General features: G+C 72.4%; 93 protein-coding genes and 1 pseudogene (2 of these 94 only partly in view). 54 read left to right on the forward strand and 40 right to left on the reverse strand.

All coding sequences use genetic code 11. The annotated features are described in order from the left end of the window. The 7 genes from QSK26_RS15030 to QSK26_RS15060 all read left to right on the forward strand — a co-directional run. Positions 1 to 323 carry the 3' portion of a DUF350 domain-containing protein gene (locus QSK26_RS15030; RefSeq protein WP_285775725.1) on the forward strand. 112 nt of this gene lie to the left of the window's left edge, so 323 of the gene's 435 nt are visible here — the last part of the coding sequence; its start codon lies off the left edge, out of view; it ends in the stop codon at positions 321 to 323. A 168-nt stretch (positions 324 to 491) separates the two neighbouring features. Then, positions 492 to 1,601, forward strand: a complete 1,110-nt coding sequence (locus QSK26_RS15035) for a PucR family transcriptional regulator (protein ID WP_285775726.1) — start codon at positions 492 to 494, stop codon at positions 1,599 to 1,601. 116 nt (positions 1,602 to 1,717) lie between these two features. Continuing rightward, positions 1,718 to 2,614: an ACP S-malonyltransferase gene (locus tag QSK26_RS15040; protein WP_285775727.1), complete on the forward strand. Its 897-nt coding sequence runs from the start codon at positions 1,718 to 1,720 to the stop codon at positions 2,612 to 2,614. Further along, the gene (locus QSK26_RS15045; RefSeq protein WP_285775728.1) at positions 2,611 to 3,567 is read left to right on the forward strand and encodes a beta-ketoacyl-ACP synthase III; all 957 of its coding nucleotides are present in this window, start codon (positions 2,611 to 2,613) and stop codon (positions 3,565 to 3,567) included. Before QSK26_RS15040 ends, QSK26_RS15045 begins: the two co-directional genes overlap by 4 nt. Before the next feature lie 61 nt (positions 3,568 to 3,628). After that, the gene (locus QSK26_RS15050; protein ID WP_285775729.1) at positions 3,629 to 3,868 is read left to right on the forward strand and encodes an acyl carrier protein; all 240 of its coding nucleotides are present in this window, start codon (positions 3,629 to 3,631) and stop codon (positions 3,866 to 3,868) included. 51 nt (positions 3,869 to 3,919) lie between these two features. Continuing rightward, the gene (gene fabF / locus QSK26_RS15055) at positions 3,920 to 5,152 is read left to right on the forward strand and encodes a beta-ketoacyl-ACP synthase II (protein WP_285775730.1); all 1,233 of its coding nucleotides are present in this window, start codon (positions 3,920 to 3,922) and stop codon (positions 5,150 to 5,152) included. Between the two features lie 10 nt (positions 5,153 to 5,162). Continuing rightward, positions 5,163 to 6,587, forward strand: a complete 1,425-nt coding sequence (locus QSK26_RS15060; protein ID WP_285775731.1) for an acyl-CoA carboxylase subunit beta — start codon at positions 5,163 to 5,165, stop codon at positions 6,585 to 6,587. 122 nt (positions 6,588 to 6,709) lie between these two features. Here the strand turns inward: QSK26_RS15060 and QSK26_RS15065 are convergent, their stop codons facing one another. Next, a complete protein-coding gene (locus QSK26_RS15065; RefSeq protein WP_285775732.1) occupies positions 6,710 to 7,204 on the reverse strand; it encodes a DUF3145 domain-containing protein in 495 nt (164 codons plus the stop codon). A gap of 205 nt (positions 7,205 to 7,409) precedes the next feature. On the opposite strand from QSK26_RS15065, the gene QSK26_RS15070 reads away from it, so the two are divergent. The 4 genes from QSK26_RS15070 to QSK26_RS15085 all read left to right on the forward strand — a co-directional run bounded on the left by QSK26_RS15070 (position 7,410) and on the right by QSK26_RS15085 (position 13,217). Continuing rightward, positions 7,410 to 8,459: a S8 family peptidase gene (locus QSK26_RS15070; protein ID WP_285775733.1), complete on the forward strand. Its 1,050-nt coding sequence runs from the start codon at positions 7,410 to 7,412 to the stop codon at positions 8,457 to 8,459. A 51-nt stretch (positions 8,460 to 8,510) separates the two neighbouring features. Continuing rightward, on the forward strand, positions 8,511 to 9,131 hold the full coding sequence (locus tag QSK26_RS15075) for an RNA polymerase sigma factor (RefSeq protein WP_285775734.1): 621 nt from the start codon (positions 8,511 to 8,513) through the stop codon (positions 9,129 to 9,131). After that, positions 9,128 to 9,574 (forward strand): hypothetical protein, encoded by a 447-nt coding sequence (locus tag QSK26_RS15080; protein ID WP_285775735.1) that lies wholly within the window; start codon positions 9,128 to 9,130, stop codon positions 9,572 to 9,574. The genes QSK26_RS15075 and QSK26_RS15080 overlap by 4 nt, the downstream gene beginning before the upstream one ends. Positions 9,575 to 9,950: 376 nt before the next feature. Next, positions 9,951 to 13,217 carry a CHAT domain-containing protein gene (locus QSK26_RS15085; protein ID WP_285775736.1) on the forward strand — a complete coding sequence of 1,089 codons (3,267 nt, stop codon included), beginning with the start codon at positions 9,951 to 9,953 and terminating at the stop codon, positions 13,215 to 13,217. 31 nt (positions 13,218 to 13,248) lie between these two features. Here QSK26_RS15085 and QSK26_RS15090 read toward each other — a convergent pair whose 3' ends face one another. From QSK26_RS15090 to QSK26_RS15100, 3 genes are all read right to left on the reverse strand, one after another. Further along, a complete protein-coding gene (locus QSK26_RS15090) occupies positions 13,249 to 14,061 on the reverse strand; it encodes a sulfurtransferase (protein ID WP_285775737.1) in 813 nt (270 codons plus the stop codon). A gap of 23 nt (positions 14,062 to 14,084) precedes the next feature. Beyond that, positions 14,085 to 14,675 carry a DUF5998 family protein gene (locus tag QSK26_RS15095; protein WP_285775738.1) on the reverse strand — a complete coding sequence of 197 codons (591 nt, stop codon included), beginning with the start codon at positions 14,673 to 14,675 and terminating at the stop codon, positions 14,085 to 14,087. A gap of 112 nt (positions 14,676 to 14,787) precedes the next feature. Further along, entirely contained in the window at positions 14,788 to 17,439 is a 2,652-nt protein-coding gene (locus tag QSK26_RS15100) for a bifunctional acetate--CoA ligase family protein/GNAT family N-acetyltransferase (RefSeq protein ID WP_285775739.1), read from the reverse strand. 194 nt (positions 17,440 to 17,633) lie between these two features. Between QSK26_RS15100 and QSK26_RS15105 the strand changes: the two genes are divergently transcribed. Continuing rightward, a complete protein-coding gene (locus QSK26_RS15105; protein WP_285775740.1) occupies positions 17,634 to 18,527 on the forward strand; it encodes a carbohydrate kinase family protein in 894 nt (297 codons plus the stop codon). An 82-nt stretch (positions 18,528 to 18,609) separates the two neighbouring features. On the opposite strand, the gene QSK26_RS15110 is transcribed toward QSK26_RS15105, so the two are convergent. Further along, positions 18,610 to 20,709: a RecQ family ATP-dependent DNA helicase gene (locus QSK26_RS15110; RefSeq protein WP_285775741.1), complete on the reverse strand. Its 2,100-nt coding sequence runs from the start codon at positions 20,707 to 20,709 to the stop codon at positions 18,610 to 18,612. 81 nt (positions 20,710 to 20,790) lie between these two features. Here QSK26_RS15110 and QSK26_RS15115 point away from each other — a divergent pair, with 81 nt between their 5' ends. Together QSK26_RS15115 and QSK26_RS15120 are read left to right on the forward strand one after the other, a co-directional pair. Then, complete coding sequence (locus tag QSK26_RS15115; protein WP_285775742.1) at positions 20,791 to 21,348, forward strand: GNAT family N-acetyltransferase; 558 nt, start codon at positions 20,791 to 20,793, stop codon at positions 21,346 to 21,348. A gap of 69 nt (positions 21,349 to 21,417) precedes the next feature. After that, on the forward strand, positions 21,418 to 23,919 hold the full coding sequence (locus tag QSK26_RS15120; protein ID WP_285775743.1) for a DNA gyrase/topoisomerase IV subunit A: 2,502 nt from the start codon (positions 21,418 to 21,420) through the stop codon (positions 23,917 to 23,919). Positions 23,920 to 23,971: 52 nt separating this feature from the next. On the opposite strand, the gene QSK26_RS15125 is transcribed toward QSK26_RS15120, so the two are convergent. Further along, positions 23,972 to 24,328, reverse strand: coding sequence for a VOC family protein (locus QSK26_RS15125; protein ID WP_285775744.1), 357 nt, complete (start codon positions 24,326 to 24,328; stop codon positions 23,972 to 23,974). Between the two features lie 111 nt (positions 24,329 to 24,439). Next, the gene (locus QSK26_RS15130; protein ID WP_285775745.1) at positions 24,440 to 24,757 is read right to left on the reverse strand and encodes a hypothetical protein; all 318 of its coding nucleotides are present in this window, start codon (positions 24,755 to 24,757) and stop codon (positions 24,440 to 24,442) included. A 203-nt stretch (positions 24,758 to 24,960) separates the two neighbouring features. Between QSK26_RS15130 and QSK26_RS15135 the strand changes: the two genes are divergently transcribed. Further along, the gene (locus tag QSK26_RS15135; RefSeq protein ID WP_285775746.1) at positions 24,961 to 25,458 is read left to right on the forward strand and encodes a beta-class carbonic anhydrase; all 498 of its coding nucleotides are present in this window, start codon (positions 24,961 to 24,963) and stop codon (positions 25,456 to 25,458) included. Positions 25,459 to 25,500: 42 nt separating this feature from the next. Here the strand turns inward: QSK26_RS15135 and QSK26_RS15140 are convergent, their stop codons facing one another. Continuing rightward, positions 25,501 to 27,555, reverse strand: coding sequence for a DNA gyrase/topoisomerase IV subunit B (locus QSK26_RS15140; RefSeq protein ID WP_285775833.1), 2,055 nt, complete (start codon positions 27,553 to 27,555; stop codon positions 25,501 to 25,503). Positions 27,556 to 27,820: 265 nt separating this feature from the next. On the opposite strand from QSK26_RS15140, the gene QSK26_RS15145 reads away from it, so the two are divergent. Continuing rightward, positions 27,821 to 28,051 carry a DUF7455 domain-containing protein gene (locus QSK26_RS15145; protein ID WP_285775747.1) on the forward strand — a complete coding sequence of 77 codons (231 nt, stop codon included), beginning with the start codon at positions 27,821 to 27,823 and terminating at the stop codon, positions 28,049 to 28,051. 10 nt (positions 28,052 to 28,061) lie between these two features. On the opposite strand, the gene QSK26_RS15150 is transcribed toward QSK26_RS15145, so the two are convergent. Further along, positions 28,062 to 28,904 (reverse strand): GNAT family N-acetyltransferase, encoded by an 843-nt coding sequence (locus QSK26_RS15150; protein ID WP_285775748.1) that lies wholly within the window; start codon positions 28,902 to 28,904, stop codon positions 28,062 to 28,064. 136 nt (positions 28,905 to 29,040) lie between these two features. On the opposite strand from QSK26_RS15150, the gene QSK26_RS15155 reads away from it, so the two are divergent. Continuing rightward, complete coding sequence (locus QSK26_RS15155; protein ID WP_285775749.1) at positions 29,041 to 29,784, forward strand: YaaA family protein; 744 nt, start codon at positions 29,041 to 29,043, stop codon at positions 29,782 to 29,784. A 68-nt stretch (positions 29,785 to 29,852) separates the two neighbouring features. Here the strand turns inward: QSK26_RS15155 and QSK26_RS15160 are convergent, their stop codons facing one another. From QSK26_RS15160 to QSK26_RS15175, 4 genes and pseudogenes are all read right to left on the reverse strand, one after another. After that, complete coding sequence (locus QSK26_RS15160) at positions 29,853 to 30,818, reverse strand: hypothetical protein (protein WP_285775750.1); 966 nt, start codon at positions 30,816 to 30,818, stop codon at positions 29,853 to 29,855. A gap of 116 nt (positions 30,819 to 30,934) precedes the next feature. Then, positions 30,935 to 32,596 carry an RNA polymerase sigma factor gene (locus QSK26_RS15165; RefSeq protein WP_285775751.1) on the reverse strand — a complete coding sequence of 554 codons (1,662 nt, stop codon included), beginning with the start codon at positions 32,594 to 32,596 and terminating at the stop codon, positions 30,935 to 30,937. A 242-nt stretch (positions 32,597 to 32,838) separates the two neighbouring features. Further along, a pseudogene (locus tag QSK26_RS15170) lies at positions 32,839 to 34,882 on the reverse strand (SpoIIE family protein phosphatase). A gap of 194 nt (positions 34,883 to 35,076) precedes the next feature. Next, complete coding sequence (locus tag QSK26_RS15175; protein WP_285775752.1) at positions 35,077 to 35,646, reverse strand: HhH-GPD-type base excision DNA repair protein; 570 nt, start codon at positions 35,644 to 35,646, stop codon at positions 35,077 to 35,079. Between the two features lie 98 nt (positions 35,647 to 35,744). Between QSK26_RS15175 and QSK26_RS15180 the strand changes: the two genes are divergently transcribed. The 8 genes from QSK26_RS15180 (at position 35,745) to QSK26_RS15215 (ending at position 43,263) form a co-directional block, all read left to right on the forward strand. Continuing rightward, complete coding sequence (locus tag QSK26_RS15180) at positions 35,745 to 35,987, forward strand: hypothetical protein (RefSeq protein ID WP_285775753.1); 243 nt, start codon at positions 35,745 to 35,747, stop codon at positions 35,985 to 35,987. Between the two features lie 248 nt (positions 35,988 to 36,235). Next, complete coding sequence (locus tag QSK26_RS15185; protein ID WP_285775834.1) at positions 36,236 to 37,756, forward strand: hypothetical protein; 1,521 nt, start codon at positions 36,236 to 36,238, stop codon at positions 37,754 to 37,756. A 30-nt stretch (positions 37,757 to 37,786) separates the two neighbouring features. Beyond that, on the forward strand, positions 37,787 to 38,560 hold the full coding sequence (locus QSK26_RS15190; protein ID WP_285775754.1) for a thioesterase family protein: 774 nt from the start codon (positions 37,787 to 37,789) through the stop codon (positions 38,558 to 38,560). 38 nt (positions 38,561 to 38,598) lie between these two features. Then, entirely contained in the window at positions 38,599 to 39,357 is a 759-nt protein-coding gene (locus tag QSK26_RS15195; protein ID WP_285775755.1) for a LamB/YcsF family protein, read from the forward strand. A 400-nt stretch (positions 39,358 to 39,757) separates the two neighbouring features. Then, entirely contained in the window at positions 39,758 to 40,378 is a 621-nt protein-coding gene (locus QSK26_RS15200) for a 5-oxoprolinase subunit B family protein (protein WP_285775756.1), read from the forward strand. Next, positions 40,375 to 41,229: a 5-oxoprolinase subunit C family protein gene (locus tag QSK26_RS15205; RefSeq protein WP_285775757.1), complete on the forward strand. Its 855-nt coding sequence runs from the start codon at positions 40,375 to 40,377 to the stop codon at positions 41,227 to 41,229. Before QSK26_RS15200 ends, QSK26_RS15205 begins: the two co-directional genes overlap by 4 nt. A gap of 310 nt (positions 41,230 to 41,539) precedes the next feature. Beyond that, a complete protein-coding gene (gene pnuC / locus QSK26_RS15210) occupies positions 41,540 to 42,181 on the forward strand; it encodes a nicotinamide riboside transporter PnuC (RefSeq protein WP_285775758.1) in 642 nt (213 codons plus the stop codon). Continuing rightward, positions 42,178 to 43,263 carry an AAA family ATPase gene (locus tag QSK26_RS15215; protein WP_285775759.1) on the forward strand — a complete coding sequence of 362 codons (1,086 nt, stop codon included), beginning with the start codon at positions 42,178 to 42,180 and terminating at the stop codon, positions 43,261 to 43,263. The genes pnuC and QSK26_RS15215 overlap by 4 nt, the downstream gene beginning before the upstream one ends. A gap of 237 nt (positions 43,264 to 43,500) precedes the next feature. Here QSK26_RS15215 and QSK26_RS15220 read toward each other — a convergent pair whose 3' ends face one another. The 6 genes from QSK26_RS15220 to QSK26_RS15245 all read right to left on the reverse strand — a co-directional run bounded on the left by QSK26_RS15220 (position 43,501) and on the right by QSK26_RS15245 (position 53,846). Continuing rightward, positions 43,501 to 45,201, reverse strand: coding sequence for an ABC transporter family substrate-binding protein (locus tag QSK26_RS15220; RefSeq protein ID WP_285775760.1), 1,701 nt, complete (start codon positions 45,199 to 45,201; stop codon positions 43,501 to 43,503). Positions 45,202 to 45,214: 13 nt separating this feature from the next. Further along, on the reverse strand, positions 45,215 to 47,275 hold the full coding sequence (locus QSK26_RS15225; protein ID WP_285775761.1) for an ABC transporter ATP-binding protein: 2,061 nt from the start codon (positions 47,273 to 47,275) through the stop codon (positions 45,215 to 45,217). Continuing rightward, positions 47,272 to 48,186 carry an ABC transporter permease gene (locus QSK26_RS15230; RefSeq protein ID WP_285775762.1) on the reverse strand — a complete coding sequence of 305 codons (915 nt, stop codon included), beginning with the start codon at positions 48,184 to 48,186 and terminating at the stop codon, positions 47,272 to 47,274. Before QSK26_RS15230 ends, QSK26_RS15225 begins: the two co-directional genes overlap by 4 nt. 1 nt (position 48,187) lies before the next feature. Continuing rightward, complete coding sequence (locus QSK26_RS15235; RefSeq protein ID WP_285775835.1) at positions 48,188 to 49,171, reverse strand: ABC transporter permease; 984 nt, start codon at positions 49,169 to 49,171, stop codon at positions 48,188 to 48,190. A gap of 185 nt (positions 49,172 to 49,356) precedes the next feature. After that, on the reverse strand, positions 49,357 to 51,693 hold the full coding sequence (locus QSK26_RS15240) for an AAA family ATPase (RefSeq protein WP_285775763.1): 2,337 nt from the start codon (positions 51,691 to 51,693) through the stop codon (positions 49,357 to 49,359). Positions 51,694 to 51,848: 155 nt separating this feature from the next. Continuing rightward, complete coding sequence (locus QSK26_RS15245) at positions 51,849 to 53,846, reverse strand: tetratricopeptide repeat protein (RefSeq protein ID WP_285775764.1); 1,998 nt, start codon at positions 53,844 to 53,846, stop codon at positions 51,849 to 51,851. A 569-nt stretch (positions 53,847 to 54,415) separates the two neighbouring features. On the opposite strand from QSK26_RS15245, the gene QSK26_RS15250 reads away from it, so the two are divergent. After that, positions 54,416 to 55,948, forward strand: coding sequence for an MFS transporter (locus tag QSK26_RS15250; RefSeq protein WP_285775765.1), 1,533 nt, complete (start codon positions 54,416 to 54,418; stop codon positions 55,946 to 55,948). A 67-nt stretch (positions 55,949 to 56,015) separates the two neighbouring features. Next, positions 56,016 to 56,783, forward strand: coding sequence for a DoxX family protein (locus QSK26_RS15255; protein WP_285775766.1), 768 nt, complete (start codon positions 56,016 to 56,018; stop codon positions 56,781 to 56,783). A 16-nt stretch (positions 56,784 to 56,799) separates the two neighbouring features. On the opposite strand, the gene QSK26_RS15260 is transcribed toward QSK26_RS15255, so the two are convergent. Next, entirely contained in the window at positions 56,800 to 57,210 is a 411-nt protein-coding gene (locus tag QSK26_RS15260) for a DUF2000 family protein (RefSeq protein ID WP_285775767.1), read from the reverse strand. A gap of 69 nt (positions 57,211 to 57,279) precedes the next feature. Between QSK26_RS15260 and QSK26_RS15265 the strand changes: the two genes are divergently transcribed. Then, entirely contained in the window at positions 57,280 to 58,101 is an 822-nt protein-coding gene (locus tag QSK26_RS15265) for an AraC family transcriptional regulator (protein ID WP_285775768.1), read from the forward strand. Between the two features lie 36 nt (positions 58,102 to 58,137). Here the strand turns inward: QSK26_RS15265 and QSK26_RS15270 are convergent, their stop codons facing one another. Continuing rightward, on the reverse strand, positions 58,138 to 59,085 hold the full coding sequence (locus tag QSK26_RS15270) for a helix-turn-helix transcriptional regulator (RefSeq protein WP_285775769.1): 948 nt from the start codon (positions 59,083 to 59,085) through the stop codon (positions 58,138 to 58,140). 62 nt (positions 59,086 to 59,147) lie between these two features. Here QSK26_RS15270 and QSK26_RS15275 point away from each other — a divergent pair, with 62 nt between their 5' ends. From QSK26_RS15275 to QSK26_RS15285, 3 genes are all read left to right on the forward strand, one after another. Beyond that, positions 59,148 to 60,287 (forward strand): epoxide hydrolase family protein, encoded by a 1,140-nt coding sequence (locus tag QSK26_RS15275; protein ID WP_285775770.1) that lies wholly within the window; start codon positions 59,148 to 59,150, stop codon positions 60,285 to 60,287. Positions 60,288 to 60,441: 154 nt separating this feature from the next. Next, positions 60,442 to 60,588, forward strand: a complete 147-nt coding sequence (locus QSK26_RS15280) for a hypothetical protein (protein ID WP_285775771.1) — start codon at positions 60,442 to 60,444, stop codon at positions 60,586 to 60,588. Further along, the gene (locus QSK26_RS15285) at positions 60,567 to 60,785 is read left to right on the forward strand and encodes a hypothetical protein (protein ID WP_285775772.1); all 219 of its coding nucleotides are present in this window, start codon (positions 60,567 to 60,569) and stop codon (positions 60,783 to 60,785) included. Before QSK26_RS15280 ends, QSK26_RS15285 begins: the two co-directional genes overlap by 22 nt. A 4-nt stretch (positions 60,786 to 60,789) precedes the next feature. On the opposite strand, the gene QSK26_RS15290 is transcribed toward QSK26_RS15285, so the two are convergent. Then, the gene (locus QSK26_RS15290) at positions 60,790 to 61,461 is read right to left on the reverse strand and encodes a hypothetical protein (protein WP_285775773.1); all 672 of its coding nucleotides are present in this window, start codon (positions 61,459 to 61,461) and stop codon (positions 60,790 to 60,792) included. 104 nt (positions 61,462 to 61,565) lie between these two features. Beyond that, entirely contained in the window at positions 61,566 to 62,969 is a 1,404-nt protein-coding gene (gene sthA, locus QSK26_RS15295; protein ID WP_285775774.1) for a Si-specific NAD(P)(+) transhydrogenase, read from the reverse strand. Between the two features lie 149 nt (positions 62,970 to 63,118). On the opposite strand from sthA, the gene QSK26_RS15300 reads away from it, so the two are divergent. Further along, the gene (locus tag QSK26_RS15300; RefSeq protein WP_285775775.1) at positions 63,119 to 65,167 is read left to right on the forward strand and encodes a serine/threonine protein kinase; all 2,049 of its coding nucleotides are present in this window, start codon (positions 63,119 to 63,121) and stop codon (positions 65,165 to 65,167) included. After that, on the forward strand, positions 65,167 to 67,164 hold the full coding sequence (locus tag QSK26_RS15305; RefSeq protein WP_285775776.1) for a protein kinase domain-containing protein: 1,998 nt from the start codon (positions 65,167 to 65,169) through the stop codon (positions 67,162 to 67,164). Before QSK26_RS15300 ends, QSK26_RS15305 begins: the two co-directional genes overlap by 1 nt. A 20-nt stretch (positions 67,165 to 67,184) precedes the next feature. On the opposite strand, the gene QSK26_RS15310 is transcribed toward QSK26_RS15305, so the two are convergent. Beyond that, positions 67,185 to 67,430 carry a metallothionein gene (locus tag QSK26_RS15310; protein WP_285775777.1) on the reverse strand — a complete coding sequence of 82 codons (246 nt, stop codon included), beginning with the start codon at positions 67,428 to 67,430 and terminating at the stop codon, positions 67,185 to 67,187. Between the two features lie 193 nt (positions 67,431 to 67,623). Here QSK26_RS15310 and QSK26_RS15315 point away from each other — a divergent pair, with 193 nt between their 5' ends. Beyond that, on the forward strand, positions 67,624 to 68,535 hold the full coding sequence (locus QSK26_RS15315; RefSeq protein ID WP_285775778.1) for a helix-turn-helix domain-containing protein: 912 nt from the start codon (positions 67,624 to 67,626) through the stop codon (positions 68,533 to 68,535). Positions 68,536 to 68,552: 17 nt separating this feature from the next. Here the strand turns inward: QSK26_RS15315 and QSK26_RS15320 are convergent, their stop codons facing one another. After that, a complete protein-coding gene (locus QSK26_RS15320) occupies positions 68,553 to 69,686 on the reverse strand; it encodes a hypothetical protein (RefSeq protein ID WP_285775779.1) in 1,134 nt (377 codons plus the stop codon). Positions 69,687 to 70,039: 353 nt separating this feature from the next. Here QSK26_RS15320 and QSK26_RS15325 point away from each other — a divergent pair, with 353 nt between their 5' ends. The 5 genes from QSK26_RS15325 to sigJ all read left to right on the forward strand — a co-directional run bounded on the left by QSK26_RS15325 (position 70,040) and on the right by sigJ (position 74,333). Continuing rightward, the gene (locus QSK26_RS15325; RefSeq protein WP_285775780.1) at positions 70,040 to 70,918 is read left to right on the forward strand and encodes a dioxygenase family protein; all 879 of its coding nucleotides are present in this window, start codon (positions 70,040 to 70,042) and stop codon (positions 70,916 to 70,918) included. Between the two features lie 2 nt (positions 70,919 to 70,920). Further along, positions 70,921 to 71,454 carry a carboxymuconolactone decarboxylase family protein gene (locus QSK26_RS15330; RefSeq protein ID WP_285775781.1) on the forward strand — a complete coding sequence of 178 codons (534 nt, stop codon included), beginning with the start codon at positions 70,921 to 70,923 and terminating at the stop codon, positions 71,452 to 71,454. Then, positions 71,451 to 71,984 (forward strand): carboxymuconolactone decarboxylase family protein, encoded by a 534-nt coding sequence (locus QSK26_RS15335; RefSeq protein WP_285775782.1) that lies wholly within the window; start codon positions 71,451 to 71,453, stop codon positions 71,982 to 71,984. Before QSK26_RS15330 ends, QSK26_RS15335 begins: the two co-directional genes overlap by 4 nt. 38 nt (positions 71,985 to 72,022) lie before the next feature. Beyond that, the gene (locus tag QSK26_RS15340) at positions 72,023 to 73,000 is read left to right on the forward strand and encodes a quinone oxidoreductase family protein (protein WP_285775783.1); all 978 of its coding nucleotides are present in this window, start codon (positions 72,023 to 72,025) and stop codon (positions 72,998 to 73,000) included. Between the two features lie 448 nt (positions 73,001 to 73,448). Further along, positions 73,449 to 74,333, forward strand: a complete 885-nt coding sequence (sigJ, locus tag QSK26_RS15345) for an RNA polymerase sigma factor SigJ (protein ID WP_285775784.1) — start codon at positions 73,449 to 73,451, stop codon at positions 74,331 to 74,333. A gap of 755 nt (positions 74,334 to 75,088) precedes the next feature. On the opposite strand, the gene QSK26_RS15350 is transcribed toward sigJ, so the two are convergent. Beyond that, the gene (locus tag QSK26_RS15350) at positions 75,089 to 75,895 is read right to left on the reverse strand and encodes an SDR family NAD(P)-dependent oxidoreductase (RefSeq protein WP_285775785.1); all 807 of its coding nucleotides are present in this window, start codon (positions 75,893 to 75,895) and stop codon (positions 75,089 to 75,091) included. Between the two features lie 123 nt (positions 75,896 to 76,018). Further along, positions 76,019 to 76,537 carry a winged helix-turn-helix transcriptional regulator gene (locus tag QSK26_RS15355; protein WP_285775786.1) on the reverse strand — a complete coding sequence of 173 codons (519 nt, stop codon included), beginning with the start codon at positions 76,535 to 76,537 and terminating at the stop codon, positions 76,019 to 76,021. An 82-nt stretch (positions 76,538 to 76,619) separates the two neighbouring features. On the opposite strand from QSK26_RS15355, the gene QSK26_RS15360 reads away from it, so the two are divergent. Continuing rightward, positions 76,620 to 77,975: an MFS transporter gene (locus QSK26_RS15360; protein ID WP_285775787.1), complete on the forward strand. Its 1,356-nt coding sequence runs from the start codon at positions 76,620 to 76,622 to the stop codon at positions 77,973 to 77,975. A gap of 76 nt (positions 77,976 to 78,051) precedes the next feature. Next, positions 78,052 to 79,227 (forward strand): cytochrome P450, encoded by a 1,176-nt coding sequence (locus tag QSK26_RS15365; protein WP_285775788.1) that lies wholly within the window; start codon positions 78,052 to 78,054, stop codon positions 79,225 to 79,227. Positions 79,228 to 79,276: 49 nt separating this feature from the next. On the opposite strand, the gene QSK26_RS15370 is transcribed toward QSK26_RS15365, so the two are convergent. The 4 genes from QSK26_RS15370 to QSK26_RS15385 form a co-directional block, all read right to left on the reverse strand. Beyond that, a complete protein-coding gene (locus QSK26_RS15370; protein ID WP_285775789.1) occupies positions 79,277 to 82,108 on the reverse strand; it encodes a vitamin B12-dependent ribonucleotide reductase in 2,832 nt (943 codons plus the stop codon). A gap of 83 nt (positions 82,109 to 82,191) precedes the next feature. Next, positions 82,192 to 82,659: a transcriptional regulator NrdR gene (gene nrdR, locus QSK26_RS15375; protein WP_285775790.1), complete on the reverse strand. Its 468-nt coding sequence runs from the start codon at positions 82,657 to 82,659 to the stop codon at positions 82,192 to 82,194. 280 nt (positions 82,660 to 82,939) lie between these two features. Continuing rightward, entirely contained in the window at positions 82,940 to 83,872 is a 933-nt protein-coding gene (locus tag QSK26_RS15380; RefSeq protein ID WP_285775791.1) for an NAD(P)H-binding protein, read from the reverse strand. A 375-nt stretch (positions 83,873 to 84,247) separates the two neighbouring features. Continuing rightward, positions 84,248 to 84,541: a hypothetical protein gene (locus QSK26_RS15385; protein WP_285775792.1), complete on the reverse strand. Its 294-nt coding sequence runs from the start codon at positions 84,539 to 84,541 to the stop codon at positions 84,248 to 84,250. 2,063 nt (positions 84,542 to 86,604) lie between these two features. On the opposite strand from QSK26_RS15385, the gene lexA reads away from it, so the two are divergent. Continuing rightward, positions 86,605 to 87,312, forward strand: coding sequence for a transcriptional repressor LexA (lexA, locus tag QSK26_RS15390; RefSeq protein WP_502888707.1), 708 nt, complete (start codon positions 86,605 to 86,607; stop codon positions 87,310 to 87,312). A 196-nt stretch (positions 87,313 to 87,508) separates the two neighbouring features. Continuing rightward, positions 87,509 to 88,105, forward strand: a complete 597-nt coding sequence (locus QSK26_RS15395; RefSeq protein WP_285775794.1) for a PadR family transcriptional regulator — start codon at positions 87,509 to 87,511, stop codon at positions 88,103 to 88,105. A gap of 193 nt (positions 88,106 to 88,298) precedes the next feature. Here the strand turns inward: QSK26_RS15395 and QSK26_RS15400 are convergent, their stop codons facing one another. Then, positions 88,299 to 89,042: a GntR family transcriptional regulator gene (locus QSK26_RS15400; RefSeq protein ID WP_285775795.1), complete on the reverse strand. Its 744-nt coding sequence runs from the start codon at positions 89,040 to 89,042 to the stop codon at positions 88,299 to 88,301. 169 nt (positions 89,043 to 89,211) lie between these two features. Here QSK26_RS15400 and QSK26_RS15405 point away from each other — a divergent pair, with 169 nt between their 5' ends. Genes QSK26_RS15405 through QSK26_RS15425 form a run of 5 tightly spaced genes read left to right on the forward strand, consistent with a single transcriptional unit; the run spans position 89,212 to position 94,951 of the window. Then, entirely contained in the window at positions 89,212 to 90,468 is a 1,257-nt protein-coding gene (locus QSK26_RS15405) for an extracellular solute-binding protein (RefSeq protein ID WP_285775796.1), read from the forward strand. A 4-nt stretch (positions 90,469 to 90,472) separates the two neighbouring features. Beyond that, the gene (locus tag QSK26_RS15410; protein ID WP_285775797.1) at positions 90,473 to 91,420 is read left to right on the forward strand and encodes a carbohydrate ABC transporter permease; all 948 of its coding nucleotides are present in this window, start codon (positions 90,473 to 90,475) and stop codon (positions 91,418 to 91,420) included. Continuing rightward, the gene (locus QSK26_RS15415) at positions 91,417 to 92,232 is read left to right on the forward strand and encodes a carbohydrate ABC transporter permease (protein ID WP_285775798.1); all 816 of its coding nucleotides are present in this window, start codon (positions 91,417 to 91,419) and stop codon (positions 92,230 to 92,232) included. The genes QSK26_RS15410 and QSK26_RS15415 overlap by 4 nt, the downstream gene beginning before the upstream one ends. A gap of 4 nt (positions 92,233 to 92,236) precedes the next feature. Then, positions 92,237 to 93,517 (forward strand): beta-N-acetylhexosaminidase, encoded by a 1,281-nt coding sequence (locus tag QSK26_RS15420; RefSeq protein ID WP_285775799.1) that lies wholly within the window; start codon positions 92,237 to 92,239, stop codon positions 93,515 to 93,517. 48 nt (positions 93,518 to 93,565) lie between these two features. Continuing rightward, on the forward strand, positions 93,566 to 94,951 hold the full coding sequence (locus QSK26_RS15425) for a cellulose binding domain-containing protein (protein WP_285775800.1): 1,386 nt from the start codon (positions 93,566 to 93,568) through the stop codon (positions 94,949 to 94,951). A 46-nt stretch (positions 94,952 to 94,997) separates the two neighbouring features. Here the strand turns inward: QSK26_RS15425 and leuS are convergent, their stop codons facing one another. Continuing rightward, the gene (gene leuS / locus QSK26_RS15430) at positions 94,998 to 97,460 is read right to left on the reverse strand and encodes a leucine--tRNA ligase (RefSeq protein WP_285775801.1); all 2,463 of its coding nucleotides are present in this window, start codon (positions 97,458 to 97,460) and stop codon (positions 94,998 to 95,000) included. Positions 97,461 to 98,031: 571 nt separating this feature from the next. On the opposite strand from leuS, the gene QSK26_RS15435 reads away from it, so the two are divergent. After that, positions 98,032 to 100,038, forward strand: a complete 2,007-nt coding sequence (locus tag QSK26_RS15435) for a hypothetical protein (RefSeq protein ID WP_285775802.1) — start codon at positions 98,032 to 98,034, stop codon at positions 100,036 to 100,038. A 6-nt stretch (positions 100,039 to 100,044) separates the two neighbouring features. On the opposite strand, the gene QSK26_RS15440 is transcribed toward QSK26_RS15435, so the two are convergent. The 3 genes from QSK26_RS15440 to QSK26_RS15450 all read right to left on the reverse strand — a co-directional run bounded on the left by QSK26_RS15440 (position 100,045) and on the right by QSK26_RS15450 (position 104,292). Further along, positions 100,045 to 101,319, reverse strand: coding sequence for a cytochrome P450 (locus QSK26_RS15440; RefSeq protein ID WP_285775803.1), 1,275 nt, complete (start codon positions 101,317 to 101,319; stop codon positions 100,045 to 100,047). Positions 101,320 to 101,385: 66 nt separating this feature from the next. Then, a complete protein-coding gene (locus QSK26_RS15445; protein ID WP_285775804.1) occupies positions 101,386 to 102,654 on the reverse strand; it encodes a cytochrome P450 in 1,269 nt (422 codons plus the stop codon). Between the two features lie 72 nt (positions 102,655 to 102,726). Further along, positions 102,727 to 104,292, reverse strand: coding sequence for a GMC family oxidoreductase (locus tag QSK26_RS15450; RefSeq protein WP_285775805.1), 1,566 nt, complete (start codon positions 104,290 to 104,292; stop codon positions 102,727 to 102,729). Between the two features lie 228 nt (positions 104,293 to 104,520). Between QSK26_RS15450 and QSK26_RS15455 the strand changes: the two genes are divergently transcribed. After that, positions 104,521 to 106,053 (forward strand): long-chain-fatty-acid--CoA ligase, encoded by a 1,533-nt coding sequence (locus tag QSK26_RS15455; RefSeq protein WP_285775806.1) that lies wholly within the window; start codon positions 104,521 to 104,523, stop codon positions 106,051 to 106,053. Positions 106,054 to 106,116: 63 nt separating this feature from the next. Here QSK26_RS15455 and QSK26_RS15460 read toward each other — a convergent pair whose 3' ends face one another. The 4 genes from QSK26_RS15460 to QSK26_RS15475 form a co-directional block, all read right to left on the reverse strand. Further along, positions 106,117 to 107,376 (reverse strand): SAM-dependent methyltransferase, encoded by a 1,260-nt coding sequence (locus QSK26_RS15460; protein WP_285775807.1) that lies wholly within the window; start codon positions 107,374 to 107,376, stop codon positions 106,117 to 106,119. Positions 107,377 to 107,389: 13 nt separating this feature from the next. After that, complete coding sequence (locus QSK26_RS15465; protein WP_285775808.1) at positions 107,390 to 108,772, reverse strand: FAD-binding oxidoreductase; 1,383 nt, start codon at positions 108,770 to 108,772, stop codon at positions 107,390 to 107,392. Positions 108,773 to 109,008: 236 nt separating this feature from the next. After that, positions 109,009 to 110,016, reverse strand: a complete 1,008-nt coding sequence (locus tag QSK26_RS15470) for an NAD(P)-dependent oxidoreductase (RefSeq protein WP_285775809.1) — start codon at positions 110,014 to 110,016, stop codon at positions 109,009 to 109,011. 1 nt (position 110,017) lies between these two features. Next, complete coding sequence (locus tag QSK26_RS15475; RefSeq protein ID WP_285775810.1) at positions 110,018 to 111,598, reverse strand: serine/threonine-protein kinase; 1,581 nt, start codon at positions 111,596 to 111,598, stop codon at positions 110,018 to 110,020. A 150-nt stretch (positions 111,599 to 111,748) separates the two neighbouring features. Between QSK26_RS15475 and QSK26_RS15480 the strand changes: the two genes are divergently transcribed. The 4 genes from QSK26_RS15480 to QSK26_RS15495 all read left to right on the forward strand — a co-directional run. Continuing rightward, the gene (locus QSK26_RS15480; protein ID WP_285775811.1) at positions 111,749 to 112,888 is read left to right on the forward strand and encodes a CaiB/BaiF CoA transferase family protein; all 1,140 of its coding nucleotides are present in this window, start codon (positions 111,749 to 111,751) and stop codon (positions 112,886 to 112,888) included. Next, the gene (locus QSK26_RS15485) at positions 112,885 to 113,538 is read left to right on the forward strand and encodes a nitroreductase family protein (protein WP_285775812.1); all 654 of its coding nucleotides are present in this window, start codon (positions 112,885 to 112,887) and stop codon (positions 113,536 to 113,538) included. Before QSK26_RS15480 ends, QSK26_RS15485 begins: the two co-directional genes overlap by 4 nt. A gap of 119 nt (positions 113,539 to 113,657) precedes the next feature. Beyond that, entirely contained in the window at positions 113,658 to 114,503 is an 846-nt protein-coding gene (locus QSK26_RS15490; RefSeq protein ID WP_285775813.1) for an ABC transporter ATP-binding protein, read from the forward strand. Continuing rightward, on the forward strand, positions 114,500 to 115,343 hold the 5' portion of the coding sequence (locus tag QSK26_RS15495; protein WP_285775814.1) for an ABC transporter permease. 11 nt of this gene lie beyond the right edge of the window; the window shows 844 of its 855 coding nt (coding positions 1-844); its start codon is at positions 114,500 to 114,502; the stop codon falls past the right edge of the window. The genes QSK26_RS15490 and QSK26_RS15495 overlap by 4 nt, the downstream gene beginning before the upstream one ends.

Consider the following 115,343-nt stretch of genomic DNA (forward strand, 5'->3'; position numbering starts at 1 on the left):
CCGGCAAGCTGCGGGACATGATCAAGCATGACCGCAACCCCAACGCGTCGCTGCTGACCTCCTCCGGCCTGGCCGCGGTCGCCCTCATCGTGGCCGCCTCCATCTGGTCCTCCGGCGGCGCCCTGCACGAGGGGCTGCTGGCCACCCTGGTCTTCGGGCTCGTCGGCATCGCCGTACAGACCGTGGCCATGCTGCTGTTCGACCTGGTCGCCGGGGTCTCGGTGCGCGAGCTGGTGCGCGAGCCCGACCTCCAGCCCGGCACCCGGCTGCTGGCCACGACGCACCTGGCCATCGGGCTGATCACGGCGGTCGCCGTAATATAGCGTCGCCCTGGGGTGGCTTGACCGGGCGCAGTCGAGTGGTGGTCGTGGTGACCTGGCACTCTAGAGGGCGTGACCGAGCCTCCCGAGAAACGTAACGGCCGACACTCCGGCACCGACGAAGCAGACGACCGGGTCAGAAAAGACACGACCCGGCGGCTCGAACGAGCCATGGGCACTCTCGGCACCGCCGCGATGGCCAGGATGGACGAGCGGCTGCCCTGGTTCAGGGCGCTGTCCGCCGAGGACCGCTCCTGGGTCGGGCTGGTGGCGCAGGCGGGCATCGCGGCCTTCGTGGAGTGGTTCCAGCACGCCGACGTCGGCCGCCCGACGCCGAGCATCGAGTTCTTCGGCACCGCCCCGCGCGAGCTGAAGCGCTCGATCTCGCTCCAGCAGACGGTGGACATCGTCCGGGTCGTCGTCGAGGTGGTGGACGCCCAGGTCGACGAGCTGGCCGCGCCGGGCGGCGAGGACCAGCTGGAGCAGGCGATGCTCCGTTACACCCGCGACGTGGCCTTCGCCGCCGCGCACGTCTACGCCCGCGAGGCCGAGGTGCGCGGCGCGTGGGACGCCCGGCTTGAGGCGCTGATCGTGGACGCGCTGGTGCGCGGCGAGGTGGACGACGGGCTGCACTCCTGGGCGGCGGCGCTGGGCTGGACCTCCGCGCCGGTGGTGGTGATCGCCGGGCACGCGCCGGAGGGCAAGCCGGAGGCCGTGATCGACCGGCTGCGGGACAAGGGGCGCAGGGCCGGGCTCGACCTGCTGGCCGGGGTCCAGGGGGAGCGCCTGATCGTGATCGTCGGCGGGGCCGAGAGCGTGAGCGACGCCGCCAGGCAGGTGGCCTCGCGGTTCGGTCCGGGGCCGATCGTGATCGGGCCCGAGGTGCCCGACCTGCACACGGCCGCGAGGTCGGCGCGGGCCGCGATGGCCGGGCTGCGCGCCGCCTGCGCGTGGCCGGACGCGCCGCGCCCGGTGCACTCCGACGAGCTGCTCGCCGAGCGGGCCATCGACGGCGACGACGACGCGCGCGGCCAGCTCATCGAGCAGGTCTACGTGCCGCTGGCGGGCACCCCGCTGCTCGACACCCTGGCCACGTACCTCGAACAGGGCACGTCCCTGGAGGCCACGGCCAGACTGCTGTTCGTGCACCCGAACACCGTGCGTTACAGGCTGAAGAAGATCACCGAGCTCACCGGCTATCAGCCGACGGAGGGCAGGTCGGCCTTCACCCTCCAGGTGGGGCTGATCCTCGGCCGTCTGACCGAAACGACCGTAATGTAGCGGTCTTTAGGTAACCGGCACGAAATGCCCACTGTGGAACTCCTACAAAGAACAGTAGACCAAGTTCGTACGGATCTCTATCCATGTGGTGGACCCCTACAGGGCAGGCTGGATTTGTGCTCGCCATCGTCGCTCCGGGCCAAGGCGCCCAGAATCCAGGCTTCCTGACACCCTGGCTGGAACTTCCCGGCCTGGCCGACCGGCTGTCCGCATGGTCCGAGATCGCAGGTCTCGACCTGATCGCCTACGGGACCACCGCAGGCGCCGACGAGATCCGCGACACCGCGGTGGCCCAGCCGCTGCTCGTCGCCGCAGCCCTCGCCTCCGCCGAGGCGCTCGGCGTCACCCCGGATGTCGTGGCAGGTCACAGCGTCGGCGAGTTCGCCGCCGCCGCGATCGCCGGCGTCCTCACCCCCGAGACCGCGCTGTCCCTGGTCCGCGAGCGGGCCCAGGCGATGGCCAAGGCCGCCGCCGTCACCGAGACCGGCATGACCGCGGTGCTCGGCGGCGACGAGGCCGACGTCCTCGCCGCGATCGAGCGGCACGGCCTGACCCCGGCCAACATCAACGGCGCGGGCCAGATCGTCGCGGGCGGCACGCTGGAGCAGCTCGCGGCGTTCGCCGCGGAGCCGCCCGCCCGCGCCCGGCTGCGCCCCCTCTCGGTGGCCGGCGCCTTCCACACCCTGCACATGGCCCCCGCGGTCGAGCACCTGCGTACGGCTGTCGCCGGCGCGGAGCCCGCCGACCCCCGGGTCACCCTGCTGTCCAACGCCGACGGCGCCGCGGTCACCGGCGGCGCGGAGTTCCTGGACCGCCTGGTCGCCCAGGTGAGCAACCCGGTCCGGTGGAGCTCCTGCATGGCCACGATGACCGATCTCGGCGTGACCCGGCTGGTCGAGCTGCTGCCCGGCGGCACGCTGACCGGCCTGGCCAAGCGCGCCATGCCCGGTGTGACCACAGTGGCGATCAAGACCCCTGATGACCTGGAAACCGCGCGGGAGGCCCTGATATGAGGTTGACGCAGGGTTCGCCCGGCGCGAGGGTGCTGGCCTTCGGCCACTACCAGCCGGCCAACGTCGTGACCAACGACGACCTCGCCGCCCGGATGGACACCAACGACGAGTGGATCCAGAGCCGGGTGGGCATCGCCGAGCGGCGCATCGCCTCCGACAACGAGTCGGAGATCGACCTGGCCGTGCAGGCCGGCGGCAAGGCGCTGGCGGCGAGCGGCCTGTCCAGTGACGACATCGACCTGGTGATCGTCGCCACCTGCACGATGGAGACGCAGATCCCCAACGCGGCGGGGCGGGTCGCCCACCGGCTCGGCGTCGAGGCGCCGGGCGCCTACGACGTCAACGCCGCCTGCGCGGGCTTCTGCTACGCGCTGGCCGCCGCCAACGACGCCGTGCGCGCCGGCTCGGCGACCAACGTGCTGGTCGTCGGCACCGAGAAGTTCTCGCCCTGGATCGACTGGCAGGACCGCGCCACCGCGGTGATCTTCGCCGACGGCGCGGGCGCCGCGGTCGTCGGCCCGTCCGACACCCCGGGCATCGGCCCGGTCGTGTGGGGCAGCGCGGGCGACAAGTCCGACGCGATCATCATCAAGGACCGCGAGTCCTTCCTGCACCAGGAGGGCCAGACGGTCTTCCGCTGGGCGACCACCGCCCTCCACCCGGTGGCGAGGGAGGCGTGCGAGCGGGCCGGGGTCGACCCCGCCGAGCTGGCCGCGTTCGTCCCGCACCAGGCCAACCTGCGCATCATCGAGGCGATCGCCCGTAAGCTGGGCGCCGACAAGGCCGTGATCGCCCGCGACATCGTGCACGCGGGCAACACCTCGGCCGCCTCGATCCCGATGGCGCTCTCCCGCATGATCGAGCGCGGCGAGGTCCCCTCCGGCGGCCTGGCCCTGCTGTTCGGTTTCGGCGCCGGCCTGGCTTACGCCGGGCAAGTGATCGAGATCCCCTGAGACTTGTACGGCCAGCCGTACAACACCCAAAAAGACACTTAATCCAAGGAGTTATCCCGACATGGCCATGAACGAGCAGGAGATCCTCGCGGGCCTCGGCAAGATCATCAATGAGATCACGGGGATCCCGGCCACCGAGGTCACCCCGGAGAAGAGCTTCGTGGACGACCTCGACATCGACTCGCTGTCCATGGTCGAGATCGCCGTCGCAGCCCAGGACGAGTTCGGCGTCGAGATTCCGGACGACCAGCTCAAGAACCTGAAGACCGTCAAAGACGTCATCGGCTTCATCCAGGCCTGACCCGCGACGACGTCCTTCAATGACAAGCCGACCGAAGAGGAGTGCAGTGCAGTGAGTAAGGACCAGGTACGTGTTGTCGTCACCGGGCTCGGCGCGACGACGCCCCTCGGTGGGGACGCCGACTCGACCTGGTCGGCGCTCCTCGCCGGTCGGTCGGGCATCCGGACGCTCACGGACGACTGGATCGACACGCTCCCGGTGAAGTTCGCCGGGAAGGCCGCCGTCGATCCGGGCGACGTGCTGCCCAAGCCGGAGGCCCGGCGGCTCGACCGCTACGAGCAGTTCGCCCTCATCGCCGCCCGCCAGGCGTGGGAGGACGCCGGTTCGCCGGAGGTCGACCGCGACCGGCTGGGCGTCGTCGTGGGCAGCGGCATCGGCGGCATCACCACGATCCTCCAGGCGTACGACACCTACCGGGACAAGGGCTGGAACCGGCTCTCGCCGTTCACCGTGCCCATGCTCATGCCGAACGGCGCGGCCGGTTGGATCAGCATCGACCTCGGCGCCAGGGCCGGCGCGCACTCGCCGGTCAGCGCCTGCGCCACCGGAGCCGAGGCGATCGGCTACGCGCTGGACATGATCCGGGCGGGCCGGGCGGACATCGTGGTCGCGGGCGGCGCCGAGGCGGCGATCCACCCGCTCAACATGGCGTCCTTCTCGGCCATGCGGGCCATGTCCACCAGGAACGACGAGCCGGAGCGCGCCTCCCGTCCGTGGGACAAGGGCCGGGACGGCTTCGTCCTCGGCGAAGGCGCCGGCATCCTCGTCCTGGAGACCGAGGAGCACGCCAAGGCCCGGGGCGCCCGCATCTACGCGGAGGTGGCCGGTATCGGCGTCACCAGTGACGGCCACCACATCTCCGCCCCCGAGCCCAGCGGGATCGGCGGCCAGAAGGCCATGCAGTTCGCCATGAAGGACGCCGGGATCGCCCCCGAGGACGTCGTGCACGTCAACGCGCACGCCACCTCCACTCCCGTCGGCGACGAGATCGAGACGAAGGCGATCAAGGACGCGATCGGCGGCCACCCGCTGGTGACCGCCACCAAGTCGATGACCGGCCACCTGCTCGGCGGCGCCGGCGGCATCGAGTCGGTCTTCACCATCCTCGCGATGTGGGAGCGCATCGTCCCCGCCACCGCCAACCTCGACGATCCCGCCGACGGCATCGAGGTGGACGTCGTGTCCGGCTCGCCGCGCAAGCTGCCGCAGGGACCGATCGCCGCGATCAACAACTCGTTCGGGTTCGGCGGCCACAACGTCGCTGTCGCCTTCACCAGTCACTGAGGAGTCGTTCATGACCGTGCTCGACAACAGGGTGGTGAGCCCGGCCTCCGAAACGGAGGCCGTGGATCCTCGCGACCCCCAGGTGCGTCTCGCCGCGCTGCTCGACGAGGGCTCGGTGCGGCCGATCACCCCCGAGGACAAGAGCGGCGTGCGCGCCGCGATGGGCCGGGTCGAAGGCGTCCCGGTCGTGGTCTTCTGCAGCGACGCGCGGTTCCAGGGCGGCGCCATGGGCAGCGAGGGCTGCGAGCACATCGTGCACGCCTATGACGTCGCGGTCCGCGAGCGCGTCCCGGTGATCGGCATCTGGCACTCCGGCGGCGCCAGGCTGGCCGAGGGCGTCGAGTCGCTGCACGCGGTCGGGCGGGTCTTCGCCGCCATGACCAAGGCGTCCGGCGTCGTCCCGCAGCTCTCCGTGGTGGTGGGCCCCGCGGCCGGCGGCGCGGCCTACGGCCCGGCCCTCACCGACATCGTCATCCTCGCCGACCAGGGCCGCATCTTCGTGACCGGTCCCGACGTGGTGCGCAGCGTCACCGGCGAAGTGATCGACATGGCCGCCCTCGGCGGTCCCGAGCCGCACAGCAAGCGCAGCGGCGTCGTGCACGTGGTCACCAAGACCGAGTCCGAGGCCCTGCTCCAGGCCAGGCGGCTCGCCGTGCTCCTCGGCCACCAGGGCAGGATCCGCGCCGCCGAGGTGGAGGACATCGACTTCAGCGACCTGCTGCCCGAGTCGGCCCGCCGTGCCTACGACGTGAAGCCGCTGGTCAAGGGGCTGCTCGACGAGCCCGGCGTGGAACTGCACGCCAAGTGGGCGCCCAACATCGTCACCACCCTCGGCCGCCTGGGCGGGCGCACGGTCGGCGTGATCGCCAACAACCCGATGCGTCTCGGCGGCTGCCTCGACGCCACCTCGGCCGAGAAGGCCGCCAGGTTCGTCCGGATGTGCGATGCCTTCGGGGTGCCGCTGGTCGTCCTGGTGGACGTCCCCGGTTACCTCCCGGGCGTCGGCCAGGAGCACGACGGCGTGGTCCGCCGCGGCGCCAAGCTGCTGCACGCCTTCGCCGAGGCGTCCGTGCCGCGCGTCACGCTGATCACCCGCAAGGCGTACGGCGGCGCGTACATCGCGATGAACTCCCGCTCCCTCGGGGCCACCAAGGTCTTCGCCTGGCCGACCGCCGAGGTCGCCGTCATGGGCGCGGTCGCGGCCGTGCGCGTGCTCAAGCGGCGCGAGCTCGCCGCCGCGACGGAGGAGGAGCGCCCCGCGCTGGAGGCCAGGCTGGCCGAGGAGCACGAGAAGGTCTCCGGCGACCTGGGCCGCGCGGTGGACCTCGGCGTGATCGACGAGGTCATCGAGCCCGCGACCACCAGGAGCGCGGTCGCCAAGGTGCTCGCCCAGGCCACCCCGGCCAGGGGCGCGCACGGCAACATCCCGCTCTAAGCGTCCCGGCCGGACCGGCTGGTCCGGCCGGACATGGCGAGGCCCCCGCACGATGGCGTGCGGGGGCCTCGCCGTGTCGCGGGTGTGCGGCTTCCCCGACCGCGCACCCGCCGTCGGCGGCCTCACACGGCCGCGTGAAGCCAGCGTACGGGCGCACCGTCCCCGGCGTAACGGAACGGCTCGAGTTCCTCGTCCCACGGCCTGCCGAGCAGCCTGTCCAGCTCGTCCTCCAGGACGGCCCTGCCCTGGGCGGCCATGAGCATCGCCGAGCGCAGCCGGTCCTCGGGCACCAGGATGTCGCCGTTGGCCCCGACGACCGCGGTGAAGGCGCCCAGAGTCGGCGTGTAGGCGTGCCGGGACCCGTCCACGCCGGGTGAGGCGTCCTCGGTCATCTCGAAGCGGATCCGCTGCCAGGGCATCAGGGACGACGTCACGGCGGCGGCCACGCCGGGCCGCCCCTCCCACTCGGCCTGGGCGCGAACGGTGCCGGGAGCGGCCGGCTGAGGGGTCCATGTCAGGTCCACGGGCACGCCTAGGACGCCCGCGACCGCCCATTCAATGTGCGGGCACAGCGCAGGCTGAGCCGAGTGGACGTAAAGCACGCCACGAGCAGACACCGGACCTCCCGTTTCGGTACGAGGTGCGCCTTCCCCAACGGCCTCATACTGGGATGATCACAAGTGACTGTAGGAGAGACTACCGTCGGTCGTGACGTGACACCAGAGGCGAGTCATACCGAGATGTTGCGCCGGTGACACTTGACACCCGCATGCGATCCTCTGGATACACTCCGCAATCATCTCCTCACCCTGTGGAGGATTCGTGCGCGACGACATAACGATAACGGACCACCCCGACGGCGCACCGGCGTTCATCCGTCCCGGTCAGCTTCTGACCGAACCGTCCGGTATCCCGGCGGTCGCGCGGTGGAGCCAGGCCGTCGCCGAGTCCGGCGGCGTGTGCAAGGTGCGCCTGTCGCGCGGCGTCGATCCCTGCGAGGTGGCCGCCGAGTTGCGCGCCCAGGGGGTCAAGGCGTCCCCGAACCACGTGCTCGTCGGGCAGCCGCTCTACTTCGGCGGCCCGGCCTCCCGGCCGTTCCCCGTCGATCCGGTCGGGGCGCCCCCGGGGGAGGACGGCAAGGGGGTGACGGTCGCGCTCTTCGACACCGGCATCGACCCGCACCCGTGGTGGATGGGGCGGCCGTGGTTCGCCGAGCATGGCGACGTCGGCGAGCACCTGGACGCGGACGCCGATCTCACGCTCGACCTCCAGGCCGGGCACGGCACGTTCGTCGCCGGACTGGTCCTGCGCCGCGCCCCCGGCGCACGGCTGCGGGTGACCAGGACGCTGGACAGCCACGGCTTCGGCGACGAGGCCCTGCTGCTGCACGCGCTGGCCCGGCTGCGACGCGAACCGCCGCAGGTGCTCAACCTCTCCTTCGGCGGGCACACCTGGGACGACCTGCCCTCCCCGCTCGTCGCCGACGCCCTCGCCCGGCTGCCGGGCACCGCCGTCGTCGCCTGCGCCGGCAACACCGCCTCCACCCGCCCCGTCTGGCCCGCCGCGCTGCCCGGCGTGATCGCGGTCGGCGCCCTCGACGACACCGGGGCCCGCCCGGCGTCCTTCTCCGCCCGCGGCCCCTGGGTCGACGCCTGCGCCAGGGGCGAGTGGCTGACCAGCAGCTTCCTCTACGCGGCCGGCTTCGAGGGCTACGCCCGGTGGAGCGGCACGTCCTTCGCCGCCGCCGCGGTGACCGGCGAGATCGCCGCGGCGGCCGCCCGGATGCCGGTCGGGGAGGCGGTCGGGCACGTGATCTCGTCCGGCGGCCGGGAGATCCCGGACCTGGGGCACGTCGTGACCACCACGGGGTAACCTTGGGTAAGATTTGACTACTCTTTGTCACGTCAGCTCGTGGAGGCCGGCTTGGCGTCCCCCTTGTACGACCCGGACCCGCCGTACGACCCGGGCCCCGCGCCGCCCGGCGGGTCCGTCGTCACCGAGGCGCCCGAGCACGCCAGACTGCTCCGGGCCGCCGCCGTGGGCGATCACACCGCGTGGGACGGGCTGGTCGAGCGGTTCAGCCCCGCCATGTGGGCCAGCGCCCGCGCTTACGGCCTGAGCGCCGCCGACGCCGACGACGCCGTCCAGGGCGCGTGGCTGCGCCTGCTGGAGAGCCTGCACTCGATCCGCGACCCGCGGGGCGTCGGCAGATGGCTCGTCACCACCACCCGGCGGGAGGCCCTGCGCCTGCTCAGGGAGCGGCGCGGCGAGCATCTCACCGGCGAGGAGTCGCCGCCGGACCGGCAGCAGCCCGACGCGGCGGCGCTCGTGCTCGACACGGAGCGGGCCGACCTGCTCTGGCGTGCGGTCGCGAGCCTGAGCGAGCCCTGCCGCACCCTGCTGAGCCTGCTCGCCACCGCGCCCGGCACGGGCATGCAGCAGATCGCGACCCGGCTCGGCATGCCCAGGGGCAGCGTGGGCCCCACCCGGGCGCGTTGCCTGCGCCGGCTTCGCACACTGGTCGAGGAGGAGACGCTGCCGTGATCGACGACGAGGCCCTCATCGCCGCCCTCAGCCTGGCCGCCGGGCGCGACCCGGTGCCGGCCGGGGTGCCCGCCGCCGCGCGCCACGCCTACACCCGGCGCACGCCGGGCGCGGTGACGGCGGGCCGGGTGGGCGTCCCCGCGGCGTCCGGCATCCGCTCGGGAGGCGGCCCCCGGCTGCTCCGCTTCGCCGCCGCCGGCCTCGCGGTGGACGTGGAGATCACGGTGACCGACGGCCTGGTGGACCTCGCCGGTCAGGTGACTCCCGTCCCGGCGCCGGGCGCCCACGTGGAGATCCGCACCCTGCACCTCGGCCAGACCCGCGCCCTCTCCGAGACGGGCCACTTCGCCGCGACCGGCCTCCCGCCGGGCTGGTTCAGCATCGTCTGCCACCGCCCCTCCGGCCCCCCGATCGCCACCAGCTGGGCCCGCATCCGCCCCTGACCCACCCCCGCCCAGCAGGCCCGCTCTCCCCACCAGCCCCCTTAGGACCCCCAAAGTGCCCCCGGTCCCCTCCCCCACCCCTCCGACGTCCCAGGCGGAGCAACCCCCCGCGACCGCGGACGCGCCGCCCACCCCACCCGCACCCCAGGCGGACCGCAACCACGCACCCGCCGCGGCCACGGCCGAGCAGGCACCCCTCACCCCACCAACGCCCCTGGCGATACACACACACGCGCCCGCCCCGGCCACGGCCGAACAGGCACCCCTCACCCCAACCGCCTCCCAGACGGAACACAACCACCCGCCCGCCCTGGACGCGGCCGAGCAGGCACCCCTCGCCCCACCCGCCTCCCAGGCGGAACACAGCCACGCGGCCGTGGTGGCTGTGGACACGCCCCCGTTCGGTCCGCCGGCAGCACGGGCGGGGCAGGGGCATGCGGCCGTGGTGGCCGCCGCCGAGGACGCGGTGGTGCTCTGCGGGGTGGATCCCGTCCGGGCCGGCGAGCGGGCGCGGGAGGTGCTGGCGCTGGCGGAGCGTACGGCGTGCGGGGAGGCTGCGGTGATCGCCCATCGGGCGCTCGCGCTGGCCGCCAGGGAGATGGGCGACCTCGTCCTCGCCGAGGAGCACCTGCGCCGCGCCATCGCGGACGGCGGGGGACTCCCCCGCCGCGTCGCCCAGGCCCGCCTCTCGCTGGTCTCCGTCCGCACCGGCCTCGGCCACCCTTTGGAGGCCCTGGAGATCGCCGACGCCGCCGAACCCCACCTCTCCGAGACCGAACGCGCCAAGCTCGGCGCCCAGCGCGCGGTCGCCCTCGGCGTCCTCGGCCGCCACCGCGAGGCGATCGAGCAGTGCGACCACGCGATAGCCGTCCTGTCCACCGGCATCGACATCCCGGCCACCCTCCGCCACCCACGCTCCCGCCCCAAGCCGCCCCCGCCCACCACGGCCCCACCCGACAGGGCCCCCGCACGAACGGATGCCCCCGGGCCCGACGCCCCGGAGACCGACGCCCCCAGGACCGCCGATTCCAGGACCGGCCCCAGGGCCGACTCCGGAACCGACTCCGGGGCCGACGATTCGTGGGGAGACGACGCCTGGGCGGACGACAGCGCGGTGCTGGAGCGGCAGCTCGCCGAGGACCTCCGCCCCCTGGCCGCCGCCGTACGCTTCGGCCAGGAGGCGGCTCGCGGAACGGCGGCCCCCGGCACCCGGCATCGCCGGAAGGCGAACCGCACCAGGAGCGGCAGGCGACTCCCCCGGGATCCCGGCGGGACCGCGACGGGCGACGCGCGGCATGCCCGGGAGGCGGACCAAACAGCAGCGAACGGAACAGCAGCGGACGGGACGGCAGCGGACGGGACGGCAGCGGAGGAGACGGCACCGGTCGACGACACAGGTGGCACGGCGTGTTCCGCCTCGGCCGGGGGGCCGGGTGAAGGTGCCGGGCGGGTGCGGGGTGGGCCGATTGACTTGTCGGGGGTTGTGGCCAGTGGGGCGGTTTCTGCGGACGATGTGCGTTTCCTGACGGGGGCGTTGCTCAACCGGGGGCTGGCGGAGGTGTACCTGGGGGAGTTCGAGCGGGCGGAGGCGGATCTGGCGGTGTGCGCGGGGGTGGCGCGGGCGGCGGGGCTGGCGCATGTCGCCGTGCTGGCCGAGGCCAACCTGCCGTTCGCCGCGGCCCGGCGGGGTGACATCCCCGCCGCCTTCACGCGTTACCGGGAGAGCGAGGAGGCGCTGGCCGGCTATCCCGAGCGGCTGGCCAGCATGCGATGCGACCTCGCCGACGCGCTGCTCGCCGCGTACCTGCCCGGCGAGGCGCGGGCGCTGCTCGACATCGCGGTGCCGGAGCTGGAGGCGGCGGGCGCGCGGGTCGCGCTGGCGGAGGCGCGGCTGCTGCTCGCCCGGCTGGAGCTGCTGGCGGGCACGCCACAGCAGGCGGCGGACGAGGCCGGGCGCGCGGCCGGCGACCTGGCGGCCCAGGGGCGTACGGCGCTCGCCCCGGTCGCCACCGAGCTGGTGCTGCGCGCCCGCCTCGCCGTGGAGACCCCGGACCGGGGCCTGCTCGACGCCATGCTGTCCTGCGCGGAGGCGCTGGCCGCGGCCGACCGGGGCGCCGAGGCGGAGGCGTTGCGCCTGACCTGCGCCGGGCTCGCCGTCCGCCTGGAAGATCCCGCCACCGCCGCTCGTCATCTGAGGCTGCTGCGTGGCGCCCGCTCCCCCGTCGTCCGCCGGCACGCCGCGGCCCTGCGCCATCTGCTGGCCGGCGACCGGGACCGCGCCCTGCGCGCCGCCAGACGCGGGCTGGCCGAGGTCGCGGCCAGCGTCGCGGCGGTGCGCGATCCGCTGATCAGGGCGCACGCGGTCAAGGCGGGCGACGGGCTGGCCGCCTTCGGCCTGTCGCTCGCGATCGGCACGGGGCGCGGCCGTACCACGCTCGCCTGGGCCGAGCGCTGGCGGTCGGTGGCCGCCACCGGCAGGCCCGGCCACCCCGACCCGGACCTGCTGCGGGCCGCGATCGGCGAGGGCGCCCTGGTCGAGTACGTGCGCGACGGCGACGAGCTCGCCGCCGTCGTGGTGACCGCCGGGCGTGTCACCCTGCACCGCCTGGGCTCCGTGGCGGTCGCCGCCGAGGCGGTGATCCGTCTCAGGTACGCGCTGCGCCGCGCCGGTCTCCGCGACACCGCCCACCACTGCGACGGCGGCGGGCGCGAAGAGGTCGAGCGGGCGGCCCTGGCCGTGGAGGAACTGCTGGTGCGCCCGTTGCGGTGGCCCCCGGCGGAGGACGCGACGACGCCGACCGGGCTCCCGCAGGACGAGGCGGCCGGGCTCTTTCGGCATGAGGCGACGGCCGGACCGCCACCCGGTGGAGCGAGGGCGGTACCGGCCGGATCGATGCCGGGTGGAGCGAAGGCGGTGCAGGCCGGGTCGGCGGCGGGGGTGGCGGGGGGTGGGGCTGTGGTGGTGGTGCCGACCGGGCCGTTGCACACGTTGCCCTGGCCGGTGCTGCCCTCGTTGCGGGATCGGCCGGTGTGCGTGTCGGCGGGCGCCCTGGCCTGGCTGTCGGCCGTACGCCGGTGGGAGCGGCCGCCCGCCCGGCCGCCGCGGGTGATGGTGACGGCGGGGCCGGGGCTGGAGCACGCGACCGCCGAGGCGAGGATCGTGGCCGGCCGCTACCCGGGCACCCGTACGGCACCGGCCAGGGTCGAGGCCGTACTGAGCGCGCTGGACGACGCCGACGTGGCCCACCTGGCGGCGCACGGCACCTTCCACGCCCGCAGCCCGCTGCTGTCCACCATCGCGCTCGACGACGGCCCGCTGATGGCCTACGACCTGCTCCGCCTGCGCACGCCGCCGCGCCTGGTGGTGCTGTCCGCCTGCGACTCCGGCATGGCCCGCGCCCCGGCCGACGGGGCGCCGCTGGGGCTCGCGGGCATGTTCCTGGCCATGGGCACGGCCTGCGTGGTCGCCGGGACGGTCCCCGTGCGCGACGACGAGACCCCGGCGCTCATGACGATCTTTCACGAGCTGCTGTGCCGCGGGCACACGCCCGCCAGGGCGCTCGCCGAGGCGGCGGGCAAGACGGGCGTGGCCGGTTTCGTGTGCTTCGGCGCGGGCGACCTGCCGGTGATCCCGGGCAGGTGATCCCGGTCACCGGCAGGTGAGCGCCACGACGTCAGCCGGTGGCCACCGGGCGGGCGGGGTCGGTGACCCAGTGGGACCAGGAGCCCACGTAGAGCGCGGCGGGGATGCCCGCGAGGTCCAGGGCCAGCACCTCGTGGGCTCCGGTGACGCCGGAGCCGCAGTAGGCGCCGACCCGGGCCCGCGGCAGGGCGCCGAGGGCCTCGAAGCGCGCCCTCAGCCTCTCGGCGGGGAGGAACCTGCCGGTGGCGTCGACGTTCGCCGCCGTGGGGGCGCTGACGGCGCCGGGGATGTGACCGGCCATGGGGTCGATCGGCTCGACCTCGCCGCGGTAGCGCTCCGCGGCCCTGGCGTCGAACAGCACGCCGTCGCCTGCGAGCGCGCCCGCCTCGTCGGCGGAGAGGATCGGCATCGCGCCGGGCCGCGCGGTGAAGTCGCCCGGCGGCACGTCCGGCTCGTCCTTGACCACCGGCCGTCCCTCCCCGGCCCAGGCCCGGAAGCCGCCGTCGAGGACGCGGACGTCCCGGTGGCCGAAGTAGCGCAGCGTCCACCAGGCGCGGGCCGCGGCCGTCGAGTCGGCGTCGTCGTAGACCACCACGGGACGGTCGTCGCCGACGCCGAGACGCCGCATGGCCGCCTGGAACGGCTCGGCGGCGGGCAGCGGGTGCCGCCCGCCGGGGCCCGGCGGAGCGGCGAGGTCGGCGTCGAGGTCGCAGAAGACCGCGCCGGGCAGGTGCCCTTCCCGGTAGGACTCGACGCCGGGCGGCCCGGCGAGCCGCCAGCGCACGTCGAGCACCGCGGCCCGGGACAGGCCGGCCAGCTCGGCCGAAGTGATCAAAGCGGTCATCGCCGGTCTCCTTTCCGGTGGATTCAGGACGCGGCCCGCGCGGTCGCCTCCGACAGCGCCTTGGAGAAGGCGATGACGTGGGACACGGCGTCGCCGCCGTCGGCGGCCTCGCTGACCCGCAACGACAGGTCGTCGGCGGTGACCGCTCCGGTGTAGCCGTGGTCGGCTTCGCAGTTGTCGTCGCCGCAGGTGGCGGGCTCCAGGTCGATGTGCGAGATGGCGCCCCAGCCGATGGTGAGCGTCACCTCGGTCGGGGGCACGCCGGGCACGTAGGAGGCGGGGTCGGGCACGACCCTGGTCACGGCGACCGACTGGATGCGGCTGAGACGGACGGCTTCGGTGGTGGTGGAGGCGTGCGCGACCGCGGCCCCCTCGGCGGGCGGGTGCTCGTCGGTGTGACACACCAGCAGCCGGGTGGGGGACAGCACCAGCACCGTGACGTGCCTGCGCACCTCCATGGCGGGGTCGAAGGTAGCCTCGTGATGCACCACAAAGGCGGTCACCGCCTCCTTGCCCAGCGCGGATTCCACCGCGTCGGCGACAAGGTCGGGGTAGTAGCCACTGCGATCGATGGCCTCGCGCAGGCCCGCGGCCGAGACTCGGGTTTCCCTCATGGGTCCATCCTGCCCTGTCCCGCTGTGCGCTTTCACCCCGCCGGGGGCCCTGTTGCACCACCCTGCCGCCCATCTGGCCCACACCGGCCTGCCGGCCGCGGGAAAGCGCCGTTCAGCCCAGGCGGCGGGGACCGCCGTCGCGGCGCGGGCCGTCGGGGCTGCGCAGTACGGCTCGCGCCGCGAGCACGCTCACGCCCGCCTCCCCCACGAGGACCGGGTCCAGCTCCAGCCGGTACAGCTCGGGCAGCTCGTCGGCGACCCGGCCGGCCACGACCAGCAGCTCCTCCAGCGCCTCGACGGCGACCGGCGGATAGCCGTACTCGCCGAAGAGCAGCGGCGCGGCGCGCACCGAGCGGACCGCGCCCGCGGCGTCCTCCGGGGACAGCGGGGCCAGGCGGTAGGAGCGGTCGCGGAGCAGCCTGGCGGTCACCTCGCCGAGCCCGAAGGAGACGACGGGCCCGACCGCGAGATCGTCCACGACGCTGATCACCGTCGGGACGCCCGGCTGCGGCGCCATGTGCTGGACCTCGAGGGCCGCGTCCGGGCCGAGCTGCCTGGACAGGTCGTCGTACGCCTGGCGCAGCGCGTCCGGTCCCGACAGGCCGAGGCGGACCGTGCCCGCCCGCTTGGCCGCCTCCGGGTCGGCCGCCTTCACCACCACCGGCCAGCCCAGGCGTTCCGCGGCGGCGACGGCCTCCTGTGCCGACCTGACCGTCTCGGCGGGCCAGACGGTGACGCCGTAGCAGGCCAGGAGTTCGGCGGCGTCGATCTCGACCGGGGAGGTCCGGCCGGCCAGCGCGGCGGCGGCCACCTCTCCGGCGGCCTGGGTGTCCGGGCCGGTCCGGCGCGGCGGGACCGCCGAGGGCCGCTCGCGCCAGCGCGCGTACCGGACGACGTGCGCCAGGGCGCGGACCGCCTCCTCGGGGGCCGCGTAGGACGGGATGGAACCGCGGGCCGGATCGCGGCCGGGATGCCGGTCGGCGCCGCGCGGCACGCTGAGCTCGGGCAGCATCCCGATCCGGCCCTCGAAGGTCGCGAGCACCGGTTTGGCCGCCCCGGCGACCGCCCTGCGCATCTCGGCGGCGACGGCGTCCCGGTCGCCGGGGATGGGCGGCATGTAGACGACCACGAGCGCGTCCACCTCGTCGTCGCCGAGGAGCCCGGTCATCGCGCCGCCGAACTCCGCCGGCCGCGCCTGCGGGCCGAGGTTGACCGGCGGGCGCGGCTCCAGCCCCGCGCTGACGCAGGCGTCGACGGCCAGCAGCGCCAGCGCGTCGGAGTTGCTCACCACCCCGACCCGCGGGCCGGCGGGCAGCGGCTGGTAGGCGAGGAGCTGGGCCACGTCGAACTGCTGGATCAGGTCGTCCACCCTGATCACGCCCGCCTGCTCGAAGAGCGAGGTCAGCGCCGTGTCGGGCAGCCCGAGCACGGGCGCCGCGTGGCCGACGGGCACCCCGCGGGTGGTGCCGCCGCTCTTGACCGCGACGATCGGCTTGCGCCGCGAGATGCGCCGGGCCAGCCGGGCGAACTTGCGCGGATTGCCGAAGGACTCCAGGTAGAGCAGGATCACCTCGGTCGCCTGGTCCTCCTCCCAGTACTGCAGCAGGTCGTTGCCCGAGACGTCGGCGCGGTTGCCCGCAGAGACGAAGGAGGAGATGCCCATGCCGCGCTGGGCCACCCGTTGCAGCAGGGCCGTGCCGAGCGCGCCGGACTGGCTGAAGAAGCCGACCCGGCCGCGCAGCGGGATCCTGGCGGCGAGCGTGGCGTTCAGCCGTACGGCGGGGTCGGTGTTGGCGACGCCCAGGCAGTTGGGGCCGACGACGCGCAGGCCGTAGGAGCGGGCGATGCGCACCAGCTCGTCCTGCCGGCCGCGGCCCTCCGGCCCGGTCTCGCCGAACCCGGAGGAGACGACGATCAGCCCGCGCACGCCTTTGGCCGCGGCCTCCTTGACGATGTCGAGCACGCCGTCGGCGGGCACGGCGAGCACGGCGAGGTCGACCTCGCCGTCGATCGCGGCGAGGCTGGGGTAGGCGCGGACGCCCGCGACGGCCCGCACCTCACGGTGCACCGGGTAGACCGGGCCGGTGAAGTCGGCGGCCAGCAGGTTGCGCAGCACGGTCTGGCCGACGCCGCCGGGCTCCCTGGACGCGCCGACCACCGCGACCGAGCCGGGGTTGAGCAGCCGCTCGATCGAGCGGGCCTCGGCCCGGTGCTCGCGGCCCACCGTGACCTCCTGGGCGGTCTCGGTCGGGGTGAGGTCGAGCGTCATCCGCACCACGCCGTCGGCGAAGCTGCTCTGCGCGGTGTAACCGGCGAGGCGCAGCACGGCCATCATCTTCTGGTTGTTGGGCAGCACGTCGGCGATGAACCTGGTGATGCCGCGCTCGCGCGCCGTGGCCGCCAGGTGTTCGAGCAGCACCGACGCGACCCCGCGGCCCTGGTGGGCGTCCTCGACGAGGAAGGCGACCTCCGCCTCACCCGGCTCGATCCGGTCATAACGGATAACCGCCACCATCTCTGCACCGATGGTGGCAATCAGGGCGACCCGGTCCACATAGTCGACGTTGGTGAACCGGTCGATCTCGCGGTCGGAAAGTCGCGGGCGGGGGCCGAAAAAGCGGAAATATATCGACTCGGCCGACAATCGGGAGTAGAAGGAACGCAGGCGGTCGGCGTCTTCGGGGCGGATCGGCCGCACGTGCGCCGTGCCGCCATCCGTAAGAACGACGTCCGCCTCCCAGTGTGCGGGATACTGAGCATCCACCAGGCAGCCTCCCCAGTCACTTCCACCCATGAGAGTAGACGGCCATCTCACATGACAAGACCCGGCGACCCGGTTCAACAACGCTTGTGCATCGACTACCTCCCGGTCTCCGCGCTCTGGCCCACATGCCGGTCAGAAACTGTTAGGTTTCTCGGCGTCAGGCGCGGAGGGCATTGCAACAAGGCGGTGACATCATGACCCGGGTTGTCGTGGTGGGCGATCTCATGACGGATGCGGTCGCGCGCGCCCGCTTCCCGCTTGCCAGAGCCAGCGACACTCCCGCGATCGTCACCATGCACGGCGGTGGCTCCGGGGCCAACATCGCCTCATGGCTCGCCGTGGAAGGCACCGACGTCGCGTTCATCGGCCGCAGGGGCGCCGACATCACCGGCCGTAACCGCGACATGGAGCTCATGGGCTACGGCGTGGACGCGCGGCTGGTCATGGACCCCGAGCGGCCCACCGGCACCTGCGTGGTGCTGGTCACGCACAAGGGCGAGCGGACCATGCTGTCCGACCCCGGCGCCAACGCCGCGCTCTCTCCCGAGGACCTGCCGCGCGACCTGTTCGTCGGCGGCAGCCATCTGCACGTGTCCGGCTACACCCTGATCAACGAGGGGTCCCGCGAAGCCGGTCAGGCCGCGCTCGACCTCGCCCGCCGGGCCGGGATGTCCATCTCGATCGACTGCGCGTCCTCCGCGCCGCTGGAGCGCACGGGCGCCGAGCCGTTCCTGGAGTGGACGCACGGCGCCAAGCTGCTGTTCGCCAACGGCGACCAGGCCAAGGTGCTCACCGGCAGGGACGACCCCGCCGCCGCGGCCAAGGTGCTCACCGCGTGGTTCCCGCAGGTCGTGATCAAACTCAACGCCGAGGGCGCGCTGTGGTACACCAACAGCCGCTCGGAGCCGATCCGGGTGCCCGCCGAGACGGTCGAGCGGGTCGTGGACGGCACGGGGGCGGGTGACGCCTTCACGGCCGGCTTCCTGCCGTCGTGGCTGGAGGGCAAGCCGCCGACCGAGTCTCTCGCCGCCGGCTGCCGTCTCGCCCACAAGGCCATCACCTACCTGGGCGCCCGCCCCCGCCTCTGAACGCCCGCTGCTGAGCGCCCGCCTCTGATCGTCTCTCCGGTCGCCGCCCCGTCCCGTCGCCGCCCGTACCGTCGCCGCCTCGTCAGGCGGTGACGGCCAGTGCGAGCGGCAGGACCGCGGGCGCGCCGGCGTGCCTGAGCAGGGCCGCCGCCATGGTCATGGTCCAGCCGGTGTCGACCCGGTCGTCCACCAGCAGGACCGGGCCGTCCACCGCGGCCAGCGCCTCGGCGAGCGGCGGCGGGACCATGAGGGTGCCGCGGATCGCCTGCACCCGCTGCGCGCTGTTGTACTGCCGCCCGGGAGAGCCCGCACGGTAGCCCAGGTCGCCCACGTAGGTCAGGCGGCCCACCTGGGCCAGGCGCTCGGCGAGGCTGCGGACCAGCAGCGGGCGGCTCGCCGAGGGCATCGCGGCGACCGCCACCGGGCGCTGCCTCCACTCCCACGACGCGAGCACCTTGACCATGGCGGCGAACACCTCGTCCGGCACCGGCCCGTCGGCCGTGCCGTCGGCCAGCAGCCGGCGCAGCCGCTCGCCCCAGCCGATGTCGGTGAGCCGGCCGAGCGCGCGGCCGGGCTCGGCGCCGAACTGCGGCTTGATCCGGCCGGACAGGTCGGCGAGGCCGGTGGGCCACTGCTTGCGCGCCTCGACCTCGACGCCGGGACGGCGCAGCCGCTCGGCCGCCTCGCGCACGGCGGCCTCGCCGGCCTCGGCCGACCGGTGCTCGCCGGTGCAGTTGTCGCACCGGCCGCAGGGGGCGGCGGCCTCGTCGTCGAGGTGGCGGCGCAGGAACTCCTCGCGGCACCCGGTCGTGCCGATGTAGCCGAGCATCGCCTCCTGCTCGGCCCGGCGCTCCGCGGCCACCCTGGCGTAACGCTCGGCGTCGTAGGCCCACGGCTCGCCGGTGGCCTGCCAGCCGCCCTTCACCCTGCGCACGGCGCCGTCCACGTCGAGCACCTTGAGCATCATCTCCAGGCGGGAACGGCTCAGGTCGACCCTGGTCTCCAGCGCGGCGGTGGACAGGGTGCCCTCCTCCGCCAGGGCCGCCAGGGCGCGCAGCACGACCTGCTCGGGCGGGAAGGCCAGCGAGCCGAAGTAGGCCCAGATGTCGCGGTCCTCGGTGCCGGGGAGCAGGATCACCTCGGCCCGCTCGACCCCGCGCCCGGCCCGGCCGACCTGCTGGTAGTAGGCCACCGGCGACTGCGGGGCGCCGACGTGGATGACGAAGCCGAGGTCGGGCTTGTCGAAGCCCATGCCGAGCGCGGACGTCGCCACCAGCGCCTTGATCCGGTTGCCGAGCAGGTCGTCCTCCGCGGCCAGCCGCTCGGACTGCTCGGTCTGCCCCGAGTAGGCGGCCACCGCGTGGCCCTGGTCGCGCAGGTAGGCGGCGATCTCCTGGGCGGCGGCGACGGTCAGCGTGTAGACGATGCCGGAGCCGGGCAGCTCGCGCAGCGCCTCGGCGAGCCAGGCGAGGCGCGCCTCGGGACCGGCCGGCCGTACGACGGACAGGTGGAGGCTCTCGCGGGCGAGCGGGCCGCGCAGCACGACGGTCTCGTCGCCGAGCTGCTCGGCGACGTCGCGGGTGACCCTGGCGTTGGCCGTGGCGGTGGTGGCCAGCACGGGGATGCCGGGCGGCAGGTCCTCCAGCAGGGTGCGCAGCCTGCGGTAGTCGGGGCGGAAGTCGTGACCCCAGTCGGAGATGCAGTGGGCCTCGTCCACCACGACGAGGCCGGCGCTCTCGGCCAGCTCGGGCAGCACCTGGTCGCGGAAGTCGGGGTTGTTGAGCCGCTCGGGGCTGACCAGCAGCACGTCGACGGTGCCCTCGGCGACCCTGGCGTAGGTCTTCTCCCACTCCTCCGGGTTGGCGGAGTTGATCGTGGCGGCGTGGATGCCGGCCCGCTCGGCGGCGGCGATCTGGTTGCGCATCAGCGCGAGGAGGGGCGAGACGATCACCGTGGGTCCCTCGCCCAGCTCGCGCAGCAGCGCGGTGGCGATGAAGTAGACCGCGGACTTGCCCCAGCCGGTGCGCTGCACCACGAGCACCCTCGTGCGCTCGACCACGAGCGCCTCGATGGCCGCCCACTGGTCGTCGCGGAGCCTCGCGTGCTCACCTGCGAGCGCGCGCAGCCGCGCCTCTGCCTCCTCGCGGAGGGTGCCGTCCTCGAACTCGCCGTCCTCGACCATGAGGTACTTGGTATCAGGTCCGGGCGACTGTTTCAGCCCGGATCGGCCACGGCACGGTGGCATGGTTGGATATCCCCCATCATGGACGTCACCACCTGGCATCTTGAGCAGACCGCCCCCGGCGATCTCCTTCCGGCCAAACCGCCTCGCATCGAAGCCTCCGTCATCCGCGCCGAGGTGCCCTCTCCCGAGTTCAACCGGTTCCTCTACACCGCCGTGGGCGGCCCGTGGCACTGGACCGACCGGCTGACGTGGAACCTGGCGCAGTGGGAGCAGTGGCTGAACAGGCCCGGGATGGAGACCTGGGTGGCCTGGCACCGGGGCACCCCGGCCGGCTACGTCCAGCTGGAGGCTCAGGACTCCGGCGTCGTGGAGATCACCAACTTCGGGCTGATGCCGTTCGCGATCGGGCGGGGGCTCGGCGGGCACCTGCTGGCCGAGGGCACGGCGCGGGCCTGGGACCTCGCGTCGCGCTGGCCGCTGCGCGAGGCGACCAGGCGGGTGTGGGTGCACACCTGCTCCCTGGACGGGCCGGGGGCGCTGCCCAACTACCAGGCGCGCGGTTTCCGGGTGTTCAGAACCGAGACCGCGGAGCGGGCCGTCGCGGCGGATCCGCCGGGTCCGTGGCCGGGAGCTTGACGCACGCATAACGGGCGGTGTGTGCGTCGAGGTCGCGGGCACCGATGAACCTTCGGCACAATGTTCGACATGGCCCGACGAACCACCAGCCCCCCGCCCCCGGAGGACTTCGAGGAGCGGATCGTCGACATCGACGTGTCCGCGGAGATGCGCACGAGCTTCCTTGAGTACGCCTACTCGGTGATCTACCAGCGGGCCCTGCCCGACGCCCGAGACGGTCTCAAGCCTGTGCAGCGCCGCATTCTCTACTCGATGAGCGAGATGGGGCTGCGGCCCGACCGGGGGCACGTCAAGTCCTCCCGCGTCGTGGGCGACGTCATGGGCAAGCTGCACCCGCACGGCGACACCGCGATCTACGACGCGCTGGTCCGGATGGCCCAGCCGTTTTCGATGCGGCTGCCGCTGGTCGACGGGCACGGCAACTTCGGCTCCCCCGACGACGCGCCCGCCGCGATGCGGTACACCGAGGCGCGGCTCGCCACGTCGGCGACCCTGCTGGTCTCCTCGATCGACGAGGAGACCGTCGACTTCAAGCCCAACTACGACGGCCAGGAGACCGAGCCCACGGTCATGCCGTCGGCGTTCCCCAACCTGCTGGTCAACGGCGCGACCGGCATCGCCGTCGGCATGGCGACCAACATGGCGCCGCACAACCTGGTCGAGGTCATCTCCGCCGCCCGCCACCTGATCAAGAAGCCCGACGTCTCGCTCGACGAGCTGATGCGCTTCGTGCCCGGTCCCGACCTGCCCACCGGCGGCACGATCACCGGGCTGGAGGGCGTCCGCGACGCTTACGAGCGGGGCCGCGGCACCTTCAAGATCCGGGCGACCTGCACGGTGGAGCAGGTCACCCCGCGCCGCAAGGGCATCGTCGTCACCGAGCTGCCCTACAACGTCGGGCCCGAGCGCGTGGTGACCAAGATCAAGGAGCTGGTCACCAGCAAGAAGCTCCAGGGCATTTCCGACCTGAAGGACCTCACCGACAGGCACAAGGGCCTGCGCCTGGTCATCGAGGTGAAGAACGGCTTCAACCCCGAGGCGGTCCTGGAGGAGCTCTACCGGCTCACGCCGATGGAGGAGACCTTCGGCATCAACAACGTGGCGCTGGTCGACGGCCAGCCGCGCACGCTGGGCCTCAAGGAGCTGCTCCAGGTCTACGTGGACCACCGCATCGACGTGGTCCGCCGCCGCTCGGCCTACCGCCGCCGCAAGCGGGAGGAGCGCCTGCACCTGGTCGAGGGCCTGGTCGTCGCGCTGCTCAACATCGACGAGGTCATCGCGGTCATCCGCTCCTCCGACGACTCCGCGCACGCCCGCGCCCGCCTGACCGAGGTCTTCTCGCTGTCGGACATCCAGGCGTCCTACATCCTGGACACGCCGCTGCGCCGGCTCACCAAGTACGACAAGCTGGAGCTGGACCGGGAGCGGCAGACCCTGCAGGACGAGATCGCCGAGCTGACCGCGATCCTCTCCGACGAGGTCCGGCTGCGCAGGGTGGTCTCCAACGAGCTGGCCGAGGTGGCCAAGACGTACGGCACGCCGCGCCGTACGACGCTGCTGGAGTCCTCGGGCGCGGCGCGGCAGGCCAGTGTGCCGCTGGAGGTGGCGGACGACCCCTGCCGGGTGCTGCTGTCCTCCACCGGGCTGCTGGCGCGCACCTCCGACGACTCCCCGCTCGCCGGGGAGGGCGAGCGGTCCAACCACGACGTGCTCGTCTCGGTGGTCGGGTCGACCGTGCGCGGCGAGGTCGGCGCGGTGACCTCGCGGGGCAGGGTGATCCGGGTCAACGTGGTGGACCTGCCGGCGCTGCCGCCGTCGAACAACCCGCCGTCGGTGTCGGGCGGCCACCCGGTGAGCGAGTATGTCGCGCTGGAGCCGGACGAGGTCGTGGTCGGCCTCAGCTCGCTGGCCACCGACGGGGCGGGGCTGGCCCTCGGCACGGCCCAGGGCGTGGTCAAACGGGTGGTGCCGGAATACCCGGCCAACCGCGACGAGTTCGAGGTGATCGGGCTCAAGGACGGCGACACCGTGGTGGGCGCGGCCGAGCTGACCTCCGAGGGCGACGACCTGGTCTTCATCACCTCCGACGCGCAGATGCTCCGCTTCCCCGCCGCCAGCGTGCGCCCGCAGGGCCGTCCCGCCGGCGGCATGGCGGGCATCCGGCTCGACGACGGGGCCCACGTGGTCTTCTTCGGCGCGGTCGATCCGGCCAAGCCGGGCCACGTGGTGACCATCGCGGGCTCCGCGACGGCGCTTCCCGGCACCCAGACGGGCGGCGGCAAGGTCTCCGAGTACGCCGACATCCCGGCCAAGGGCCGGGCCACCGGCGGCGTGCGGGTGCAGCGCTTCCTCAAGGGCGAGGACACGCTGCTGCTGGCGTGGGCCGGTCCGGCTCCCGCCCGGGCCGCCTCCGCCACCGGGAAGCCGGTGCCGCTCCCGGAGGAGATCGGGCGGCGCGACGGCTCGGGCTACCGGCTCACCCACACGGTGGTCGCCATCGGCGGCGCCCTGGGCACCGACGGCCCTCAGGCCCGCGTCCCGGCCCCTGAAACGCCCTCAGAGTCGCTCTGAGCCCTCTCCCGCCGCCCTCCCCCCACCCGGGCGAGGGCGGCGGCACACCGGGTCACACGCAGAGGCAGAAGGGATGCCCGGCCGGGTCGAGGAAGACCCGGAAGTCGTTCCCGGGCTGATAGTCGTGTTTGACCGCGCCCAGGGCGAGCACCTCGGCCTCCGCCTTGTCCAGATCGTCGACGTCGAGGTCGATGTGGAGCTGCTGGGGGTGCTCGGCGCCGGGCCAGATCGGCGGCCGGTGGCCCTCGACCCGCTGGAACGCGAGGTTAGGCCCGCCGGCGCCGACCACCGCCCACTCGTCGTCGGCCTCGGTGATCGGCCAGCCCAGCAGCTTGCTGTAGAAGCCGGCCAGCGTCATGGGGTCCGGGCAGTCCAGGACGGTGCTTCGCATTCTGGCGATCGCGGTCATCTCATCTCCCTCGGGGGTGCGACACCGGCGAAGAGCATATACAGGTGCCGGCTCGCGGGACTGGGGGTCGGGTCGCCTCTTCCCCCGCACCGGTCCGCGAACCTCCGGACATCAGGCGAGGGAGCCGAGCAGGGTGTTGCGCACGGCCAGCAGGAGCTGCCAGGGCTCGCCGGCCTCCCACGACCTGATCAGCGCGAGGCCGCGCGGGCCCGGGTCGAAGTCGTCGAAGCCGGCGGGGCCGAAGCACCCGGCCATCGCCAGGCCCTCGACGAGCGGGTCGTCGTCGGCCAGGGTGTCGGCATAGGCGGCGGCGTCGAGCAGCGCCAGGGCCGAACGCGCGTTGCGCCCGCCGTCCTCCCGCTCGACCCGGTCGAGCCGCCACCTGCCCTGCGCCCGGAGGTACTCCGCCAGCGATTCGCTCCTGCTCATGAGACCTCTCCCGAGTCGGACACCTGGAGTGACAGTTTCATCACCCAAGGTTATTCGCCTCACGATACCCGGCCGTCCCATCCGTCCCGGGCCGGCGTGACAGGGCATCCGAAGTGGCCTGCGAAGTGGCCGGCGAGTCCGCGGCGTGGCGCGGTTGGCCCCTGGTAACGACCGGGAAACGGTCATGGGGGAAGATATGCGGCGTGAACGCGTTCGATGACCTGCTCGCCGCCAATAAGACCTATGCCCAGAGTTTCACCTACTCCGGGTTGACCGGAACGGCCGCCCGCGGCCTCGCCGTCGTGACGTGCATGGACTCCCGCATCGACCCGCTGGGGCTGCTCGGCCTCGGGCCGGGAGACGCCAAGATCATGCGCAACGCCGGAGCCCGGGTGACCGACGACGTCCTGCGCACCCTGGTGCTCGCGGTCTACCTGCTGGGCGTCCACCGGGTGCTGGTGATGCCGCACACGGACTGCCGGATGGCCAAGTCCACCGACGAGGACGTTCATCGCCTGATCTCGGCGGAACACGGACTGGACACCCGCAGCCTGGAGTTCCACACCGTCCCGGACCAGGACGCCGCGCTCCGCCACGACCTGCTCCGCATCCGCACCAGCCCGTTCCTGCCGGACACGCTGGCCGTCGGAGGCGCCCTCTACGACGTGCGCTCCGGCAAGCTCGCCCCCATCGCCCTGTGAGACCCCGCGGCCCGTACGGCGCCGCCGTACGGGCCGCGAAGGTCAGGCGTCGATGTGGTCGCGGTCGACCTCGGCGGCGCTGCCCACGATGAACTCCCTGCGCGGGGCCACATCACTGCCCATCAGCAGGTCGAAGATGCGCTCGGCCGCCTCGACGTCCTCGATCTGGATCCGGCGCAGCGTGCGGTGACGCGGCTCCATGGTGGTCTCGGCCAACTGGTCCGCGTCCATCTCGCCGAGGCCCTTGTAGCGCTGCACGGGGTCCTTCCAGCGCTTGCCCCGGCGCTCCAGGTCGCGCAGCACCCGCTGCAGCTCGGCGTCGGTGTAGCAGTAGACGTACTTGTCCTGGCCGCGGCCGGGGTTGGTGATCTCGATCCGGTGCAGCGGCGGGACCGCGGCGAACACCCGCCCGGCCTCCACCATCGGGCGCATGTAGCGGTGGAACAGGGTGAGCAGGAGGCAGCGGATGTGCGCGCCGTCCACGTCGGCGTCGGCCATCAGGATGACCCGGCCGTAGCGGGCCGCGGCGAGGTCGAAGGTCCGGCCCGAGCCGGCCCCGATCACCTGGATGATCGCGGCGCACTCGGCGTTCTTCAGCATGTCGGCGACGGACGCCTTCTGGACGTTGAGGATCTTGCCCCGGATCGGCAGCAGCGCCTGGAACTCCGAGTCGCGGGCCGCCCGCGCGGTGCCCAGGGCGGAGTCTCCCTCGACGATGAACAGCTCGCTGCGGTCGACGGAGTCGCTGCGGCAGTCGACGAGCTTGGCCGGGAGCGCGGAGTTCTCCAGGGCGCTCTTGCGGCGCTGGTTGTCGCGGTGCTCCCGGGCGGCGATGCGCGCCTTGGCGGCGGCGACGATCTTCTCCAGGACGGCGCGGAGCTGGGTCTTCTGGGCGCGCTTCGGCGTCGCGAAGAGCTCCTTCAGCTCGTTGCCGACCACGTTGGAGACGATGCGGGCGGCGGCGGAGGTGCCCAGCACCTCCTTGGTCTGCCCCTCGAACTGCGGCTCGGCCACCCGGACGGTCACCACGGCGGTGAGCCCCTCCAGGATGTCCTCCTTGAGGACCGGGTCGTCGCCGTTCTTCAGCAGCCGGGTCTCGCGCAGTTGCTCGTTGAGCGTGCGGACCAGGGCCCGCTCGAAGCCGTTGACGTGGGTGCCGCCCTTGGCGGTGGCGATCACGTTGACGAACGAGCGCACGGTGGTGTCGTAGCCCTTGCCCCAGCGCAGCGCCACGTCCACGGCCAGCTCCCGCTCCACCTGGGTGGGGGTCATGTGGCCCTGCTCGTCGAGCACCGGGACGGTCTCGTGGAAGCGGCCCGCGCCCTGCAGCCGCAGCACCTCGCAGAGGGCCTCGTCCCGGGCGAGGAACTCGGTGAACTCGGAGATGCCGCCGTCGAAGCGGAACTCCTCCTCGACCGGCTCCTCGCCGCGGTTGTCGCGCACCCAGAGGGTCAGACCGGGGACCAGGAAGGCGGTCTGGCGGAGCCGTACGTGGATCTCGTCGAGGGAGATCTCGGCGTCGGGCAGGAAGATCTGCTTGTCGGCCCACCAGCGGACCCGGGTGCCGGTGCCCTGCCTGCCGGTGAGGGCGCCGCCGTCACGCAGGCCGGACTTCTTCTTGAACCTGGCCGTGGGGCCGTCGCCGTCGAAGAGGCCGGGCACGCCGCGGCGGAAGCTGATCCCGTGCACCCGGCCGTCGCGGTCGACCTCGACGTCGAGGCGCGAGGACAGCGCGTTGACCACGGAGGCGCCGACGCCGTGCAGGCCGCCGGAGGCGCCGTAGGAGCCGCCGCCGAACTTGCCGCCCGCGTGCAGCTTGGTGTAGACGAGCTCGACGCCGGCGAGACCGCTCTTCGGCTCGATGTCGACGGGGATGCCGCGGCCGTCGTCGCGGACCTCGATGGAGCCGTCGGCGTGCAACTCGACCTCGATGCGGCCGCAGTAGCCCGCGAGAGCTTCGTCGACGGAGTTGTCCACGATCTCCCAGAGGCAGTGCATGAGACCGCGGCTGTCGGTGGACCCGATGTACATCCCGGGGCGCTTGCGGACGGCCTCAAGGCCCTCCAGGACCGACAGATGACGGGCCGTGTAACCCATCTCCGTGCTTACAGCGGTCACACCCACTCCCACTCTTCATCGAACATGTGTGCGCAGCCTACCGTTTCTTCCCTGTGACGCGCGTACAAGCTTGCCACCAGGACATGATTAGCGTTACTCCGGGCGTGATCCACATCACTGGAGGAGACATTCCGCTCTCGGCGTACTCGGGGTGCGGTTGGGAACGCCCGCGTCCGGTTAGATGTTGTGCCAAGTGACTGACGCCAGATCCCCGTCCCTGCGGGGATGACCCGAAAGGCGATACGTGACTGGAGCTCTCGCCCCCGCCAAGCCGCTGACGGCCATCGACCGCTGTGACCGTTGCGGCGCTCAGGCCTACATTCGCGCGACCCTGCCCGTGGGTGGGGAGCTGCTGTTCTGCGCCCACCATGGGCGGCAGCACGTGGCCGCGCTGCGCGACAAAGGCGCCGACATCCAGGACGAGTCCGCGCGGCTCAGTGAAACCCCGGCCACGGCCAAAGACGGCGAACGATAAAAGATCCGAGTCACCGGACCCGGTAGTGATACCGGGACGACACCGTGAACCCGGCGCGCTCGTAAAGCGAACGGGCCGCGGAGTTGGCTTCGGTGACGACCAAATATGCCCGCTGCGCGCCCTGTTGTTCCGCAAAGGACAGTAGGGCGCCGAGTACGGCTCGGCCGTGTCCGCGGCGCCGGGCTTCCGGCACCACGGCCATGCAGTAGACGCCGAGCCAGCCGCCCTCCTGCAGCACGCCCCGGCCCACCGCGGCCGGGGAATGTCGCAGGGCGGGCTCGTCATGCGCGTCGTCCCCCTCCAAGGAGTGACCACGGGAAGGGTCACCCGCGGAGGGGGCGCGCCGCGACGGGACCGCTGAGGACGATGAGGACACGGAGGCTGAGGACACGGAGGCGTAGACCGCCGGTACAGCGGTGATGATCCGCTCGGCTGTCTTCCTGCTCTCGTCACCGAACCTCCCGTCCACGCTCTGCCACGTGTCGATCCACCCTGCGGTGGGCTCGGCGGCGAGCCTCACCCCGTCCCCGCCGGCCGGTGTGCCGCGGCCGATGACCGCGGTCATCACCAGCGTGGGGTCCACCACGCGGTAGCCGCGTGCCGCCAGTTCCGCGTCCAGCCCCGGCGTCGCGCCCGCTCCCATGGAGAACACGCACGGCCGCCCCAGCGAGGCGTAGAACCGCTCGGCGTCGTCCACGGCCGCGCCCAGGTCGCCGGGCACGCCCAGCGGCAGCACGGACTCGGCCCGTTTGGTCACCCCGCCCGCGTGCCGCAGCACCCAGCTTCCGGACTCCCGGCGCCCCGGTGCCGGCCACGCCTGGTCCACCAGCCGGTCGAAGTCTCCTTCGATCATCCGCATGAGTGTAATGCTCCGGAGGGCCGCCTTCCCCAAAGGGCGACCGACCGGCGCCCGGAAGGCGCTCGCCCGCCGGGGCGGGCGACCCGGCCGCGCCCTGCGCGGACGTCCGCGCAGGGTAGGGTCGGCGTTCGTGCTGATTCTGCTGCCGCCGTCCGAGAGCAAGGCCGCCGCCGGCGCCGGAGCGCCGGTCCAGGTCGCCGAGCTGGGCTTTCCCACGCTCGCCCCGGCCAGGGAGCGCGTCCTCGACGCGCTGACCACGCTGTGCCGTGGCCCCGGCGCGCAGGCCGTGCTCGGCCTGTCCGACGGTCAGGCGGCGGAGATCGGCAGGAATCTCGCGCTGCGCGAGGCGCCGGCGCTCAGAGCTGCCGAGCTGTACACCGGCGTCCTCTACGACAACCTCGGCCTGGCCACGCTCGGCCCCGCGGCGGCCGAGCGGGCCGCGCGGCAACTGGTGATCTTCTCCGGGCTCTGGGGACTGCTCCGGATCGAGGACCGGGTGCCGCCCTACCGCCTGTCGATGGGGGTACGGCTGCCGCCGATGGGCAACCTGGCGGCCTTCTGGCGGCCGTTCGTCTCCGAGGCGCTCGGGGCGGTCCCCGGCCTGGTGGTGGACCTGCGCTCGGCGACGTACGGCGCGGCCTGGCAGCCGGGCGAGCGGTCGGTGGCGGTGCGGGTGGTCAGGGACGGCAAGGTCGTCAGCCACATGGCCAAGGCGACGCGGGGCGCGGTCGCCCGCTCCCTGCTGACCTCCGGCACGGAGCCGGAGACCCCGGAGAAGCTCGCCAGACACCTCACCGATCTCGGCCACCGGGCACGCCTGGAGAAGCGGCCACGGGACCGGGGGCCGTGGCTCATCACCTGCGACGCCGGCTGACCGCCTGGCCACCTTGCCTGAGGGGGTGCGGGGCCCTCGGGCGGCGTGCCCTTCCATGGGAACCGGGATCAGCCCGTCGGAACGTTGAGCCGGGCGCAGGCTCGGACATACTGCTGGGCCGGATCGCCCAGGTGGGACCAGGCCAGCCGGCTGCCTCTGCCCCGGGTGCGAGCCAGGTGCCCGCGGGCCGGTCTGCGCAGGTCGGCGAGGTAGAACGCGGCCCCGAAGACGTTGTGCGCCTCGATGGCCCGCGGGTGCGCGCCCCGCTGCCACCAGCGCCCCGCCGCGGCGACGATCTCCCGCAGCGCCTCCTCCGAGAACCAGGGGCCCCGCGACATCGGCGTGCGCCCGGCCGCGACGTGCTCGAAGTGCGCCAGCGGCACCAGCGCGGCCAGCGGATCGGTGTCCGCGGCCCGCGCCGCCGCGGCCCTGGCGAAGCCCAGCATCTCCTGCGCGGTGCCGCCCCACTCCGGGGACAGCGTGACCAGCCGGGCGACGTTGGCCGGGAAAAGGCTCCGATAACGACGAGCGGCCTCGAACCAGACCGAGTCCTTGTCGGACCGGGGCCGGTCGAGGCCGAGTGCCACCCACATCATCGCCTCCCAGGGGACGGGATCCCCTGGCATCAGCGACGCCGCTGTGAGCAGTGGTTGGCGGGCGGCATCCATCGCCTGCCGGAACGCCTGGAGGCGATGGGCCTGCACGGCCCGCGCCCGCACGTCCGGCTTGAGCCGCCAGGCTTCCTCCACCCTGGTGCGGCCCAGCCACAACCACAGGTCCGGATTGCCGTTGTCCCGGGCGACCAGCGCCTCGACGGCACTGCTCGCTCCCACGGCGGCCTTGGCGAGCGCTTCCACGCGTAATGCGCGCCGCTCGGGATCTAATCGCGTCGCGCCGAGGACTGTGCCGGCCGTCTCCAAAGAGCCGTGCCGCACGGCGGCCACCGTGTCGTCGAGCACGGGATCAGCCCATGCCCGATCGGCGACCGCCCGTGGTCCCCGGGCGCGAACCCTGTCCACTTCGATCACACCCATGTCGGGCGAGCGTAGAACAGGCTCGGTCAGGGCACGCTACCGGCGTGTTACATGTGCGTTAACGGCAGATCACCCAGCGTGGCGAACACGCCGGATGACCTGCCGGAACGCCGTGACTAGTCGAGGTAGTCGCGCAGCACCTGGGAGCGCGACGGGTGGCGCAGCTTGGACATCGTCTTCGACTCGATCTGCCGGATCCGCTCCCGGGTCACGCCGTAGACCTTGCCGATCTCGTCCAGCGTCTTCGGCTGACCGTCGGTCAGGCCGAACCGCATCGAGACGACGCCCGCCTCGCGCTCGGACAGCGTGTCGAGCACCGAGTGGAGCTGCTCCTGGAGCAGGGTGAAGCTCACCGCGTCGGCGGGGACGATGGCCTCGGAGTCCTCGATGAGGTCGCCGAACTCGCTGTCGCCCTCCTCGCCCAGCGGAGTGTGCAGCGAGATCGGCTCGCGGCCGTACTTCTGCACCTCGATGACCTTTTCAGGGGTCATGTCCAGCTCGCGGGCCAGCTCCTCGGGGGTCGGCTCGCGGCCGAGGTCCTGGAGCATCTGGCGCTGCACCCGGGCCAGCTTGTTGATCACTTCGACCATGTGCACCGGGATCCGGATGGTCCGCGCCTGGTCGGCCATCGCCCGGGTGATCGCCTGGCGGATCCACCAGGTGGCGTAGGTGGAGAACTTGTAACCCTTGGTGTAGTCGAACTTCTCCACCGCGCGGATCAGGCCCAGGTTGCCCTCCTGGATGAGGTCCAGGAAGAGCATGCCGCGCCCGGTGTACCGCTTGGCCAGCGAGACGACCAGCCGCAGGTTGGCCTCCAGCAGGTGGTTCTTGGCCCGCCTGCCGTCCTCGGCGATCCACTCCAGCTCGGCGCGCACGTCCACCGGGAGCTTCTCGCCGTCGGAGCCGAGCTGCTCCTCGGCGAAGAGCCCCGCCTCGATGCGCTTGGCGAGCTCGACCTCCTGCTCGGCGTTGAGCAGCGGGACCTTGCCGATCTGCTTGAGGTAGTCCTTGACCGGGTCGGCGGTGGCTCCGGCGGCGGCCACCTGGGCCACCGGCGCGTCATCGTCGTCGTCGGTGAGGATCAGCACCTCGTCGTCGCTCTGCACGACGACCTCGGCCTTGACGTCCTCGTCGGGCTCGGCCTCGGCCTCGGGCTCGGCCTCGGTGTCCGCCTCGGCGTCGACCTCGGTGTCCACCGCGTCGTCGACGTCGAGCTCGAAGTCCTCCAGCTCGACGTCGACATCGAGGTCGAGGTCCTCGTCGTCCTCGACGTCGGCGGACTTGGGCTTGGTGTCCGCCTTCACCTCGGCCTTGACCGCCGCCGGGGCGGCCATGGTCTCGGGCTTGGTCTTCTTGACAGGAGCCGCCTTCTTCGCCTGCGGCGCCACCTTCTTCGCAGGGGGCTCGGGCCTGGCCTTCCTGGCGGGCTCCGGCTCGCTGACGACCGCGGTGACGGTCTCCGGCTGCGGCTCCTTCGCGGCCGGCGAGGCGGCCTTGGTCTTCTTGACGGGGGCTGCGGTGCGACGCTTGCCCGTTCCGCGAGTCCGCTTGGGCGCGGCCGCCGCGTCTGCGGCGGTCACCACCACGGTCACACCCTCCTTGCTGAGGCTCCGCAGGAACCCCGCAGCGTGCGACATCGGGATGTCGGCCTCCTCGAAGGCCTTTCGGACATCCTCGGACTCCAGGAAACCCTGCGAGCGCCCACGCTCGAGCAGTCGCTGAATGACGGGCTCGTTCAGCTCGGATGGCTTAGAGCGAGTCGAACTTGCAGGCGACACGAACACCTCTCGAACGAACGCGTGGCGACAATGGACCCAGGTGCCCACTAGGGGCAGATGCCTTCTCAGTTGTGATGGCGAGGCCGTACGGACCGCGACGGACCTGCCCAGCATTGTGACACGAGGCCGCCATCCATACGCCCGCCTCCCGGCGGTTGTCCTCCACCCTAGGCCGCGTCGGAGAGTAGTGCGTACGGATGCGGCGCACTGATATCCGAAAGCAACCGTTATGACTGATTCATTCAGTCACTCTTCGTCGCGGCGGGCACGTGAATAGCCAGCACGGTAACATCATCGTCCTGCTCGTACCCGGCCAACATGCGGTCGACCAGGAAGTCGAGCAGCATGTGGGGGCTTCCCACCACTTCCGGCGGCGCCTCGGTCACAACTGAGCAAAGCTCCGCAAGCCCGGCGTCCAGCCCCCGCTTGCGGTTCTCCACCAGGCCGTCGGAGTAGAGCACGGCGGTGTGACCGGGAGGAACGCAGAACCTGAACTGGCGGCGGCTGGTCGGCCAGCCGAGCGGGGTGCCCGGCTCGCCGTCGCACAGCAGCGGGACGCCCTGCGGCGAGACCAGCAGCGGCGGCGGATGACCGGCGAGCGCGAGCGTGCCCTCACCGGTGCCGGGCTCCACCACCATGTAGGCCAGCGAGGTGACCTGCTCCTCGTCCTCGGTGGCCTCGAAGACGCGGTCGAGGCCGGTCAGCACGGCAGCGGGCGGCGGGTTGGTGAGCGCCAGCGCGCGCATCGCGTTGCGGATGCGGCCCATCCCCGCGGCGGCCTTGACGCCCTTGCCCATGACGTCGCCGACCACCGCGGCGACCCTGCTGTCCTGCAGCACGAAGGCGTCGTACCAGTCGCCGCCGACCTGGACGTGGCGGCTGCCCGAGCGGAAGCGCTGGGCCAGCACGAGGCCGCGGACCACGGGGAGGCTGTCGGGCAGCAGGCTGCGCTGCAGCGTCTCGGCGGTACGGTGCTCGCGCTCGAACAGCGTGGCCCGCTCGACCGCCAGGGCGCACTGACCGGCCAGCGCCTCCAGGAAGACCCCGTCCTCCTGGGAGATCTTCTGCGGCCGGGTGAAGGCGAACCTCAGCGCGCCGAGCGCCCGCCCGGCGGCCAGCAGCGGCAGCCCGACCCAGGCCCGCTCCTCGCTGCTGTCGAGGTAGTCGGCGATCATCTTCTCGTCGGCGCCCGCGTCGACGAGCTGGGAGGTCAGGCTGTCCGGCGACTCGGCGAAGACCGGCCGGCGGCTGTTCACCGCCATGGTCATGACGCTGGACTGGGTGAGCGGGATCTCATCGCCCGCCTCGGTCGGAATGTCCGGCATGCCGCCGTTGTTGATCAGCTTGAGCACCGCGCGGTCCGGGTCGAGCAGCGCGACCGCGGACCGGTCGGCGGCCAGCGCCGTGCGGCCGACGTCGATGATGACCTGCACCACCTGCTCGACCGTGAGGGCCTCGGCGAGGATCGCGGTGGCCCCCTGGAGCCGTGCCGTGCGCAGCGCCGCCGCGCCGAGCTGGTCGGTCAGCCGGCCGCGCATCTCCTCGGCCTCGCGCTGCGGGGTGACGTCGGTGTTCGCGCCCACCCATTCCACGACGCGGCCGTGCCGGATGATCGGCACGGCCCGCACCTCGAAGTGCCGGTAACCGCTGGCTCTGGTGCGGACGCGGTAGTTCCACTCGAACATGATCCGGCCGCGCAGCGCCTCGCGCCACGCCTCCTCGGTGTGCGGCCGGTCCTCCGGGTGCACGACCTCCAGCCAGCCGTGGGCGAGGTATTCCTCCAGGCCCTGGCCGGTGGACGAGCTGGGACTGGGCCTCGACCAGCGAGCGGTAACGCTCCTCGCTGCGGCGCAGGTCCTCCTCGGTCTGCCGGCTGTCGGTGACGTCGACGCCGACCAGCACGACGGCGCGCAGCTCGTCCTTCTCGTCGCGGACCGGCGAGAAGGACAGCGACCAGTGACGGGTCCGCCCGTCGGCCGACCGGACCCTGACCCGCTGGTCGGGTCCCTCGACCGTGCGCCCCTCGGCCACGGCGGTCTGCACGGCGCCCTCGATCAGCGCCGTCAGGTCGGCCGGCAGCGTCTCCCCCGGCGTACGGCCGGCCAGCTCGGCGGGCGTGACGCCGACGACCTCGGCGAGGACGTCGTTGACCCGCTGGAACCTGCCTTCGAGGTCGAAGAACGCGTAGGCATAGGGCGTCTGGACCAGTAGTCCGTCGAGCAGGCCGGAGTCCGAGATGTCCACACCCGACTCGCGGGGACGGGGCACGGAGGTCTCGGCGCTCATGGTCGGCACCTCCGTCGCGTGCCATGGTCTCCCACGAGGCACATCTCCAAACTCGAGAATCGGCGTAGCACAGCTCCGGGGGACCGGATCCTGCAGTACATCATCGGCGATGGGCATGCGCGGACGGAAGCCCCGGCGGCCATGCGGTCAACGCATCCTGTCAAAAACGCTTCACCACCCGCAGCAAGATCAAGCTATTTTCCCTTCGCCGCCTGCTTGGCCTCCTGCTTGGTGAGCCGGACCTTGGCCAGGCTTTCCCTGTCGACCACGTCGGCGACCGACCGGAAAACGCCTTCCTCGCCATAAGGCCCGGCCGCCTCACGCCAGCCGGGCGGCCGTACGCCGAGCTGCTTGCCCAGCAGGGCGAGGAAGATCTGCGCCTTCTGCCTGCCGAACCCGGGCAGGGCCGTGAGGCGCCCGAGCAACTCCTTGCCGTCCGCCACGTCGCGCCACAGAGCCTCCGCCGAACCGTCGTGATGTGCTACGAGATAGGCGGCCAACTGCTGGATGCGTCTGGCCATCGACGAAGGGTAGCGGTGCACGGCGGGTTTCCGGGCGAGAAGCGCGGCGAAATCCTCCGGGTCCCGGTGGGCGATCTCCTCGGCCGTCAGGTCGTGCCCCAGCCTCTCGGCGATGGTGTACGGGCCGCTGAAGGCCCACTCCATCGGGATCTGCTGATCGAGGAGCATGCCGATCAGCAGGGCGAGCGGACTGCGACCGAGCAGGTCGTCTGCCTCTGGTCGCTGCGTGAGCTGGATGCGCATGGGTTCAGCTTGGCACGGCGACCCTCGGGGGGTTGACAGCGGCGAGAGAAGATATGGAATGAGGACTAGGTCCTGTTCGCGAGGGAATGCGGCTTAACATGTCTGCACTCGCTACAAGAACCACCGACGTCACGGTCGTGCTGTGGAAGCAGGTCAGCGCGCGCCTGGCCGAGGAGTTCTCGAAGATTCCCGAAGAGGCCGTGGACCGCCGGGTGGCGGACGTCCTGGCCCGGGTCAGGCATCTCGGCGTCGCCGCCACCCCGGAGGTGGTCGAGCGCGTAGCTCGTGAGCATCTGCTCGCGCTGGTCAACTCCGAGCCCCCGTCGGGGATTCCCCGGTAACATACGGGTCACCGGGCCGCGTTCTACGCGCCCTCCGGGCCTGGAATGCGAGAAGGTTGAGCCCGTGACCGAGCGCGCCAACCAGCACGGCGGCCTTCGGATCACGCGGCCGACGCGGGAGGTCGTGTGAGCGAGCCAGCCAGCAAGCACGACGGCCTCCGGAGCTCATGGCGGGCGAGGGAGGCCGGGTGACCCGGCACCGCCGCCTGCCCTCGGACAGCCCCCCGCCCGACGACGTGTTCGCCGAGATGCTGCTGGCCGCGCGTGAGTTGCTCGCCGTCCGCAGCCCGCTCGACGCCGAGCTGATGGTCTCGGACATGATCGGCGCCTGGTGGGGCCGCCGGCTGCGCGGCGGTGACGTCGAGCAGGTGCTCGGCGAGGGTCTCGTCGACTACGCGGCCAAGGCCGGCACCCCCGCGGGGCTCACCCTGCTGATCGCGATGGCCTACCTCGGCACGGCCAGGCAGGCGGCGAAGGCCGAGGGCGCGGCGCTGGCCCTCATGGAGTCCGGCGTGGCCCGGCCGGGCTGGGCGGACCGGGTGGGCGCGGTCAAGCCCGACGGCTGCCACGTGTCCAGAGACGCCTACGGCGACCAGGACACCGTCGTGTGCACCTTCACCTACCGCGACCTCGACGGCACGACCACCAAGGAGGACCGGCACGCGCTGGTGGTCGTGGTCGACTACAACATGCGCGGCATGGCCCGGGACGCGTGGGTCTCCTCGCAGGTGGACAAGCTGCTGGAGAAGGCGGGCGCGGAGGCGGGCGGCAACCCGATGCTGCGGTTCGAGGAGATCGAGCCGACCCAGGCCAGGGCGCTGCTGGAGTCGGCGATGACGGCCACCAGGGAGGCGTGCGACCGCAACGGGCCGCCGCCGGTCAGCGAGAGTTACAGCACCTTCCACGCCTTCGCCCGGTCCCGGATCAAGGCGCTGCCACCCGGCCGCAAGCGCCCGGCCCCGCTGCACACCGAGGCGCCCTACAGCAGGGAGCGGCGGGCGATGCTGGCCGCGGAGTTCCTCGCCTCGGACGCGGCCGAGCACCTCTCCGACCCGTCGTCGGCCTCGCGGTGCGCCGACCACATCATCGACTACGGCTGCGAGCAGGACTTCGGGCGCCCGCTGCGGGTCAGCCCCACCAAGTGCGAGACGTTCCTGCTCGACTGGCTGCCGCGCAAGGTGATGCTGAGCCCGGCGGAGCAGGAGGCGATGCCGTACGCGCTGTCGGCGTGGGCGCGGTTCGCGGCCGGGCGCACGGCGCTGCCGGAGGAGGGGCTGCGCGCGACGCTGGACGCGATCTGGGAGGCGACCGCCCGGTTCCCCGAGGCTTACCGCGATCCGACGTCCTTCGGGCTGGACCGGGAGCTGGTCGAGCGGCTGCTGCCTGACGGCGACCTGTCGGCCCTCGGCCGGCGGGCGTTCGCCTTCCCCTATCTCCAGGGCACGCACGGCGACATCCTGCTCGACCGGCTCAACCCGGCCGACGAGGGTGACCGCCGGGTGCTGCTGGGCGTCGACCACGCCGCCGAGCGGCACCGCGCCGACTACGACGAGCATCTGGCCTGGCACGAGGAGATCGCCACCCGGCTATGGGAGGGCGACCCGCCGCAGCTCTGGGAGGCCGCGCAGCGCCTGCTCGACCTCGGCCACGACCGGCACGAGGTGCTGCACGTGCTCATCGAGATCGCCGAGCGGATCGGCGACCATCCCGACGAGCTCGCCGCCGCCCTCGACGACATCGCCGACATTCCTGACTCGCCACCCGCGTGACGTCCGCAGGTTTCCCTAGAATCACGTTCCATGACGGCGATGTACCTGGCCGGAGGCGGCGGCCGCTATAAGGCCACGGAATACACCCAGGGCCCGTGGGATCCGGGAACGCAGCACCTGGGGCCGGTCGCCGGGCTCCTCGTGCACGAGTTGCACCGCACCGCGCCGCGGCCGGGGCTTTCCCCGGCCCGGCTGGCGGTGGACGTCTTCGCCCCCGTGCCGGTGGCCGAGGTCCAGGTCGTCACGGATGTCGTCAGGGACGGCAAGCGGGTGCAGTGCCTGTCGGCGTCGCTCACCAGCGGCGGCCGCGAGTACGTGCGCGCCACCGCCTGGCGGATCAGGGAGGGCGACACCCCGGCCGGTCCGGTCGCCCCGCCGCCCGCGCCGGTGCCGCCCCCCGCTCCCCCGGCCCCCGACTCGTGGTTCTCCGGCGGCTTCGGGTACGGCCGGGCCACCGACTGGCGCTTCGTGGCCGGGTCGCCCGACGAGCCCGGCCCGGCGACGGCGTGGGGGCGCACCCGGGTGCCGCTGGTCGAGGGTGAGGAGCCCACCCCGCTGGAACGCGTGGCGATCCTCGCCGACAGCGGGAACGGCATCAGCGGCGCGGTGAGTTTCCACACCCACCTGTTCGTCAACGTCGACCTGGTCATCTCCCTGTTCAGGGAACCGGCCGGCGAATGGGTCGGCCTGGACTCCGCCACCACGATCGGCCCGGCCGGGCGCGGACTCACCCGCACGGTGCTGTACGACGAGACGGGCGAGATCGGCCAGGCCGCCCAGACGTTGTTCGTCGCACCCCGCTGAACCCGCGCGCGGAGTGATCACAGGCGTAAAGTGGGACCGTGAAGACGATCGACCTCAACGCCGACCTCGGTGAGGGGTTCGGCATCTGGCGTCTCGGCGACGACGACGCGCTGCTCGACATCGTCACCAGTGCCAACCTCGCGTGCGGCTTCCACGCCGGCGACCCGCTGACCATCCGGCGCACCTGCGCGGCGGCCGTCGACCGGGGAGTGCGCATCGGCGCCCAGGTCTCCTACCGTGACCTGGCCGGGTTCGGCCGCAGGGAGATGGAGGTCGATCCCGAGGAGCTGTCCTCGGAGGTGCTCTACCAGCTCGCCGCGGTCGACGGGATCGCGCGGGCGATGGGCGGCCGGGTCTCCTACGTCAAGCCGCACGGCGCGCTCTACAACCGGGTCTGCCGCGACGCCGGGCAGGCCGAGGCCGTGGTGTCCGCGGTCGCCGCCTACGACAGGAGCCTTCCGATCCTCACCCTGCCCGGCTCCGCCGTGCACGAGGTGGCCGCCCGCCAGGGGGTCGCCACGGTGACGGAGTGCTTCGCCGACCGCGCCTACACCCCGCGCGGCACGCTCGTCCCCCGCCGCGAGCCCGGCTCCGTGCTGCACGACCCCGCCGAGGTGACGGCCCGCGCGGTGACCATGGCGGTCGACCACACCGTGACCGCCTCCGACGGCTCCGCGATCCCGGTCGAGGCCCGCTCCATCTGCGTGCACGGCGACACCCCCGGCGCCGTCGGCCTGGCCCGCCGCGTCCGCGACTCCCTCACCGCCGCGGGCGTCTCCCTACGGCCTTTCACGTGACGGCCCCCTTACGTGCCGCCCCCACGACACTCCGCGCAGGAGTCCGTACGGCGGGCCGCTCACCTGCCGGGAAGGCACTCCGCCCAGGGGTTCATGCGCCGGGCTCCTCATGCACCGCGCAGGTACTCCGCGCCGGGCTTCATGCGACGGGCTCATGTGCTGGCGCTCCACGCGGGGCTTCATGCGGCGGGCTCCTCATGTACCGCGCAGGGCTTCAGACGGCGGGCTCATGTGCTGGGAAGGCGCTCCGTGCAGGGCTTCAAAGGGCGGGGTCCTCATGCACCGCGCAGGCGCTCCGCGCGGGGGGCCGTACGGCGGGTCGCTCACGGGGGTGCCGGGTGATCGGAGGACTTCGCGCGGAGGGTCGGACGTACGCCTGTGTGGTGGTCTGGAGGGATGGGTGATCCGGCAGGTGGGAGAGGCTGCGTTGCTGGTGGAGACCGGGGCGCTGGAGGTGTCCCACCGGCTTGACCGGCTGTTACGGGAGGAGCGGCCGGCCGGGGTCGCGGAGATCGTCCCCGGGCCGGAGACCGTCCTCGTGGTCGCGCCGGACGCCGACCTCGCCAAGCTGGGCACCCGGCTGACCGCGCTCCTGGACACCGCGCGGACGCCCCGGTCCGGCGTAGGCGGGGACGACGCCGGGCTGGTGACCGTCCCCGTCGTCTACGACGGGCAGGACCTCGACGACGTCGCCCGGCTGACCGGCCTGTCGCCCGGCGAGGTGGTCGCCCGGCACTGCGGCAGCGAGCTGGTCGTCGGCTGGCTGGGCTTCGCACCCGGGTTCGCCTACCTGACCGGTCTGGATCCGGCGCTCCACGTGCCCCGCCTGGACACCCCGCGCACCTTCGTGCCCGCCGGGGCGGTGGCGATCGCCGGGCCGCACGCGGCCGTCTACCCCGCCGCCTCCCCCGGCGGCTGGCGGCTCCTCGGGCACACCACACTGCCCGTGTGGGACACCCACGCCGATCCCCCGGCCGTGCTCCGTCCCGGGATGCGGGTCCGGTTCGAGGCGACCTCATGATCGAAATCCTCTCTCCAGGTGCGTACGCGACCGTGCAGGATCTCGGCCGGCCGGGTTACGCGCATCTCGGTGTGCCCCGGTCCGGGGCCGCCGACCGGCGCAGCCTCACGCTGGCCAACCGCCTCGTGGGCAATCCGGAGGGCCACGCGGCGATCGAGCTGACCTTCGGCGGCGCCCGGCTGCGGTTCCCCCGGCCCTGCTGGATCGCCGTGACCGGCGCGCCGTGTCCGCTCCAGGTGCCGCGCGGGCACGCCGGGGTGGGGATGTGCGCACCGGTCTGGATGCCGGCCGGGTCCGAGCTGGGCGTCGGCGTCCCGGCCGCCGGGCTGCGTACCTACGTCGCCGTCCGCGGGGGCGTGGACGTGGAGCCCGTGCTGTCCAGCCGGTCCACCGACTCCCTGTCCGGCCTGGGTCCCGCACCGCTGCGCGCGGGCCAGCGGCTCGCCGTCGGCCCGGTCGCCGGCCTCGGACCGATCACCGTGGACGCCGCTCCGCCCCTCTCGCTGCCACGCCAGCCGGTGCTGCGGGTGCTCCCCGGGCCGCGCGAGGACTGGTTCGCCCCGGCCGCCCTGGGCGTGCTGTGCGGCGGGCCGTACGAGGTGACCGCGGAGAGCAACCGGGTGGGCATGCGGCTCTCCGGGCCGGTCCTGCCCCGGGCCCGTACCGGGGAGCTGCCCAGCGAGGGGATGGTGCAGGGGGCGATCCAGGTGCCGCCGAGCGGCAGTCCGATCATCTTCCTGGCCGACCACCCGCCGACCGGCGGCTACCCGGTGATCGCCGTCGTCGCCGCCGCCGACCTCCCCCTGGCCGCCCAGCTCCGCCCCGGCGACCACCTCCACTTCCGGCACTGACCGCCCCGGCGGCGTCCCGACCTCCGCGCCTCGCCCGACCCACGGCCGACGGCGACCCCGTACACGCCGTCACCACCCCGGACAACCCAGCACCTCACCTCTCCCCGAACAGCCCAGCACACCCTCGCCTCCTCCCGAACCACCCAGCACGCCACCACCTCCCCCTCAACGGCCCAGCACCCTCGCCTCCCTCTGGACGGCCCAGCGCGCCGTCACCTCCCGCTGGGCGGCCCAGCGGGGTGACCTTTTTCACAAAGGACGTCAGGGCGCGCCTCTGTTATCGTCACTCTGACGATTAAGGAGGTTCTCGATGGACCTGTCCGAACTCCTCGGCCCTCTTCTCTCCCCCGCGTTCACCCTCGGCGGCGTGCCGACAAGCTGGGCCGAACTCCTCGGGTTCGTGACCGGCGTGCTGACCGTGTGGCTGGTGGTCCGCCAGCACATCTGGAACTGGCCGATCAGCGTGGCGAACGTCGTGCTCCTCGGCCTGGTCTTCCTCACCGCCGGCCTCTACGCCGACGCCGCGCTCCAGATCGTCTACGTCGTCCTGGCGCTCTACGGCTGGTGGCAGTGGCTGTACGGCGGGGCGGACCGGAGCAGGCTGACCGTCTCGCGTACCGGGCGGGGCGAGTGGGCGGCGCTGATCGTCTGCGGCGCGGCGGCGACCGCCGGGCTCACCTGGGTGCTGGCCCGGTACACCGACTCCTCGGTGCCCTTCTGGGACGCGCTGACCACGGCCCTGTCGCTGATGGCGACCTACGGGCAGAGCCGCAAGCTGCTGGAGTCGTGGTGGCTGTGGATCACCGTGGACGTCGTCTACATCCCGCTCTACGCCTACAAGGGCCTCTACCTGACCAGCGCGCTGTACGTGATCTTCCTCGCCCTGTGCGTCGCCGGGCTCGCGGCCTGGCGGCGGGATCTCGTCACCCGGCCGGAACCGGTGGCGGCATGACCTTCCGGCACGGCCTGGTGATCGGCAAGTTCTACCCGCCGCACGCCGGGCACCACTTCCTGATCGACACGGCGGCCGAGAGGTGTGACCGGGTGACCGTCGTGGTGGCCGCCTCCAGCGCGGAGACGATCCCGCTCGCGCTGCGGGCCGGGTGGCTGCGCGAGGCCCATCCGCAGCCGCACGTGACGATCGCGCCGGTGGTGGACGACGTGGACATCGACTACGCGGACCCGGAGATCTGGTCCGCCCACGTCGAGATCTTCCGGCACGCGCTGTCCCTGGCCCACGGCTCACCGGACGGGATCGACGCCGTCTTCTCCTCCGAGGACTACGGTCCCGAGCTGGCCGGGCGGTTCGGCGCGGAGCACGTCGCGGTGGACCCCGCCCGCGCCGCCCACCCGGTCAGCGGGACCGCGGTGCGCGCCGACCCGGCGGCCTGCTGGCAGCACCTCTCCCCCGCGGTCCGCGCGCACTTCGCCCGGCGGGTGGTGATCGTCGGCGCCGAGTCCAGCGGCACCACCACGCTGGCCCGCGCGCTCGCGGCCCGGCTCGCCGGGCGCGGCGGCGTGTGGGCCGCCACCCGCTGGGTCCCCGAGTACGGCCGGACGTATTGCGAGGAGAAGCTGGCCCTCGCCCGCAGGTCCGCCAAGGCCCTCGGCGAGCCGGAACCGGGGCTGGCGGATCTCACCTGGGACTCCGCGGAGTTCACCGAGATCGCGCACCGCCAGCTCGCCTGGGAGGACGCGGCGGCGCGGGTGGGCTCCCCGGTCCTGGTCTGCGACACCGACGCCTTCGCCACCTCGCTGTGGCACGAGCGCTATCTGGGTACGCTCTCGCCGCAGGTCGAGCTGATCCACGAGAGCGCCCGGCACGACCTGTGGATCCTCACCACCGTGGCGGGCGTGCCGTTCGAGCAGGACGGCTGGCGGGACGGCGAGGCGATCAGGCACGGGATGGAGCGCCGCTTCCGCGACGAGCTGGCCGCCCGCGAGATGCCGCACGCGGTGGTCTGCGGCCCGCCGGAGGAACGACTCGCCCAGGCCGAGCAGGCCGTGGCCGCCCACCTGAAAACCACGACCTGAAAACCACGACGTGAAGAACCCGACCTAAGGAACTCAGCCTGAAGACCGCAACCTGAAGACCACAACCTGAAGACCACGACCTGAAGGACCGCGACCTGAAGGCCATGGCCTGTGACACGCACCGGAAGCCGCCAGGCGAGGACCTGCGGCCCGGTCAGTGAGACGCTCATGACACCTCATTACAGGCCACCACCGACAGAACCGGAGCCGCTGCCGGCGTACCGCCGCAGGCAGGCGTCAGCGGGTGAAGCCGATGTCGGCGTACCGCAGGTCGTGGAAGCCGCGGGCGCCGACGTTCGCCAGCGACGACCTGGCCGCCACGTGCTGCGGGCGCTGGTAGAGGGGCAGCACGTTGACCTGCTTCCAGATCAGGGCGTCCGCCTCGTTGATCAGGGCGCGGGCCGCCGCCGGGTCCAGCTCGCTGCCGGCCTGCTGCAACAGCCTGTCGATCTCGGGGCTGCCGATGCGGCCGAGGTTCGCGTTCCACCGTTTGCGGCCCTGCGGTCCGGGCAGCGCGTCGGCATACTGCCCGTAGGCGCTGGAGACCGGGTACGGCGTGCCGATGTAGGCGAACGGCGCCAGGTCGTAGTTGCCGGGGATGACGTACTTGGTGAAGAAGTCGTCCGAGGGCACCGGCTGCAGGACCACCTTGACCCCGATCGGCCTGAGCATGCTCTGCACGAGCTCGCTCTCCGCCTTGCCGATCTGCCCGCCGGCCGGGAACACCATACGCAGGCTCAGCTCCTGGCCGTCCTTCATCCGCACGTCGCCCACGGTCTTCCAGCCCGCGGCGTCGAGCCGCTGCCCGGCCTTGGCGGGGTCGTACCTGCCGATCTCGCCGGAGTTGTCCTGGTAGCCGTCCTGGGTGTTCATGAAGAAGTGGTTGTTCAGCAGCTCGATCGGCCAGTCCAGGCCGTGCAGGTCGGACCGGGCGATGACCTGGCGGTCGATGCCCATCGCGACGGCCTGGCGGACCGCGGGGTCGGACAGCGCCCGGCTCTCGCCGTTCATGGTGATGTGCCGGAAGTCGGGCCCGGCCGCCTGCCGTACGACGGCGTCGGCGGCGGCCTTGGCGCGGGCGTTGTCCGGCGCGGACGCGCCGACGTCGAAGAGGTCGAGCTCACCGTTGGTGAACGCGGCGACCAGGGCGTCCCCCTCCAGGCCGCGGAAGACGATCTGGTCGAGCTTGGCCGCCTGCCCCCACCACCCGGGGTCGCGCACCAGCGTGACGGTCTTGGCCGTCCGGTCGAAGGAACCGAACCTGTACGGCCCCGCGGTGATCGGGATGCGGTTCAGCCAGCCGTCGTTGAACGACTCCGGGGTGGCGTTGGTGACCCGGGGATAGAGCGGTGAGAAGAGTCCCTGCCAGTCGGCGAAGGGCCGGGCGAAGGTGACGATCACCTCGTGGTCGGTCTCGCCCCTGACCACGCTCTGGATGTCCTGGTAACCGTTGGTCGCGGCGACCCGGTAGTCGGCGTCGTCACCGCTGAGCGCCTTCCACTGGGCTTCGTAGTCGGCCCAGGTGATCGGGGTGCCGTCGGACCACCTGGCCTTGGGGTTGAGCAGGTAGCGCACCACCTGCCTGGGCTCTGTGTGGGTGATCCTGCCGTCGAGGAGGTAGTCGGAGTTGGCCGAGATGTCGGCCCGCTCGTCGGAACGGAAGGGCGAGGGCATCAGGGCGTCGATCACCACCTTGACGTTGGCGAGGTTGCCGTCGATGTGGTTGAGGTTCCACTGGCTGGGGTATTCGTCGATGCCCCAGCGGAGCGTGCCGCCGTCCTTCACCTGGTCGCGCGGCACCGGGTTGATGTCGTACGCCCGGACCGGCCCGGCCGCCCTCTCGTCCGATCCTCCGCCGGGGCCCGCCTGACCGCATCCGGTCGAGACCAGCGTGCCGCCCACGGCGAGGGCGACGACCAAGCGCCGGATATCTCCCACTTTTCCTCCCCATTCACATGACGTCGACGCGCTCGGCGTAGTGGCAGGCGGCTCCCTGGTCTCCCCCCAGCAGCCGCACCTCCGGCTCCTCCCGCACGCAGCGGTCCCGCTCCGCCGGGCCGAGCGCGGTGAACCGGGGACACCGGGTGCGGAACCGGCAGCCCGACGGCGGCGAGGCCGGGTTGGGCAGGTCGCCCTCCAGCAGGATCCGCCGCCTGGCCCGCTCCCGCGCCGGGTCGGGCAGCGGGACGGCCGACAGCAGCGCCTGCGTGTAGGGATGCGCCGGGGCGGCGTACACCCGGTCCACCTGCCCGATCTCGGCGATCCTGCCCAGGTGCATCACGGCGACCCGGTCGGCGATGTGCCGCACCACGGCGAGGTCGTGCGCGACGAACAGATAGGACAGCCCGAGCCGTTCCTTCAGCTCGGCCAGCAGGTTGACCACGCCCGCCTGGATCGACACGTCCAGCGCCGAGACCGGCTCGTCGAGCACGACGAGCCGCGGCTCCAGGGCGAGCGCCCGCGCGATCCCGATCCGCTGCCGCTGCCCGCCGGAGAACTCCCTCGGGTAGCGGCCGGCGTGCTCCGCCTCCAGCCCGACCAGGCCGAGCAGCTCACGCACCCGCGGCCCCGGCGGCCTGCCGTGCGCGCGCAGCGGCTCGGCGAGGATGTCGTGGACCGTCATCCGCGGGTCGAGCGCGGCCAGCGGGTCCTGGAAGACCACCTGGAGGTCGCGCCGGATCGCCGTCCGGTCGCCGGCCCGCAGCCGCGCGGTGTCCCTGCCGAGGACGGCGATGGTGCCCCGCTGGGGGGCGGCGAGTTCGAGGATCTGCATCAGCGTCGTCGTCTTGCCGCAGCCGGACTCGCCGACCAGGCCGAGCGTCTCGCCCTCGCGCACGTCGAAGGTGACGCCGTCCACCGCGCGCACGGTGCCGACCCTGCGCCGCAGCACCGCCCCTCTGACCAGCGGATGATGCTTGACCAGCCCGTCGACCCGCAACACCACCGCACGCTCCGGCCGCCCGTCCGCCCGTCCGGCCGCCGTACCGGGATCCGCCCCAGCCGCCTCAGCCGCCTCAGCGGGGTCCGCGACGGGGTCCGCAACGGGCTCGGCGGCGCGGACGCACGCCGCCGCCTGCCCCGGCCCGCCCGCCGCCACGAGCGGCGGCTCGGCCTCGCGGCACTCCGGGAGCGCCGCCGGGCAGCGCGGCTCGAACGGGCAGCCCGGCGGCAGCGCGCCCGGCGAGGGCGGCGTCCCGTCGATGGGCGCCAGCCGCGCCCGCCCCCCGTCGAGCCTCGGCACCGACCCGAGCAACCCCCGCGTGTACGGCATGCGCGCCCGGTGGTAGACGTCGTCCACCCGGCCGGCCTCCACGACCCGCCCCGCGTACATCACGAGGACCCGGTCGGCGAGCCCGGCGACCACCCCGAGATCGTGCGTGATCATGACGATCGCCGCGCCGGTCTCCCGCTGGGCGGTCCGCAGCACCTCCAGCACCTGGGCCTGGACCGTCACGTCCAGCGCGGTGGTCGGCTCGTCGCAGATGATGACGTCGGGGTCGTTGGCGACGGCCATCGCGATCATCACACGCTGCCGCATGCCGCCGGAGAACTCGTGCGGGAAGGCGAGGGCCCGCTGCCGGGGGCTGGGGATGCCGACCAGGTCGAGCAGTTCGACCGCGCGGCGCTCCGCCTCCTTGGCGCCGATCCGCCGGTGCGCCCGGATCGCCTCGGCGATCTGGTCGCCCACCCGGTAGACCGGGGTGAGCGCGGACAGCGGGTCCTGGAAGACCATCGAGATCGTCCTGCCGCGCACGGCGGTGAGCCGTCGCTCCGGCGCGCCGGCGAGCTCCTCGCCGTGCAGCCGCACGGACCCGGTCATCGTGGCGCGCGGCGGCAGCAGGCCCATCACGGCCAGCGCGGTCACCGACTTGCCCGACCCGGACTCGCCGACGATGCCCAGCACCTCGCCGGGCGCGACCGCGTAGTCCACGCCGCGCACGACGGGCACCGGGCCGCCGGCGCCGGGGAAGGTCACGGTGAGGCCGGCGACCTCCAGCACGGGAGGGGTCACCGCGACCTCCCCGACTCGGGATCGCAGGCGTCGCGCAGGGCGTCGCCGGCCAGGTTGACCGCCAGCACGATGACGACGAGCAGCCCGGCGGCGAACCAGAAGGTCCACGGCGCGTAGACGGCGGTCGGCGAGCCGTCGGCGATCAGCGTGCCGAGCGAGACGTCGGGCGGCTGGATGCCGAACCCGAAGTAGGACAGGCTGGTCTCGGTGAGGATCGCGGCGCTGACGTTGAGCGTGGCGTCCACCACGAGCAGGGACGACATGTTCGGGATGATGTGCCGGAAGATGATCCGGGCCGGCGAGACCCCCATGAACCGGGCCGCCTGTACGAACTCCCGCTCCTTGAGCGAGACCGTGATCCCGCGCACGATCTTCGAGGTGACCATCCACAGGAAGAGTGCCAGCACGGCCACGAACAGCGGCCACTGGCCGCCGGAGAACATCGGCGACATGATCGCCAGGATGAGGAAGGCCGGCAGCACGAGCAGCAGGTCGGTGACCCAGGTCAGCGCCCGGTCGGTCCAGCCGAGGAAATAGCCGGCGAAGGCGCCGACGACGGCGGCCAGCGCGGTGGACAGCAGCGCGGCGAGCAGCCCGACGACCAGCGACCTGCGCATCCCGCGCAGGGTGACGGCGTAGACGTCGGCGCCGGTCTGCAGGGTGCCGAACCAGTGGTCCGCCGAGGGCGGGCTGAGGAAGGCCAGGAAGTCCTTGTCGGTGTAGGACCAGCGGCTGAGCGCCGGCCCCGCGAAGGCGAGCGCGAACAGCAGCGCCAGCAGCGCGAACCCGGCCCGGCCCTGCCAGGAGGCGAAGAACCGCCCGGCCACCACCCGGCCCCTGGACGGCGGGCCGGCGTCCTGGTCGGCGGCGGACGGGGCGGCCCCGGCCGGTCGTTCGGCCGACGTGACCATGTCAGCTCACCCGGACTCTCGGGTCCAAAGCCGCGTGCAGCACGTCGGCGGCCAGCGAGGCGACGAGCACGGCGCAGGCGGCGAAGCAGCTGATCGCGGCCACGGTGTGCACGTCGTTGGTGAAGATCGAGTCGATCAGCCGCTCGCCCAGGCCGTGCCAGCCGAAGATCTTCTCGGTGAAGGTGGCGCCGACCAGCAGGGCGCCGAAGGAGAAGGCGAAGTAGGTGGCGGCCGGGATGAGCGCCGTACGCAGGGCGTGCCGGACCAGGGCGGCGCGCCTGCTCAGCCCCTTGGCCATCGCGGTGCGCACGAAGTCGGCCCCGAGCACGTCGAGCATCATGTTGCGCTGGTAGCGGCTGTAGATCGCGGCGAGTCCCAGGGACAGCGTGAACGTGGGCAGCGCGAGGTGCTGGACGCGGTCGGCCAGGTGGGCGGCGAACCCGCCCCGCAGGCCGGGCGTGGCCTCGCCGCTGACCAGCAGGATCCTGGCCCCGGCCAGGTCGTTGAGCCAGGTCGCCGCGATGATCGACATGTTGGCGAGCACGACGACGGGCACCGCGAGCACGACGAAGGACAGCCCGGTGGTGAGCCGGTCGAACACGCCGTACTGCCGGACCGCCGCGTAGGCGCCGGCCAGCACCCCGGCGGCGCTGCCGGCCAGCAGCCCGGTGAGCACCAGGCGGAGCGTCACCCCGGCCCGCCGCGCGAGGTCGTCGAGCACCGGCTCGCCGGTCACGCTCGGCCCGAAGTCGCCGCGCAGGACGCCGCCCGCCCAGGCGAGATAGCGCTCGAAGAGCGGCGTCTTGTCGTTGAGGCCCAGCTCGTCGAGCCGCGCGTCGACGACCGCCTCGGGCGGGCGCGGGCTGCGGTCCTGGTAGTTGGACCTCGGGTCGAAGGCGATCGCGGCCAGCATGTAGGCGAGGCTGGTGGCGACGGCGACGAGCACGACGTGGTTGATCAGCCTGCGCAGCAGGAACCCGGCCATCGCCCCACTTTCTTCGCACACGGTATGCGCCGACGATGTTACCGATTGTAGTCATGCCAGGTCGCGTGGCCGCCGAATCGCCGAGGTGTCCCCGATCTCTTCCGGCGGCCCGGCGGCCGGCCGTCGCCCAGCGGCCGACCGGGGTTGCCGGCGGCCGGCCGTTGCCCAGCGGCCGGCCGGGGTCACTAGCGGTCGGCCAGCTCGTCCACGGCGGCGCGGACGTCCTCGCTGGTGATCGTGGTCAGCTCGTGCTCGCTGGCCGGACCGGCGCCGGCGGCCAGCCGTACGTCCCTGCGCATGGCGGCGCGCTCGAACAGGGAGCGGGCGAACCGGCCGTTGCCCAGCTCGTCGATGAGCCGCTCGCCGCACACCCAGGTGAAGACCTCGTCCAGGTCGCGCAGCGCGGCCTCGTCGAAGCGGTCGCCCGCCTTCTCGGCGAGCAGCGCGGCGATGGCGGCCAGTTCGGCCGGGGTGTAGGAGGGGAAGGTCACCCGCTGGTTGAACCTGCTGGCGAGGCCCGGGTTGGTGGCGAGGAAGCGGTCCGTCTCCTCCGCGTACCCGGCCAGCACGATGACGAGCCGGTCGCGGTCGTCCTCCGCCCGCTTGAGCAGGGTCTGCACCGCCTCCGCGCCGAACGCGTCGCCGCCCGTGTAGCCGGTGTTGAACAGGCTGTACGCCTCGTCGATGAACAGCACGCCGCCGAGCGCCCGGTCGACCAGCTCGTTGGTCTTGATCGCGGTCGCGCCGAGGTGCTGGCCCACCAGGTCGGCCCGCTGCGCCTCCACCACGTCGGGCCGGGCGAGCAGGCCGAGCGCGGCGAAGACGCGGCCGAGGATGCGGGCCACGGTGGTCTTGCCCGTGCCGGGCGGCCCGACGAAGACGAAGTGCCGCATCTGCGGCGGGGTGGGCAGGCCGCGCTCCTGGCGCATCCGGGCGACCCTGAGCTGCGCGGTGATCGCGTGCACCTGCCGCTTGACGGGTTCCAGGCCGGCCATCCTGTCCAGGTCGGCGAGCGCGTCCTCCAGGGTGGGGGTGGCCTGGTAGCCGCGGAAGCGGGCGGTGAGCTCGTCGAACGCCTTGGTGAGGTCGGCGGCGGTGGTGGTCACGAGGTCCTCGGTGGTGGGCGAGCCGCCCGCGCCGACGACCCGTACGTCGCGGGCCTGCGCGGCCGCCTCGACCACGCTGCGGGCGAACCGCGCGTTGCCCAGCTCGTCGACGAGGCCGCGCCGGTGCACGTCGTCGAACAGGCCGAGGAGGACCGGCCGGGCGTCGGGCGCCATCCGGTCGCCGCGTCCGTGCTGGAGCAGGCCGGTGATGCTCAGCAGCTCCTCGGCGGAGTAGGAGGGGAAGTTGACCCTGGTGGAGAAGCGCGAGGACAGCCCCGGGTTGGACCCGAGGAAGGCGCCCATCTCCTTCTCGTAGCCGGCCAGGATGATGATCAGCCGGTCGCGGTCGTCCTCCGCCCGCTTGAGCAGGGTCTGCACCGCCTCCGCGCCGAACCGGTCGGCCTGGCCGTCCCCGGTGTTCATCAGGCTGTACGCCTCGTCGATGAACAGCACGCCGCCGAGCGCCCGGTCGATCAGCTCATTGGTCTTGATCGCGGTGGCGCCGAGGTATTCGCCCACCAGGTCGGCCCGCTGCGCCTCGACGACGTAGGGGGTCTCCAGCAGGCCGAACGCGTAGAAGATCTTGGCCACGGTGCGGGCCACGCTGGTCTTGCCGGTGCCGGGCGGGCCGGCGAAGACGAAGTGCCGCATGGGCCGGCCGGTCGAGTAGCCGGCCTCGGCGCGCAGCCTGGACGCCTCGATGGAGGCGGCTATGGAGCGCATCTGCTCCTTGACCGGGGTCAGGCCGATCATGTTCTCCAGCTCGCCGAGCGCGTCCTCCACCGAGATGGGCGGGGGCGCGGCCTTCTCGGCGGGCTGGGCGGGAGCGCCGCCGTCCCTGGCCCGGACCCTGACCTGCCGTTCCTGGGCGGTCAGCGCGGCCCGGACCCGGCGCGCCTGGACGAACCGGTACACCAGCACCGCGCCCGCCGCGGCGTAGGCCACCCAGATCGCGGCGAGGGGCGCGAACAGCGCGACCACGGCGGACAGCACCCCGGCGGGGACCAGCGCGGCCAGCGTGGTCAGCCAGGGCGGCAGCCAGCGGATCAGGTGGGCGGCCCCGGCGGTGAGCAGGCCGAGCAGGATGAGCAGGGTCGGGCCCGCCGACTGCTGGCCGTACAGGCGGCTGGAGAGCAGCACCGCGGCCAGCCAGCCGAGCACCACGAGCGCGGTGGCCGCGGCCCGCGGGAACCGCAGGGTGAGCGCGAGGAACGCGAGCAGCGCCAGGGTGAGGAAGAACGTCGTGGACACGTCGCCGCCGGTGGTGGCCGCGACGCCGACGGAGGCGACCAGGATCGCCGCATATCCGAATCTGCGCACATTTGGTGATAAGCGGTAATAGCGCTGCCTCACCTGTTCGAACAGATCCCTAGCCGTAGCGCGCCCCGCCGGCCGGGCCCTGTCGGAGTCCCGCATCACGCCTCCCCGGTCCGCCCCCGGTTATACCGCAACCGAGCCTCGTTTGGGTGTCTGTGCCCTCTCGGCGTTTCGGCGTGGCGTCCCGGCGACGTTCGGCGACAGAGATGTCACCCGCCGGCTAGCAATACGGGGAAAACCGGGGTACCGGGGTCTCAGCGGCGCCTGGCCTGGTGGCGGCCGGGATACTCGCCGATCACCACCTGTTTCGGGGTCACCCGCAGCACCTCCGCCTCCGGGTCGCCGAGCGCGACCCCGCGCACCTCCGCCCAGAACCGCCGCCCGATGGGATCGGCGACGAACACCGCCACCTTGGGGTCGCGCTCGGCGGCCTGCCACGCCTCGTCCGCGGCGATCAGGCGCAGTTCCCCCGCCGGGCCGATCGAGGTGACCGCGCCGACGGCGAGCGCCCGCGGCCCGCCGGCGTCCGCGTAGGCGAGCACGACGCCGCGGGAGGAGGTGAACGCCCGGCGCACCGCCTCGCTCAGGCCGACCGACGGGCGCACGTCCCCCGGGGGACGCGACCCGCGGCCCTCGCACATGAGCAGGGAGGCCCGCCACGGTCCCGGGGCGCCGCGCCACCAGGCCCGCGCGGCCCGCGCGGCGAAGACGACGACCGCGCACGCCAGCGCGCCCAGCCCGGCCCGCCAGCCCCACGCGGCCACCGCCGGGGCGGACGGGCCGGCCGCGTCCCGCAGCGCCTGCTCCGCGCCGGTCAGGGCGAGCGCGGCCGAGGCCAGCAGGAGCGACAGCACGGCCGCCACGAGCGGGCGGTCCTGCGCCGGCACCTCGCGCAGGTGCGCGGCAAGCCGCCCGCGCCGCGCCACCCGCCACAACGCGAGCGGTACAGCGGGCGCGGCCAGCGCGAGCACCGGACCGGCCACCGGCGCGACCACCGCCACCAGGGCGAGCACCGACCAGGCGCGCACGACGACGATCCACAGGGCGACGTTCGCGTCCCGGCGGGCCGTGCGCTCGGGGAAGGCGGCTGCGAACTGCGCGAGCGCCGGCACCGGACGGCCCCGCCACGCCTCGACCAGCACCCGCAGGAAGGCGACGGCCAGCCCGTTGAACACCACGAGACCGGACGTCCCCGCCCACACCACCCCCGCGGCCCCGCCGTGCCACAGGGCGGCCCCGCCGTCGGGGGACCGGCCGGGCAACGTCAGCACGGCGGCGGCGTAGCCGACCACGACCAGCGGGGTGAGGCAGGCGGCGACGCTCAGCCACAGGTCGCGGCCGAGGATCTGCGGGACGTAGGACCAGATGCGCACCCTGCGGGCCTGGCGGACCGTCGGCGGGACCGCCAGGAGGAGGAGCACGGCGCCGGCGAGCTGGGCGTGCGTGCGCGACTCCACGCCGAAGGCGAGCGCCGTCACCGCGGCGAGCGCCAGCGCGAGCAGCACCCGCACCTGGCGGGACCACACCTCGATCGCCCGCCTGGCCCGGCCGGTCTCCCGCGGGTCCACCGCCCAGGCGGGGTCGTGGTGGGCCCGCGGGCGTTCCCAGCGCAGCAGCGTCAGGCCCAGGTTGACCCGGGCCGCCGGATGGTCGGGGGCGCCGCGCAGCGCGGCCCGGTAGGCGTGCCCGGCCCGGTCGTGGTCGCCCCTGGTCAGCGCGAGATCCCCGGCGAGCACGTGCGCGTCAGGCTCCTCGGGGGCGAACCACACCGCCTTGGCCGCCTGGGTCCACGACTCGCGCCAGCGGCCGGGCAGCCGGCGCAACGCCGTTCCCAGGCGCAGCCGCGCGGCCCAGGAACCCGGCGCGAGCCGTACGGCGTGCTCGGCGGAGGAGACGGCCTCCCCGTCCCTGCCGAGGCGCTCCTGCGCGAGGCTGGCCACCCGGTGCGCCCATTCCAGGCGCGGATCGAGCGCCAGGGCGCGGCGCGCCGCGGCGAGCGCGGCCTCCGGCTGGTCGGCGTCGAGCAGGGCCACCGCGGTGACGCACCAGCCGTGCGGGCTGCCCGGGTCCGCGGGCTCCGCCGCCGCGCCGCCCCGCCCGCCCGACCCCTCAGGCCCGCGCCCGTCCGCCCCCCTCACCAGCACCCCGGCCACCCGAAAGCCACCCACGCACTCCGGCACCCGGAAACCGCCCACGCACTCCGGCACGCGGAAACCGCCCATGCGCTCCGGCGCCCGGGAGCCGGATGACACGAAGACCAAGGAACCGCCCGCCCGGCCACCCGCCCTCGGACACGCCCGGTGACCGCCCACGGGTGGCGAGCGCTCCCACCGACCGCCCACCGGCCGCGGACGCTCCCGGTGAGCGCCCATGGGCCGCGGCCACTTCCGTTGACCGCCCACCGGCCACGGGCGCTCCCAGTGGGTGTCCAGCTTCCGGTGGGTGTCCATGGGCCGCGGGGGCGCCTGAGGTCCGTCCGCGGGGTCCGCCGGTCACGAGCCTGCCCGGGGGCCGACCGCACACCCCGCCGGCCGCAAGCCGGTCTCGCCCTCCTCCGGGGCCACGCGCAGTCCCTGTCCACGATCGCCATGGTCCGTGCGAGATCACAAATTGGCTAGATCCCGGACACATGTGTATCTCTCTAGAGAGGTCGTCACCATTTGATTACACTTTGCACACGGCACCGCAGGCCAGACGACCGGCACCAAATGGGACGAACGGATCATGCGATGCCGGCCCGCCGAGGGCTGCGCATGGCCTAAGCTGCCTCGCATGTCCGTACCGGCCGAGTCCCCTTGAACGGCCTATGACCTCAGGAAACGTGGCCGAAGCCAGACGACCCGAGACGGCCGTGGCACCCCGCCAGGCCGACCGGTGGCCGATCCTGGCGCTGCTGTGCTTCAGCCTGCTGATGATCGCGGTCGACGCGACCGTGCTGCACATCGCCGTGCCCGCGCTCACCGCCGCGCTGGAACCCAGCGCGGTGCAGCTCCTGTGGATCATCGACGTCTACTCGCTGGTGGTCGCGCCGCTGCTGGTGACCTTCGGCACGCTCGGCGACCGGTACGGCAGGCGCCGCATCGTGCTCGCCGGGTACGTCGTCTTCGGCGTCGCCTCGGCCGCGGCGGCGCTGTCCGGCAGCGCGGCGGCGCTGATCGGGGCCCGCGCGCTGCTCGGCGTGGGCGGTGCGATGATCATGCCGGCCACGTTGTCCATCATCCGCGAGGTGTTCACCGACCGGCGGGAGCGGGCCATAGCGCTCGGCGTGTGGAGCGCCGTGGCCGCCGCGGGCGCGGCCGTCGGCCCGCTGATCGGCGCGGTGCTCGTGGAACACGCCTGGTGGGGCGCCGTCTTCCTGATCAACGTGCCGATCGTGCTGGTGCTGCTGCCGCTCGCCGCCCGGCTGCTGCCCGACTCGCGGGCGGGGGTCAGGCAGCCGTGGGACGCGGTCAGCGCCGTGCTGTCCACGCTGGGCATCCTCGCCCTGGCCTTCGGGCTGAAGGAGACCGGGACCGGTCACGCCTCCGGTGCACCGATCCTGCTGACCGGGGCGGCGCTGCTGGTGTGGTTCGTGCGCAGGCAGCGGCGGCTGGCGTTCCCGCTGATCGACGTCGGGCTGTTCCGGCGGCGCGCGTTCACGACCGGCGTGGCCAGCGTGATGCTCGCCGTCTTCGCCCTGGTCGGGTTGCAGCTCATGCTCGCGCAGTACCTCCAGCTCGTGCTGGGCGACAGTCCGCTGGTGGCCGCCGTGCGGATGCTGCCGCTGATGATCGCCGCGATCACCGGCGGGCTCACCGCAGCCTGCGTGCTGCGCCGCGCCGGCCTGCGCGCCACGATGAGCGGCGGCCTCGCCCTCACCGCCCTGGCCCTGGTGCCGACGCTGACCTGGGGGACCGAGCACCACACGGTGATGCTGACGATCTGCTTCGCGGGCATCGGCTTCGGCGTGGAGGTGGCCCTGCTGGCCGCGTCCGACACGATCATGGCCTCGGCGCCCGCGTCGCAGGCGGGCGCCGCCGCGGCGATCGAGGAGACCGCCTACGAGCTCGGCGCCGGGCTGGGCATCGCCGTGCTCGGCACCGTCACCACGGTCGTCTACGCGCCCGCCCTGGCCGCCGTGCGCGGCGTGCCGCCGCCGGTCATGCACCAGGCCCGCCAGTCGCTGGCCGCCGCGGCGGACGAGGCGCGGCGGCTCGGCGGGCGGCCGGGGGTGGAGCTGCTGGCGCGGGCGCGGGAGGCGTTCATCACCGCCCTGCACTCCACCGTGCTGGTCAGCATCGTTCTACTGGCGCTGACCGCGCTGGCGGCCGCCCTGCTGGTCCCGCGCCGCCCACCGGAGGATGACCCCTCGTAACGTTTGGAGCCGCTCCTACCGGTCAGACGCCTATGAGCAACCGGACCTACCCATCAGAATGAGTGACGTGCGACAAACCCTCCGCGATCTCGCCGCGCTCGCCGCCCGAATCGGCGTGGGCGGGATCTTCTTCGCCAACGGCTGGTTCAAGCTGGAGGCCGGGCTGAACGACACCGGAGACCTGTTCGCCCAGCTCGGCGCGCCGGCTCCGGACGTGTGGGCCGGGGTCACCATGCTGGGCGAGCTGATCGGCGGCGCCCTGCTGGTGGCGGGGCTCGCCGTGTCCGTCTGCGGGCTGCTGCTCTTCGCCGAGGCGCTGGCCGTCTTCGTCGTCGCCAGCGGCGACCCCGCCCTCCCGGTCACCTGGGGCGACGTCAACCTGATCGTCGCGCTCGGCGCGGCCGCGATCCTGCTCGCCGTCGTCGGGGCAGGCCGCATCTCGGTGGACCACCTGGTGGTCATCAGGCGGCGGGCCGCGGAGGCGGAGGCCGACTTCGCCGCCGACGACGACGCCGACCGGGTGATCTCCTCCCTGCGCGACCCCACGGCCGCCCCCGAGACCCCGCCCGGCTCTCCCGGCACCGCGCGCGCCGAGCCGACCGCCCCGCTGCGCCCGCCCGCGGAGGAGCGCCGCAGGCCCTACGACTCCGCCGAGCCCGCAGACGCCCCCGTCTCCGCCGAGCCCGTGGACGCCCCCGTCTCCGCAGCGCAGGACGGCAAGGACGCCAAGGACCGGAAGCCGTCCATGCGGCAGGACTCCCCCGCGCTCCCGGCCGAGCACGGCGACATCCTGGTCGCCGGCCACGACCTCCGCGACGGCGACCAGTCGCGGTGACCCCCGCGGTGACCCGTCACGGGTGCAGGGAAAGGCCCTTGAGCACCTTGTCCACGGCGTTACGCGGCCCGTGCACGGCGATGCCGGTCAGGCGCAGGTCGGCCACGGCCACCGCTTTCACGGCGGCGCGGTTGTCGTCGTCGTTGCCGGTCTTGAACAGGTCCTCGGTGTAGAGGGCGAGGTCCAGGCCGCGGGCGAGCGCCCGGCCGTGCGCCTGGCCGAGGGCGGCGGCGTCGGCGGCGTAGACGAGGACGGGCTGGCGGAACATCGGCAGGTAGGCGTTGCCGGAGGCGTCGCCGTACGGCTCGCCGACCAGGCCGGGGACGCCGCCCGCGACCGCGCTCGCCAGGAACGCGGTGACGTTCAGCTTCTGCCAGGTGGCGAGATCCTCTCGCACGACGATGCCGATCTTGGTGTCGAAACGCATGCCGCCCACCCTGCCCGCGGCGGCCCGCCGGTGTCTTGAACGCTGGTGCGGCCAGGCACAATGGCGGGGATGGCTGGTGACTGGTCCCGCTACTGGCGGTCCGCGGAGCGCCCGGTGGAGGCGATGCACGCCCACTTCGAGCGGCACGTCTACCACCGGCACAGCCATGAGACCTACTCCTTCGGCGTCACCGACACCGGCGTCCAGGCGTTCAGCTGCCGGGGCGCGAGCCACGCCAGCACGGCCGGGATGGTGATCGCGTTCAACCCGGACGAGCCGCACGACGGTCACCCGGGCGACGAGCTGGGGTTCACCTACCGGATCGTGCACCTCGGCGCGGAGCTGGTGACCGGGGTGCTCGACGGGGCGGCCGGCGGGCGGGCCGGAGCGCCGCTGTTCGCCGAGCCGGTGCTGCGTGACCCCGTGCTGGCCGCCGGGCTGCGGCGGCTGCACACGGCGCTGCTCGGGCCGGCTCCCGCGCTGGTCCGTGACGAGGTGCTGGACGGCGTGGTGCTGGCGATGGCCGGCCGGGCGGCCACCCGCGGGCCGCGTACCGCGCCGGCGCCCGCCGGGGCGCGGTGGATCGCGGCGCGGGTCCGCGAACTGCTCGACGCGCGTTTCCCCGCCGATCTCGACGCGGAGGCCCTCGCCGCCGCGGCGGGGGTCAGCCGCTTCGCCGTCTACCGGGCGTTCCGCGCGGTGCACGGCATGACGCCCGGCGACTACCAGCGGCAGCTCCGGCTGCGCGACGCGCGCGGGCGGCTGGCCGGGGGCGCGCCGATCGCGGAGGCCGCCGCGCTGGCCGGGTTCGCCGACCAGAGCCACCTGACCCGCTGGTTCGTCCGCGCCTACGGCGTCACCCCCGGCGCCTTCCGCGCCGCCGCCGGCTGACCACCCACCGGCGCGCCGCCCGGGCACGCGGACGGCTCACCGGGAGGCGGCGGCGAAGCGGTTGGACAGGTCGCGGAAGCGGGTGGCGAGTTCCGGCGGCGACTCGACCTCGAAGGGGACGTCCAGCATGATCAGCACGTAGGCGACCAGGTCGTAGGAGTCCGTGGCGAGTTCCAGCAGGCAGGTGTGGTCGTCGATCGGGGTGACGACGCCGTCGACGCGCCCGGCGACCTCCCCGGCCGGGACGCGCAGCCGCAGCCGGGCGCGCAGCGGCCACATGTCGAAGCCCATGGTCCTGCGCAGGTAGGCGGCCACGTCGCCGTCGGGCGGCTCGCGGTGGGTGAAGCGGGGGCCGTTGGGCGTGCGCGGGGTCATCCGGTCCACCCGGAAGGTTCGCCAGCCCGCCCGGCCCGCGTCCCAGCCGACGAGGTACCACCTGCGGCCCCAGGAGACCACGCGGTGCGGCTCGACGTCCCTGCGGGACTCCGCGCCGTGGTGGTCGAGGTAGCTGAAGCGGAGGGTCTCAGCGCTCCGGATGGCGGCCGAGATCCAGGTGAGCGCGGACGCGTCCACGGTGGGGCCGCCACCCGGCGCGATCGCGACCATGGCCCCGTCCAGGGCGTCGACCCGCTCCCGCAGCCGCGACGGCATCACCTGGCGCATCTTGGTCAGGGCGCGCAGCGACGCCTCCTCGATGCCCGCGACGCTGCCCGCCGCGCCGGTGTGCAGCCCGACGGCCACCGCCACGGCCTCCTCGTCGTCCAGCAGCAGCGGCGGCAGCGCGGCCCCGGCCCCGAGCCGGTAGCCGCCCGCCGCCCCCTTCAGTGCGTGCACGGGGTACCCCAGCTCGCGCAGCCGTTCCACGTCGCGCCGGACGGTCCTGGTGGTGACGCCGAGACGCTCGGCGAGGGCGGCACCGGACCACTCCTGGCGCATCTGGAGCAGAGACAGCATTCGGATCAGGCGAGCAGACGTTTCCCGCATTCCTCCACCATGGCCTACATATAGGACCGAGCTTGTCCGCTACGGACCCGATGCTGACCGGCATGAACACGCAGCCCTTCCGCATCGACATCCCGCAGGCCGACCTCGACGAGCTGGCCGACCGGCTGGCCCGCACCCGCTGGCCGGACGAGCTGCCGGGCGTCGGCTGGTCCTACGGGGTGAACAAGGACTATCTCCTTGAACTGGTCGATCACTGGCGTACCGGCTACGACTGGCGGGAGCACGAGGCCAGGCTCAACCGGCTGCCGCAGTACACGACGACGATCGACGGGCAGAACATCCACTTCCTGCACGTGCGGTCGCCGGAGCCGGACGCCGTGCCGCTGATCCTCACGCACGGCTGGCCGAGCACGGTGTACGACTTCATGGACCTCATCGGGCCGCTCACCGACCCGCGCGCGCACGGCGGCGACCCGGCCGACGCCTTCCACGTCGTCGCCCCCTCGCTGCCGGGCTTCGCGTTCTCCGGCCCGACCGGGGCGACCGGCTGGGGGTCCAGGCGGATCGCGCGGGCCTGGGACGAGCTGATGCGCGGCCTCGGCTACGACCGGTACGGCGCGCAGGGCGGCGACTTCGGCAGCGTCGTCTCGCCCGAGCTGGGCAGGATCGCCCCCGAGCGGGTGATCGGCGTCCACGTCAACGCGCTGGTCACCGCCTCGATGCCGGCCGACCCTTCGGACCTGGACCGTCTCTCCGAGGCGGAGCGGGAGGCGGCCGGGCGGAACAAGATGGCGTGGTACGCCCATTCGGGATACGCGACCCAGATGAGCACCCGGCCGCAGACCCTGGCCTACGCGCTCAACGACTCCCCGGCGGGACAGCTCGCCTGGAACCTGGAGTGGTTCGTGGACTGGGATCCCACCGCGACCAGGCAGACCCCGATCGACCGGGACGCCTTCCTGACCGATGTCACGATCTTCTGGCTCACCGGGACGGCGGGCTCGGCGGCCCGGATCTACCTGGAGGCCGGCGGCGAGGCGTGGGGCACGCGTCCGGCGCGCTCCCCGGTGCCCACCGGGGTGGCGTGCTTCCTCGGCGACGGGGCGATCCGGGGTCTCGCGGAGCTGTCCCACACGATCACCCACTGGTCGGATTATGCGGAGGGCGGCCACTTCGCCTCGCTCCAGGCCCCCGGCCCGCTGGTCTCCGACATCCGCGCGTTCTTCCGCACGCTCAGGTAAGGCACCGGCCCGGCGGGTGACCTGACCTCACCCGCCGGGACCGGCACCCTAAACGATGACGCCAACCCGGCCGTGAACGCAAGTCGGAGTCCGGCCTGGTGAGGCATACAGCGGCCGCCGATGCGGAACGACCCTTCCAGGGGGAGGACTCGGGATGCCGTGGGCTGAGCTGGTGGAGGTGGTGGAGCCGTCGGGGCAGGGCTTGGTGCAGTTCGCCGAGCTGGCCCTGGCGCTGCTGCTGTGCTCGCTCATCGGGCTGGAGCGCGAGGTGAAGCAGATGTGCGCGACATCCTCGACGTGATCGACCGGGCGGGTTACTCCGTCGAGCGCACGGCCACCGAGCGCCTGTCCCCCGCCGAGGGGGCCAGGGGGGCGCCGACGATCGAGGTGCGGGTGGCGCTGCGCGGGCCGCATCCGATGTCCGGGCTGCTCGCGACGCTGTCCGGGCATCCCGGCGTGCTGATCGTGGACACCGGCGACATCGACGCGAGCGACTGACGCGTCACGTCAGGACCGACTCCCCGCCGGGATAGGCGAAGGACGAGCGCGGCGAGTAGAAGCCCCACATGATCTGGAGCGGCTCTGCCGGGCGCAGGGCGTACACGGGGTGCTCCGGCTCCAGGAACTCCACCGACACCACCTCGAACGGGTCCACCGGCTCGGCCACGAAGGGGTAGAACCCGCTGATCATGCGCCCCCCGACCTCGGTGATGTAGTGCAACTGTCCCCTGTTGGCCGCCGTGCCGGTCTCCCCGGCCCGCGCGGTGGTGCGGATCACCGGGACGCCGCCGGACTCGGTGGTCGCGACCAGGACGCCGTCCGTGATCTCGATCGTGGTGCGGCCCTCGGTGGCCGGCACGCCACGGGCGGCGGCGTACTCGCGCACCACCTCGCTGGAGTTGAAGTAGTGCGTCCAGCAGCGGCCGGGGGTCGCCCCGTCGGGCGCGTAGGCGTCCTCCAGGTCCGGGCCGATGTAGGTCAGCGAGTAGGCGCCGAAGCCCGAGGTCTGCTCCGGGCGGTCCACGACGTACTGGTTCAGGAAGACCTGCCGGTTGGCCATGGGCGTGAGGCCGCCGGGCACCAGGCCGGCCACGGCCTCCGGGTCGGCCGGGATCCAGCCGAAGTAGATCATCCGGCTGTTGACGACGAGCTGGGGAGCCACGATCTCGGACACGGCGATCTCCCGGGACGGTCAGCGGTGGGTCACCGTGACGATACGTTGCGCGGCCGGGGGCGGCAATCGGTCCGGCGAACTTCACGCACGCCCGCGGCGGCGGCTCACAGGTCGGCGGAGAGCCTGGCGATCGCCCGCATCTTGTTCATCGCGTCGAGCGCGGCGACCTTGTAGGACTCCGCCAGCGTCGGATAGTTGAACACCGCGTTGACCAGGTAGTCCACGGTCCCGCCGCAGCCCATCACGGTCTGCCCGATGTGCACCAGCTCGGTGGCCCCGGTGCCGAACACGTGCACGCCCAGCAGCCGCCGGTCCTCCGGGGAGACGAGCAGCTTGAGCATGCCGTACGAGTCGCCGATGATCTGGCCGCGGGCCAGCTCCCTGTACCGTGAGACGCCCACCTCGAACGGGATCTTCTCCCTGGTCAGGTCGTCCTCGGACTTCCCGACGAAGCTGATCTCCGGGACCGTGTAGATGCCGATCGGCTGGAGCTCGTGCATGTCCGCGACGGGCTCGCCGCAGGCGTGCTGGGCGGCCAGCCGGCCCTGTTCCATCGAGGTGGCGGCGAGCGCGGGGAAGCCGATGACGTCGCCGACGGCGTAGATGTGCGGGACCGTGGTGGCGTAGTTCTCGTCCACCTTGATCCGGCCGCGGTCGTCGGCGGCGAGGCCGGCGGCTTCGAGGCACAGCTCGGCCGTCTTGCCCTGCCGTCCCGCCGAGTACATGACGCAGTCGGCGGGGATCTTCTTGCCGCTCTCCAGGACGGTGAGCGCCCCGCGCGGCCGGCGCTCGACGGCGGCGACGCTCTCCCCGAAGCGGAAGGTCACCGCGAGGTCGCGCAGGTGGTACTTGAGCGCCTCGACGATCTCCAGGTCGCAGAAGTCCAGCATCCGCTCGCGGCGCTCCACCACCGTGACCTTGGTGCCGAGTGCCGCGAACATCGAGGCGTACTCGATGCCGATCACCCCGGCGCCCACCACCACGAGCGTCTCGGGCACCCGGTCGAGGTGCAGGATCGCGTCGGAGTCGATGACGGTGCGGTCGTCGAACTCCACGCTGTCCGGGCGGGCCGGCGAGGTCCCGGTGGCGACCACGATCCTTTCGGCGGTGACCTTCTTCTCCTGCTCGCCGGAGACCATCACGGTGTGCGGGTCGAGGAACCTGGCGGTGCCCTGGAGCATGGTCACATGGTTGCGGCTGAGCTGGCTGCGGATGACCTGGATCTCACGCCCGATCACGTGCTGGGTGCGCATGCCGAGGTCGGCGACGGTGATCTCGTCCTTCACCCGGTAGCTCTGGCCGTACAGCTCGCGCTGGTTGAGGCCGGTCAGGTAGAGGACGGCCTCGCGGAGCGTCTTGGACGGGATGGTGCCGGTGTTGATGCACACGCCGCCGAGCATGTGCCGCTTCTCCACGATCGCCACCCGCCTGCCGAGCTTGGCCGCGGCGATGGCGGCCTTCTGCCCGCCGGGACCGGAGCCGATCACCAGGAGATCGAAGTCGTACATGGGGGGCGTCCTCCCGATCGGCGCGCGAAATCCCGCCGGTGCGACGGTCATGACGCCAGTGTGCTGGTTCCAGCACTCCAATTCGAGATGCTCGATCATCATAATTGGCGAACTGGGCGTGTATCTCTCTGAGAAGAGGAACATCCGCTATGCCAGATATTGGGGATTTATCGCACGACGATCCCTCCGAAATCGGCGGGTACCGTCTGGTGGGACGCCTGGGCGACGGCGTCTATGTCGGCGAACGGGCCGGGGAACGCGTCGTGGTCAGGCTGCTCCCCGCCGACATCGGGCAGGAGCGGTTCCTCGCCGCCGTCGAGCCGTTGCGCGGCGTCTCCGCCTTCTGCACCGCGCAGATCCTGGAGACCGGCAGCCTCGGCGGCCGGCCGTACCTGGTCAGCGAGTTCATCGAGGGGCCCACCCTGGAGGAGGCGGTGGCCGCCGGCGAGCGGCTGACCGGCGCGCCGCTGCACCGGTTCGCGGTGGGGACGATGACCGCGCTGGTCGCGCTGCACCAGTCGGGGGTGGTGCACGGGGACATCCGGCCGGGCAACGTGGTGCTCGGGCCGGACGGGCCGCGGGTGGTCAACTTCGGGGTGACGCAGGCGAGCGCGGCGGGCGCGGACGCCACCACCCGCAGGATGGCGCCGCCCGCCTACACCGCGCCGGAGCGGCTGCGGGCCGAGATCCCGCCGCGCCCGGCGGCCGACCTGTTCTCCTGGGCGGCGACGGTGCTCTTCGCCGCGTCCGGCCGGCCGCCCTTCGGCGGGGACACGATGGCCGCCACGATCAACCTCGTCCTGACCGCCGAGCCCGATCTGTCCGGCCTCGGCGACCTGCGCGGCCTGGTCGCCTCCTGCCTGGCCAAGGAGCCGGGCGAGCGGCCGTCCGCGAGCAACGTGCTGCTCCGCCTGGTCGGCGAGACGACGTTCCTCACCGGCGAGCTCACCCGCTTCCCCCCACCCACCGGCACGCCCGTCCAACTCCCCCCGCCCACCGGCACACCCGTCCCCTCGCCTCCGCCCACCGGCACATCCGTCCCTCCGCCGCCGCCCACCGGCGCATCCGTCCCCCCGGCTCAGCCCGGCACGCCGTCCCCGGCCGGGCAGCGGACCCGGCCGCTGCCGCGGCGGCGCGGGATCCTGATCGCGGTGGCGGCCTTCGTGGCGGGCGCGCTCGTCTCCGGGGCCGGCGTCTACGCGGTGGCCTTCGACCGCGCCGAGGCCCGGGCCGGGGCGGCGCCCTCGGCCCCGGCCGGCACCGCCGGCCCGCTGATCCAGCCGGACCGGACCGCCGCCCCGCAACAGTCCGTGGCCCCCGAGGCGGCCTCGGACCGGGAGCTCCCGGCGATCGGCGCGACCCTGCACGAGCATCCCGAAGACCCGGTGGGGGTGGTCGGTTACCTCCAGGGCAAATATCCCTTCGGCGGCTACGTGCGCACCGGGACCGGCGGGTTCCGGCGGATCAGCATGACGGACGAGCCGATCGTGTCCCCGGCCGGCGACTGGGTCGCGCTCAACCCCTGGTTCAAGTTCCAGAACTCCGACACCGACCGGATCGGCTTCCTCAACCTCGCCACCGGGGAGCGGTTCTCGGTGGCCACGGTGCAGAAGCCCCAGGAGACGTGGTTCCCGACCTGGTCGCGGGACGGCAGGCGGCTGCTGCTCTCCGTCACGAGCGAGAAGCGGGAACGGATCACCGGCTTCGTCCTGGTCGACGTCGCCGCGCGGAAGGCGACCGTGGTCGAGTCGGAGTTCTCCGACAACCCCAGTCTGAACTTCGCCTTCACCCCCGACGGCACGATCACCCGTGGCTTCTACAACAACGACCGTTTCGGCGTCGACCTCTACGACGCCACCGGCCGGGTGATCCGCACGATGCACTGGGTGGGCAGGCCGGTCGGCTACGACTGGTACTCCCCCTCGGGCCGCTACTTCGTGACCGTGTGTCCCAGCGAGGAGGACGCCTGCGTCTGGGACGCGCGCACCGGGGGGCGCAAGGCGACCGTGCGGTTGCCGAAGAAGGACGCCTCCCTGCTGGGCTGGTTCAACGAGAACAACCTGATCTTCCAGGTGCCGGACGGGAACGGCAGGACGGCGAAGGTGCACGTCGTGGACCTGACCGGTGCCAAGGTCCGGTTGCTCGCCGACGTCACCAGGCTCCGGGCGTCGTTGCAGTTCGGCCGGATCGCCCGCTGATGCCCGCCGCCGCCCAGCCCCCCGCCAGGCGACCCGCCGGGCGACCCGCCGTCCAGCGGCCCGCCGTCGAACCGCTCGTCGCCGGGGATCCGCCCCGGGTGGCCGACTACCGGCTCGTGGGCAGGCTCGGCCACGGCGGCCAGGGGGTCGTCTACCTCGGCGAGTCGGCGAGCGGCGAGCGGGTCGCGGTCAAGGTGATCCGCGACGGCTCGGTGGCCGGCGACGCCGGGTTCGCCCGGGAGATCGACCTCACCCGCCGGGTCCAGGCGTTCTGCACGGCGCAGGTCCTCGCCACCGGTGAGTCCGGCGGCCGGCCGTACATCGTCAGCGAGTACGTGGAGGGGCCGAGCCTGGCGTCGGTGCTGCGGGAGCGCGGGGTGCTGCGCGGGGCGGAGCTGCGCAGGCTGGCGATCGGCACGCTGACCGCGCTGGCCGCGATCCACCAGGCGGGCGTGGTGCACCGGGACTTCAAGCCGGGCAACGTGCTGCTCAGCAAGGACGGGCCACGGGTGATCGACTTCGGCATCGCCCGCGCCCAGGACGGGGCCGAGCCCGGCGGTGACGACCTGGTGGGCACGCCGCCGTTCATGGCGCCCGAGCAGTTCACCGGCGGGGAGGCGGGGGCGCCGGCCGACCTGTTCGCGTGGGCGTCCACCATGGTGTGCGCGTCCAGCGGCGCCCCGCCGTTCGGGCGCGGCGACCCGGCCGGGGTGATCGGCCGCATCCTGCTGGCAGAGCCGCTGCTCGGCGACGGCCTCGACGACGGGGCCGGGGACGAGAGCCTGCGCGACCTGGTGGTCGCCTGTCTCGCCAAGGACCCGGCGGCGCGCCCGCCGGCGACCCGCGCGCTGCTCACCCTGCTCGGCCACCCGGTGCCGCCCCGGCGGCTGCTGCCCGCGGGCAGGGAGTCGGCCGCGCCGCCGCCGTCCCCGCCGCCCGGACCGCCACCGGTTCGCAGGCGGTACGGCCGGGCCAGGGTGCCGCTGACGGTGGCGGGCGTCGCCGTCCTGCTGGCCGGCGGCGCGGCGGTCTACGCGGGTACGGCGGAGCGCTCCGGGCCGGTCGCGCGGCAGACCGTGGCCGCGGTCGTCCAGCAGCGGCCGATGGCGGCCCGGTCGACCACCACGGTGCGGATCCCCGGCACGGAGATCACCCTGCACGAGAACCCCGCGGACGGCCTGTGGGTCTCCGCCTACTACGACCGGCGGACCGAGGGCGGCGGCGATCCGTCCTACGTGCGCGACCGCTCCTCGGGACGCTTCGCCTTCTTCGGCAGCTTCCAGGAGCCCGTCGTCTCCCCCGGCGGGGTGTACGTGGCGTCGCTGTCCTACACCCGGCTGACCAGGACCGACCACGACACCGTGCGGATCACCGAACCGGCCGCCCGTCGGGACGTCGAACTGGTCACGGTGACCAAGCCGGCCACGACGTTCGGCGCGCGGTGGAGCCCGGACGGCCGCCTCCTGCTGCTCACGGTCTACGTCAGGTCGGCGAACGACTCCGCGAGCAGGGGCTTCGTGATCGTGGATCCGGCGACCGGCACGGTGCGGACCGTCCCGGCGGCGGACGGCGACCCCACCGAGTACGTGTGGGCGCCGGACGGCTCCGGCGTGCTGCACCAGACCGCGGACGGCGGCGTGCGCCTGCACGACCTGGACGGCAGGGTGCTCAGGGAGTTCCGCGACGTGGGCGAGCTGAAGACGGTCAACGGGGTGACCACGGCGCGGGGCGCGCTCTTCACCACCACCTGTCCCGGCGGTTCACGCGATGTCTGCCTGTGGGACGTGGCCACCGGGCGGCGCAACGCCACCGTTCCCCTCGCCTGGAACACGACCTTCCACGGCTGGATGGACGACCGGCACCTGCTGGCCACCGTGCGCGAGGGGGAGGACGCCGAGATGGTCCTGCTCGGCCTGGACGGCAGGGCCGTGCGGACGCTCGCCACCGGCCCCGCCCGGGAACTCGACAAGGTCCCGCTCTGGTTCACCCGCAGGTGAGCCGGAGCGGGACCGGTGCCTCAAACCCTGGCCTCCGCGCGGTCCACGATCGCGTGCTCGCCCTCGGCGCGAGCACAGTGCGCGCAGCAGTACCAGTGATCACCGGCCTGCACGCCATGCCCCACGATCCGGCAGCCGCAGTGCTCACACTGCGGAGCCATGCGGTGGATGGCACACTCGAAAGAGTCGAACGTGTGCACCTGGCCCTGCGCGTGCACCTCGAAACTCATGTCGTAGTCGTTGCTACACACTTCGCATTTCGCCATGGTCTCCCCCAACCAGACGGTCTCTACGGGCATACCCCTACCCACCGCTTTCTCCACTGACGCCGTCATACACGGATGACAGAGGCGTTCAAGGTAGAAAGCGGACAATTGGCTTTACCTCTCCGAGATCCAGGCCGCCGGACCCGGCCGGCGGGCTTGACTCTCCAGCGACTCGAAGGTGCAGATTCGTGGCGTGAGTGACAACCCGGAGCTTTACACGATCGGCCGGCTCGCCCGCCGTACCGGCCTGTCGGTGCACACGATCCGGTTCTGGTCCGACGCCGGCGTGGTGCCGCCCACCGAGCGCTCGGCCGGCCGGTACCGCCTGTACGACGAGGCGGCGCTCGCCCGGCTGGACCTCGTCCGGGCACTGCGCGAGCTGGGCATCGGCCTGGACGACGTGCAGGCGATCCTGGCCCGGGAGGTCACCGTGGCGGAGGTGGCCGAGGTGCACGCCCGGCTGCTGGACGCCGAGATCCGATCCCTGAGACTTCGCCGCGCCGTGCTGCGCGCCATCGCGCGGCGCGGCGGCACAACCGAGGAGACCCTTCTGATGCACAGACTCGCCCGCCTGTCCGCCGCCGAGCGGCAGCAGATCATCGACGACTTCGTCCACGGCGTCCTCGACGGCCTCCCGGTGGACGACGACGCCGCCATCGTCGCCGAATGGATGCGGGAACTGCCCGCCGAGCTGCCCGAGGACCCGGCACCCGAGCAGATCGCCGCCTGGGTCGAGCTCGCCGAGCTGGTCGCCGACGGCGACTTCCGGCAGCGGGTCCGCGCGATCGCGCTCGCCGCCGCCGAGGGCCCGTCCGTGGACTCCGCCCTCGACCTGCGGCGGCTGGTACTGGAGGAGGCCGGCCGGGCCCTCGCCGACGACGTGACGCCGGAGTCGGAGCAGGGCCGGGCCGCCCTGAACGGCATCGTCGACCGGCGGCTGCCCGCGGCGGAGCGGACCCGGCTGCTCGCATGGCTGGAGACCGTCGCCGACCCCCGGGTGGAGCGCTACTGGCAGCTCATCGCCGCGCTCAACGGTCACCGGCCCGCCCCCTCGGCCGTGCCCGCCTTCGCCTGGACGATCGCCGCCCTGCGCGCCCACGGCTGACCGGGCCCTGCCCGCGGTCAGCGCCGGGACGCGTGCCGCATCTCCTTCTGCCACACCCGCAGCAGCCGGCGGGCCGAGCCGCCGACCGGGCCGACCGCCTCGTACAGCACCTTCCCCGGCACCGGTTCGGCGTCCGCCACCGCGGGCAGGACCTCGTCCGCCGAGGAGATCGTGCGCGAGCAGACGCTCAGCAGGTAGCCGGGGATCTGCAACCGCGGATCCGTGCAGCCCACCAGCGGCACGCCCACCGCGGCGACGACCGGGAACACCGTCCCGGGGATGCCGACGGCGACCTCGGCCCGCGCCGACGCCTGCACCGAGGGGACGGAGCTGATCTCGTACCGGTCCCACAGCGAGCGGTCCTCGCGCGGGTGCAGGCCGACCAGGATGTGCCGGCCCTCCGCGGCGAGGCGCTCGGCCGCCGCCAGCAGCAGCTCGGTGCCGGGCGCGGAGCCACCCGTCTCATCGGACTTCGTCACGCTGGTGAGCACGAGCACGGTGCCCGGCTCCGGGGCGTGCCTGGGCAGGGCGTCCGTCTGCGGCGTGCCCACCACCGCGATGTCCCGGCGGCCCGTGCCCAGGTAGTCGTCGAACACCGCCGCCTCGGCCGGGGACGAGGCCGTGATCGCCCTGAGCCGGCGCCGGAACTCCGCCGCCCTCGGCGCCTCCACCGGAAGCTGGTAGGCCAGCGAGCTCGCCACCAGCGGGAGATGACGCAGCCGCTTCGCGCAGTCGGCCGGCCAGTCCCCCGCCCCCGTCACCACCAGCAGGTCGGCGTCGGGCGCGTCGTCCAGGGTGGCCACGGTCACCGGGTCGCCCGGCGTGACACCCGACAGGTCGGGCACCAGCTGGACGACGTCCCAGCCCTGCCGCCGCGCCTCGTGCAGCAGCGGCTGGACGTGGTAGGTGCCCCACGGCTCGTTGGTCGCCACGAGCACCCGGGGCCGCCTGTGCCCGTGGCCGTTCCCGTGACCCTGTCCACGGCCCGGCACCTGGCGTGAACCCGCCTGGGCGACGCCGCCGGTGAGGACGAGGCCGGCCCCCGACAGGGCGCCGACGAGCAGGGAGCGCCGGGTGAACCGGCCGGGCCCGGCAGCCTCCGGGGCGAGGTCGGAGCCGGCGGCATCACGGGCGGTGTCATGAAATTTCATGACAAGGGAATCTAGGCCCGTCGCCCGGCCCGGCCATGAACATCTCCTGACCCCTCAGGAAACGGGCCCGGCATGGCTCGCGACCACCTGCCCGCTGCCGCACCCTGCTCGCCGCCGGGATCGCCGCCCGCGCCGCCGCCCCGGTCACCTGAGGCGCTCCGGGAACCCGGGAACGAGCAGGCCGGCACCGCGCGAGAAGCTCGTGTCCCCGGCGGGATACTCTGGCAGGTGTAGCTGCACGTTGGAGTGCGCCCAACCGATACAGGCGTTCTAGCGCTCGGGTCGCCGGCCAGGAATCCGCGGACAGCCCAAGACTGTCCGGGGCGGGGGCCCTTGACGGCGGGTGAGATGCGATGTCCATCGATCTGACAGAGACCTCGATCACCGAGGCGGTGCAGAAGACCTTCGACGGCGCGGAGGATGAACGCGTCAAGGAGCTGTTCGTCTGCCTGGTACAGCATGTGCACGACTTCGCGCGGGAGGTCCGGCTCACCGGCGACGAGTGGTTCAAAGCCGTGGATTTCCTCACGCGGGTGGGCGAGGTCACCACTCCCACCCGGCAGGAGTTCGTTCTGCTGTCCGACATTCTCGGTGTGAGTGTTCTGGTGGATCTGATCAACCACGAGAGCGGGTCGTCGGCGACGGATTCGACGCTGCTGGGCCCCTTCTACGTCGAAGGTCGGCCGGCGGTGGAGAACGGCGCGGACATCTCCGGTGGAGTCGAGGGGACGCCGCTGTTCTTCCGCGGCACGGTGGTCGACACGGACGGCAAGCCCGTGGCCGGCGCCCGGGTGGACACCTGGCACAGTGACGGGGACGGCTTCTATGACGTGCAGATGCCGGAGAAGCTGCACGATCGCCTGGCCATGCGCGCCTTGATGACCACCGACGACGAGGGGCGGTTCTGGTACCGCTCGATAGCGCCGCGCTACTACCCGGTCCCCACCGACGGGCCGTGCGGGGAGATCCTGCGCACCGCGAACCGTTCTGCGATGCGCCCCGAACACCTGCACTTCTGGCTCCACGCCGAAGGCTTCGAACCGCTGATCACCATGCTGTTCCGCCGTGACGACCCCTACCTGGAGCACGACGCGGTCTTCGGGGCCAAACGGTCCCTGGTGGTGGATTTCGTCCACCACGAAGCGGGTGAGACCGCTCCGGACGGCACCCGTATGGACGAGCCGTTCCAGAACGTGGAGTGGACGTTCGTACTGCTTCCGCAAGGAGGCTGAGGGTGTCACGCATCCCGCTGACCCCCGTCGAGTCCCTCGCGCCCGCCGCCCGCGACTTCATGCGCCGGCGCGGTGAGCTGAACGTCTTCCGCCTCCTGGCGGGTGCACCGGAGGTGTTCGACGGCTGGAGCACGATGGTCGACGCGCAGCTCGACAGCCGCACCTTCGGCCCCCGGCTCCGCGAGCTGGTGATCTTGCGAGTCGCGTACCTGCAGCACTGTGCCTACGAGATCGCCCAGCACACCGACGTGGGCCGACACGCGGGAATCGGTGACGCGGAGATCCGTGCGCTGAGCGCCGAGGGACCCGTGCCCGGTTTCACCGGACCGGAGAACACGGTGCTGGGCTTCGTCGATGAGCTGTGCGTGACCGGCACCGTGACCCGGGAGACCTTCGCGGCGGCCCGAGCCGTGCTCGACGAGGCCGAGCTGACCGAACTGCTGCTCCTGGTCAGCCTGTACTACGGACTCGCGCTCCTGTTGAACGCCGCCGAGCCCGACATCGATGACGACGCCCGGCTGGTGACCTCCCCGTGACCCGGATCGCTTACTGCACCAGCATGTCCGGCCAGGTCCGCGACATGATCGCCGAGCGCGGGGACCTGAACGTCTACCGGGCGCTGGCCCACGCCGGCCGCCCGTTCGCCGGGTGGATGATCGCCGGCCGCGCCGCCCTGACCAGCAAGGTCGTCCCCGTACGGCTCCGCGAGCTGGTCATCTTGCGTGTCGGGCACCTGATGAAATGCCCCTACGAGATCGCCCAGCACACCCCCGTGGCCGAAGACTCCGGCATCGGATCCCGGCCACTCGACGCGCTGGCCGCCGACGGCCGCCTCGCCGACGGCGGGTTCACCCCGACCGAGCTGACCGTGCTGGAGCTGACCACCGAACTGGTCACCACCGCGACGCTGACGCCTGCCCGGATGGACCGCGCGCGAGAGCTGCTCGGCGACGAGCAACTGCTGGAAGTGCTGATGATCATCAGCCGGTGGAGCGGCCTGGCCTTGATGATCAACGCGCTCGACGTGGACATCGACACCGGCAGGCACCTCTCCCTGCCCCCCTGACCAGGACCCACCTCGAGTGAGCGGAAGGGAGGGCGAGCATGCGCGCGCTGCGCTTCGAGCGATTCGGCGGCCCCGAGGTGCTGTCCGTCGGTGACGTCTCCGACCCGGTCGCCGCCGAGGGCATCGCGGTGGTCGCCGTCAGGGCGGCTTCGGTCAACCCCTCGGACGTGATGAACGTCGCGGGCGTCATGGAGGGCACCACCCTTCCCCGCGTTCCCGGCCGCGACTTCGCCGGCGTCGTCCTGGAAGGACCCGGCGAGTGTCGCGGCGCCGAGGTATGGGGCACCGGGGGCGACATAGGGTTCACCCTCGACGGCTCGCACGCGGAACGCATGGCTCTCCCTGTCGGCGCACTGGCCCGCAAACCCGAAGCCCTGGACTTCGCCGAGGCGGCGACGGTCGGCGTGAACTTCGTGGTCGGCTGGCTCGGTGCGATCGAGACCGCCGAACTCGCCGAGGGCGAGGCCATCGCCGTGTTCGGAGTCTCAGGAGGCGTGGGCGGAGCCGTCGCACAGATCGCCCGCGCCGTCGGTGCCACCCGCATACTGGGCGTCGACCGCCGCGCTCCGGCCGACGACACCCCTGCGGCGGACATCATCGACGAGTTCGTGCCCCTGGACGACCACACCGATGTCGCGGCCGAGATCCGGCGCGTCACCGGCGGCCGGGGCGCCGACGTCGTCTACGACGCCGTGGGCGGCGTCACCACACCGTCCGCGGTGACGTCCCTCGCCCACCGCGGACGCCTGGTCGTCATCAGCGCCGCCGGCACCTCCACCGCCGAGATCGACCTCGCCGACTTCTACCACCGCGAAGCCCGGATGCTGGGCGCGGACAGCCGGAAACTGGACGCCACCGCCTCCGCCGAGCGCCTCGAACGGATCAGCCCCCACTTCGAGCGTGGCGAGTTCAGGCCGCTGCCGATCAGGCGAACCTTCGACCTCGACCACGGCCCGGACGCCTACCGTGCCGTGGCGGAGAAGAAAGTGCACGGCCGGGTCGTCATCCGCCCCTGAGGACGGAGGGCGGTTCCTCCGGTCTGTGACCTCGGGACCAGCTAGGCGAGCGGGCCGGGAAGGCGGGGCAGGGGGCCGCGCTCCCGTGACGTCGGCGTCCAGCACCCGGGCCGTGTGCGGCGACGTCACCAGGCGGGCCGCGGCCGCCTCCCCGGCCAGCCGGTCCCGCCGCCCGGGGATCACGTCGCCGTACAGCACCTTGACCGCCACCGGCCGCCCGGCGGGGTCACGGGCCGCGTAGACCACGCCACGGCCGCCCGCGCCCAGCCGCCCGGTCAGCCGGTAGTCCCCCAGGCGTCGCGGATCACCGTCGACCAGCGCCTGCCGCACGTCTCATCCCCCTGCCGAGTCTTTAGGGATTCGACGCAACCAATGGGGACAAAGTTGGCGGAGATTTCCGGCAGGGCGTCCGGCCAGGTCACCGGCCGCCATGTCACAGACTGGGGAGGTGTCCCGTCCTCATGGTGTGCACGACGACGATCTGGCCGCAGAGTTCACGGCGATCCGCCCGCGTCTGCTCGGGGTGGCCTACGGGCTGCTCGGCAGCGTGGAGGAGGCCGAGGACGTCGTGCAGGACGCCTGGCTCCGGCTGGGCCGGTCGGCGGCGCCGGAGGTCAGGGACGTCACCGCCTGGCTGGTGGTCACGGTCTCCCGGCTCGCGCTCGACGTGCTGCGCTCGGCTCGGGTGCGCCGGGAGGAGTACGTGGGGCCGTGGCTGCCCGAACCGGTGGTGGACGGCGCGGACGGGGCCGATCCCGCCGACCGGGTGACGCTGGAGGAGTCGATGAGCATGGCCATGCTGGTCGTGCTGGAGTCGCTGAGCCCGGCCGAGCGCGCGGCGTTCGTGCTGCACGAGGTGTTCGGGCTCTCCTTCGACGAGGTGAGCCGGGCGGTCGGCCGTACCCCGGCGGCCTGCCGGCAGCTCGCCGCCCGCGCGCGGCGGCACGTGTCGGCGCGCGCGCCGAGGTTCCCGGTGTCCGGCGCCGAGCATCGGCGGGTGGTGGACGCCTTCGCGCGGGCGTGCCGGAGCGGGGACATCGCGGCCCTGCTCGCCGTCCTCGACCCGGACGTGGTGCTGCGCAGCGACGGCGGCGGCGTGGTCCGGGCGGCGCGCCGGCCCATCGTCGGCGCGGCCCGGGTGACCAGGTACATCGCCGGCATACAGCGCTTCGGCGACTACCGCTTCGCCCCGACGACGGTGAACGGCTGGGCGGGGCTGCTCCGGCTCAGGGGCGACAAGCTGGCCGGGGTCTACGGCCTGACCGTCTCCGCCGGCCGGATCACCGAGATCGACGCCGTGATGAACCCCGAGAAACTGCGGAGAATCCGGTGAAACCGCGGACCCGCGTCCGTGATCGGCTCGCCTCGGTTACCCGGCGGACGCCGGATCACACAGAAAATAAAGTAAAAACCCTGCTCAGAGGGTTTTAACCCATTGTGACCCGGTCATGCCTTCAGTTAGGTTGGCCGGGTCTCGCGTTGCACGCGGGTGACCGGTTCTGCAAGCGCACACCAATCATCCGTCAAGCGCCGCGAGGGAGAGTCCGCGTGACTCACCACTCGAGCCGAAAGGAAGGAGGCAGGTAATGCGACGCATAAGGATACCCCGGCCGCAATCAGTCCGGCGTCCGGCCCCCGCTCAGGACACCAGCCCGGACCTCGACCTGCGCTCTCCGTCAGGACGCCCCCTCCCCTACTGAGCGCGTGGGCGCGCTCGGACCTTCCCCCGGGATACCTCCGGCGGGTGCCACGAGGCACGGTGACGTGTACGCCCTCACACACGACACCGCGCTTTTACGGCGGTTTTACAGGGTGGTCGGTAGTTATTCCGATATAACAGAATCATCACGCCGGGGGGGCTCAGTTGAGGAAGCTTGTGGTGGTACCACCCAATGTCACGCGACACACCATCCGTGACATCAGATCCGCGCGCCGGCACCGGCCCGCGGCCGACACCAGAGTGTCCGACACCAAGATGATCGACAAAGTGGTCGACCTGCGCGCGTGGTCCGGGCGCAACGTCATCCGGTTCCCGCGCACCGGCGGCCCCACCTCCGCCGCCTGAACCCCCCGCCGTGTCCGCCGCCCTCAGCCGAGGGCCGCGCGCACCAGCTCGTCGCTGAGCGCGCGCAGGCGGGCGCGGGCCTTCGGGTCGTACGCCTGCGGGTCGGCGCGGCTGTCGCGTGAGCCGTCGAAGTACCGGCCGGTGACCCCTCCGAGGTCGTTGACCAGGCGCAGCGTGGCCGCGCCGCCCTCCTCCAGCGAGCTGACCGGGGCGATGCCCGCCTCGCCCACCATCCCGGTGTCCATCAAGGTCGCCGGATGCAGGGCGTTGACCCGCACCCCCTCCCCGGCGAGCTCCTCGGCCAGGTCGAAGGTGAACATGATCTGCGCGAGCTTGCTCTGGCCGTAGGCCCGCCGCGCGCTGTAGCCGCGGATGAGCATGGGATCGTCGAAGTCGACGGGATGCTGCCCGGCGGAGGCGACGTTCACCACCCGGGCCGGGGCGCCGACTCTCAGCAGCGGGAGCAGCCGCCTGGTCAGGTGGAATCCCGCCAGATAGTTGACGGCGAAGCGCAGCTCGACGCCGTCCTCGCTCTCCTGCCTGCCCGCGCCGGGCCGGCCGTAGCCGATCCCCGCGTTGTTCACCAGCGCGTCGAGCCGGTCGAACCGCTCGACGAGCTCGTCGGCCATGGCCTCCACCGCCCGCAGGCCGGACAGGTCGGCGAGCACGCCCTCGGCCTGCCCGCCGAGCTCGGTCACCTCGGCCACGGTCTCCCGCAGCCGCGCGGGATCCCGTCCGTGCACGATCACCCTGACACCCGGCGCGGCGAGCCGGCGCGCGAGGAACCGGCCGAGCCCGCTCGTGGCCCCGGTGATCAATATGGTCCGCATGACCCTCCTTCGGCCGGCGCGCCACCGCCCGTGCGCACGCGATCAACGATGGTAGCCAGGACAGATGAGAGGCGGCGCCCGGTCCGGCGAGGGAGCCTGCGACCTTTACGACCTTTACCACCTTTATGGCAGCAGCGGCTCCAGCAGCCGGTGCGGCTGCCGCAGGGCGAGGGTGACCTGGTCCCGCTTCTCCCGGTCGAGGCCGGGCCCGGGACGCACTTCGATCTGCGACAACGCCGGGCGCACGCCACACGGCGGGCAGACGGCCCCCTGGTCCAGCTCCGCGCCGCAGCCGACGTGGTGGAACAGCCGCATCGGCTCCCGCGACAGGTGCCGCTCCCCCCACTTGGCCAGTGTGTACACGGTCGGCCACAGCTCCTGCCCGATTTCGGTCAGCACGTATTCATCCCGCGGCGGTGACTCCTGGTACCGACGCCGGGTGAACAGCCCCGCCTCCACCAGCATGCCGAGCCGCTGGGACAGCACGGCCCGCGGAATCTCCAGGTGGGCGAGGAAGTCGCCGAAACGGCGCACGCCGTACAACGCGTCGCGGATCACCAGCAGGGTCCAGCGCTCGCCGATCAGCTCCAGGGCCTTGGCCAGTGAGCAGTCCTGCCCGTCGTAGTTCTTACCCAGCGCCATGCCTCCACCATAGTTCATTCATCGAACCGACCGTGCTACGGTGACGCAGTCAGTTCGATGAATGAACTATGGAGATCCTCCCGTGACCCTCACCTCCGCGCCGCCCGCCGCGCCACCCCGCGCGGCGGGCGTCATCCTCGCCCTGACCTGCGCGGCTCCCCTGCTCGTCCTGATCAACTACACCGCCCCCATGGTCACGCTGCCGGACACCGCGGCGGCGCTCGGCGCCGGCGTCACCGGCCCCGCCTGGATCCTCAACGGCATCTCCCTCGGCCTCTCCGCCCTCCTGCTGGTCGCCGGCAGCCTCGCCGACGACTACGGGCGGCGCCGGGTCTACGTGCTCGGCATGTGGGTGCTGGCCGCCTCCTCCGTGCTGGTGGCGGTGGCGGTCAACACGCCGACGTTCGTCGCGGGCCGGCTGCTCCAGGGCGCCGCGAGCGCGGCCGTGCTCGCCGCCAGCCTCGGCATCCTCGGCCACAGCACGCCCAGCGGCCCGGCCAGACTCCGCGCCACCGGCCGGTACGGCGCCACGCTCGGCCTCGGCATCGCCGTCGGCCCGCTGCTGTCCGGGTGGGGCGCCACCGTGGGGAGCTGGCGGGCGGTCTACTGGGCGGTCGCCGCGGGCGCGGTGATCCTCGCCGTGGCGGCCCGGCTGCTGCCCGAGTCGCGCGCCGAGCGGGCGCGGCGGCTCGACGTCCCCGGCGTGCTCACCCTCGCGCTCGGCGTCGCCGCGCTGCTCGCCGCGATCACCGAGGGCCGGACCGGCTGGACCCGGCCGATCGTCGTCGCGTTCTTCGCCGCCGCGGCCGTCCTGCTCGTCGCCTTCGTGGTGGTCGAGAGGAGGCGCGCCGAGCCGATGATCGACCTCGGCCTCTTCCGCCGGCCGATGTTCCTCGTCTCCACCGGCGGCGCGCTGGTCACCGGCATCGCCGTGATCGGCCTGATGAGCTACATGCCCACCGTGCTGACGCTCGCCCACGACATGACCTCCGTCACCGCCGCCGCGCTCTTCAGCGTCTGGTCCGGCACGTCGTTCCTGACCGCGCTGCTGAACCGGCACCTGCGGATGGGCTCCCGCGTCCGCCTCGCCCTCGGCCTGATCCTGTCGGCCGCCGGGACCCTGCCGCTGCTCGGCGTCGCCGACCACCTCTCCTACGGGCGCGTCCTGCCCGGCCTGTTCGTGGCCGGGATCGGCAGCGGGCTGATCAACGCCTCGCTCACCCACCTGGCCATCGAGAGCGTCCCCGCGCACCGGGTCGGCATGGGCTCCGGCGCCGGCAACACCGCCCGCTACATCGGCTCCGCGGTCGGCGTGGCCGTCACGGTCACCGTCGCCGGCGTCTTCGGCCTGTCCGCCGGCACCGACGTCACCGTCGTGGCCTACGCCGTCGTCGCGGTCGCCGCCGCACTGCTCGCACTGGCCGCCCGTACGGCATAGCCGCAGCTCTTGCCCCCCGTGACGGGAAATGAGAACGTCATAGAGCGGCATCCGTGTCTGTAGAGGGGGAGCGGACATGTCAGATCTGCCCAGGCTGCCTTTCCGGCGCGGCGACGTGCTGGAGATCTCACCGGCGTTCCGCGGGCTGCGGGCCAGGGAACCGGTCGCCAGGGTCGTCACCGAGACCGGCGACGAGGCGTGGCTGGTGAGCGGCTACGACGAGATCCGGCAGGTCTTCGCCGACGACCGCTTCGGCCGCTCCCACCCCACGCCCGAGTCCGCCCCGCGGCTCTCCGCCAACGCGATGATGGGCGGCCCGTCCGGCGACTACGCGACCGAGCGGGCCGTCCACCAGCGACTCCGCCGCCTGCTCACCCCCGCCTTCTCGGCCCGCCGGATGCGGATCCTGTCCGGCCGCGTGCAGAAACTGGTCGAGGACCTGCTGGACGACCTGGTCGAGCACGGCCCGCCCGCCGACCTGCACGAGCGGTTCTCCGTCCCGCTGCCCATGCAGGTCATCTGCGAGTTGCTCGGCGTGCCGTACGCGGACCGGGCGAAGTTCCGGGCGATGGCCGACGCGATGACCGACCTGACCGACTTCGAGCACTCGGCCGCGGCCCAGACCGAGATGAACGCCTACACGTACGCGATCGTCCGGGCCAAACGCCGCGACCCGGGCGAGGACGTCTACACCGACCTCGCGACGGCGGCCCTGCCCGAGAACGAGATCGCCAGGATCGCCGGCGGCCTGCTCTTCGCCGGGCACGAGACGACGGTCAACCAGATCGACTACGGCGTCCTGCTGTTCCTACGCGATCCCGACCAGCTCGGCGCCCTGCTGCGCGACCCCTCACTGGCCGAGGCCGCCGTCGAGGAGATCCTCCGGGTGGCCGCGCCCAGCCAGCACGGCCTGGTCAGGTACGCCCGCGAGGACGTCGAGATCGCCGGCGTCACGATCAGGGCCGGCGACCTGGTCGTCCTCGCCACCGTGGCGGCCAACCGGGACGAGCGCGTCTACGACGACCCCGACCGCTTCGACATCTCCCGGCAGATCGTCCACCCGCACGTCGGCTTCGGCTACGCCGCCCACTACTGCGTCGGCGCCAGCCTGGCCAGGGTGGAGCTCACCACGGTCTTCCGCACGCTCTTCCACCGCCTTCCCACCCTGCGCCTCGCCGTCCCCGCCGACGAGCTCACCACCCACCACGACCGCCTCACCGGCGGCCTCACCGAACTCCCCGTCACCTGGTGAAACGCGAACGCCCGGCCTCCTAGGAGGCCGGGCGCCCGGTTCACCGTGATCAGCTGCAACCGCTGGTGCTGCCGCAGCCCTCGCAGACGTAGCAACTGCCCGCGGGGCGCATCTTGGTGCCGCAGGTCATGCAGAGGGGGGCGTCGGCGGTGAAGCCCTGGTGGCCCTCAAGGGTGCCCTGGCCGCGGACCGGCTCGGGGAGGGACTGCGTGACGATCTCCCTGGCCGGCTCGATCGGAGCCGACTGGGCGAGCGCCTCGGCGTCGATGACCTCCTCGGCGTGCAGCGCCGCCGGGTCCTCGCCGCGCTGCTGGGCCGCCCGCTCGGAGGCGGAGAAGACGCCGAGCGCGGCACGCTCGTCGTAGGGCAGGTGGTCCAGGGCCAGGCGGCGGAAGATGTAGTCCATCACCGAGGACGCCATCCGCACGTCGGGGTCGTCGGTCATGCCGGCCGGGTCGAAGCGCATGTTGACGAACTTGCTCACGTACGTCTCCAGCGGCACGCCGTACTGGAGCCCTATCGAGATCGCCACGGAGAAGGCGTCCATCACGCCCGCGAGGGTCGAACCCTGCTTGGACATCTTCAGGAAGACCTCGCCGAGACCGTCGTCGGGGTAGCTCGACGCGGTCATGTAACCCTTGGCCCCGCCGACCGTGAACCGGGTCGTGGTGCTGGGCCGCTGGTTCGGCATCCGCCGCCGGGTCGGGCGGGTGACCTCCACGACCTCCACGGCCGCCGCGACGGGCTCCTCCGCCTTCTCCTCGCCCTTCTTGGCGATGGACAGTGGCTGGCCGACCTTGCAGTTGTCCCGGTAGACGGCGAGCGCCTTCAGGCCGAGCTTCCAGCCCTCCAGGTAGACCTGCTCGATGTCCTCGATGGTGGCCGACTCGGGCAGGTTGACGGTCTTGGAGATGGCGCCGGACAGGAACGGCTGCGCGGCGGCCATCATGCGCACGTGGCCCATCGGGGCGATCGCCCGCTCGCCCATGGCGCAGTCGAACACCTCGTAGTGCTCGTGCCGCAGGCCGGGGGCGCCGACGACGTGCCCGTGCTCGGCGATGAACTCGACGATCGCCTCGATCTGCTCCTGCTGGTAGCCGAACTGCCGCAGGGCGCGCGGGATGGTCTGGTTGACGATCTGCATCGAGCCGCCGCCGACCAGCTTCTTGAACTTCACCAGCGCCAGGTCGGGCTCGATGCCGGTGGTGTCGCAGTCCATCATCAGGCCGATGGTGCCGGTGGGGGCGAGCAGCGACGCCTGCGCGTTGCGGTAGCCGTTCTTCTCGCCGAGCCGCAGGCACTCGGCCCACTGCCGGGACGCCTCGGCGTGGATCTTGGCGTCCATGCCGCCGAGGGTGCGCAGCTCGCCGTCCGCGTCGGCGTGCTTGCGCATGACCCGCTTGTGGGCGTCGGCGTTGCGGGCGTACCCGTCGTAGGGGCCGACGATGCCGGCGATCTCGGCGCTGCGCCGGTAGGAGACACCGGTCATCAGGCTGGTGATCGCGCCGGCGATGGCCCGGCCGCCGTCGGAGTCGTAGGCGTGGCCGGTGGCCATGAGGAGCGCGCCCAGGTTGGCGTAGCCGATGCCGAGCTGGCGGTAGGCCCGCGTGGTCTCGGCGATCTTCTGGGTGGGGAAGTCGGCGAAGGTGATCGAGATGTCCATCGCGGTGATGATCAGCTCGGTCAGCTTGACGAAGCTCGCGACGTCGAAGGAGTCGTCGTCCTTGAGGAACTTCAGCAGGTTGATGCTGGCCAGGTTGCAGGAGGAGTTGTCCAGGTGGACGTACTCGCTGCACGGGTTGCTGGCGGTGATCCGGCCGGTCTCGGGGGTGGTGTGCCAGTCGTTGATGGTGTCGTCGTACTGGACGCCGGGGTCGGCGCACTCCCAGGCGGCCTTCGCCATCTTGCGGAACAGGTCCTTGGCGTCGACCTTCTCGATGATCTCGCCGGTCAGGCGGGCGCGCAGCCCGAAGTCGCCGCCCTGCTCCACGGCCCGCATGAACTCGTCGGAGACGCGGACGGAGTTGTTGGCGTTCTGGTACTGGACCGAGACGATGTCCTTGCCGCCCAGGTCCATGTCGAACCCGGCGTCGCGGAGCGCGCGGACCTTGTCCTCCTCGCGCGCCTTGGTCTCGATGAACTCCTCGATGTCGGGGTGGTCGACGTCGAGGACCACCATCTTGGCCGCCCGCCGGGTCGCGCCGCCCGACTTGATCGTGCCCGCCGAGGCGTCGGCGCCGCGCATGAACGACACCGGGCCGCTCGCCGTGCCGCCGCTGGACAGCAGCTCCTTGCTGGAACGGATCCGGGAGAGGTTGACCCCCGAGCCGGAGCCGCCCTTGAAGATGACGCCCTCTTCCTTGTACCAGTCCAGGATGGACTCCATCGTGTCGTCCACCGCGAGGATGAAGCAGGCGCTCACCTGCTGCGGCGACGCGGTGCCGACGTTGAACCAGACCGGCGAGTTGAAGCTGAACAGCTGGTGGATCAGGGCGTGCTTGAGTTCGTGGTCGAAGATCTCGGCGTCCTCGTCGGAGGCGAAGTAGCCGTGCTCGATTCCCGTGCTGGTGTAGACGCCGACGACGCGGTCCACCAGCTGGCGCAGGCTCCACTCGCGCTGCGGCGTGCCGACCGCCCCGCGGAAGTACTTGGTCGTCACGATGTTCGCGGCGTTCACCGACCACTCGGCGGGGAACTCGACGCCGCGCTGCTCGAAGTTGATCGAGCCGTCACGCCAGTTCGTCATGACGACGTCGCGGCGCTCCCACCGCACCTCGTCGTAAGGGTGCACGCCGGGAGTGGTGAAGATCCGCTTCATGCGCAAGCCCTTGCGGTTGCGCTTCCCCCCGCGCGCCGCCGCGCCACTCACCGTCTCCGTCATGACTTCCCCCTTCCGGGACCCCCGATGGAGCCCCCGTACGTAACCAATGGTCGTGCCGCCCGTCCCCGGCGGCCGGGGTTCAGTTAGTTGATCGCCTGGTCGCCGGCGCGCTCGGCGCGCAGCTGCTCGATCTCGGCCTCGAAGTCCGCCAGCGTCTCGAAGCCCCGGTAGACCGAGGCGAAGCGCAGGTAAGCGACCTCGTCCAGCTCGCGGAGCGGGCCCAGAATGGCCAGACCCACCTCGTTGGAGGGGATCTCGGCGGCGCCCGTCGCCCGGATGCTCTCCTCGACACGCTGGCCCAGCTGGGCCAGCGAATCCTCACTCACGGGTCTGCCCTGACAGGCCCGCCGCACTCCGGCTATCACCTTGTCGCGTGAGAACGCCTCGGTCACCCCGCTGCGCTTGCTCACCATCAGCAGGACCGTCTCCTGGGTGGTGAACCTGCGCCCGCACTCGGGACACGTACGGCGGCGCCTTATGGCCGCGCCGTCCTCCGAGGAGCGGCTGTCGATGACGCGGGTGTCGGGATGGCGGCAGAACGGACAGTGCACGCGCGATCGCCTCCCTCACCGGCCCCCGAGCCCACCCCCCGCCGCCCGGATCCGCGTCAGCGGACGCTCGCGCACGCCTCACGGTGGCCCATGATGCGGTAACGGAAACACAACCTATGGTGAACTACATGGGTGTAACTACTAGATGTTGTGGTCCCAACCTAGAAGCGCGGAACCATGAACGCAAGTCGAACCTCCGGTGGCCACAGAAGTCGCTGCTCAGCCCGGCTCTCACACCATCCCCTGGCGTGTCGCGGCCCCCACAAGTATCCGCCCCCTCTCAGGGACTCGGCGCCGCGCTGTCCCGGAACACCGGGGACCCCGCCACGTAATCCCGGACACTCGTCGCAGGCCGCCCGGTAAGCAGCTCGACGTCACCGGTCAGGCGGTCGTACCGGTTCCGGGCGTGCAGCCGTGCCATCGTGACCACGTGGTCGCGCAGGTGGCCGGGCAGGTCCCAGGGGGCGAGGTCACGGTCCAGCCACTCGTCGAAGGGCACGTCCACGTAGTCGACGGGCCGGCCCAGCGCCTCGGCGTACTCCGCGGCCATGCCGTACATGTCCTGCGAGCGCGGCCCGGTCAGCTCGTACACCCTGCCCGCGTGCGTCCCCGCCCCGGTCAGCACGGCGAGGACGACGGCCGCGACGTCACCGGCGGCGACCGGCGAGGTGCGCCCGGACCCGAACGGCAGCCTGATCACCCCGCCGGCCGCGATCGAGGCGGCGGCGAAGTCGGTGAAGAACGGATGCTGGAGGAACACCGTGGCCCGAATGTGGGCGACGGGTATCCCGGACCAGTCGAGCGCCTGCTCACCGAGCCAGTGCAGCCGCTGCTGGCGTGACTCCGACCTGCCGGTGAGCGTCATCTGCGAGACGGTGAGCTGCGACATGCTGACACACGACTCGACCCCGCCCAGGGCGCGCACGACGGCCGCCATGGTGACGGCGGCCTCCAGGTAGTCCGGGGAGACGCTCATGCTGAAGAACACCCGGCGGCAGCCGTCCACGGCGGGGACGACGTCAGCCGCCCGGGTGAGGTCACCGGCCACCACCTCGGCCCCCAGGGCCCGAAGCACCTCCGCGCGCCCATCCTCCCGACGGACGAACGCCCGCACCGGCACCCCCGCCCGCCGCAACCCCTCCACCACGCTCCGCCCGACCGCCCCCACACCCCCGGCCGCACCGGTGACGAGTATCGGGCGCAGATCCGCCATCACACATCCCCCGAAACCGTCAGGGCCGCTTTTCCCGAACCCCCGGGCACGACCCCATTCAGCCCCCCAAGGGCCACCCCATTCAGCGCATATCAGTAAATACGCCAGTCAAAAGCCCCCGATCCCCCACAGGACCAAGCTCCGACCCCCCGCGAACAACCCCTCACCCCAACATAACAACGCCACCCCACGCGATAGAGACCCACGTGCAGCCCCCAACCCCATGCAAGACCTGACCATGACCACCGCCCCCATACGAGCCGCGCCTACGGCCACCAGCCCCACGCAAGATCCCCGTGGCCACTGCCCGCATACAAGGGCTTGCGCCTGGCCGCCGCCCACATGCCAGGTCCGCGTGTGGCCGCCGGTCAGGGGTCAGGCAGGGGTGGTGGCGGTGAAGGTGGGGAGGTTGGCCGGGCTCAGGCCGCCGAAGTGCCAGGTGCCGGCGGCCCAGGTGCCGAGCCAGAACACGCCGAGCGCGACAAGGATGAGACCGATGGCGACCACCACCCGCCCACGCCGGGTGAGCCGAAGCGGCGGCCTGCTGTCCCGCCCGTCGGCCCCTTTCCCCCGCAGGCCCCCGTCGGCCCCCTTCCCTCGCAGGCTGTCCCGCCCGTCGGCGCCTTTCCCCCGCAGGCCGTCCCGCACGTCGGCGCTCTGCCCTCGCAAAAGCCGTCCCTCCGACGCGGCCAGCCTCACCTGAACCGACGAGACACTTCCAACGGGTCCGCGCCGCCGCTTCCGCCGTATCCCAGCCGCGACTCCCGCCACGGACCGCCCCTCATGCCCGGCACGCTCCCCGGCCCACCGACCAGATCCGCGTCCCCGCACAGGTTCCAGCCCTGCCCCCGAACCGTCCAGAGCCCCGGCCTCCTGCCCGGATCCGGGCCGCCGCGCGAACGCACCCCACCGCGCGGACCCGCTCCGCCGCCCAGAACCGCCGCGCTCAGCACCCAGCCCCCGCCGTGCCCCCGCCTCCACAGACGCGCTCCGCTCCACAGCCACGCCCGGCCGTGCACCCCGCTCCACCCCTACGACCCGCCGTGCACCCCGCTCCGCGCCTACGCCCTGCTGTGTACTTCGCTCCACAACTACGCCCCGCTGTGCGGACCCGTCCCGTTCCACGGGAACGGGACGCTGTGCGGGAACGGAACGCAGGGACGCCCCCTCCGACATCGCCCCGCGCGACACCGCCCCACCCGAGGACCCGCGCGACACCGACCCGCCCGAAGGCCCACGCGACACCGCTCCGCCCGAAGACCCGCGCGACACCGGCCCGCCGGACTGGTCACGCGACACGGCCGAGCGCCCGGAGGATCGGTCACGTGACATGCCCGGCGCCCCCGGAGACCGGTCACGTGCCATCGGCGAAGAACCGCCGGAGAACCGCTCGTGCGCCGTAGGCGGCTGTCCGCCGGAGGAACGCTCGTACGACGCGAGCGACCCGCCCATGGAACGCTCACTCTGCGTGACCACCTCTCCGGCCACCGCACGATTCCGCGGAACGGCGGGCGGCATGGCGGCACGCGCACGCTGTGTGACCGGCCGCCCGGTCCCGGGACGGTCGTGGGGCGCGACCGGGGAAAGGGGCGGAGCGGCTTCGAGGTACGGCGGGCGGTCTGCCGGAGGGCGGTCGATCGGGGAGCGGTCGATCGGAGGGCGGGGACCTGCCGGGGATCCGGGCGGCTGTCCCTTGCGTGAGGCGGATCGCAGCGCGGCGGCACGTCGAGCCGCCGCCCGCCGAGCAGCCGCACGCCGCCGCAGCATCCTGCGCTCCTCCGCCTCCCGCGCCTGAGCCGCGCGCACAGCGGCATTCACCTGCGCCGTCCGCACCGCCGCGTCAGCCGACCCCGCCCGCACCCCAGCGTCCGCCTGCCCCGCCGCGTCCCCCGGACCCCGCACTCCCGCACGATCCCCGGCCGGCATCGCCCCATCCGCCGATGCCCGCATATCCACGTCACCCGAAACCTGGATCTCCCCACTGACCGGCGCCTGCGTTTCAGCCCTGATCGGGGTCTCGTTGCCACTCGGGGTCCGCATCCGCACGTTGGCCGGGACGCCGTCCTGGGGCGGTTGTGGGGCGTCGGGCTGGGGGTGTGCCGGGGTGGCGCTCGGGGACGGAGCGTAACGGGTGGGTGGTTTCACGGCTGGTCGCGCGTGAGACGGGATGGCATCCTCGTTCACAGTCCCGTCCTTTCCGGCGCCGCTTCTCGCAACACGGTCTTTCCCACCGCCACGCTCCGCAACACCGGTCGCTTCCCCACCACCTCTGTGCTGTGCGCCACGCCCGCCCGCGACGGCGGAATCCCCGGCGGGATCGGCCCTCGCGCCTTCGGCGACCTCTCGCGTGTCGTGCGATATAGGCGCTTTGTTCAATGCGACGGATTTGTCGATGGCGTTTTCCCGGGCCCCTGCCGGGAGTGCGCCACACTCGGTGAGCTGCTGTGCGAAGGTGGGTGATGTGCTCGTGGTCGCCCGCATGATGGCCTCCCGCGCCCCGGCCGGCCCCGAAAAATCGACCGAGTAAAGATCGGCAAATCGAACACGATGTCGATCGAACTCCCGTACGATGTTGTACACCATGCGACCGACGTTTTCGAGGACTCTCGAACAATTGTTTGAAGATGATCTTCGGGCGAGATACGGTCGCTGTGTGCGACCTGAAGACCACGGATCGGGAGGCGAGCCACGTGACACCGGGCAGCGACGGCGGGCCGCCAGGCGAGGAGGCAATCGTGAGCGGGCATGACGGCGAGGCTGTGAGCGACCTGGCGGTGCGCAAGCGCGACTCTCTCGGCCTCACCCCGAGACAGCGGAAGATCCTTGAGGTGATCCGCGACTCGGTGCAGCAGCGCGGCTATCCGCCCTCCATGCGGGAGATCGGCGAGGCGGTGCAGCTGACCAGCACCTCTAGCGTGTCCCACCAGCTCACCGCGTTGCAGCGGAAGGGTTACCTGCGCCGTGACCCGCACCGGCCGCGGGCGCTGGAGGTGCGGCTGCCCGGCGAGCCGGTCCTGTGGGTGGATCCCGACGCGGGCACGGTGGACGCGACGATCAGCCGTCCCACCGCGGCCTACGTGCCGCTGGTCGGCCGGATCGCCGCCGGTGGCCCGATCCTGGCCGAGGAGAGCGTCGAAGACGTCTTCGCCCTCCCCAAGCAACTGGTCGGCGAGGGCACGCTCTTCCTGCTCCAGGTGACCGGCGACTCGATGATCGAGGCGGCGATCGCCGACGGCGACTGGGTCGTCGTGCGCCAGCAGCCGGTGGCCGACAACGGCGACGTCGTCGCGGCCATGATCGACGGCGAGGCGACCGTCAAGACGTTCAAGCGCAAGGACGGCCACGTCTGGCTGGTCCCGCACAACCCGAGCTACGACCCCATCCCGGGTGACGAGGCCACGGTGCTGGGCAAGGTCGTCGCGGTCCTGCGCAAGCTGTGACCACCGGGGCCGCGTCCGGCCCCCGGCGAGCCGAGTGCCGCGCGACGGATCCACGCCGCGCGGCACTTCGCCTTTCCCGGCCAAGGCTCACCCCGCCGGGCGCACCCCGAGCGGCCTCCCTGGGGCACGGTGCCTCGCCGGGCGATCGCGGCACCCTGCATAGTTGACACTGACTATCCACGCCTAAGATGTGACTGTGGCGAAGACCCGTAAGGTGACCAACCCGCTGGCGCTGGCCGTTCTGGCCTGGTTGCTGGTGGAGCCGATGCATCCCTACGAGCTGGGGCGGCGGCTGAAGGAGAGCGGCAAGGACAGCGCGATCAAGTACAACCGAGGCTCGCTGTACATGGTGGTGGAGCAGCTGAGGAAGGCCGGTTTCGTCACCGAGCAGGAGACCCTGCGCGACACCCGGCGGCCCGAGCGCACCGTCTACGCGCTCACCGGCGAGGGCAGGGAGGAGCTCTACGACTGGCTGCGCGAACTCGTGGCGCAGCCGAGGCGGGAGTATCCGCAGTTCGGCGTCGCCCTCTCGCTGCTCAGCGTGCTCGAACCCGCGGACGCGGCCGAGCTGCTCGACCGGCGGCTGACCACGCTGGGCGAGGAGGCCGACGAGACCCGGGCCACCGTGCGGGCCGCCACCGAGGGCGGCGTCGCCTGGGTGTTCCTGATCGAGGAGGAGTACCGGCTCGCCCTATTGGAGGCGGAGCACCGCTTCGTCACCGGCCTCATCGAGTCGTTGCGCCAGCCCGACTACATCCGCACCTGGCACGAGGTCTTCGGCAACCGGCAGTGACGCCCCGACGGTGACGACCGACGGCAGCGCCCCGACGTGCGCTGCCCCCACTGCGGCGCCCACGGAAGTGACGCTCCAGCGATGGCGCTCCAGCGATGGCGCTCCGGCGGTGACGGCCCGGAGGTGACGGCCTGCTGCGCGGGCAGTGATGGCCCGCCGTACGGTCCCAGGGGTGTGGGCGAGGGGTGGGAGGTCAGCCGGAGTCGGCGTCGAAGTGGAGTTCTGAGGTGATGCGGTAGCGGTCGCCGCGGTAGATCGAGCGGGTGAGCTCGACGACCCGCCCGGCCGCGTCGCGGGTGGTGCGCTCGAAGAGGAGCGCGGGGGCGTATTGCGGGACGCCGAGCAGGTCGGCCTCGGTCTCGTCGGTGACGGTGGGCTCGATGGTCTGGATCGCGGTCCGCACGTCGACCCCGAACCGGGCGCGCAGAAGCTGGTAGAAGGAGCCCGACTCCATGTCCGGCGGGGTGAGGCCGGAGACGAGCGCGTGCGGCAGGTGGATGCGCTCGATCGCCATCGGCTCGTCGTCCACGACGCGCAGCCGTACCACCCGCAGGACGGGGTCGGCCGGTGAGACCTGGAGCCGGTGCGCGAGCCTGGCCCCGGCGGGCGCGGACTCGAACTCCAGCACCCTGCTGAGCCAGTGGCCGTCGGCGGGCGGCGCGTAGAAGGAGCTGGTCGCGGTGGCGGCGAGCTGCTGGGTGACCTTGCGCGGGCCGATGAACGTGCCCCGGCCGTGCTCGCGCACCAGCATGCCCTGACGCTCCAGATCGTCGATCGCGGCGCGGAGAGTGGGGCGGGAGACGCCCAGCTCGCGGCACAGGTCGCGCTCGGAGGGGATCGCCTCGCCGGGGCGCTTGTCGCCGATGAGGTCCAGGAGGTAGTCCCGGACCCGGTCGCGCTTGAGGCCGGCGCGCGCGTTGAGGGCCGATGTGCTCACCCCACCAACCTTACCAGTTATTAACCAGTGAGACCGTTCCACCGGGCCACCCGCCCGCCCGCACCGGCAAAATCCCGCAGGACACCCCTTGACGACCGAACTGGTAAAGACCACCCTTGGCTCAACCCGCCTTAGAGCTTACCAATACCTTACCAATCGAGGAGACGTCATGCGACACGTCTCGGGACTGCTGTGCGCGGTCCTGCTGCTGGGCGGCCTGACCGCCTGTGCCACGGAGCCGAGTGGAACCGCGCAGGAGGCGCCGTCCACGCTGGACGTCTGGGTGATGCGCGACAGCGCGCCGGACACCCTGATCGAGCAGGTCAACGCCGAACTCCGGGCCGCCCATCCGGGCCTGACCGTCAAGGTGCAGGTGCTCGACTGGGAGGGCCGCGACGTCAAGTGGAAGACCGCGCTGGCCGGTGACAACCCGCCCGACGTCCTGGAGATGGGCAACACCGACGTCCTCACCTACGCCGCCTCCGGCGCGCTCGCCGAGGTGCGCCCCGACGCCTTCGAGAACTCCGGCACCTGGCTCAAGGGCCTGACCGACGCAGGGACCTACGAGGGCAGGCTGTACGGCGTGCCGTACTACGGGGGCACCCGGGTCGTCATCTACCGCAAGGACCTGTGGGAGAAGGCGGGCCTGAAGGACGAGCCCGGTTCGCTCGCCGAGCTGCGCGAGGCGGCGAACGCGCTCATCAGGGCCAACCCGGCGGAGGACTTCTCCGGCCTCTACTTCCCCGGCCGCTACCAGTACGCCGCGCTGCCGTTCGTGTTCGACACCGGCGGCGCGATCGCGGTCAAGGAGGGGACCGCCTGGAAGGGGCAGCTTTCCACCCCGCGGTCGCAGCAGGGGCTGCGGAACTGGGCCGACCTGGTCAGGGAGGTCTCCAAGGCCCCGCTCGACGTGGACACCGACGGCAACCGGTTCGTCGACGCGCTCGGCCAGGGCCACACCGGCATGATCATCGGGCAGGCGTGGATGATGCGCGGGCTCACCGAGAAGTACCCCGACCTGGCCGGGCAGCTCGGCGCCTTCCCGGTGCCGGGCGTCAACGGCACCATGCCGGTCTTCATCGGCGGCTCCAACCTGGTGCTCTCCGCGGGCGGCGACGCCGCGGCGCCCGGCACCGAGTGGATCAGGCTGATCACCGGGGCGAAGCACCAGGCCACCCTGGCCGGGTCGGGCCTGCTGCCCAACAGCACCAGCCTGGCCGGCGCGGTCGAGGGCGTGACCGCGGTGCAGATGACCGCCGCCGCGAAGAGCTGGTTCACCCCGCAGTCCACCCAGTGGTCCAACGTGGACAACGCGCAGGTGCTCCAGGACATGTTCCAGGCCATCGCGAGCGGACAGAAGACCGTCGCCGAGGCGGCCGCGACCGCCGACGGGAAGCTGGCCGAGATCCTCAACGCCGCCGGCTGATCCCGTGACCCTCACCCGCGTCACGCACGAAGCCGTCGCAGCCGGCCCGGACCGCCGGCGCAGGCCGCCCCCGCGGTCGCGGGCGCTGCCGTACCTGCTGCTGCTTCCCGCCGCGCTCGGCATCCTCGGCACGCTGGTCTACCCGGTGGTCCAGCTCGTCGCGCTGTCCTTCCAGCGGCAGAACCTGGCCGACCTGATCCGGCGCACCACCACCTGGGTCGGCCTGGACAACTACCTCCGCACCCTCACCGATCCGCAGTTCTGGACGATCCTGCCGCGCACGATCGCCTTCGCGCTGGTGTGCGTGACGCTGACGCTGGTGATCGGCACGCTCTGCGCGCTGCTGCTGAAGGCGGCGAGCCCGTGGGCGCGGCTGGCGTTGTCCAGCGGGCTGGTCGTCGCCTGGGCCACACCGGTCTTCATCGGCGCGGTCATCTGGCGCTGGCTGTTCGACAGCGAGTTCGGCGTGGTCAACTACCTGCTCACGCGGGCGGGGCTGTGCGACTGCCGGGGGTACGGCTGGTTCCTCGGCGGCACGCAGGCCACGGCGGTGCTGGTGGTGATCGTCGTGTGGGGCGCGGTGCCGTTCGTCGCGCTGTCGGTGTACGGCGGGCTGCTGACGGTCCCGGCCGAGCTGCACGAGGCGGCGCGGGTGGACGGGGCGAGCGGGCCGCGGGTGTTCTGGCGGATCACCCTCCCGCTGCTCCGCCCGGTCTACGTGATCCTGATCGTGCTCAGCCTGATCTGGGACATGAAGGTCTTCCCGCAGATCTGGTTCACCACCAAGGGCGGGCCGTACGAGTCGACCGTCATGCTCGGCGTCTACATCTACAACAAGGGGATCAACGCCTCGCAGTTCGGCGCGGCGTCCTCGATCGCGGTGCTGATGACCCTGATGCTTCTCGGCCTGGCCTGGTTCTACATCCGCACGCTACGCCAGGAGGCCAGATGAGAAAGGCCCTCGTCAACACTCTCGCCCTGCTGACCTGCGCCTTCTTCGTCTTCCCCGTCTACTGGATGGCGACGACGGCCCTCAAACCGGACGAGGACATCCTGCGGCACACCCCCGAACTCGTCCCCGACCCGATCTTCTTCGACAACTTCCGGCAGATCCTCACCGCGGACGGCTTCTGGAACGCCCTGCGCAGCTCGCTCCTCGTCACCGGCGCGGTCGTGCTCGCCGGGGTGGCGGTGTCGTTCCTCGCGGCGGTCGCGCTGGCCCGCTTCCGCTTCCGCGGGCGCACCGCCTTCCTCCTCGCCGTGGTGATCGTGCAGATGATCCCGGGAGAGGCGCTGTTCATCCCCTTCTACCTGACGCTGCGCGACGCGGGCATGCTCGGCACGTACGCCGGGCTGGTCGTGGTCTACCTGTCCTTCACGTTGCCGTTCGCGGTGTGGATGCTGCGCGGCTTCGTGCTGAGCGTGCCGGTGGAGCTGGAACAGGCGGCGATGGTCGACGGCGCGAGCAGGTTCCAGGCGTTCAGGAAGGTGGTCTTCCCGCTGGTCGCGCCGGGGCTGATGGCCACGTCGGTGTTCTCCTGGATCACCGCGTGGACCGAGTTCACCTACGCGTACGTGCTGCTGGACGACCCTTCCCGGTACACGCTGCCGGTCTACATCCAGTCCTTCATCGGCCGCTACGCCACCGACTACGGGCCGCAGATGGCGGTGGCGACGCTGTTCACGCTGCCGGTGGTGGTCTTCTTCCTGATCATCCAGAGACGCGCCGTCGCGGGGCTGTCCGCGGGCGCAGTGAAGGGGTAGTCGCGTGCTCATCCCGAGACCGCTGATGCTCACCTCGGCCGGCGGCGCCGTACCGCTCACCGGCCGTCCCGTGCGACGGGAGCCCGACGACCCGGGCCTCGGCCCCGAGGGGTACCGGCTCGACATCACGCCGGAGGGCGTGCGCCTGACCGGCGGCGGGCCCGCCGGGCGCTTCTACGGCCTGCGCACCCTGGACCAGCTCGGCCCGCGGGCGCCGCGTCTCACCGTCGAGGACCGGCCGCGGTTCGCCTGGCGCGGGGTGATGCTGGACGTCGCCCGGCACTTCATGCCCAAGGACTTCGTGCTGCGGCTGATCGACCTGCTGGCCCTGCACAAGCTCAACGTGCTGCACCTGCACCTGACCGACGACCAGGGCTGGCGGCTGGAGATCAAACGGTATCCCCTGCTCACCGAGGTCGGGGCGCGGCGCGGCGGCGGTTTCTACACCCACGAGGACGTCAGGGAGATCCTCGCGTACGCCGCCGAGCGGTTCGTCACCGTCGTACCGGAGATCGAGATGCCCGGCCACGCGCAGGCCGCCGTCGCCGCCTACCCCCGGCTGGGCAACCAGCCGGAACGGCGGCTCGACGTCTGGGACGGCTGGGGGATCAGCGAGCATGTGCTCAACCTGGAGGAGCCGACGATCCGGTTCTGCCAGGACGTGCTGGACGAGGTGGTGGACCTCTTCCCCGGTCCCTACGTGCACGTCGGCGGGGACGAGTGCCCGACGCGGGAGTGGGAGCGCAGTCCCGCGGCCCGGCGGCGGATCGCCGAGCTGGGGCTGCCCGGCCCGGCGGCGGCGCGGGCCTGGTTCATCGGACGGATGGCCGCCCACCTGGCCGAACGCGGGCGGCGGCTCGTCTGCTGGGACGAGGGCGACGACGTCTCGCCGGACGCCGTGCTGATGGCGTGGCGCGACGCGGAGCCGGGCCCGCGGGCGGGGGCGGAGGTGGTGCTCGCTCCGCACCGGCACACCTACTTCGACTATTACCCCTCCGGCGAGCCCGGCCAGCCGCCCGCCCAGGAGGGCGTGGTGTCGCTGGCGGACGCCTACCACTTCGCGCCGCCCGCCCGGCGCGGCGTGCTCGGCGTCCAGTGCCAGCTGTGGACGGAGTACATGCCCACGCCCGAGCACGTGGAGTACATGGCGTTCCCCCGGCTGTGCGCGTTCGCCGAGGTGGCCTGGGGTAGCGCGGGCGACTTCCCCGACTTTCTCACCCGGCTCCCCGCGCATCTGGACCGCCTGGCCGCGCTCGGCGTCAACCTCGGCCCGGTGCGCACCTGATCCGCGAAAAGCCCCGTGCAGAACCCCCCAACCCCGGAAGGAGCACGCATGTCCTTACGCAAGGTCCTGACCGTCTCGATCCTGGCCGCCCTGGTGGCCGCGGGCGGGCTGATCCGCTCGGCGGCGGCCGACAGCGGGCTGCGGGTGCAGTACCGCACCACGGCGACCGGTGGCAGCGCCTACGAGATGCAGCCCTGGTTCAAGATCGCCAACTCCGGTTCCGCTCCGGTGCCGCTGGCCGAGCTCAAGATCCGCTACTACTTCACCGGCGACGGCGCCGCCTACACGTTCTCCTGCGCCTGGGCCGTACCCGGGTGCGGGAACGTGACCAGCAGGTTCGTCACCCTGTCCGCGCCGGTGGCGGGCGCGGACCGCTACCTGGAGATCGGCTTCACCTCGGGGTCGATCCCGGCCGGCGGCGACACCGGGGACATCCAACTCCGGGTCTACCGCTCGGACTGGCAGAACGTGAACCAGGCCAACGACTACTCCTTCGGCGCGCAGAGCGGTTACGCGGACTGGGCGAAGACCCCGCTCTACCGGGCCGGCGCGCCGGCCTGGGGCACGCCCGCGGTGACCGAGCCGACGGGGCCGCCCGGCACGCCGACGCCCACCCCGACCGTGCCGCCCGGGGAGCGCACCGAGCTGTTCGACGACTTCTCCTACACCGCCAACAACGACTCCCGGATCCAGGCCCGCGGCTGGACGGTGCGCACCAACGCGGGCGGCCCCGGCGTCCCCGGCGCCTCCTGGCCCGCGTCGAACGTCACCTTCCCGTCGATCGGCACCGGCAACCAGGCACTCACCCTCACCGCCACCACGAACGGCACCTCGGCCGGCACCAGCCAGGCCGAACTCTTCCACCAGCGCAAGTTCTTCGAAGGCACCTACGCGGCCCGGGTGCGCTTCTCCGACGCGCCCACCAGCGGGCCCGACGGCGACCAGATCGTCCAGACGTTCTTCACCATCACCCCGCTCGCCTTCGACCTCGACCCCGACTACGGCGAGATCGACTTCGAGTACCTGCCGAACGGCGGCTGGGGCACCGGCGGGCCCATCATGTACGCGACGACGTGGGAGACCTATCGCAACGAACCGTGGCTGTCGGACAACACCTACACCACGACCGGTCAGAGCATGGACGGCTGGCACGACCTGGTCGTCCAGGTGTCGGGCGGCAACGTGACCTACTTCATCGACGGGCAGCAGTTCGCCCAGCACGGCGGCAGGTTCTACCCGGAGACCCCGATGTCGATCAACTTCAACCACTGGTTCATCAGCGGCGGCCTCGGCGGCAGCGCCACCCCGCGCAGCTACGTCGAGCAGGTCGACTGGGTCTACCACGCCAAGGACGAGGTCGTCTCGCCCGCGGTCGTGCAGTCCCGGGTGACCGGCTTCCGTACGGCGGGCACGGCCTGGAAGGACGACGTCTAGCGGAGAAGCACGGAGGCCCCGCCGGGCGGCGGGGCCTCCGTCCTCGTCACGGGACGATGTTGACCAGCTTGGGCGCCCGGACGATCACCCTGCGCGGAGCGCCGTCGAGCAGCGGCTTGATCTTGTCCGAGGCCAGGGCGAGGGCCTCCAGGTCGGCTTCGGAGATGTCCGGGGAGACCTCCAGGCGGTCCCGGACCTTGCCCGCCACCTGGACCACGCAGGTCACCGACTCCTGGACCAGCAGCGCCGGGTCGGCGACCGGCCAGCCCGCCTTCGCCACCGACGGCTGGTGACCGAGGCGCTCCCACGCCTCCTCGGCGGTGTAGGGCGCGACCAGGGACAGCATGACCGCCAGCGTCTCCGCGGCCTCGCGGACCGCCGGGTCGGCCGGGCCGGCGCCCGAGTCGATCGTCTTGCGCGCCGCGCTGGTCAGCTCCATCATCCGGGCCACCGCGACGTTGAACCGGTGGGACTCCACAAGTCTGGTGACCTCGTCGATGGTGCGGTGCGTGAACCTGCGCAGCTCCAGGTCGCCGGCCGCCGGGTCCGTGCCGGGGGCGGCCTGCACCTCGGACATCACCCGGAAGGCGCGGGCCAGGAACTTCTGCGACGCGGCGGGCGAGACGTCGGCCCAGTCGATGTCCTCCTCCGGCGGACCGGCGAAGATCATGGTCAGCCTGACCGCGTCGACGCCGAACCGGTCGATCTGCTCGCCGAGGTCCACGCCGTTGCCCAGCGACTTGGACATCGCCTTGCCCTGGTTGATCACCTGGCCCTGGTTGAGCAGCCGCGTGAACGGCTCGGTGAAGTCCACCATGCCCATGTCGTGCAGGACCTTGGTGAAGAACCGGGAGTAGAGCAGGTGCAGCACCGCGTGCTCGACGCCGCCGACGTACTGGTCGATCGGCCCCCACTTGCGCACCTGCGCCACGTCGAACGGGCCGTCCTCGTAGCCCGGGGAGCAGTAGCGCAGGTAGTACCAGGACGAGTCGACGAAGGTGTCCATCGTGTCGGTGTCGCGCTGGGCCGGACCGCCGCACTTCGGACACTCGACGTTGACCCAGTCGGACGCGCTGGCCAGCGGGGACACGCCCTTCGGCGCCAGCGCCTCGCCGCGCATGTCGGGCAGCGTGACGGGGAGCTGCTCGTCGGGGACGGGCACCTCGCCGCAGTCCAGGCAGTGGATGATCGGGATCGGCGTGCCCCAGAAGCGCTGACGGGACAGCAGCCAGTCGCGCAGCCGGAAGTTGACCGTCGCCCGGCCGAGGCCCTTCTCAGCCAGGATCCTGATGATCGTCTGGATCCCGTCGGCCTTGGACAGCCCGTCCAGCGGCCCGGAGTTGACCAGCGTGCCCTCGCCCGCGGTCGCCACCCCGGTCTCGCCCGGGTCGGCCAGGCCGGTGTGCACGACGACCCGGACCGGCAGCTCGAACCGCCGGGCGAAGTCGAGGTCGCGCTGGTCGTGCGCGGGCACCGCCATGATGGCGCCGTGGCCGTAGTCGGACAGCACGTAGTCGGCGGCCCACACCGGCATCCGCTCGCCGTTGACCGGGTTGATCGCGTGAACCCCGAGGAAGACGCCGGTCTTCTCCTTCTCGGTGGACAGCCGCTCGATGTCGCTCAGCTTGGCGACCTCGGCGCGGTATGCCTCGAAGGCGGCCCGCTGCCCCTCGGAGACGATCTCCTCGGCCAGCGGCGCGTCCGGGGCGACCACGAAGAAGGTCGCGCCGTAGAGGGTGTCCGGGCGGGTCGTGTAGACCGTCACCGGCTCCTCGCGGCCCTCGATCCGGAACGACACGTCGGCGCCCTCGGACCGGCCGATCCAGTTGCGCTGCATGGTCAGCACGCGCTCCGGCCAGCCGCCCTCCAACTGCGCCATGTCGCCCAGCAGCCGGTCGGCGTACTCAGTGATCTTGAAGTACCACTGGGTCAGCTCGCGCCGTACGACCTCGGCGCCGCACCGCTCGCAGCGGCCGGCGACCACCTGCTCGTTGGCCAGCACCGTCTGGTCCTGCGGGCACCAGTTGACCAGGCCGCCCTTGCGGTAGGCCAGGCCGCGCTCGAAGAAGCGGTTGAACAGCCACTGGTTCCACCGGAAGTACTCCGGGTCGCTGGTGTGCAGGCGGCGCGACCAGTCGAAGCTGACGGCGTAGCGGCGGAAGGAGTTGGCCTGGGTCTCGATGTTGGCGTAGGTCCACTCGGCGGGGTGGGCGTTGCGCCGGATCGCGGCGTTCTCGGCGGGCAGGCCGAAGGAGTCCCAGCCGATGGGGTGCAGCACGTTGTAACCGCGCTGGAACCAGTAGCGGGCGACCACGTCGCCGATCGCGAAGACCTCGCCGTGCCCCATGTGCAGGTCGCCGGAGGGGTAGGGGAACATGTCGAGCAGGTAGCGGCGCTCACGCTGGTCGGCGTCGTCCTCGCCGGCGCGGAAGGGGTCGAGCCGCTCCCAGCGCGGCTGCCATTTGGCCTGCAACGCCTGCGGATCGTATTGCTCGCTACGCTCACTCACGGTTGTCCCTCGGTTTGGTTCTGGAATGTCGAGCCCGTCGTCGTCCCATGAAGAAGCCCCCCGCCGTGCACGAGGGGCCGGCCGCGCCGTCGAGGAGCCAGCGAGTCAGCTCGACCGGCGCGGCCCGCTAAGAAGCAGGGTCGCGATACGCATATGTCAAGGGTAGCGTAGAGCGCCCATGTCGTGGCTCGCCCGCGACCGCCGGGCACGTCCCCGTGCTGTCACCTCTCGCGCCGCCGTACCTGCGCGTTCCGCGCGCTGTCCAGGTGTTCGCGAGACCGGATGGTGATAGATCCGTTGTGACCTCTTCTGTCCCTTTAGTTTAACCTTGTCCCTGTGCTGGACCCTGGGCGACGGGGGCGGGGACCGGGACCCGGCGTGACCGTGTCCTCCGTCGTCCTTTGTCGTTCTTCGTCGTTCTTGTCGTTCTTCGTCGCGCGATTCGCCGGCCGATCCCGTCGGCCTGCGGTTCGCCAGGGGATTCTCTGGTTTTCCTGCGGAACCCCCTGATTGACATGAGATCATGCCCAGCACGCCTAATCCGGGCAATACCGCAGGAGGTACGGCAACAATGGCCCCGGAGCAGTCCAGCCAGTCCCACCTACCTCCGGCCTGGCCTGAAACGCCTTCGAGCGACCCGCCTCCCGCATGGCCAGAGCCCACCGGCCCGTCCTGGCCCGAGCCGCCACGCGACGAGCGGCCTCCGGCATGGCCGGAGATTCCGCGCGAGCAGCCGGGCGCGTGGCCCGAGGTACCGGGGGCGCCCGCGGCGTCGTGGCCCGAACCCGCCGCGCGCGAGGAACTCCCCGCCGCCTGGCCCTCCCCCGCTGACCCCTCGACCGCCTCCCGCGCCGCCGACCGGGCCCCGGCCGCCCGTGCCTCCGCCCCCGACCGGGCCCCGGCCCCTCGGGACCGCACCCCCGCCTCCTGGCCGGATGCCGGCCTCACCCCCTCCGCTCCGGCGACCGCCCCCGGCTCCCCCACCGCCTCGGCGGCCGGTGCCGGATCCCCCGCCGCGGGACGCGTCCCCGCCTGGCAGCAGGCCCCCGCCGGCGAGTCCTCCGGCTGGTTCGCCAACCCGAAGAACGCCACCCCCGCCGGCTACGGCCCGCCCGACCGTCCGGCCGCCGCCAACGGCTACGGCCCGCCCGGCCCCGACACCTCCGCCTTCGGGAACGGCGAGGCGCTCGGCGCTCCCCCCGGCGGGTACGGCCCGCCCGACGTCGGCGGCAACGGCTTCAACCAGCCCGACCGGTCGTCCCCCACCGACCGCTCCTTCTCCACCGACCGCTCGTCGGGGGCCGCCCCGAACCGCGCGGGCGACGACGGTCGGCCGGTGTGGCCCGACGACGACCCGCTCGGCACGATGAGCAGCATTCCCGTGGCGTCTTCTCCCGCCACGTCCGACGCGAACTTCGAGAGGACGGTCTCCCTGCCAACCGGCCGGCCCCAGCCCCCCACCCCGACCCCCCAGCAACCCCGCAGGCCCGACGGCCAGCCCCCCGCCCGCCCCGGCGGACCGCTGGGCCCCCCGGGACCTCCGAACCCCGGCGCCCCGGGCGGCGGCCCCGGCAGCCCCGGCGGCCCGAACACCCCCGGCAACGCAGGCGGCCAGAACCGCCCGAACGGCCCAGCCGGTCCAGCCGGTCCCGGTGGACCCAACGGCCCAGGCGGTCCCGGTGGACCTAACGGCCCCGGCGGGCCGGACGCCGGGGATCCGTACCGGCCGTTCGTCACCGCGGGGCAGATCAGCGGGCCGAAGACGCCTCCTCCCGAGCGTCAGCAGGAGCTGTGGAACACCGTCTTCGGCGACAACTACCAGGAGATGGGCGGGGACGACGACTTCGACCGTCCCGGCAAGCCGATCTGGATGTACGCGCTCGTCGGCTCGGTGCTGATCGCCCTGGTCGGCGCGTTGCTGTGGGCGTTCCTCGCCGGGCCGCTGGCCTCGGAGGACACGCCGGAGCCCGACCCGTCGGCGGCCGTCCCCTCGGCGACCGCCCCGGCCAGCCCGCGCCCGCAGTCGGCGGGCAGGCTGCCCCGGTACAAGGGGGAGGCGTCGGAGGTGAACGGGCCGCTGGCGGACGAGGCGGCGGCGATCACGATTCCCCGGCTGGGCGCGCCGTGGCGGCTGGACCAGCGCCCGACCGTCCGCACCACGCACGGCTACTCGACCCGGCAGTACGTCGCGGCGGGCACCGACTCCACGGGCAGGGCGCAGTTCGCCCAGCTCATGTCGGGGCCGCTGCCCAAGGCCGCGCAGCCGAAGTACACCACGCCGGAGAACCTCACCCCGGTGATCAACGCGGTGGCCTACCAGGCGCGCACGAAGTACTTCCCCGAGGGCAACACGATCCGCAAGACCGCCCAGCAGGCGCTGGCGGTCGGCGGTCTGCCCGGCCAGCTCGTCGGCTACGAGATCACCGCCGGCGAGCAGAAGACGACCATGGTGGTGGCCGCCGTCAGCACCGGCGCGGACTTCCCCGCGATCGTCTACATGTCGGTTCCGGCCGGCAAGAAGGAGCTGCTGCCCGACGTGAACACCGTCTTCAGGCAGATCCGTCTCGCGAAGTCCTGACCGCCGTCAGAACTCCGCGGTCTCCCGCTTGATGCCGTTGATGAAGCCGGAGAGCAGCCGCTCCGGCGTGCCCACCTCAAGCTGGGGGACGCGGCGCAGCAGCTCGCGGAACATCACGCCGATCTCGCGGCGGGCGAGGTGGGCGCCCAGGCAGAAGTGCGGGCCCGGCCCGCCGAACCCGACGTGCGGGTTGGGGTCGCGGGTGATGTCGAAACGGCCGGGGTCGGCGAACACGCGCTCGTCGCGGTTGGCCGACCAGTAGAACAGGACGGCCTTCTCGCCCTTGCGGTAGAGCGTGCCGTTCATCTCGAAGTCCCTGGTGAGCTTGCGGCGCATGTAGTTGACCGGCGACGCCAGCCGGACGATCTCCTCCACCGCGCGCGGGGTGTGCCCGTCGATGTCGGTGAGCCACAGGTCGCGCTGGTCAGGGTTCTCGGTGAGCAGGCGCATGCCGTGCGAGATCGCGTTGCGGGTGGTCTCGTTGCCCGCCACGACCAGCAGGATGAAGAACGACCCCAGCTCCTGCATGGTGAGCCGCTCGCCGTCGATGTTGGCGTTGACCAGCGCCGAGGTGAGGTCGTCCGTGGGCTGCTCGGCGCGCCGGGCGGCGAGGTCCTGGACGAGTTGCTGGAGCTCCATCCCGGCGGTGAGCAGCCGCTCGCCGACCGTCAGCAGGTCGTCCCCGCCGAACTCGGGGTCGAACCCGCCGAGGATGACGTTGGTCCGGTCGTAGACGTGGCCGTAGTCCTTCTCCGGGATGCCCATCATGTCGCAGATGATCTTCAGGGGCAGCTTGGCGGCGACCTCGGTGACGAAGTCGCAGCCGGGGCCGGTGCGCAGCAGGTCGTCCACGATCCGGACGGCGGCCGCGTCGACGTCGGCCTCGAACTGCTTGATCATCTTGGGGGTGAAGGCCCGCGAGACGATGCGGCGCAGCCGGGCGTGCCGCGGGTCGTCCATGTTGATCATCGAGCCGAAGTACTCGGCGAACTCGGCGGGCATGTCCGGGATGTTGGTCGCGCCGCCGTCCCCCGAGCAGAAGGCGTCGGGGTGCCGGCTCGCCTCCAGGATGTCCGCGTGCCGCACCAGGGCGTGGTAGCCGGGACCGGTCGGAGCGTAGGTCACCTCGGCCTCGGCGTAGAAGACCGGCCGGTCGCGCAGCCGCAGCAGCCGGAACGCCTCTTCCCGCTCGGCCATCGGCCGCAGCCAGAACGAGGTGTCGGACAGGTCGAAGTCGTCGACCGAGGTGATCGGCCCGCTCCCCGCTGGACTCACGCTCATCCTTCCATGATTCGCAACGCGCGGACCTGCGTCAATGGAATGTTGCGTACGTTGTACGTGCGTGGCTCAGAAGGCGCAGGGCATCCGCTTGATGCCGTTGATGAAGCTGGAGCGCAGCCGGTCGGGCTCGCCGACGGAGCGGATCTCCGGGATCCTGGACAGCAACTCCCTGAACAGGACCCGGATCTCCCGACGGGCGAGGTGCGCGCCGAGGCAGAAGTGCGGACCGGGGCCGCCGAAGCCCAGGTGCGGGTTCGGGTCGCGCAGGATGTCGAACCGGTAGGGGTCGGTGAAGACGTCCTCGTCCCGGTTGGCCGCCCAGTAGAAGAGCAGCACCTTGTCGCCCTCCCGGTAGGACGTGCCGTTCATCTCGTGGTCCCGGGTGACGGTCCTGCGCATCCACGCCACCGGCGACGCCAGCCGGACGATCTCCTCCACCGCGCCGCCGACCCGGCCGTCGAGGTCGGCGAGCAGCAGGTCGCGCTGGTCCGGGTTCTCGGTCAGCAGGTGCAGGCCGTGCGAGATCGCGTTGCGGGTGGTCTCGTTGCCCGCCACCACGAGCAGGATGAAGAACGACCCCAGCTCCTGCACGGTGAGCTGTTCACCGTCGATGTTCGCGCTGGTCAGCGCGCTGATCAGGCCGTCGGGGCGGTCCTTCGCGAGGGAGGTGACCAGGCCCGCGAGCCGCTCGCCCGCGCCGAGGAGCAGCGCCCCCGCATTCTCGGCGTCGGAGACGAACTCGGGGTCGCCGCCGGAGAGGATGACGTTGGTCGCCTCGTAGACCGTGCGGTAGTGCTCGGCGGGGATGCCCATCATGTCGCAGATGATCTTCAGGGGCAGCCGGGCGGCGACCTCGCCAACGAAGTCGCACCCCGGCCCGACGGCCAGCAGCTCGTCCACGATGCGCGCCGCCTCGGCCCGCACGTCGTCCTCGAACTTCTGGATCATCTTCGGTGTGAACGCCCGGGACACGATGCGGCGCAGCCGGGCGTGCCGGGGATCGTCCATGCTGATCATCGACCCGAAGTACTCGGCGAACTCCGGGGTCAGGTCGTGGACGCTGGTGGAGCCCTTGGCCGAGGAGAATATCTCCGGCCGGCGGCTGGCCTCGACGATGTCGGCGTGCCGTACCAGGGCGTAGAAGCCGTCGCCGGGCGGCGCGTAGCCGACCACCGGCTCGGCGAAGCGCATCGGCGCCGGCTGGGCGCGGAGCAGCGCGAACGCCTGCTCCCGCTCGGCCATCGGCCGCGCCCAGAACGCACGGTCAGAAAGGTCGATCTCCCCGAGAGCGAGCGTCACAGAACCTCCATCGAACCCGGCCGGACCACTGTGCATCCTGCCACATCCCCTACGCGCACGCGGCTTGCGCACGATCCCGCCCCGGGGGGCGGGGCCGCCTGCGGCGGTTCAGAGACGGGCGGCGGCAAGGAGGTCGGCGGCCCTTTCGGCGATCATGACGGTGGGGGCGTGGGTGTGGCCGCGATTGATGACCGGCATGACGGAGGCGTCGGCCACCCGCAGGCCGGCGACGCCGCGGACGCGCAGCTCGGGATCCACCACGGAGTCCTCGTCGGCGCCCATCCGGCAGGTGCCGACCGGGTGGTAGAGGGTCTCGCTGCGCTCGCGCACCCAGCGGGCCAGCTCCTCCTCGCCGCGCGCGCCCCAGTAGGGCTGCATGGGGCCGCCCGCGAGCGGGGCGAGGGCCTCGGTCTCGAACAGCGCGAGCGCCGTGCCCAGCCCGGCGACCAGCCGCGTCACGTCGGCCTCCGCGCTCAGGTAGCCCGGGTCGATGACGACCTGCGGGCCGTCGAGCGTGATCCGGCCCCTGCTCTCCGGCCGCAGCAACACCGCGCCGATGGTGAGGCCGTGCCCCTCGACCGGGCTGAGCCCGTGGTCGGAGAACGGCCCGGGGGCGAAGATCAGCTCGATGTCCGGCGCCGGCTCGCGCGGCGTGGTCCGGACGAACGCGACCGCCTCCCCCACGTTCGAGGTCAGCATGCCGGACCTGGCGAACACGTACCTGGCGAGGTTGGCCAGGGACTCCGCGCCGGCCAGGGTGATCTCCCGGGTGCAGCGCAGGTTGATCCCGGAGGCCAGGTGGTCCTGGAGGTTGCGGCCCACGGCGGGCAGCTCGTGCACCGGCCGTACGCCGTTGGCCGACAGCTCCGACGGCTCGCCCACCCCGGACAGCATGAGCAGGTGCGGCGACCCGACGGAGCCGGCCGCCAGCACGACCTCGCGTCCCGCGCCGAGCCTGGCGCCGCCGGCGAGCTCGACGCCGGTCGCCCTGCCCTCCTCGATGACCACCCGGGCGGCGGTGGCCCCGGTGAGCACGGTCAGGTTGGGCCGCCTGCGCGCCGGCCGCAGGTAGGCGTCCGCCGCGCTCCACCGCCTGCCCCGGTACTGCGTCACCGGCGTCTGGCAGTAGCCCTCGTTGGAGGGGCCGTTCAGCTCGGCCAGCCGGGTCATGCCCAGCTCGCCGCAGGCGCGCAGGAACGCCGCCGTCGCCGGGTTGGGGCTGCGCAGCTCGGAGATGTGCACCGGCCCGTCGGTGCCGTACACGCCGCCGTGGTTGCTGCCGATCCGGTGCTCGGCCCTGGTGAAGTACGGCAGGACGTCGGCGTAGGACCAGCCGGGCACCCGCCATCCGTCGTAGTCGGCCCGGTGGCCGCGCACCCACATCTGGGCGTTCATGCTGGAGGAACCGCCGAGCATCTTGCCACGCGGCCAATAGAGCCGCCTGCCGAACATCTCGGCCTGTTTGGCGGTGTGGAAATCCCAGTCCCGCGCGGTCTTGAACAGCTTCTTGAACGCCGCCGGAATGCGCACCTCCAGCCCGTCGTCCCGGCCGCCCGCCTCCACCAGCGCGACGGAGACGGCGGGATCGGCGGAGAGCCGCCCGGCCAGCACGCATCCGGCCGATCCCGCGCCGACGATCACGTAGTCGTACTGCCTGGACACCGCTGACGGCATGGCCGCGCCTTTCCTCGTCGGGAACCGCCGCCGCTCCCCCTGGCCAGCGACCTGTCATCTACTTACTCCCGCGAGCGGGCGCGCGCCATCCGTATGCACTTTGTGGTAGCCCGATTGATGCCACTTTCGATGCAAAATTCAATTTGTTATCTACGTTACCTACCGGTCAGTATCTCGTTGTTGCCAGGATGACCGTATCCGCTCTTACCCCTCGGAGAGGAAGCGACCATGCTCAACCTGGCGATCGTGCTGGAAGACAGCGCCCGCGAGGCTCCCGACCACACCGCCATGGTCTTCGGCGAGCTGCGCCTGCCGTACTCCCTGGTGGACACCGTCGCCAACCAGGTCGCGAACCTCCTGGTGGCGCGCGGCATCGGCAAGGGGGACAAGGTCGCCATCGCCTGCCCCAACCTGCCGTACTTCCCGTTCGTGTACTACGGCATCCTCAAGGCCGGCGCGACGGTGGTGCCGCTGAACGTGCTGCTCCAGGCCCGGGAGATCGCCTACCACCTGACCGACTCCGACGCGAAGGCGTTCTTCTGCTTCGAGGGCACGCCCGAACTCCCGCTCGGCGAGCGCGGGCGGGCCGGGTTCGACCAGGTGGAGGTCACCGAGCACTTCTTCGTGCTGCCCGCGACCGCGTTCGCGACCGAGTCCGAGCTGGGCGAGACGGTGTGGGCCGCGCTCGACGGGATGCCCGGCGAGTTCAGCACCGTGCAGACCGCGCCGGACGACACCGCGGTCATCCTGTACACCAGCGGCACCACGGGCCAGCCCAAGGGCGCCGAGCTCAGCCACCAGAACATGGTGATGAACGCCATGGTCTCCGACGCGATGTTCCCCGACGAGGCGGACGGCGACGTCTTCCTCACGGTGCTGCCGCTGTTCCACTCCTTCGGCCAGACCACCCTGCTCAACATGGGCTTCCGCCGGCGGGCCACGCTGGTGCTGCTCCCCCGCTTCGAACCCGGCCCCGCGCTGGAGCTGATGCGCACGGAGAAGGTCACCTTGTTCGCGGGCGTGCCCACGATGTACTGGGCGCTGCTGACCGCCGTGCACGCCGGTGAGGAGGTGCCCGCCTCGCTCAAGTCGGCGGTCTCCGGCGGCGCGGCCTGCCCGGTCGAGGTTCTGAAGGACTTCGAGACGACCTTCGGCGTCGGCATCAACGAGGGCTACGGCCTGTCGGAGACCTCCCCGGTGGCCAGCTTCAACCAGCCGGGCCGGGTCACCAAGCCGGGCACCGTCGGCACCCCCATCTGGGGCGTGGAGATGCGGCTGGTGGACAGCGAGTGGAAGACCGTCGAAGGCGAGGGCCCCGGCGAGATCGCCATCCGCGGGCACAACATCATGAAGGGCTACTACAAGCGCCCCGAGGCCACCGCCGAGGTGATCAAGGACGGCTGGTTCCGCACCGGCGACATCGCCACCCGCGACGCGGACGGCTACTACACCATCGTGGACCGGGCCAAGGACATGATCATCCGGGGCGGCTTCAACGTCTACCCGCGGGAGATCGAGGAGGTCCTGATGACCCATCCCGCGGTCTCGCTGGCCGCGGTCGTCGGAGTGCCGCACGACTCGCATGGCGAGGAGATCAAGGCATACGTGATCCGCAAGGCGGGCGAGGACGTCTCCGAGGAGGAGCTGACCGCCTGGGGCAAGGAGAACATGGCGGGCTACAAGTATCCGCGGATCGTGGAGTTCCGCGACGCGCTGCCGATGACCGCCACCGGCAAGATCCTCAAGCGCGAGCTGCGCTGACCCCGGACGCCGCCGGCGCCCGTCCCCGTGGACGGGCGCCGGCGGCGCGCGGAACGGGCCCGGTCAGGGCCAGTCGATCGAGGGACGCAGCGGCACCCCGGCCTCGCCGCGCTCGCCCAGTTTCACGGCCAGCACCTGGTGCAGCTGGATCTTGTTGCGCTCGAAGCCGACGATGCAGCCCGCCATGTACAGCCGCCAGACCCGCGCGGTGCCCATGCCGACCTCCTCGACCGCTTCCTCCCAGTGCTCGTCCAGGTTGGCGACCCAGCCTTCGAGCGTCTTGGCGTAGTGCTCGCGGAGGTTCTCGGTGTGCCTGATCTCGTAGCCGATGTCCTCCATCTGGCGCGCCAGATAGCCGATGGACTCCAGCTCCCCGTCGGGGAAGACGTAGCGGTTGATGAAACCGCCCTTGTTGATCGTCTTTTCAGTGCCGGTGGGCCGGGTGATGCAGTGGTTGAGCAGCCGCCCGCCCGGTTTGAGCTTGTCGTACAGGAACTTGAAGTAGAACGGCAGCTGTTCCTTGCCGATGTGCTCGGTGAGACCGATCGAGCTGATCCGGTCGAAGCCGGTGTCGGTGACGTCGCGGTAGTCCATGTACCGGACCTCGGCCAGCCCGTCCAGCCCCGCCTCGGCGATCGCCTTCTGCGCGTACTCCGCCTGCTGCCGCGACAGCGTCACGCCCAGCGCCTTGACGCCGTACTCCTTGGCCGCGTGCATGACCATGCCGCCCCAGCCGCAGCCCACGTCGAGCAGCCGCATGCCGGGCTGGAGGTCCAGTTTTTTGCTCACCAGGTCGAACTTGGTGTACTGCGCCTCCTCCAACGTGGAGTCCGCGGCCGGGAAGACCGCGCACGTGTACACCATCGACGGCCCGAGCACCCACTCGTAGAACCGGTTGGACACGTCGTAGTGGTGATGGATCGCCTCGGCGTCGCGCGCCTTGGCGTGCCTGCTGCCGAGACGCGCCAGCATGCTGCGGCGCATCTCCTGCTTGGGCACCGGCACCCGCATCATCAGCGGCTTGACCCCGAGCTCGCGGACGGCGGAGAGCTTCTCCGCCGGGGTCAGGTCGTTGAGCGTGACCGACCACATCCTGTCGAGCAGGGTGTACATGTCGCCGTGCACGTCGAGGTGACCCGACACGTAGGCGCGGGCGAGCCCCATCTCGCCGGGCGCCTGCGCGAGGTAGGCGACCGCGATCGGGGACTTCACCTCGATGCGGATGTCCGAGCCGTCCGGCCCGGCCTTGCTGCCGTCGTAGGCCACGAAGGAGATGCCCGTCTCCGGCCCGACGACTTTCTCGAAGATCTGTGCAAGAGACACAGAACCAACCTCCTTAACGCCCCCGTACACACTTCTCGTAGAGGTCGAGCAGCCGGCCGCCCGGATCATAGGCTCTCTTGACCGGCCAGTAAGCGTCTCCGTTATAGAGGCGCCAGAACTCGTCGCGGGGGTAGAACGAGGTCGAGTAGAGGGACTTGTGACCGTCGAGCTCGTGCACGGCATGCTCGATGAGCCGGTTGTAGTAGCCGTCGAACTGCCCCTTGGGCAGCGGGACGGTTCCCCAGAACCCGAAGTTCACATAGAGCCGCCCCTGCTCCAGCGGGTAGAGCGGCCAGTCGTCCCCCGACTTGAGCGGGCACATCCATACCGGCGTCATGCCCACTTTGGAGTGGAAGAAGTCCAGGAACTCAGCGGCGCGGTCGACCGGCACCTCGACGTCCTGGATGACCGACTCCTGCACCGGCTGGTTACGCCAGCGGTCCAGCCGCGCGGTCACGCCGTACCTGCGGTCCAGGCCGACCAGCTTGCGGTAGACGTCGGAGCGCAGCCAGCGCCGCGGGGTCACCGAGCGGACCAGCGGCTGCTGAACGCCGAACGCGCGCGAGCACCAGAACCAGTCGGTGTCCCAGCGCCACAGGTAGTCGCGGACGGTCAGCCAGTCCCGGGTGCGGCTCTGGATCGACTGGTAGTAGATGCGCATGCCGGTGTAGTCGGACACGTAGGGCGCGCGGTCGGAGAACTGGCCGAGCGTGAGGTAGAGCTCGCCGGGGCGGAAGAACACGCCGTCCACGAAGTCGACCCGCTCGCCGTCGTACTCCTTGGCCTCGCAGATCTCCTGCATGGCGAGCATGCACTTGTCCGCGTCGGAGAAGGGCAGGTGGGTGAGCCGCACGTAGGGGCTCACCGGCTTCAGCTTGATCCGGAGGCGCAGCGCGTAGCCGAGGGTCCCGTAGGAGTTGGGGAACGCGCGGAACAGGTCGCTGTGCTCGTTGTCCTCCCGGGCGACGACGATGCGGCCGTCACCGGTGAGGATCTCCAGCTCTTCCACCGACTCGTGCGGCAGGCCGTCGCGGAAGCTGGTGGACTCGATGCCGAGCCCGGTCACCGCACCGCCCAGCGTGATCGTCTTGAGCTGCGGCACCACGTAGGGCATGAGCCCGTACGGCAGCGTGGCGTCCACCAGGTGCTCGTAGGTGGTCATCCCCTGCACCTCGGCGGTGCGGGTCACCGGATCCACCTCGATCACCTGGTCGAGGTCCTTGGCGGAGAGCTTGGCGGCCTTGCCCCCGTCACGGAACCTGAACAGGTTGGTCGTGGCCTTGGCCAGCCTCGGCGCGGCATCCCCCGGAATCGCCGCGTAGGACTCCTTGATCTGCTCAACCGCCCGCCGGTGTGCCACCATCTGCCCGGACGAACGTTCGGAGCGCTCTGGCATGACACCACCCCCAGGTCCCAGAGACGTAGATCGTCATCTGGCACGCTATCTCCAGAAAGAAACACAGACCAGACTTCACACGTTAACCATGCGAAAACTTCGAGCTCCACCGGTTGGCCCGCTCCGGACACCGGGGTGCTGTGAAGCGACCGAAACTCTACTCCCCTGCGCACCATCAGTCTCGGCACCCCCCTGGTGTGCCCCGTGGCGGGTCGTGCGAATCGTCCGATGCCTGGTCAGGACGCCGGGCGGCGCCGCACGACGGGGTCGAGGCCGTTGACCACGCCCACCACGGGGCGGCCCTCGACGACGGCGCGCAGGTTCTCCAGGACCACGCCGAGCAGCCGCCCGGTCGCCTGCGCCGTCACACCCGCCACATGCGGGGAGAGCAGCAGGCCCGGCGTCTCGCGCAGCGGGTCGTCCGGCGGCAGCGGTTCGGTGGCGTAGACGTCGAGCGCGGCTCCGGCGAGCCGCCCGGCGGACAGCGCGCCGGCGAGGGCGGCCTGGTCCACGACGCCGCCCCGGGCGGCGTTGACCAGGAGGGCTCCGGCGGGCATCCGGGCCAGCGCCTCCGCGCCGATCAGGCCGCGGGTCTCCTCGGCCAGCGCGATCACCAGGACCAGCACGTCCGAACCGGCGACCAGTTCGTCCAGGTCGCGGTACACCGCGCCGGCGGTCTCGCCCACCGGTCTCGCCCGCCGCGACCAGTAGGACACCTCGCAGCCGAACGCGCCGAAGAGCCGGGCGCACGCCGCGCCGATCGGCCCGAAGCCGACGATGCCGACCCGCGCGCCGCCGAGTTCCCTGGGCCCGAGGCCGAGCTGCGGCCACTCTCCCGCGCGGACCGCCGCGTCGGCGGCGGTGAGCCGACGGCACAGCGCGAGCGCGGCGGCCACGCACCATTCGGCCACGGCCTTCGCGCTCACGCCCGGCGTGTTGGCCAGCGGCACGCCCGCCGCGGTGAGCGCCGCCAGGTCGTGCCCGTCCACGCCCACCGACGGCTGCTGCACGAAGAGCAGGCCGGGCGCGGCCCGGACGGCCTCGGCGTCCAGGACGAGCGAGGCCGTCCAGTCGCCGAGCACGATCTCGGCGCCGGGGAGGGCCTCCCGCACGGCGTCGGGATCACGGGCCGCGGGCACGGTCACGCTGACCGCGTCGCCGAGGGGCGCGAGGAGCCCGCGCACCGCGCGCTCGGACAGCGGCGCCAGTGCCAGCACCCGCCACGGCCGCGCGTCCGGCGTCACGTCACCCTCCGGCCGGGGTGAAGCTGTCGAAGACCCGGTCGATCATCTTGCGCTGCCGGTTCCACTCCGCCTCCGGCGCGGTCCACTCCAGCGTGTACGCCGTGCCGCCGGCCACCACGACCCGGCGCACTTCGTGGTAGGTCTCGCCCGCCCGTGCCCACGGGAAGCGGTTCAGCTCGCCCATCACCCAGGTGAACTCCCACTCGGCCGCCTTGCCGCCGGGGACGGCGACCTCCCCGGTGCGGATGGTGCGGATGTCCTGCGCGTAGAGCGCGATGCCCTGCTCCTGCTCGCCGAGGATGCTCAGCGGGTCCTCGGCGCCGGGCTCGCGCGACTCCTCCACGCCGAGGTGCGCCCCGCCGTCACGGCGCAGCCACTCGGTGTACCCCTGGTCCCTGGACCCCTTCCAGCCCCGGGGGAAGGAGATGGCCCAGCCCTTGGGCGAGTTCCAGGGCCGGAGCACGCCGGGCCGTTTGGTCGCGGTGGGGGTCGGGGTGGGCGTCGGGGTCGGCGTGGCGGACGGGGCGGCCTCCGTGGCGGCGGCGGTGGCGGCGGTGGGCGGCGCGCTCACGGCCGCGTCCGCCGCCGGGGGGCCGCCCCTGGCGCCGAGGGTGATCCAGCCGACCGTGCCGCCCACGGCGACGACCACGGCCGCGGCGGCGATCAGCATCGTCCTGCGCCGCCCGCCGCCGCTCTGCTCCGGGTTCTGCGCGGTCGTGGTGGCCGTGCGCCCCTCACGCCGCCGGCCGCCCCTGCCCTCCGGGACAAGGAGCTCGGCCAGCAGCTCGTCGGCCTGCTCGGCGGTCAGCCGCTCCGCGGGGTCGCGCTGCAACAGGCCCTTGATCACGGGATGCAGCCAACGCGGCACCCGCATCATGTCGGGGTCCTCGGTGAGCAGCGCGCTCAGGGTGGCCATCGTCTCCGAACGCTCGAACGGCGAGCGGCCGATCACGGCGGCGTACAGGGTCGCGCCGAGGGACCACAGGTCGGACGGCGGGCCGGAGGCGTGGCCCCGGGCGCGCTCCGGCGCGAGGAAGCTCGGCGAGCCGGCGACCATCCCGGTCTGGGTGAGGGAGCTGTCGCCTTCGAGGGTGGCGATGCCGAAGTCGGTCAGCACCGCGCGGCCCTCCGCCGTGACCAGGATGTTGCCCGGCTTGACGTCCCTGTGCAGGATGCCGATCTCGTGCGCGGCCCGCAGCGCGGAGAGCACCTGGCGGCCGATGTCGGCCAGTTGCCGCACCGGTATGGGGCCGGTCTCCCTGACGATCTCGTCCAGCGGCTGCGCCTCGACCAGTTCCATGACGATCCACGGGCGGCCGTCCTGCTCGGCCACGTCGTAGACGGCGACGATGCTCGGATGGTTGAGCCGGGCCGCGGTTCGCGCCTCGCGGGTGGTGCGGAGGAGCTGACGCTCGTGCTCGATGGGCGGGAGCCCCGGTGGAAGGATCACCTCCTTCACCGCGATCGTCCGATCGAGAAGCGTGTCGTGGCCTTCCCAGACCACGCCCATGCCGCCTTGCCCGAGCTTGCGTAGCAGCCGGTAACGCCCGGCGATCAGCCGTTCGCTGTCCGGTGACACCATGTCCGTTTCCGCCCCTTGATCCCTGCCGACAAGCCGCAAGTTTCCCATATCGGCGGCTTTCGCGTAGGCGGTCGGGATGGCGTCTTGCAAGAGAACACCGAATGTTGTTCTACTGTCGGGCGACGATCGCTTTCTGACGAGGAGACACGCATGGGCGAACCGCCGGCGAACGGGGCCGGCCCGCTGGCCGGAATACGCGTGCTCGAACTGGCCGGGCTGGCGCCGGGGCCCTTCGCGGGGATGATGCTCGCCGACCACGGCGCCGACGTGCTGCGGATCGACCGGGTCGCCGCCGTGGCGCGGGCCGGCGACCGGCCGCGCCGGGACACCCTGGACCGGGGCAAGCGCACGATCGGGCTGGACCTGAAGTCGCCCGAGGGCGTCGCGGCGTTCAGGGAGCTCGCGGCGCACGCGGACGTCGTCATCGAGGTCTTCCGGCCGGGCGTGGCCGAACGCCTGGGCATCGGCCCCGAGGACCTGCACGCGGTCAACGAGCGGCTGATCTACGGCCGGATGACCGGCTGGGGCCAGGAGGGGCCGCTGGCGTCCACGGCCGGGCACGACATCGACTACATCGCGGTCTCCGGCGTGCTGTCGCTGCTCGGCCGCGAGGGTGACAAACCGACGCCGCCGATCAACATCCTCGGCGACTTCGCCGGCGGCGGGCTCATGCTCGCCTACGGCGTGCTGCTCGCGCTGATCGAGCGCGGCAGGACCGGGCGCGGCCGGGTCATCGACGCGGCCATGGTCGACGGCGCGGCGCTGCTGTTCGCGATGTTCCACCAGGGCGTGCGGAACGGCACCTGGGGCCCCCGCGGCACCAACCTGCTCGACACCGGCGCGCCCATGTACGACACCTACGAGACCGCCGACGGGCAGCACGTGGCCGTCGGGGCGCTCGAACCGCAGTTCTGGCAGGAGATGGTGGACAGGATGGGTTTGACGGATCTTCCCGACCGCGACGACCGGGCCAACTGGCCGGCGCTCAAGGCCCGGCTGGCGGAGGCGTTCCTGACGAGGACGCGGGCCGAGTGGGAGGCGGTGTTCGCGGGGTCCGACGCCTGCGTCTCACCGGTGCTGTCGCTCCAGGAGGCGGCCGGCCACCCGCACAACGTGGCCCGCGGCGCCTTCGCCGACTCCGGCGGGACCCTCCAGCCGGCGCCCGCGCCGCGGCTGGCCGGGGTGCCGCGGCCGGACCTGTCCCCGGCGACCCGGCTCACCGACCTGTCCGGGTGGGGGCTGTCCGTCGAGCGGGCGGCCGGGCTGCGCGCGGCGGGGGTGCTGGCGTGAACGTCTTCGAGGCGCTCTACACCACCAGGGCGATGCGCCGGGTCAAGCCGGACCCGATCCCCGAGGAGGTCCAGCGCAGCATCCTGGACGCCGCGATCCGGGCGCCCAGCGGCGGCAACGCGCAGGGCTGGCGGCTGCTGCTGGTGGACGACCCGGAGACCAAGGCCGCGCTCGGCCCGCTCTACCGGGACGCCCTCGGACGGCTCTTCGAGGGGCACTACAAGCCGATGCGGGAACGCGCCGAGGCCGAGGGCGACGAGCAGACCCTCAGGGTGATGCGCTCGTCCCAGCACCTGGCGGACCACTTCGAGGCGTACCCGCTGCTGCTGTTCGCCTTCACCCGCAACGACCCCGGCGGCGGCTCGATCTACCCGTCGGTCTGGAGCGCCCAGCTCGCCGCCCGCGCGCACGGCGTCGGCTCGGCGCTGACCAGCGTGCTCGGCCTGTTCCACGCGGAGAAGACGTTCGACCTGCTCGGCGTGCCACCGGACAAGGGCTGGACACTCGCCTGCACGGTCACCTTCGGCTATCCGACCGGCCGCTGGGGGGTGGCCCCGCGCCGCCCCGCGCACGAGGTGAGCTACCGCAACCGCTGGGGCGACCCGGTCGGCTTCGAGATCCCCGATCCCCTCTGGCCGGGCCAGGACTGATCCCCGCCTTACCCGGGCGTCGCCGTGACCACGGCGGCGCCCCTTTTTTTCGTACTCCACCTTCATCACTGTGTCGTAGGAGTTGATTCAGATGTAGTACATCTACTACATTCTCCCGTATGAGTACTGCGATAAGCGTGCGTGGGCTGCGGATGGCCTACGGCCGGGCCGAGGTGCTGAAAGGCGTGGACCTCGACATCCGCGAAGGCGAGATCGTCGCGCTGCTCGGCCCCAACGGGGCGGGCAAGACGACCACGATCGAGATCCTGGAAGGCTTCCGCAACCGGTCGGGCGGCGAGGTGAGCGTCCTCGGCACCGACCCGCAGCGGGGCGGCGACGCCTGGCGGGCCAGGCTCGGCGTCGTGCTCCAGGCATGGCAGGACCACAAGCGGTGGGGCGTGCGGGAACTGCTGGCGCACATGGGCTCCTACTACGACAACCCACGTGACCCCGACGAACTGCTCGCCGCGCTCGGGCTCACCGGGCAGGCGTCCCAGCAGGTCGGCCTGCTCTCCGGCGGGCAGCGCAGGCGGCTCGACGTCGCGATCGGCATCGTGGGCCGCCCCGAGCTGCTGTTCCTGGACGAGCCGACGACCGGCTTCGATCCGGAGGCCCGGCGCGAGTTCCACCGGCTCGTCGAGCGGCTCGCCACCGAGGACGGCATGACCATCCTGCTCACCACGCACGACCTGGCCGAGGCGGAGCGGCTCGCCGGGCGGATCGCGATCCTCCTCGGAGGCAAGATCGCGGTCTGCGGCGACGCGGAGGACCTGGCACGCGCCGTACAGGCGCCCTCGCGGGTGGGATGGATCGAGGACGGCGAGCGGCGGACGCGGGCCACCGACGACCCCTCGGGGGTCGTGTGGGAGCTGCAGGCGCGGTTCGGCGGGCCGGTGCCCGGCCTGGAGGTCAGGCGGCCGACGCTGGAGGAGAGTTACCTGGACCTGGTCGGGAGGGCGGCGTGAAGACCGTGCGGAAGATGATGGGGATCGGCGTCCGGCGCGGCTGGGCGGAGTTCGTCCACCTGGTGAAGGACCGCAAGGAGCAGGCCGGGCAGCTCCTCGGCACGGTCGGGGTGTTCGTCCTGCTGCTGCTGTGGATCGGCGACGAGCCGGTGAAGGGCACCGACGTCTCCAGCGGCACGCTGATGACCGCGGGCTTCCTCGCGTTCACCATCACCTCGGGCGGGCTGCTGTCGCTGGCCATGATGATCGCCGCGGACCGGGAGGACGGCACGATGCTGCGGCTGCGCGCGACCGCCGGGGGCATCCCCGTCTACCTGATCGGGCGCGGGGTGACCGTGCTGTGCCAGATCGTCCTGCAGTGCGGGCTGATGCTCGGCATCGGCCTGGCCCTCGGCAGCGTGACCTTCCCCTCCTCGCCCGCCGACTGGCTGACGCTCGCCTGGGTCGTGCCGCTCGGCACGCTGGCCGTGGTCTCGCTCGGCGCGGCGATCGGCTCCGTGCTGCCCAGCCCGAAGACCGCCGCGGTGATCATGGGGTTGCCCATGATGGGCGCGATGCTGATCTCCGGCGTCATGCTGCCGATGTCCTACATGCCGGAGCCGGTCCAGTGGATCGCCCAGGCGCTCCCGCTGTACTGGCAGGGGCTCGGCCTGCGTTCGGTCTTCCTGCCCGACAGCATGCTCGCGGCCGAGATCGGCGGCGCGTGGCGGCTGCCCGAGACGGCGGCGGTCCTCGGCGCGTGGGCGGTCGCCGGACTGCTGCTGGCCGCCTGGCTGCTCCGCCGGGCCACCCGGCGCGAGTCCGGGTCCCGCCTGGCCGAGCGGCGACTGGCCGCCCAGG

Origin of the sequence: Microtetraspora sp. NBRC 13810 (genome assembly GCF_030268685.1) — a bacterium.
Lineage (GTDB): Bacteria > Actinomycetota > Actinomycetes > Streptosporangiales > Streptosporangiaceae > BSRQ01.

Bases quoted from the DNA above. Each gene is read 5' to 3' on its own strand.
- QSK26_RS15445 (WP_285775804.1), bottom strand. From the start codon at position 102,654: ATGCACAGTGGTCCGGCCGGGTTCGATGGAGGTTCTGTGACGCTCGCT.
- QSK26_RS15355 (WP_285775786.1), bottom strand. From the start codon at position 76,537: ATGGCGCTGGGTAAGAACTACGACGGGCAGGACTGCTCACTGGCCAAG.
- QSK26_RS15365 (WP_285775788.1), top strand. From the start codon at position 78,052: ATGTCAGATCTGCCCAGGCTGCCTTTCCGGCGCGGCGACGTGCTGGAG.
- QSK26_RS15105 (WP_285775740.1), top strand. From the start codon at position 17,634: ATGACCCGGGTTGTCGTGGTGGGCGATCTCATGACGGATGCGGTCGCG.
- QSK26_RS15050 (WP_285775729.1), top strand. From the start codon at position 3,629: ATGGCCATGAACGAGCAGGAGATCCTCGCGGGCCTCGGCAAGATCATC.
- QSK26_RS15270 (WP_285775769.1), bottom strand. From the start codon at position 59,085: ATGCGGGAAACGTCTGCTCGCCTGATCCGAATGCTGTCTCTGCTCCAG.
- QSK26_RS15340 (WP_285775783.1), top strand. From the start codon at position 72,023: ATGCGCGCGCTGCGCTTCGAGCGATTCGGCGGCCCCGAGGTGCTGTCC.
- QSK26_RS15275 (WP_285775770.1), top strand. From the start codon at position 59,148: ATGAACACGCAGCCCTTCCGCATCGACATCCCGCAGGCCGACCTCGAC.
- QSK26_RS15120 (WP_285775743.1), top strand. From the start codon at position 21,418: ATGGCCCGACGAACCACCAGCCCCCCGCCCCCGGAGGACTTCGAGGAG.
- QSK26_RS15310 (WP_285775777.1), bottom strand. From the start codon at position 67,430: ATGGCGAAATGCGAAGTGTGTAGCAACGACTACGACATGAGTTTCGAG.
- QSK26_RS15205 (WP_285775757.1), top strand. From the start codon at position 40,375: ATGATCGAAATCCTCTCTCCAGGTGCGTACGCGACCGTGCAGGATCTC.
- QSK26_RS15215 (WP_285775759.1), top strand. From the start codon at position 42,178: ATGACCTTCCGGCACGGCCTGGTGATCGGCAAGTTCTACCCGCCGCAC.
- QSK26_RS15180 (WP_285775753.1), top strand. From the start codon at position 35,745: ATGTCTGCACTCGCTACAAGAACCACCGACGTCACGGTCGTGCTGTGG.
- QSK26_RS15130 (WP_285775745.1), bottom strand. From the start codon at position 24,757: ATGAGCAGGAGCGAATCGCTGGCGGAGTACCTCCGGGCGCAGGGCAGG.
- QSK26_RS15090 (WP_285775737.1), bottom strand. From the start codon at position 14,061: ATGACCGCTTTGATCACTTCGGCCGAGCTGGCCGGCCTGTCCCGGGCC.
- QSK26_RS15455 (WP_285775806.1), top strand. From the start codon at position 104,521: ATGCTCAACCTGGCGATCGTGCTGGAAGACAGCGCCCGCGAGGCTCCC.
- QSK26_RS15260 (WP_285775767.1), bottom strand. From the start codon at position 57,210: ATGCGTTTCGACACCAAGATCGGCATCGTCGTGCGAGAGGATCTCGCC.
- QSK26_RS15175 (WP_285775752.1), bottom strand. From the start codon at position 35,646: ATGCGCATCCAGCTCACGCAGCGACCAGAGGCAGACGACCTGCTCGGT.
- QSK26_RS15305 (WP_285775776.1), top strand. From the start codon at position 65,167: ATGCCCGCCGCCGCCCAGCCCCCCGCCAGGCGACCCGCCGGGCGACCC.
- QSK26_RS15265 (WP_285775768.1), top strand. From the start codon at position 57,280: ATGGCTGGTGACTGGTCCCGCTACTGGCGGTCCGCGGAGCGCCCGGTG.
- QSK26_RS15060 (WP_285775731.1), top strand. From the start codon at position 5,163: ATGACCGTGCTCGACAACAGGGTGGTGAGCCCGGCCTCCGAAACGGAG.
- QSK26_RS15300 (WP_285775775.1), top strand. From the start codon at position 63,119: ATGCCAGATATTGGGGATTTATCGCACGACGATCCCTCCGAAATCGGC.
- QSK26_RS15280 (WP_285775771.1), top strand. From the start codon at position 60,442: ATGCCGTGGGCTGAGCTGGTGGAGGTGGTGGAGCCGTCGGGGCAGGGC.
- QSK26_RS15035 (WP_285775726.1), top strand. From the start codon at position 492: ATGGGCACTCTCGGCACCGCCGCGATGGCCAGGATGGACGAGCGGCTG.
- QSK26_RS15150 (WP_285775748.1), bottom strand. From the start codon at position 28,904: ATGATCGAAGGAGACTTCGACCGGCTGGTGGACCAGGCGTGGCCGGCA.
- pnuC (WP_285775758.1), top strand. From the start codon at position 41,540: ATGGACCTGTCCGAACTCCTCGGCCCTCTTCTCTCCCCCGCGTTCACC.
- QSK26_RS15465 (WP_285775808.1), bottom strand. From the start codon at position 108,772: ATGCCAGAGCGCTCCGAACGTTCGTCCGGGCAGATGGTGGCACACCGG.
- sthA (WP_285775774.1), bottom strand. From the start codon at position 62,969: ATGTACGACTTCGATCTCCTGGTGATCGGCTCCGGTCCCGGCGGGCAG.
- QSK26_RS15095 (WP_285775738.1), bottom strand. From the start codon at position 14,675: ATGAGGGAAACCCGAGTCTCGGCCGCGGGCCTGCGCGAGGCCATCGAT.
- QSK26_RS15230 (WP_285775762.1), bottom strand. From the start codon at position 48,186: ATGGTCACGTCGGCCGAACGACCGGCCGGGGCCGCCCCGTCCGCCGCC.
- QSK26_RS15435 (WP_285775802.1), top strand. From the start codon at position 98,032: ATGGCCCCGGAGCAGTCCAGCCAGTCCCACCTACCTCCGGCCTGGCCT.
- QSK26_RS15425 (WP_285775800.1), top strand. From the start codon at position 93,566: ATGTCCTTACGCAAGGTCCTGACCGTCTCGATCCTGGCCGCCCTGGTG.
- QSK26_RS15350 (WP_285775785.1), bottom strand. From the start codon at position 75,895: ATGCGGACCATATTGATCACCGGGGCCACGAGCGGGCTCGGCCGGTTC.
- QSK26_RS15125 (WP_285775744.1), bottom strand. From the start codon at position 24,328: ATGACCGCGATCGCCAGAATGCGAAGCACCGTCCTGGACTGCCCGGAC.
- QSK26_RS15235 (WP_285775835.1), bottom strand. From the start codon at position 49,171: ATGGCCGGGTTCCTGCTGCGCAGGCTGATCAACCACGTCGTGCTCGTC.
- QSK26_RS15185 (WP_285775834.1), top strand. From the start codon at position 36,236: ATGCTGCTGGCCGCGCGTGAGTTGCTCGCCGTCCGCAGCCCGCTCGAC.
- QSK26_RS15045 (WP_285775728.1), top strand. From the start codon at position 2,611: ATGAGGTTGACGCAGGGTTCGCCCGGCGCGAGGGTGCTGGCCTTCGGC.
- QSK26_RS15240 (WP_285775763.1), bottom strand. From the start codon at position 51,693: ATGCGGGACTCCGACAGGGCCCGGCCGGCGGGGCGCGCTACGGCTAGG.
- QSK26_RS15480 (WP_285775811.1), top strand. From the start codon at position 111,749: ATGGGCGAACCGCCGGCGAACGGGGCCGGCCCGCTGGCCGGAATACGC.
- QSK26_RS15110 (WP_285775741.1), bottom strand. From the start codon at position 20,709: ATGGTCGAGGACGGCGAGTTCGAGGACGGCACCCTCCGCGAGGAGGCA.
- QSK26_RS15450 (WP_285775805.1), bottom strand. From the start codon at position 104,292: ATGCCGTCAGCGGTGTCCAGGCAGTACGACTACGTGATCGTCGGCGCG.
- QSK26_RS15320 (WP_285775779.1), bottom strand. From the start codon at position 69,686: ATGAAATTTCATGACACCGCCCGTGATGCCGCCGGCTCCGACCTCGCC.
- QSK26_RS15475 (WP_285775810.1), bottom strand. From the start codon at position 111,598: ATGGTGTCACCGGACAGCGAACGGCTGATCGCCGGGCGTTACCGGCTG.
- QSK26_RS15380 (WP_285775791.1), bottom strand. From the start codon at position 83,872: ATGGCGGATCTGCGCCCGATACTCGTCACCGGTGCGGCCGGGGGTGTG.
- QSK26_RS15370 (WP_285775789.1), bottom strand. From the start codon at position 82,108: ATGACGGAGACGGTGAGTGGCGCGGCGGCGCGCGGGGGGAAGCGCAAC.
- QSK26_RS15490 (WP_285775813.1), top strand. From the start codon at position 113,658: ATGAGTACTGCGATAAGCGTGCGTGGGCTGCGGATGGCCTACGGCCGG.
- QSK26_RS15140 (WP_285775833.1), bottom strand. From the start codon at position 27,555: ATGGGTTACACGGCCCGTCATCTGTCGGTCCTGGAGGGCCTTGAGGCC.
- QSK26_RS15440 (WP_285775803.1), bottom strand. From the start codon at position 101,319: ATGAGCGTGAGTCCAGCGGGGAGCGGGCCGATCACCTCGGTCGACGAC.
- QSK26_RS15405 (WP_285775796.1), top strand. From the start codon at position 89,212: ATGCGACACGTCTCGGGACTGCTGTGCGCGGTCCTGCTGCTGGGCGGC.
- QSK26_RS15325 (WP_285775780.1), top strand. From the start codon at position 70,040: ATGTCCATCGATCTGACAGAGACCTCGATCACCGAGGCGGTGCAGAAG.
- QSK26_RS15160 (WP_285775750.1), bottom strand. From the start codon at position 30,818: ATGGGTGTGATCGAAGTGGACAGGGTTCGCGCCCGGGGACCACGGGCG.
- QSK26_RS15115 (WP_285775742.1), top strand. From the start codon at position 20,791: ATGGACGTCACCACCTGGCATCTTGAGCAGACCGCCCCCGGCGATCTC.
- QSK26_RS15415 (WP_285775798.1), top strand. From the start codon at position 91,417: ATGAGAAAGGCCCTCGTCAACACTCTCGCCCTGCTGACCTGCGCCTTC.
- QSK26_RS15190 (WP_285775754.1), top strand. From the start codon at position 37,787: ATGACGGCGATGTACCTGGCCGGAGGCGGCGGCCGCTATAAGGCCACG.